At 41.8% G+C, this 115343-nt stretch carries 115 protein-coding genes, 1 tRNA gene, 1 riboswitch and 1 other annotated feature (1 of these 118 running past the window's edge); of the genes, 30 read left to right on the plus strand and 86 right to left on the minus strand.

Annotation, left to right across the window (positions count from 1 at the left end; all coding sequences use genetic code 11):
• Positions 1-415 precede the first annotated feature (415 nt).
• On the minus strand, positions 416-1321 hold the full coding sequence (locus AR334_RS16790) for a DMT family transporter (RefSeq protein ID WP_066313940.1): 906 nt from the start codon (positions 1319-1321) through the stop codon (positions 416-418).
• 113 nt (positions 1322-1434) lie between these two features.
• Between AR334_RS16790 and AR334_RS16795 the strand changes: the two genes are divergently transcribed.
• The 4 genes from AR334_RS16795 to AR334_RS16810 all read left to right on the plus strand — a co-directional run bounded on the left by AR334_RS16795 (position 1435) and on the right by AR334_RS16810 (position 4455).
• Positions 1435-2130 (plus strand): MgtC/SapB family protein, encoded by a 696-nt coding sequence (locus AR334_RS16795; protein ID WP_066313945.1) that lies wholly within the window; start codon positions 1435-1437, stop codon positions 2128-2130.
• 84 nt (positions 2131-2214) lie between these two features.
• A tRNA-Ala gene (locus AR334_RS16800) sits at positions 2215-2287 on the plus strand.
• A gap of 303 nt (positions 2288-2590) precedes the next feature.
• Positions 2591-2917 (plus strand): DUF485 domain-containing protein, encoded by a 327-nt coding sequence (locus AR334_RS16805; RefSeq protein WP_066313947.1) that lies wholly within the window; start codon positions 2591-2593, stop codon positions 2915-2917.
• Positions 2917-4455 carry a cation acetate symporter gene (locus tag AR334_RS16810; protein ID WP_066313949.1) on the plus strand — a complete coding sequence of 513 codons (1539 nt, stop codon included), beginning with the start codon at positions 2917-2919 and terminating at the stop codon, positions 4453-4455. Before AR334_RS16805 ends, AR334_RS16810 begins: the two co-directional genes overlap by 1 nt.
• 85 nt (positions 4456-4540) lie before the next feature.
• Here AR334_RS16810 and AR334_RS16815 read toward each other — a convergent pair whose 3' ends face one another.
• The 7 genes from AR334_RS16815 to AR334_RS16845 form a co-directional block, all read right to left on the minus strand.
• Positions 4541-5917 carry a DEAD/DEAH box helicase gene (locus AR334_RS16815; protein WP_066313951.1) on the minus strand — a complete coding sequence of 459 codons (1377 nt, stop codon included), beginning with the start codon at positions 5915-5917 and terminating at the stop codon, positions 4541-4543.
• A 248-nt stretch (positions 5918-6165) separates the two neighbouring features.
• Positions 6166-6531, minus strand: coding sequence for an SCP2 sterol-binding domain-containing protein (locus tag AR334_RS16820; RefSeq protein WP_066313956.1), 366 nt, complete (start codon positions 6529-6531; stop codon positions 6166-6168).
• Between the two features lie 163 nt (positions 6532-6694).
• Complete coding sequence (locus AR334_RS16825; RefSeq protein ID WP_066313957.1) at positions 6695-7147, minus strand: OsmC family protein; 453 nt, start codon at positions 7145-7147, stop codon at positions 6695-6697.
• Positions 7148-7174: 27 nt separating this feature from the next.
• A complete protein-coding gene (locus tag AR334_RS16830; RefSeq protein WP_066313958.1) occupies positions 7175-8344 on the minus strand; it encodes a cobalamin-independent methionine synthase II family protein in 1170 nt (389 codons plus the stop codon).
• An 18-nt stretch (positions 8345-8362) separates the two neighbouring features.
• Positions 8363-9076, minus strand: coding sequence for a sulfurtransferase TusA family protein (locus tag AR334_RS16835; RefSeq protein ID WP_066313964.1), 714 nt, complete (start codon positions 9074-9076; stop codon positions 8363-8365).
• Between the two features lie 15 nt (positions 9077-9091).
• Entirely contained in the window at positions 9092-9454 is a 363-nt protein-coding gene (locus AR334_RS16840) for a DsrE family protein (RefSeq protein WP_066313966.1), read from the minus strand.
• Positions 9455-9497: 43 nt separating this feature from the next.
• Positions 9498-9731: a sulfurtransferase TusA family protein gene (locus AR334_RS16845; RefSeq protein WP_066313967.1), complete on the minus strand. Its 234-nt coding sequence runs from the start codon at positions 9729-9731 to the stop codon at positions 9498-9500.
• 151 nt (positions 9732-9882) lie between these two features.
• Here AR334_RS16845 and AR334_RS16850 point away from each other — a divergent pair, with 151 nt between their 5' ends.
• Positions 9883-10767 (plus strand): selenium metabolism-associated LysR family transcriptional regulator, encoded by an 885-nt coding sequence (locus AR334_RS16850; protein WP_066313968.1) that lies wholly within the window; start codon positions 9883-9885, stop codon positions 10765-10767.
• 52 nt (positions 10768-10819) lie between these two features.
• Here AR334_RS16850 and mnhG read toward each other — a convergent pair whose 3' ends face one another.
• Genes mnhG through AR334_RS16885 form a run of 7 tightly spaced genes read right to left on the minus strand, consistent with a single transcriptional unit; the run spans position 10820 to position 16594 of the window.
• Positions 10820-11191 carry a monovalent cation/H(+) antiporter subunit G gene (mnhG, locus tag AR334_RS16855; protein WP_066313969.1) on the minus strand — a complete coding sequence of 124 codons (372 nt, stop codon included), beginning with the start codon at positions 11189-11191 and terminating at the stop codon, positions 10820-10822.
• A complete protein-coding gene (locus tag AR334_RS16860; RefSeq protein WP_066313971.1) occupies positions 11169-11453 on the minus strand; it encodes a Na(+)/H(+) antiporter subunit F1 in 285 nt (94 codons plus the stop codon). Before AR334_RS16860 ends, mnhG begins: the two co-directional genes overlap by 23 nt.
• Positions 11450-11929: a Na+/H+ antiporter subunit E gene (locus tag AR334_RS16865; RefSeq protein ID WP_066313974.1), complete on the minus strand. Its 480-nt coding sequence runs from the start codon at positions 11927-11929 to the stop codon at positions 11450-11452. Before AR334_RS16865 ends, AR334_RS16860 begins: the two co-directional genes overlap by 4 nt.
• Positions 11930-11955: 26 nt before the next feature.
• On the minus strand, positions 11956-13443 hold the full coding sequence (locus tag AR334_RS16870) for a Na+/H+ antiporter subunit D (protein ID WP_066313976.1): 1488 nt from the start codon (positions 13441-13443) through the stop codon (positions 11956-11958).
• Positions 13436-13774 carry a Na(+)/H(+) antiporter subunit C gene (locus AR334_RS16875; protein WP_066313980.1) on the minus strand — a complete coding sequence of 113 codons (339 nt, stop codon included), beginning with the start codon at positions 13772-13774 and terminating at the stop codon, positions 13436-13438. The genes AR334_RS16870 and AR334_RS16875 overlap by 8 nt, the downstream gene beginning before the upstream one ends.
• Entirely contained in the window at positions 13774-14199 is a 426-nt protein-coding gene (locus AR334_RS16880; protein ID WP_066313981.1) for a Na(+)/H(+) antiporter subunit B, read from the minus strand. The genes AR334_RS16875 and AR334_RS16880 overlap by 1 nt, the downstream gene beginning before the upstream one ends.
• Positions 14183-16594, minus strand: coding sequence for a Na+/H+ antiporter subunit A (locus AR334_RS16885; RefSeq protein ID WP_066313982.1), 2412 nt, complete (start codon positions 16592-16594; stop codon positions 14183-14185). The genes AR334_RS16880 and AR334_RS16885 overlap by 17 nt, the downstream gene beginning before the upstream one ends.
• A 145-nt stretch (positions 16595-16739) precedes the next feature.
• Between AR334_RS16885 and AR334_RS16890 the strand changes: the two genes are divergently transcribed.
• The gene (locus AR334_RS16890) at positions 16740-17432 is read left to right on the plus strand and encodes a universal stress protein (RefSeq protein WP_066313983.1); all 693 of its coding nucleotides are present in this window, start codon (positions 16740-16742) and stop codon (positions 17430-17432) included.
• A 51-nt stretch (positions 17433-17483) separates the two neighbouring features.
• Here the strand turns inward: AR334_RS16890 and AR334_RS16895 are convergent, their stop codons facing one another.
• Positions 17484-18050, minus strand: coding sequence for a tyrosine-type recombinase/integrase (locus AR334_RS16895; RefSeq protein WP_066313985.1), 567 nt, complete (start codon positions 18048-18050; stop codon positions 17484-17486).
• 167 nt (positions 18051-18217) lie between these two features.
• On the opposite strand from AR334_RS16895, the gene AR334_RS16900 reads away from it, so the two are divergent.
• Positions 18218-18445, plus strand: a complete 228-nt coding sequence (locus tag AR334_RS16900; RefSeq protein WP_172799242.1) for a spore coat protein — start codon at positions 18218-18220, stop codon at positions 18443-18445.
• Positions 18446-18475: 30 nt separating this feature from the next.
• On the opposite strand, the gene AR334_RS16905 is transcribed toward AR334_RS16900, so the two are convergent.
• The 10 genes from AR334_RS16905 to AR334_RS16950 form a co-directional block, all read right to left on the minus strand.
• Entirely contained in the window at positions 18476-19957 is a 1482-nt protein-coding gene (locus AR334_RS16905) for a class I adenylate-forming enzyme family protein (RefSeq protein WP_066313988.1), read from the minus strand.
• 248 nt (positions 19958-20205) lie between these two features.
• Positions 20206-21108 (minus strand): alpha/beta fold hydrolase, encoded by a 903-nt coding sequence (locus AR334_RS16910; protein ID WP_172799243.1) that lies wholly within the window; start codon positions 21106-21108, stop codon positions 20206-20208.
• A gap of 35 nt (positions 21109-21143) precedes the next feature.
• Positions 21144-21323 carry a hypothetical protein gene (locus tag AR334_RS16915; protein ID WP_066313993.1) on the minus strand — a complete coding sequence of 60 codons (180 nt, stop codon included), beginning with the start codon at positions 21321-21323 and terminating at the stop codon, positions 21144-21146.
• A 14-nt stretch (positions 21324-21337) separates the two neighbouring features.
• Positions 21338-22336 (minus strand): branched-chain amino acid ABC transporter permease, encoded by a 999-nt coding sequence (locus tag AR334_RS16920; protein WP_066313996.1) that lies wholly within the window; start codon positions 22334-22336, stop codon positions 21338-21340.
• 4 nt (positions 22337-22340) lie between these two features.
• The gene (locus AR334_RS16925; protein WP_066314001.1) at positions 22341-23201 is read right to left on the minus strand and encodes a branched-chain amino acid ABC transporter permease; all 861 of its coding nucleotides are present in this window, start codon (positions 23199-23201) and stop codon (positions 22341-22343) included.
• 18 nt (positions 23202-23219) lie between these two features.
• Entirely contained in the window at positions 23220-23927 is a 708-nt protein-coding gene (locus AR334_RS16930; protein ID WP_066314002.1) for an ABC transporter ATP-binding protein, read from the minus strand.
• Complete coding sequence (locus AR334_RS16935; RefSeq protein WP_066314003.1) at positions 23924-24679, minus strand: ABC transporter ATP-binding protein; 756 nt, start codon at positions 24677-24679, stop codon at positions 23924-23926. Before AR334_RS16935 ends, AR334_RS16930 begins: the two co-directional genes overlap by 4 nt.
• A gap of 75 nt (positions 24680-24754) precedes the next feature.
• Positions 24755-25948 carry a substrate-binding domain-containing protein gene (locus tag AR334_RS16940; RefSeq protein ID WP_066315338.1) on the minus strand — a complete coding sequence of 398 codons (1194 nt, stop codon included), beginning with the start codon at positions 25946-25948 and terminating at the stop codon, positions 24755-24757.
• Between the two features lie 158 nt (positions 25949-26106).
• The gene (locus AR334_RS16945) at positions 26107-29346 is read right to left on the minus strand and encodes a BTAD domain-containing putative transcriptional regulator (protein ID WP_066314010.1); all 3240 of its coding nucleotides are present in this window, start codon (positions 29344-29346) and stop codon (positions 26107-26109) included.
• A 98-nt stretch (positions 29347-29444) separates the two neighbouring features.
• Positions 29445-30197, minus strand: coding sequence for a glucose 1-dehydrogenase (locus AR334_RS16950; protein WP_066314012.1), 753 nt, complete (start codon positions 30195-30197; stop codon positions 29445-29447).
• 121 nt (positions 30198-30318) lie between these two features.
• Between AR334_RS16950 and AR334_RS29970 the strand changes: the two genes are divergently transcribed.
• Entirely contained in the window at positions 30319-30462 is a 144-nt protein-coding gene (locus tag AR334_RS29970; protein ID WP_172799244.1) for a hypothetical protein, read from the plus strand.
• Between the two features lie 37 nt (positions 30463-30499).
• Here AR334_RS29970 and thrB read toward each other — a convergent pair whose 3' ends face one another.
• Genes thrB through AR334_RS16965 form a run of 3 tightly spaced genes read right to left on the minus strand, consistent with a single transcriptional unit; the run spans position 30500 to position 33766 of the window.
• On the minus strand, positions 30500-31417 hold the full coding sequence (thrB, locus tag AR334_RS16955) for a homoserine kinase (protein WP_066314014.1): 918 nt from the start codon (positions 31415-31417) through the stop codon (positions 30500-30502).
• A complete protein-coding gene (gene thrC / locus AR334_RS16960; RefSeq protein WP_066314016.1) occupies positions 31404-32474 on the minus strand; it encodes a threonine synthase in 1071 nt (356 codons plus the stop codon). The genes thrB and thrC overlap by 14 nt, the downstream gene beginning before the upstream one ends.
• On the minus strand, positions 32471-33766 hold the full coding sequence (locus AR334_RS16965; RefSeq protein ID WP_172799245.1) for a homoserine dehydrogenase: 1296 nt from the start codon (positions 33764-33766) through the stop codon (positions 32471-32473). Before AR334_RS16965 ends, thrC begins: the two co-directional genes overlap by 4 nt.
• A gap of 292 nt (positions 33767-34058) precedes the next feature.
• Positions 34059-34270, plus strand: a binding site (T-box leader).
• Between the two features lie 74 nt (positions 34271-34344).
• Between AR334_RS16965 and AR334_RS16975 the strand changes: the two genes are divergently transcribed.
• On the plus strand, positions 34345-35502 hold the full coding sequence (locus tag AR334_RS16975; protein WP_066314019.1) for an alanine--glyoxylate aminotransferase family protein: 1158 nt from the start codon (positions 34345-34347) through the stop codon (positions 35500-35502).
• The gene (gene serA, locus AR334_RS16980) at positions 35495-37138 is read left to right on the plus strand and encodes a phosphoglycerate dehydrogenase (protein WP_066314020.1); all 1644 of its coding nucleotides are present in this window, start codon (positions 35495-35497) and stop codon (positions 37136-37138) included. The genes AR334_RS16975 and serA overlap by 8 nt, the downstream gene beginning before the upstream one ends.
• A 231-nt stretch (positions 37139-37369) precedes the next feature.
• Here serA and AR334_RS16985 read toward each other — a convergent pair whose 3' ends face one another.
• The 3 genes from AR334_RS16985 to AR334_RS16995 all read right to left on the minus strand — a co-directional run bounded on the left by AR334_RS16985 (position 37370) and on the right by AR334_RS16995 (position 40911).
• Positions 37370-38500 carry an HAD hydrolase-like protein gene (locus AR334_RS16985; RefSeq protein ID WP_066314024.1) on the minus strand — a complete coding sequence of 377 codons (1131 nt, stop codon included), beginning with the start codon at positions 38498-38500 and terminating at the stop codon, positions 37370-37372.
• A gap of 135 nt (positions 38501-38635) precedes the next feature.
• Positions 38636-40057 (minus strand): NAD-dependent succinate-semialdehyde dehydrogenase, encoded by a 1422-nt coding sequence (locus AR334_RS16990; RefSeq protein WP_156431320.1) that lies wholly within the window; start codon positions 40055-40057, stop codon positions 38636-38638.
• 251 nt (positions 40058-40308) lie between these two features.
• Positions 40309-40911: a cell wall hydrolase gene (locus AR334_RS16995; RefSeq protein ID WP_066314030.1), complete on the minus strand. Its 603-nt coding sequence runs from the start codon at positions 40909-40911 to the stop codon at positions 40309-40311.
• A 355-nt stretch (positions 40912-41266) separates the two neighbouring features.
• Between AR334_RS16995 and AR334_RS17000 the strand changes: the two genes are divergently transcribed.
• From AR334_RS17000 to AR334_RS17010, 3 genes are all read left to right on the plus strand, one after another.
• Complete coding sequence (locus AR334_RS17000) at positions 41267-41713, plus strand: Dps family protein (RefSeq protein WP_066314033.1); 447 nt, start codon at positions 41267-41269, stop codon at positions 41711-41713.
• Positions 41713-41952, plus strand: a complete 240-nt coding sequence (locus AR334_RS17005) for a glutaredoxin family protein (protein ID WP_066314034.1) — start codon at positions 41713-41715, stop codon at positions 41950-41952. The genes AR334_RS17000 and AR334_RS17005 overlap by 1 nt, the downstream gene beginning before the upstream one ends.
• A 223-nt stretch (positions 41953-42175) precedes the next feature.
• Positions 42176-43063: a DUF2935 domain-containing protein gene (locus tag AR334_RS17010; protein WP_066314037.1), complete on the plus strand. Its 888-nt coding sequence runs from the start codon at positions 42176-42178 to the stop codon at positions 43061-43063.
• Between the two features lie 30 nt (positions 43064-43093).
• Here AR334_RS17010 and AR334_RS17015 read toward each other — a convergent pair whose 3' ends face one another.
• The 12 genes from AR334_RS17015 to AR334_RS17070 form a co-directional block, all read right to left on the minus strand.
• Positions 43094-43498 carry a disulfide oxidoreductase gene (locus tag AR334_RS17015; RefSeq protein WP_066314041.1) on the minus strand — a complete coding sequence of 135 codons (405 nt, stop codon included), beginning with the start codon at positions 43496-43498 and terminating at the stop codon, positions 43094-43096.
• Between the two features lies 1 nt (position 43499).
• The gene (locus AR334_RS17020) at positions 43500-44213 is read right to left on the minus strand and encodes a DsbA family protein (RefSeq protein WP_066314043.1); all 714 of its coding nucleotides are present in this window, start codon (positions 44211-44213) and stop codon (positions 43500-43502) included.
• Between the two features lie 92 nt (positions 44214-44305).
• Entirely contained in the window at positions 44306-45562 is a 1257-nt protein-coding gene (locus AR334_RS17025; protein ID WP_066314047.1) for a sugar efflux transporter, read from the minus strand.
• A 75-nt stretch (positions 45563-45637) separates the two neighbouring features.
• A complete protein-coding gene (locus AR334_RS17030; protein ID WP_066314053.1) occupies positions 45638-45904 on the minus strand; it encodes a phosphocarrier protein HPr in 267 nt (88 codons plus the stop codon).
• Positions 45905-45916: 12 nt separating this feature from the next.
• Positions 45917-47356, minus strand: coding sequence for a glycoside hydrolase family 1 protein (locus AR334_RS17035; protein ID WP_066314056.1), 1440 nt, complete (start codon positions 47354-47356; stop codon positions 45917-45919).
• 91 nt (positions 47357-47447) lie between these two features.
• A complete protein-coding gene (gene chbG, locus AR334_RS17040) occupies positions 47448-48152 on the minus strand; it encodes a chitin disaccharide deacetylase (protein ID WP_066314059.1) in 705 nt (234 codons plus the stop codon).
• 52 nt (positions 48153-48204) lie between these two features.
• The gene (locus AR334_RS17045; RefSeq protein ID WP_066314060.1) at positions 48205-49527 is read right to left on the minus strand and encodes a 6-phospho-beta-glucosidase; all 1323 of its coding nucleotides are present in this window, start codon (positions 49525-49527) and stop codon (positions 48205-48207) included.
• A gap of 20 nt (positions 49528-49547) precedes the next feature.
• Entirely contained in the window at positions 49548-49865 is a 318-nt protein-coding gene (locus AR334_RS17050; RefSeq protein WP_066314061.1) for a PTS lactose/cellobiose transporter subunit IIA, read from the minus strand.
• An 82-nt stretch (positions 49866-49947) separates the two neighbouring features.
• Positions 49948-51267, minus strand: a complete 1320-nt coding sequence (celB, locus tag AR334_RS17055) for a PTS cellobiose transporter subunit IIC (protein ID WP_066314064.1) — start codon at positions 51265-51267, stop codon at positions 49948-49950.
• Positions 51268-51280: 13 nt separating this feature from the next.
• Entirely contained in the window at positions 51281-51586 is a 306-nt protein-coding gene (locus AR334_RS17060) for a PTS sugar transporter subunit IIB (RefSeq protein ID WP_066314066.1), read from the minus strand.
• Between the two features lie 242 nt (positions 51587-51828).
• The gene (locus AR334_RS17065; protein WP_066314069.1) at positions 51829-52146 is read right to left on the minus strand and encodes a PTS sugar transporter subunit IIB; all 318 of its coding nucleotides are present in this window, start codon (positions 52144-52146) and stop codon (positions 51829-51831) included.
• Positions 52147-52167: 21 nt separating this feature from the next.
• Positions 52168-54102 carry a BglG family transcription antiterminator gene (locus tag AR334_RS17070; RefSeq protein ID WP_066314075.1) on the minus strand — a complete coding sequence of 645 codons (1935 nt, stop codon included), beginning with the start codon at positions 54100-54102 and terminating at the stop codon, positions 52168-52170.
• Positions 54103-54272: 170 nt separating this feature from the next.
• Here AR334_RS17070 and AR334_RS17075 point away from each other — a divergent pair, with 170 nt between their 5' ends.
• Positions 54273-55331: a lactonase family protein gene (locus tag AR334_RS17075; protein WP_066314077.1), complete on the plus strand. Its 1059-nt coding sequence runs from the start codon at positions 54273-54275 to the stop codon at positions 55329-55331.
• Between the two features lie 85 nt (positions 55332-55416).
• Here AR334_RS17075 and AR334_RS17080 read toward each other — a convergent pair whose 3' ends face one another.
• The 21 genes from AR334_RS17080 to AR334_RS17180 all read right to left on the minus strand — a co-directional run bounded on the left by AR334_RS17080 (position 55417) and on the right by AR334_RS17180 (position 78281).
• Positions 55417-56490 carry a carboxylate--amine ligase gene (locus tag AR334_RS17080; RefSeq protein WP_066314078.1) on the minus strand — a complete coding sequence of 358 codons (1074 nt, stop codon included), beginning with the start codon at positions 56488-56490 and terminating at the stop codon, positions 55417-55419.
• A gap of 38 nt (positions 56491-56528) precedes the next feature.
• On the minus strand, positions 56529-57143 hold the full coding sequence (locus AR334_RS17085; protein WP_066314079.1) for a sugar transferase: 615 nt from the start codon (positions 57141-57143) through the stop codon (positions 56529-56531).
• Between the two features lie 79 nt (positions 57144-57222).
• On the minus strand, positions 57223-58059 hold the full coding sequence (locus AR334_RS17090) for a tyrosine-protein phosphatase (RefSeq protein ID WP_156431302.1): 837 nt from the start codon (positions 58057-58059) through the stop codon (positions 57223-57225).
• A gap of 19 nt (positions 58060-58078) precedes the next feature.
• Positions 58079-59170 (minus strand): GNAT family N-acetyltransferase, encoded by a 1092-nt coding sequence (locus AR334_RS17095; protein WP_066314085.1) that lies wholly within the window; start codon positions 59168-59170, stop codon positions 58079-58081.
• A 28-nt stretch (positions 59171-59198) separates the two neighbouring features.
• Positions 59199-60395 (minus strand): ATP-grasp domain-containing protein, encoded by a 1197-nt coding sequence (locus AR334_RS17100; protein WP_066314092.1) that lies wholly within the window; start codon positions 60393-60395, stop codon positions 59199-59201.
• Between the two features lie 48 nt (positions 60396-60443).
• Positions 60444-61808: a glycosyl hydrolase family 28-related protein gene (locus AR334_RS17105; RefSeq protein ID WP_172799246.1), complete on the minus strand. Its 1365-nt coding sequence runs from the start codon at positions 61806-61808 to the stop codon at positions 60444-60446.
• Positions 61809-61840: 32 nt separating this feature from the next.
• Positions 61841-62494, minus strand: coding sequence for an HAD hydrolase-like protein (locus AR334_RS17110; RefSeq protein WP_066314098.1), 654 nt, complete (start codon positions 62492-62494; stop codon positions 61841-61843).
• Between the two features lie 16 nt (positions 62495-62510).
• Entirely contained in the window at positions 62511-64127 is a 1617-nt protein-coding gene (locus tag AR334_RS17115) for an aldolase catalytic domain-containing protein (RefSeq protein ID WP_066314099.1), read from the minus strand.
• Positions 64120-64872 carry a 3-deoxy-manno-octulosonate cytidylyltransferase gene (locus tag AR334_RS17120; RefSeq protein WP_066314101.1) on the minus strand — a complete coding sequence of 251 codons (753 nt, stop codon included), beginning with the start codon at positions 64870-64872 and terminating at the stop codon, positions 64120-64122. Before AR334_RS17120 ends, AR334_RS17115 begins: the two co-directional genes overlap by 8 nt.
• Before the next feature lie 31 nt (positions 64873-64903).
• Positions 64904-65716, minus strand: a complete 813-nt coding sequence (locus tag AR334_RS17125; protein ID WP_066314103.1) for a 6-hydroxymethylpterin diphosphokinase MptE-like protein — start codon at positions 65714-65716, stop codon at positions 64904-64906.
• A 78-nt stretch (positions 65717-65794) separates the two neighbouring features.
• Complete coding sequence (locus tag AR334_RS17130) at positions 65795-66613, minus strand: glycosyltransferase family 2 protein (RefSeq protein ID WP_066314105.1); 819 nt, start codon at positions 66611-66613, stop codon at positions 65795-65797.
• A gap of 12 nt (positions 66614-66625) precedes the next feature.
• A complete protein-coding gene (locus tag AR334_RS17135; RefSeq protein ID WP_082692994.1) occupies positions 66626-67810 on the minus strand; it encodes a glycosyltransferase family 4 protein in 1185 nt (394 codons plus the stop codon).
• 83 nt (positions 67811-67893) lie between these two features.
• Positions 67894-69393, minus strand: coding sequence for a lipopolysaccharide biosynthesis protein (locus AR334_RS17140; RefSeq protein ID WP_066314108.1), 1500 nt, complete (start codon positions 69391-69393; stop codon positions 67894-67896).
• A 32-nt stretch (positions 69394-69425) separates the two neighbouring features.
• Entirely contained in the window at positions 69426-70595 is a 1170-nt protein-coding gene (gene rffA, locus AR334_RS17145; RefSeq protein WP_066314110.1) for a dTDP-4-amino-4,6-dideoxygalactose transaminase, read from the minus strand.
• Between the two features lie 11 nt (positions 70596-70606).
• Positions 70607-71587 (minus strand): glycosyltransferase, encoded by a 981-nt coding sequence (locus AR334_RS17150; protein ID WP_066314114.1) that lies wholly within the window; start codon positions 71585-71587, stop codon positions 70607-70609.
• Between the two features lie 29 nt (positions 71588-71616).
• Positions 71617-72288, minus strand: coding sequence for an O-antigen ligase (locus AR334_RS30165; protein ID WP_216638029.1), 672 nt, complete (start codon positions 72286-72288; stop codon positions 71617-71619).
• Between the two features lie 668 nt (positions 72289-72956).
• Positions 72957-73721, minus strand: a complete 765-nt coding sequence (locus AR334_RS17160) for a tyrosine-protein phosphatase (RefSeq protein ID WP_066314121.1) — start codon at positions 73719-73721, stop codon at positions 72957-72959.
• 23 nt (positions 73722-73744) lie between these two features.
• Positions 73745-74431 carry a CpsD/CapB family tyrosine-protein kinase gene (locus tag AR334_RS17165; protein WP_253701312.1) on the minus strand — a complete coding sequence of 229 codons (687 nt, stop codon included), beginning with the start codon at positions 74429-74431 and terminating at the stop codon, positions 73745-73747.
• Entirely contained in the window at positions 74421-75152 is a 732-nt protein-coding gene (locus AR334_RS17170) for a YveK family protein (protein WP_066314122.1), read from the minus strand. Before AR334_RS17170 ends, AR334_RS17165 begins: the two co-directional genes overlap by 11 nt.
• A 100-nt stretch (positions 75153-75252) precedes the next feature.
• On the minus strand, positions 75253-76374 hold the full coding sequence (locus AR334_RS17175) for an aminotransferase class I/II-fold pyridoxal phosphate-dependent enzyme (protein ID WP_066315351.1): 1122 nt from the start codon (positions 76372-76374) through the stop codon (positions 75253-75255).
• Positions 76375-76457: 83 nt separating this feature from the next.
• Positions 76458-78281, minus strand: coding sequence for a nucleoside-diphosphate sugar epimerase/dehydratase (locus tag AR334_RS17180; RefSeq protein ID WP_066314124.1), 1824 nt, complete (start codon positions 78279-78281; stop codon positions 76458-76460).
• Between the two features lie 646 nt (positions 78282-78927).
• Between AR334_RS17180 and AR334_RS17185 the strand changes: the two genes are divergently transcribed.
• The 8 genes from AR334_RS17185 (at position 78928) to AR334_RS17220 (ending at position 89447) form a co-directional block, all read left to right on the plus strand.
• Positions 78928-79284 (plus strand): XRE family transcriptional regulator, encoded by a 357-nt coding sequence (locus AR334_RS17185; protein WP_066314128.1) that lies wholly within the window; start codon positions 78928-78930, stop codon positions 79282-79284.
• Positions 79285-79369: 85 nt separating this feature from the next.
• Positions 79370-79482, plus strand: a riboswitch (SAM riboswitch).
• A 131-nt stretch (positions 79483-79613) separates the two neighbouring features.
• Positions 79614-80726: a methionine biosynthesis PLP-dependent protein gene (locus AR334_RS17190; RefSeq protein ID WP_066314131.1), complete on the plus strand. Its 1113-nt coding sequence runs from the start codon at positions 79614-79616 to the stop codon at positions 80724-80726.
• Complete coding sequence (gene metC, locus AR334_RS17195) at positions 80726-81913, plus strand: cystathionine beta-lyase (protein ID WP_066314134.1); 1188 nt, start codon at positions 80726-80728, stop codon at positions 81911-81913. Before AR334_RS17190 ends, metC begins: the two co-directional genes overlap by 1 nt.
• Positions 81914-81915: 2 nt before the next feature.
• The gene (locus AR334_RS17200; RefSeq protein ID WP_066314136.1) at positions 81916-83775 is read left to right on the plus strand and encodes a bifunctional homocysteine S-methyltransferase/methylenetetrahydrofolate reductase; all 1860 of its coding nucleotides are present in this window, start codon (positions 81916-81918) and stop codon (positions 83773-83775) included.
• The gene (gene metH / locus AR334_RS17205; RefSeq protein WP_066314137.1) at positions 83753-87202 is read left to right on the plus strand and encodes a methionine synthase; all 3450 of its coding nucleotides are present in this window, start codon (positions 83753-83755) and stop codon (positions 87200-87202) included. Before AR334_RS17200 ends, metH begins: the two co-directional genes overlap by 23 nt.
• A gap of 280 nt (positions 87203-87482) precedes the next feature.
• On the plus strand, positions 87483-87899 hold the full coding sequence (locus tag AR334_RS17210; RefSeq protein WP_066314138.1) for a MarR family winged helix-turn-helix transcriptional regulator: 417 nt from the start codon (positions 87483-87485) through the stop codon (positions 87897-87899).
• Positions 87900-87914: 15 nt separating this feature from the next.
• The gene (locus AR334_RS17215; protein WP_066314143.1) at positions 87915-89132 is read left to right on the plus strand and encodes an MFS transporter; all 1218 of its coding nucleotides are present in this window, start codon (positions 87915-87917) and stop codon (positions 89130-89132) included.
• Positions 89133-89201: 69 nt separating this feature from the next.
• Positions 89202-89447 carry a hypothetical protein gene (locus AR334_RS17220; protein ID WP_082693019.1) on the plus strand — a complete coding sequence of 82 codons (246 nt, stop codon included), beginning with the start codon at positions 89202-89204 and terminating at the stop codon, positions 89445-89447.
• Here the strand turns inward: AR334_RS17220 and AR334_RS17225 are convergent.
• Genes AR334_RS17225 through pxpB form a run of 3 tightly spaced genes read right to left on the minus strand, consistent with a single transcriptional unit; the run spans position 89390 to position 91832 of the window.
• Entirely contained in the window at positions 89390-90340 is a 951-nt protein-coding gene (locus AR334_RS17225) for a biotin-dependent carboxyltransferase family protein (RefSeq protein ID WP_066314148.1), read from the minus strand. The genes AR334_RS17220 and AR334_RS17225 overlap by 58 nt on opposite strands.
• Positions 90340-91104, minus strand: coding sequence for a 5-oxoprolinase subunit PxpA (locus AR334_RS17230; protein WP_066314149.1), 765 nt, complete (start codon positions 91102-91104; stop codon positions 90340-90342). Before AR334_RS17230 ends, AR334_RS17225 begins: the two co-directional genes overlap by 1 nt.
• A complete protein-coding gene (pxpB, locus tag AR334_RS17235; RefSeq protein ID WP_082692995.1) occupies positions 91101-91832 on the minus strand; it encodes a 5-oxoprolinase subunit PxpB in 732 nt (243 codons plus the stop codon). The genes AR334_RS17230 and pxpB overlap by 4 nt, the downstream gene beginning before the upstream one ends.
• 167 nt (positions 91833-91999) lie before the next feature.
• Here pxpB and AR334_RS17240 point away from each other — a divergent pair, with 167 nt between their 5' ends.
• Both AR334_RS17240 and AR334_RS17245 read left to right on the plus strand, forming a co-directional pair.
• Positions 92000-92563: an FAD-dependent oxidoreductase gene (locus AR334_RS17240; RefSeq protein ID WP_066314151.1), complete on the plus strand. Its 564-nt coding sequence runs from the start codon at positions 92000-92002 to the stop codon at positions 92561-92563.
• 158 nt (positions 92564-92721) lie between these two features.
• Positions 92722-94239 (plus strand): MDR family MFS transporter, encoded by a 1518-nt coding sequence (locus AR334_RS17245; RefSeq protein WP_066314156.1) that lies wholly within the window; start codon positions 92722-92724, stop codon positions 94237-94239.
• Positions 94240-94312: 73 nt separating this feature from the next.
• Here the strand turns inward: AR334_RS17245 and AR334_RS17250 are convergent, their stop codons facing one another.
• The 7 genes from AR334_RS17250 to AR334_RS29540 form a co-directional block, all read right to left on the minus strand.
• On the minus strand, positions 94313-94708 hold the full coding sequence (locus AR334_RS17250; RefSeq protein WP_066314157.1) for a cytosolic protein: 396 nt from the start codon (positions 94706-94708) through the stop codon (positions 94313-94315).
• A gap of 54 nt (positions 94709-94762) precedes the next feature.
• Positions 94763-94939 (minus strand): hypothetical protein, encoded by a 177-nt coding sequence (locus AR334_RS29975; RefSeq protein WP_172799247.1) that lies wholly within the window; start codon positions 94937-94939, stop codon positions 94763-94765.
• Between the two features lie 98 nt (positions 94940-95037).
• The gene (locus AR334_RS30670) at positions 95038-95172 is read right to left on the minus strand and encodes a hypothetical protein (protein ID WP_285858443.1); all 135 of its coding nucleotides are present in this window, start codon (positions 95170-95172) and stop codon (positions 95038-95040) included.
• Between the two features lie 11 nt (positions 95173-95183).
• Positions 95184-96404, minus strand: a complete 1221-nt coding sequence (locus AR334_RS17255) for a helix-turn-helix domain-containing protein (protein WP_066314158.1) — start codon at positions 96402-96404, stop codon at positions 95184-95186.
• Between the two features lie 262 nt (positions 96405-96666).
• Positions 96667-97605, minus strand: coding sequence for a magnesium transporter CorA family protein (locus AR334_RS17260; protein WP_066314159.1), 939 nt, complete (start codon positions 97603-97605; stop codon positions 96667-96669).
• Between the two features lie 288 nt (positions 97606-97893).
• Positions 97894-98790: a cation diffusion facilitator family transporter gene (locus AR334_RS17265; RefSeq protein WP_156431304.1), complete on the minus strand. Its 897-nt coding sequence runs from the start codon at positions 98788-98790 to the stop codon at positions 97894-97896.
• 31 nt (positions 98791-98821) lie between these two features.
• Entirely contained in the window at positions 98822-98959 is a 138-nt protein-coding gene (locus tag AR334_RS29540; protein ID WP_156431305.1) for a hypothetical protein, read from the minus strand.
• 99 nt (positions 98960-99058) lie between these two features.
• Between AR334_RS29540 and AR334_RS17270 the strand changes: the two genes are divergently transcribed.
• Complete coding sequence (locus AR334_RS17270) at positions 99059-99271, plus strand: YozQ family protein (RefSeq protein WP_066314166.1); 213 nt, start codon at positions 99059-99061, stop codon at positions 99269-99271.
• A gap of 54 nt (positions 99272-99325) precedes the next feature.
• On the opposite strand, the gene AR334_RS17275 is transcribed toward AR334_RS17270, so the two are convergent.
• Positions 99326-100081 (minus strand): TraR/DksA C4-type zinc finger protein, encoded by a 756-nt coding sequence (locus AR334_RS17275; RefSeq protein WP_066314167.1) that lies wholly within the window; start codon positions 100079-100081, stop codon positions 99326-99328.
• A gap of 203 nt (positions 100082-100284) precedes the next feature.
• Between AR334_RS17275 and AR334_RS29545 the strand changes: the two genes are divergently transcribed.
• Together AR334_RS29545 and AR334_RS17280 are read left to right on the plus strand one after the other, a co-directional pair.
• The gene (locus AR334_RS29545) at positions 100285-100446 is read left to right on the plus strand and encodes a hypothetical protein (RefSeq protein WP_156431306.1); all 162 of its coding nucleotides are present in this window, start codon (positions 100285-100287) and stop codon (positions 100444-100446) included.
• A 72-nt stretch (positions 100447-100518) separates the two neighbouring features.
• Positions 100519-101865 carry an amino acid permease gene (locus AR334_RS17280; RefSeq protein WP_066314169.1) on the plus strand — a complete coding sequence of 449 codons (1347 nt, stop codon included), beginning with the start codon at positions 100519-100521 and terminating at the stop codon, positions 101863-101865.
• A gap of 27 nt (positions 101866-101892) precedes the next feature.
• Here the strand turns inward: AR334_RS17280 and AR334_RS17285 are convergent, their stop codons facing one another.
• The 4 genes from AR334_RS17285 to AR334_RS29025 all read right to left on the minus strand — a co-directional run bounded on the left by AR334_RS17285 (position 101893) and on the right by AR334_RS29025 (position 105665).
• On the minus strand, positions 101893-102519 hold the full coding sequence (locus tag AR334_RS17285) for a LysE family transporter (RefSeq protein ID WP_066314171.1): 627 nt from the start codon (positions 102517-102519) through the stop codon (positions 101893-101895).
• Between the two features lie 161 nt (positions 102520-102680).
• The gene (locus AR334_RS17290; protein WP_066314173.1) at positions 102681-103700 is read right to left on the minus strand and encodes a glycosyltransferase family 2 protein; all 1020 of its coding nucleotides are present in this window, start codon (positions 103698-103700) and stop codon (positions 102681-102683) included.
• Positions 103701-103719: 19 nt separating this feature from the next.
• Positions 103720-105396, minus strand: coding sequence for a DUF6044 family protein (locus AR334_RS17295; RefSeq protein ID WP_253701313.1), 1677 nt, complete (start codon positions 105394-105396; stop codon positions 103720-103722).
• A 95-nt stretch (positions 105397-105491) separates the two neighbouring features.
• Positions 105492-105665, minus strand: coding sequence for an aspartyl-phosphate phosphatase Spo0E family protein (locus tag AR334_RS29025; protein WP_082692996.1), 174 nt, complete (start codon positions 105663-105665; stop codon positions 105492-105494).
• Between the two features lie 209 nt (positions 105666-105874).
• Between AR334_RS29025 and AR334_RS17300 the strand changes: the two genes are divergently transcribed.
• On the plus strand, positions 105875-106861 hold the full coding sequence (locus tag AR334_RS17300; RefSeq protein ID WP_066314175.1) for a TrkA family potassium uptake protein: 987 nt from the start codon (positions 105875-105877) through the stop codon (positions 106859-106861).
• A gap of 211 nt (positions 106862-107072) precedes the next feature.
• On the opposite strand, the gene AR334_RS17305 is transcribed toward AR334_RS17300, so the two are convergent.
• The 6 genes from AR334_RS17305 to yugI all read right to left on the minus strand — a co-directional run bounded on the left by AR334_RS17305 (position 107073) and on the right by yugI (position 113554).
• Positions 107073-107480 carry a YugN-like family protein gene (locus AR334_RS17305; protein ID WP_066314177.1) on the minus strand — a complete coding sequence of 136 codons (408 nt, stop codon included), beginning with the start codon at positions 107478-107480 and terminating at the stop codon, positions 107073-107075.
• A gap of 96 nt (positions 107481-107576) precedes the next feature.
• Positions 107577-108926, minus strand: coding sequence for a glucose-6-phosphate isomerase (locus tag AR334_RS17310; RefSeq protein ID WP_066314180.1), 1350 nt, complete (start codon positions 108924-108926; stop codon positions 107577-107579).
• Positions 108927-109239: 313 nt separating this feature from the next.
• Entirely contained in the window at positions 109240-110403 is a 1164-nt protein-coding gene (locus tag AR334_RS17320) for an iron-containing alcohol dehydrogenase (RefSeq protein ID WP_066314182.1), read from the minus strand.
• Positions 110404-110452: 49 nt separating this feature from the next.
• Positions 110453-111724: a Glu/Leu/Phe/Val dehydrogenase gene (locus AR334_RS17325; RefSeq protein WP_066314183.1), complete on the minus strand. Its 1272-nt coding sequence runs from the start codon at positions 111722-111724 to the stop codon at positions 110453-110455.
• Between the two features lie 65 nt (positions 111725-111789).
• Positions 111790-112989: an ornithine--oxo-acid transaminase gene (locus AR334_RS17330; protein ID WP_066314184.1), complete on the minus strand. Its 1200-nt coding sequence runs from the start codon at positions 112987-112989 to the stop codon at positions 111790-111792.
• Between the two features lie 163 nt (positions 112990-113152).
• Positions 113153-113554, minus strand: a complete 402-nt coding sequence (yugI, locus tag AR334_RS17335; protein ID WP_066314186.1) for a S1 domain-containing post-transcriptional regulator GSP13 — start codon at positions 113552-113554, stop codon at positions 113153-113155.
• A gap of 221 nt (positions 113555-113775) precedes the next feature.
• Here yugI and AR334_RS17340 point away from each other — a divergent pair, with 221 nt between their 5' ends.
• Both AR334_RS17340 and AR334_RS17345 read left to right on the plus strand, forming a co-directional pair.
• Positions 113776-113997, plus strand: coding sequence for a helix-turn-helix domain-containing protein (locus AR334_RS17340; RefSeq protein WP_066314187.1), 222 nt, complete (start codon positions 113776-113778; stop codon positions 113995-113997).
• A 239-nt stretch (positions 113998-114236) separates the two neighbouring features.
• Positions 114237-115343, plus strand: the 5' portion of a protein-coding gene (locus AR334_RS17345) for a MalY/PatB family protein (RefSeq protein ID WP_066314188.1). It continues 57 nt past the right edge of the window; the window shows 1107 of its 1164 coding nt (coding positions 1-1107); its start codon is at positions 114237-114239; its stop codon lies off the right edge, out of view.

The following is a 115343-nucleotide window of genomic DNA, read 5'->3' on the forward strand; positions in this document are numbered from 1 at the left end:
CCAGCGTTCGTCCTGAGCCAGGATCAAACTCTCCAATAAAGTTGAGTTGATTAGCTCATAAATGTTACGTTGGCTTCATTTCAAAAGAAATGAATGTTTATTGTTGACGTTTTTGTTTGTTTAGTTTTCAAAGAACGATCATCCAAGTGCTTGCGCACTTCATTCGACCAAGCCGCTCGAAAGCGACCTCTTTAATTTATCACATCTCACTTCGTGATGTCAACAACTTTTTTCGAAATTTCTAATTCGTCGTTTGACACTCTCGAAGAGGACAAGAATTAATATATCATGATTAAAATATGTTTGCAATATAATTTTCGGAAAAAGTTTTTTTAATGGGTTTTTATTATCTTTATAAAAGGCTAAAGCTCGAATGTTATCCATTGAAAAATAAAAATGCGACTTATCATTTCATTTAAGATTGGCTATTCATTTCATGTTTTAATTTTAATCTTCGTTCATCAAACACGAATAATAAAATGCCGCCGATGACGACAACGCCACCCAGTATTTGTGTCCAAACAACATATTCACTTAACAAGAAGTAAGCAAGGATTGTCGCTCCAACAGGCTCAAATAAAATCGCCATTGAGATCGTTGAAGTACTCACCCATTTTAACGACCAATTAAATAAGGTATGCCCCAACAGGTTCGGAATTAGAGCCAGCAAGATAAAATAAACCCAATCACTTGCCGGATATGGATATAAGGGCTGGTTAGCTGCAAAGATATAAATGAATAAAGTAATCGAACTCATAAAATAGACAAGAAATGTATATGTAATTAGTGATACCCTTTTTCGAACATTTTGACCAAATAATAAATAAGCGGTTATTTGAGCGCAGGCTATTAGGGCAAGTATATCTCCAAAAAGAGCCGTTCCGCTAATCCGAAAATCTCCCCAGCTGATGATGATACTTCCTCCAACTGCTATGATTCCGCTGATGATGGCCTTGCCAGATATTTTTTCCTTAAAGAAAAAATACGTTCCTACAAATGCAAAAATCGGCTGAAGCGTGACTAACACGGTGGAGCTTGCTACCGAAGTGTAGTTTAACGACTCAAACCATAGAATAAAATGAAAGGCCAGAAATACTCCGGCAATGATGGAATACAACCAGTCTTTTTTCGTAATCTTACGAAGTTCTCCAACATGCTTTATTAAAAAAACGGGTAACATCAAAAGTACGGAAAACAACAGGCGATAAAAAGCTATGACGCCTGAGGGCGCAGAACTGTATTTCACAAAAATGGCCGATGTGGAAACTGAAATGACGCCAATTGCCAAAACGGCGTAGGGGTTTATTTTTGGCTCTTCCATATTGGACTCCTTTATAGGTAAAATAAAATTACATACTTATAGCAATCGTAAAGTATTCTTAGTTGTTTTTTCAAAAAACAAGCCCTCTTACAATATTAAATGGACGTGAGATTATGAGCAGTATCGATATTGATATATTAATTAAGCTTGGCATTTCCGCTGTGTTTGGGCTCATTATTGGACTTGAACGGGAACTAAAAAGAAAACCTGTGGGACTAAAAACCAGTCTTGTCATTTCTGTAGTCAGTTGTCTTCTGACCATTGTATCGATTGAATCAGCTTATATGTTCCCCGATTCGGCAGAAGTTAGAATAACGATGGACCCATTGCGATTGGCGGCCCAAATCGTCTCAGGTATCGGTTTTCTAGGTGCTGGTGTTATTTTAAGACGAGGCAACGACAGTATTTCCGGCCTCACAACGGCTGCAATGATTTGGGGGGCCGCCGGGATTGGGATTGCTGTCGGTGCCGGTTTTTATATAGAAGCGTTTGCCGGAGTCGCATTGCTGATTATTAGTGTCGAATTAGTTCCTGCCGTTATGAAAATTTTTGGCCCTAAACAATTACGAGAAAAAGAGATTATGCTTCAGTTATTTATTAGAGACCAGGTCCAAATTGATAATGCCATTACGTATTTAATGGAAAAAGAATATATTATCCGCAGACTCAAGATTAAAGATTTGGACAATGGCGATCATCTTGTGCAAATATTGGTTGCGGTTGACTACCGTGAAAAGACAACAGATGTATATGCCTCCGTTTCGGAATTAGAAGGTGTGAATAAGGTGGAAATAGAAAGCATCAGTTAATGGAGAATTTTTTAGCCTTTACTTAAATTTCCTCTTGCAATAAAAATATAATCCGGATATAATTCTTGTTGTACCGATTCAAGCGGGGGATTAGCTCAGCTGGGAGAGCGCTTGCATGGCATGCAAGAGGTCAGGGGTTCGAGCCCCCTATTCTCCATCATTTTTTCGAAAACCTTTGCGTTAAGCAAAGGTTTTTTTATTTTTATTTACTTTCTGTCTCTAGCAATCCCCCTCCAAATACCTATAAAAAAAATTCTATTCTATTATAAATTCCTCTTGCATGTTTTAGTCTCCTAAAATTATAATAAAAATCATAAAAATTTCCAAAGTTATGAAATATCTGTCAACTCGCGAAGGAGGCAAACAATAACAATAACCACTCTGTCCTAACCATCTCATCCGGTCGTCGTCGTTCTTTTTTTAAAACAAACGGGTTTATTTCGAAAGGGGGAGCTTCACATTGGAGGCTAAAAAATTTAATAATCAAACTGAAAGCGATTACAGCGCCATTGCCCAGTCAGCTTCGTTTAAAACATTACTTTCTGAGAAAAAGAAATTTATTGTGCCATTAACCATTTTCTTCTTTTGTTTCTACTTTACCTTGCCAATCCTTACCTCTTATTCAACGATTCTGAACACCAAATTTATTGGCAATATTACTTGGGCCTGGGTCTTTGCCTTTATGCAATTTGTCATGACCTGGGGATTATGCATGCTATATTCAAAAAAAGCGGCTAAATTTGATGAGTTGACTAATCAGGTTGTCCAAGAAAGGGGGACTCGCTAATGAATACCCCTGCGTTTCTCATGTTTTTAGGAATTGTATTGGTGACATTGGTCATTACCTACTATGCCTCGAAAAAAACGAAAAATGCCAGTGAGTTCTATACGGCTGGAGGCGGCTTGACCGGTTGGCAAAATGGATTGGCCATTGCAGGTGACTATATGTCTGCGGCATCATTTCTCGGTATTGCCGGGGCTGTCGCATTACAGGGCTTTGATGGATTCTTCTATAGCATCGGGTTTCTGGTTGCCTATCTTGTCGTGCTTTACTTGGTGGCGGAGCCGTTAAGAAACCTTGGTAAATATACATTTGCCGATATGATTGCTTCCCGTTTTGACGCCAAGAAAATCCGCGGTTTTGCGGCCATGAATACGATGACCATCTCGATTTTTTACATGATTGCCCAGCTAGTCGGGGCGGGTGCACTTATTAAATTATTATTGGGGTTGGAATATACTACTTCTGTCTTAATCGTCGGCGTACTAATGACGGTATACGTTATCTTTGGCGGAATGCATGCGACAAGCTGGGTGCAAATTATCAAAGCGGTTTTGTTAATGGGCGGAACCTTTATCATTTCCGTTATTGTTTTTGCGAAATTCAATTTCAGCATCACTGATATGTTTGCGCAAATGAAAACAGCGACTCCATTAAAAGATTCGTTTTTAAATCCTGGGGTTAAATATAAGGACGGGCTAGACACCCTTTCATTAAATATGGGGCTTGTCCTTGGGACAGCAGGACTTCCTCACATTCTTGTCCGGTTCTTTACCGTTAAAGATGCTAAAACTGCCCGTGCTTCTGTTGTTTATGCTACATGGATCATCGGACTATTTTATGTTATGACGATTTTCCTTGGATTCGGCGCTGCCGCTTTTGTTGGTAATGATAAGATCATTGCTGCAAATCCTGCCGGGAATATGGCAGCACCACTTTTGGCTGAGGCCCTTGGTGGCAACATGCTGTTTGCTTTCGTTTCTGCCGTTGCCTTTGCGACAATCCTTGCTGTAGTTGCTGGACTCGTGTTAACTGCGGCTTCGGCGTTTGCACATGATTTTTATAATGAAATTATGAAAAAAGGCAAAGCAACCGAAAAACAGCAGGTGAAGATGGCCCGTTATGCGGCAATCGGTGTTTCCATTATTTCGATTATCTTAGCGCTAGGTGCACAAACGCTAAACGTGGCATTCCTTGTTTCGCTTGCATTTGCTGTAGCTGCAAGTGCAAACTTGCCGGTTATTATTTACACCATCTACTGGAAACGTTTTAATACAAGCGGCGCGGTTTGGGCTATGGTAGTCGGCCTGGTTTCGGCAATCGGGTTAGTGTTAATCAGCCCGAACGTTTTTAGCCCTGAAGCAGGAAAAGCGATTTTTGTAGGGAACCCAATCTTCCCATATACAACACCGGGAATCGTCTCCATACCGCTTGGATTCTTGGCAGGCTATCTCGGAACCATCCTCTCGAGCCAAAAAGCCGATGTGAAGAAATACGAGGAAGTCCTGGTTAAATCCAATACCGGTATCGGATTAGGAAGGTAAAGGGAAATAAAGGAAAAAGGTGCCTGACACCCATAGGGGATTAGGCACCTTTATTAATGTGTCTATAGTATAATACGGAATCAATCTAGCGCTGTTTTTTTCTTCCCGCACTATTTTTTGTGCTGTTCCTCTTTCCAGCGGTTTTGGCGCTTGGTTTTCCTTTGGCAAAGCTTGTTTTCGCGCTTCGGCTCTTTGTTTGTTGTGTCCCGCTCTTTTTATCTCCGCTCTTTCCCTGCTTCTTGCTGTCTCCACTTTCTTTTCTATGACCGGCCGGCTTTTTCCGGGCAGTTCGTTTTTGTTTTTCATCATTTGTTGGCATGTCCCTTTTTTGACCTTTTTCTTTATCGACATTGCCCAGGTTTTGTTTTTGAATTCGAATATTTAGCTCTTTTTCAATTAAATCAAGAGTTGGCCTGTCTGCGGAGGAATATAGGGTAATCGCCAATCCTTTCAATCCTGCTCTTCCTGTCCTGCCAATCCGGTGAATATAGCTTTCGGAATCCTGAGGGATGTCGTAATTAAACACATGTGTGACGCCTTCTACATCCAGTCCCCTAGCGGCTACATCCGTGGCTATCAACAATTGAACCTCGGCATCGCGGAACCGCTTCATCACTTGCTCCCGTTTCGCCTGCGACAAATCGCCGTGCAATTCATCGCAGGAAAATCCCCGAGCCCGTAAAATCTCATAGAGCTTACTAACTCTCCGTTTCGTCCGGCAAAAAATAACCGCTAAAAACGGTCGATGGGTTTCAATTAACTGAATCAGTGTGGCTTGCTTTGCCCGGTCGATGGTATGAATGGCAATCTGCTTTACATTGTCTGCAGGACCTTGAACTTTTTCAATTTGAATATATTCAGGGCTCCGCATATATTTATTAGCCAGTTTTCTGACTTCGTCAGGAATCGTTGCCGAGAAAAGCATGGTTTGCCGTTGTTTCGGCGTTTCTTTAATGATATCCTCTACCTCATTGAGAAACCCGATGTGAAGCATTTGGTCCGCTTCATCCAACACAAGAAACGACAGATTGGCCAGATGGATTGTTCCCCTCCGGATATGATCTAAAAGCCTTCCCGGCGTCCCTACAACAATCTGAGGTTTGTTTTTCAATTTCCTTAATTGCTTGTCTACATCCTGTCCGCCATAAGCTGCCAGAACATGAACCTCTTCTAAACCTTCAATCAACTTTTGTATTTCATCTGTTATTTGCAGTGCCAGTTCCCTTGTCGGCGTGACAATAAGAGCCTGAATCTGGTCCCCATCCCGTTTTAATTTTTCCAGTATTGGCAGGACGAAGGCAAATGTTTTCCCTGTCCCTGTCTGCGCCTGGCCAATGAGGTCCCGGCCATTCATGATAATTGGAATTGCCTGTTGTTGTACTGGGGTTGGGTTCGCCACACCCTGGCCTTGCAATTTTTCAGCTAACTCTGTGGAAATGCCTAGTTGTATGAATTTTAACAAAAGACCGCCTACTTTCTGTATGTACCTTCCACTAATAATGATTGTTTTCAACGTTTTTAGCAATTATTCAGGTGAAATATTGAAATAAATGAAAACTCGCCGATTGGCGAGTCCGTTAGGACGAAGACAGAGGCGTAGTTGAATTTATGCGTGCGAAGCTGAGATAAAGAAATTTGGGTAAAAATTTTATACTTTCCTATTAGCCAAAATAAAAGACCGTCGAGAAATCACTCAACAGCCTTTCATGCTTATAATGGTTCTTTTAAGTTATATTTCTTTAGAATGCTTTCAATTTTAAACCCGGTACCCACGTCGCCCTTTACCTTTACTTTCCCCAATAGCAAAGCCATTGAACCGCTCATTTTACATAAAACAAATTTTTTGAAAGTATCATAGTTTAGAGTTAAAGCAACAGTTGGAATAACTTCGACTCCTTCCTTGATGGTCAGTTTACCGTCTTGGAAAAAATGTTGATAGGTTGAAGGCACTTGATCAGTAACTTCATATTGAACGACAGCATTAAAACCTTGAATCGGACCCGGATTCTCATTGAATATTTGTTCAATTCTTGCCATTAATTCTGCTAACGAATATTCTTGGAGTGTTTTAACCATATAAAGCCCCCCAATGCTAAAGTAAGTTACACCCCAATAATACCAATACGTACCATTATTATACAGTGAATACTTTTTGAACTTTTTGGAAAAAGGTGCCTGACACTCATCGCTGGGCGGCACCCTTTTAAAGTTGTTTATATAGGTTATTAGTTGCAGAATATTAGACGGTTACTTCTGCTTTGGTCCATAGGTTTTCGATAGGGATTCCTGCGTCTTTCATGGTGCGGAATACAGGGCAGCGCAGGTCGACGGATTTTCGCAATTCTTCGATTCTTTCTTGAGACTCTGATGTTTCAATTACGGCCTTCACCTTAACCTGCTGGAAATACGGCTTAACTGATAAGTCACCCATTAAACCGGCGACGTCTAAATGGCCTTCGACATCAAAGGAGATTCCCTGGAGATCAAACTTCATCTCTTGCGCGATTAATTGCGCCATTACATTTTCACAGGCAATTAAAGATGATAATAGCGTTGATAGCGGATCGATTGCAGAGTCCTTGCCGCCAAATGATTCTGGTTCATCAATCGCAATCGTGTGCTTGCCAGCAACCGCATCTATACGCATACCCGTACCTTTTCCCTCAACCTTAAACTTCGTTAATTGTCCCATATTAGATTCTCCACTCCATTCTGACTATTAAACAAGCACGATCTCTCGTAATTTCTTAGCTGCAGCCACCATTGCCTTTAATTTTTCAACCGCAATTTCATCACTGTTCATTGGCCTTTGAGCAAATGTTCCAAAGCCGCAATCAGGATTTAGGAAGATTTTTGCATCCGGCAGATATTTTCTTACTTCCTGAACACGTGCCACAATCGCTTCAACCTCTTCTATTTCTTCAGTCCGCGGATTGACAACACCGAGTCCGATTTCTTTCCCGCCAAATTCGCGGATGGCATCCAATTCTCCCGCCCTTGGTGTGGCGTATTCGAGAATGAGTTGGTCAACGTTGACATTAGCAAGATATGGGATTAACGGGTAATATGGCCCTCTTAGCAGCACCTGCTCCTGTGTGCTCCAATTGCCACGGCAAACATGGACACCGATTTTTGTACCTCGGCCGAGCATTCCTTCTGTCACTTGATTCATCAAGTCAAGCGCAAAAGCAATTTCCTGTTCAGCATCGGCCTTGGCCGTCAATGCCCCGCACATAAAGGTACGATTTGCGTTTTTCTGGGTAAACACAAGCTCGGTTAAAACCGGTTCATCGAATTGGACAAACTCAACGCCAGCAGCAACCAATTCCTCCAATTCTTCCCGCAGCACTTTAACAATATCGACAGCCAAATCTTCCTTTGTCGGGTATGCATCCTTCGACAAGCCTTCTACCCACATCGATCTTGTTAACAGGTAGGGACCGGGCATGGAAACTTTAACTGCTTTATCCGTATGTTTTTTTAAAAATAAAAAATCATCTAGGGCGAGCGGCTTTTTACGGCTGATTTTTCCGCAAGCTGCCGGGTTGGACATCGAGAACGCCGGTACATCCAATGTCCCAAGGATTTCTTCAAAGCTCGACTTATCCTCAATGTATTCGAGCAGCTCTGATACAGTTAGCATCCGGACATTATGCAAATGCTCGGCAACAAATGAAATATAGTTATCGCGCCGTTGCTCGCCGTCCGAGACGATATCAATTCCGGCTTCCTCCTGCCACTTTAAGATTTGTAAGACCGCTGTATCAGCAATCGCCTGAAATTCTTCTTCGCTAATTCTACCGGCACGTTTATCACGCATCGCCCGCTTTACCTCAGGTGACCGCGGCCAGCTGCCAATAACGGTGACAGGAAACTTAGGTAATGTCATAACTGGACTAACCCCCTGTTAAAATACAATCGCTAGCTTAATATCAATAGTTACGGCTTGGTTGAGAGTTTGAAAGATTGGCGACCTGGCAAGCGTATTGCTCCATAATTCTTCCAGAATCTCCTCAGATTCCGGTGATGATACATAAAAAGTGCCGGTAACCTGATTTACTTTCGGGCTGCCTTCATCTTCAAGCTCCATATGGTATAACACATTTTCCAAGCCGCCTTTTAAGCTAAGCTCCAAATTATCAATTTCAACATTTCTCCTTGACGCCTGTGCTTTAAATCCAACCGTCAGACACGAAGCAAGTGAAGCCAACAAATAGTCAACGGCACTTGGCGCATTCACCTTTGGACTAAAGTCTGCTGACTGTCCAGCAATAAATGTGTGGTTCCGTGAATGTACCGTCGCGGAAAGGTCGTTCCCGCCGCGAACACGAACGCTCCATTGATAGCCTTTTGCTGCCTGAAGGTCTTGTTCAAGCTCCGCCTGATTCGATCCTTTTTTAATAAAATATCTTGTCGTATTATCGCCAGGCTGAGAGCCAAGAAATTCATGTTTAACCATCCGGCACCATGCCGGAAGATCCTCAGCAACTGTTTTTTCCCTGCTTCGTACCTCCAACACCTGACCGCCAGCGAGCGGGTCCATTGCTTTTTTAATAATCAATAATAAACCCGACCCGCAATCTAAATCGCCGCCATCACAAACTGCATGTGGATTGTGCATGCTGTTCACCTTTGCTTAATACGTAATCGAAGCAGCGCCCTGGCTAAGGAACTCTACTACTTTAGCACCGCCTACAATCGTCGCACCTTCTATTAAATTTTCTTCGTCAAGGCCGCGCTTTTTGAAGCATGGGCTGCAGACCCAAAGTGTTCCTCCGGCTTCTACAAATTGCTCCATTAACTGTTTTAATGGTGCAAAGCCTTCTTCATGTATATCATCGGTATAGCCTTTTGAAGAAAGGTAAGCGCCTTCAACGTTTAGGAAAACTACTGTTTCCTGCCCGGATGCCACTGCAGCATTTGCCACCACGAATCCTACAGTTGCTTTATCAGGGTCATTTTTTGCATTTGTTAAACTCACTAAAAATTTTCCAGCCATTTTTGTTCCTCCATTTGGATTAAATTTATGTAAAAGACTGTAATCAGCCCTTTTCAATAAAGTAATAACTTGTCTTGCCAAAATCCTCACGGTTCAAAAGAGTATGCTTTTGCATGCGGCACCACGCTGGCAGGTCCTCGCGGGCACCTGGGTCGTAGGAAATCACCTTGATGATTTGTCCCGGTTCCATTTTTTTCATTGTTAAAAACAAGTTCATAATTAATTCGCCACACCCAGTCGGGCCGGCGTCGTAAAGTAAATCGAAGTGCTTTTCCATAAATAACTCCTTTACAACATACAAATGTTAAAAACTTGTCAAAATAGTCTTGTCATTTTCATTATAAGAAAGTGGTATGCTAAGATAAATTCAATTTATCTATTTAATGAATTAAAACTCATCTATTTTTTGAATACAAGGAGATTAATATATGGATTTACACCAGCTATATGTATTTACCAAAGTTGTCGAGCATAAGAGCTTTTCCAAAGCGGCGGAAGATATATTCTTAAGTCAGTCTACGGTTAGCTCCCATATTCATGCTTTAGAAAAAAATCTGAATGTCCAGCTGTTTGACCGTGTCGGGCGCGAAAACATTTTAACCCCTCATGGAGAACGTCTCTACCAGTGGGCGCAGAAACTATTATTGTTGAAGGACCAGGCCTTGCTTGACCTTAAGGGCGGGCAGCAAGAGCTTCGAGGGATGCTTCGGATTGCGGCAAGCTCAGTACCAGGCCAGTTTATGATACCGAAAATGGTGAAGCTTTTTCGGGATCAGTATCCTAATGCTCTGTTCCGTATCAATCAATCCTCCTCGAAAAATACGGTAGATAAAGTGTTAAATGGCTCCGTAGATTTTGGGGTTTTAGGGGATAAATATGAAAGCGATAAGCTAAAATATATACCTTTATTAAAAGAAAAGCTTGTCCTGATCACATCGAATCAGGTTAATATAGCCGGCCCTGTAGATATCCATGATATATTGCAATACCCATTTATTATGAGAAACAGCGATTCAGGAACAAACGCAATATTGGAAAGGCTTCTTAAAAAAAATAAAATCTCAAAGGACCAATTGAACATTATTGCCTACACAGACTCTAGTCAGAGCTTAATTCAATTTGTTATGCAGGATATAGGAATATCGATTATTTCCGAAATTGCGGCTAAAGAGTACGCCTTGCAAAACCAGCTAAAAATGTACGAAATCAACGGATTCGACGAGGAAAGATACTTTTATCTTGTCTACAATCTTCAGAAAACACAATCGATTTTGGGGAAATTGTTTATCGAACAGGCACTAGATTTAGTATAAAAATGGCCTGAGCTTACGCACTGTCAGCAGCTGTAAACTCAGGCACTCTGTTTCAATCAGTTCGAGATTCATATAAATCTTTTTCCCTGACTTCCTTTAAGTCGTCGCGAACACTTTGCTTTGCCAGTTCCACATTGGAACGGTGTGCCGCACGGATAATAACATGAGCAGAAACGGGGGCAGTAAGGAACACAAAGAATATCCCGAGGAATAAGCGAATGCTAAAATACCCTTCCATAATGAAAAACAGAAATGTTCCCCCAAGTATAAAAAGAACACCCATCGTAGAACCTTTTGAAAGCGCATGAGCGCGGGTGTAGATATCAGGAAGCCGAATCAAACCAATCGCACTCAAAAAACTAAAGATCGTTCCAACAAAAATTAACAGGACAGCAATCAATTCAATCTGATTGTTTCCGCTCAATGACTACACCCCTTTCTATATAACGTGCGAAGGCAATCGTCCCAATAAAAGAAAGGATTCCAATCAATAAAATCACTTCAAAAAAACCCGTACTTCTTAGCAAAACGGAAAAAATCGCGACTCCCGACAATAAATTGATCCCCAAAGCATCCAGTGCCTGCACTCTATCAGGCGCAGTCGGGCCCTTAATCAACCGATAGATGGTAGCAAAAATAGCAAAGCTAAGAAATACCAATGAGTAAATTAATATCGTTTGAATCATGCCCGTGTCACCTTCTTTATCGCTTTTTCAAATTTAGCTGTCGATTGAAGAACGGCATCACTGGATTTTGGAATATCCATTGCATGGATATAAAACCTCCGATTGTCTGGAGAGACTTCCACGACAACGGAACCGGGGGTCAATGTCAATAATAAAGCCAGCAGGGTAACTTCCAAATCTCCCTCGAGTTCCGTTTCCAAAGTGAAAATTCCCGGTGTGATGTTAATCTTCGGAGCAAGCACTTGTTGAATAACCAAAATACTTGAAGTAAACAATTCATATATAAATACGAAAAAGAGTTGGACGATCGCAAGAAGCGTTATTAAATAGAATTTAGTTGGAAAATACCTCCTCAGGATAAAAAGCACCAGTAAACCAAAAAGGTAACCGCTAAAGAATGTCAGCACATTCCAATCATCCTGAAGGAACATCCAGATTACACCAATCGATAAATTGATCAAAACTTGCATGGGCATTGGCCCCCCCCCTTTCTATCATGGATTTAATGCACCGGACGGGTGCCAAAAACCGCTTCAATATAGATGCCTGGATTGATTAGGCCTTCTACCGCTAAATCCACGTAATGATGAATTCCTTCTGCTCCTAGTCCAAGCGTGATCGTTAACATGGTGAGTATTCCCAATGGGAGCAATAACCCCTTAGTTGTCCTCTTTTCATTTTCCTCCGAAGTGTCTGTCCCCCAAAACCCATTCATAAAAATCTTCATGATCGAATACAGAACCATAAGGCTTGTCAGCAGTCCAATAATTCCTAGCCAAATAAACCCTGCTTCAAATGTCCCCTCGGTAATGAATATTTTTCCTAAAAACCCGCTAAACGGGGGAATGCCTGAAAGGGAAAGGGCCGCAATAAAAAACATCCACCCCAATCCGGGATATAACCGGATCAAACCACTGAATTCCTTCAGTCTACTGGTCCCAGTCAGGTGGATAACTGTTCCGCCCAAAAGGAAAATCAAAGCCTTTACGACCATGTCATGAATCAAATAATAGAGAGATCCCGTCAGCCCTTCCGCTGTTAATGAAGCAGCTCCAGCTAAAATGAATCCCACACCAACAATGACGTTATAGGTTATGATTTTTTTAATATCCCAATAGGCAACCGCTCCGACCGCACCTAAAATCATTGTAAATCCCGCTAAAATACCGATTAATAAGTGGGTAACCTCCGGTTCATGATAAAAAACAAGCGTGAATACCCTGATAATGGCATAGATTCCCACTTTCGTCAGCAATGCGGCAAAGATGGCAGCAATCGCCGTTGGCGGTGCACTGTACGAGCCAGGCAGCCAAAAGAATAAAAACAATCCTGCTTTCAAACTAAAAACGATTAAAAATAGAATGGCGACAACCGTCATTAGCCCATCTTGCCCTGCCTCGGCGACCCTGATTGATAGATGCGCAAAATTCAACGTCCCTGTCATCGCATACAGGAAGGCAATGGCAACTAGAAACAGAAACGAGGAAATGATATTAACCAGGATATATTTGATTGATTCCCTTAGTTGATTTCCTGTACCACCAAGAGAGATTAACACATAAGACGAAACTAACATCACCTCGAAACAGACAAACAAATTAAAAATATCGCCTGTCATAAACGAGCCAATCACACCAGTAATCAAAAACATAAACAGCGGATAAAAATAGAAATTTTCTCGTTCCTGACCAATCGAGCGGAATGCATATAGCAAACAGCAAAGCGCAACAACACAGGTCGTCAGGATGAGCAAAGCAGCAAACATATCGGCCACCATACTCACGCCAAAAGGCGCCTCCCATCCGCCCAGCTGCAATGTTTGCACACCCTCTTGATCAATTTGGAATATTAATAGAAGCGTGACGATGCCAACTGCGATGATTGAACAAACACTTAAATACCTATGGAAGATTATTCTTTTTCTAAAAATCACCATCACCATCCCGGCAATAACCGGTATAATGATTGGCAATATCACCAAATTATTCATTTTCTGTACCTCGCATCTGCTCCGTATCATCCGTTCCCAATACTTTGTAAGCTCGATAACTCAACACTAATAAAAGAGCGGTGGTCGCAAAGTTTATCACGATGGCCGTCAATAAAAGGGCTTGCGGCAAGGAATCCGCATAGGTTAAATCCTTGATTCCCAAGAGTGGCGGACCACCCTTTTTAAGCCCTCCCATTGTAATGATCAATAAATTCACCCCGTGTCCAAGTATCGATGTTCCGAGGATGATTCGCAGTAGAGTCTTTGTCAAAATTAAATAGATTCCAATTGCAAATAAAATTCCTACAAGGATAGACATTAATGTTTCCATTATCGATCATCCCCTATCGTCATGATGATGGTGATAGAGGTGCCTATTACCGCCAATGCAACCCCGATGTCAAATAAAACCGCTGTGGCCAGTTCCGTTTTACCAAAGATGGGAAGTTTGAAGTAGCCAAATGCCTGGAATAAAAACGGGTGGTCCAGGAGCATGGCCCCAACTCCCGTCAGCACGGAAATCAATACACCGACTGCGGCCACCACTTTAAAATCAAGCGGAATATGATTTCGAACTGTTTCTATATCAAATGCCAAAAACAACAGGATTAAGGCAGAAGCAAAAGCCAGGCCGCCGATAAACCCGCCGCCGGGCTGGTGATGACCTGAAATAAACAGGTTGATGGCAAACGTTAAGATGATAACAACTGCCACCTTTGTCACGCTCCGTATAATCACATCATTCGGCTTTTTCATTTCGATTCCCCCCTGCTAACCGAAGCTTGATCAAGGTATAAACCCCAAGTCCGGCTATACTTAATACGAGAATCTCAAGCATCGTATCGATTCCGCGAAAATCAACAAGGATGGAGTTGACGATATTTTTTGCACCGGCCAATTCGTATGAATTTTCATAATAACCGGATATCGATTGAAACAGGCGGTTTCCATTTGCCGACAAGGCAACGATGGTGACCACGACGCCAACTCCTATGGAAACAATCGCATTCACTGCCTTGAATCGAATCCGGGCAAACTCCTTGCGCAATTGCGGCAAATGGTAGAAACATAATAAAAACAACACCGTTGTGACTGTCTCAACCACCAATTGTGTCAATGCCAAATCGGGCGCCCGAAAGAGTACAAAGAAAAAGGAGACGAGAAACCCTAAGCCCCCAACAGCCACAATTGCTGTTAGCCTCGTTTTGGCAAAAAGAACAGCTGCTGCCGTTACTATCATCACAATCATTAAAACCGCTTCAAACCAGTTTACCGGCGCATCGTCTGATGTGTGTATCGAGAACCCATCAGATAACCAAACCGCTCCGCCAACAATAATAATAATAAAGGCAAAAATATAGACTAAATAATCGCGAATAAACCCGGTCATGTAACGGTCGGTCACTCGACGGGAGACAGCCTCCATATTTTCCAGCCCAATGTTGTATAGATGATTTAACATCAGATTCTCTGGGTATAAAAGATAAATTCGATACCATTTTTTCAACAAATGATACATGATCGTTCCAAGAACGATGACCCCGATGGTCATAAATAACTCGATATTCCAGCCATGCCATGCACTTATTTTCACGTTGGTTTCCCCGGCAGCAGCCAGTGTCGGCACGATAGCCGCAAGTGCAGGACTTAACAGATACTTGGAAAGGATATTGGGAAAAAAGAAAATAATAACGACAAACAAGCCGAGCACAATTGGTGAAATTAACATCCCAAGTGGTGCCTCATGAACTTCCTTCGCTAATTTTTCGGGCTTATTTTTTCCTCTAAATGTTTTAAACACAAGAATCATGCTGTACACAAACGTAAATACACTGGCGATCCATGCGATGATTGGAAACAGATTTCCAATGGCGTTCACGCCGAATTCCTTCATTTCAGCTGCATTTATAACGGCAGTAAAAAACATTTCCTTACTTAAGAATCCGTTAAATGGGGGCAGCCCGGCCATCGAAAAACTTCCGATTACCGCCAAAGTAAACGAGATTGGCATTAAATGCATTAAGCCCCCCAGCCTGCGGATATCCCGTGTCCCGGTTTCATGGTCGATAATTCCGACAACCATGAATAGACAGCCTTTAAAGGTCGAATGGTTTACCAGGTGAAAAATAGCAGCAAAAATAGCGGCCATATAGACGGAGGATTCCTCACCGCCAGTATAGAGGGAGGCAGATCCTAACCCTAACAGACTCATGATTAATCCCAATTGGCTGATCGTGGAATAGGCCAATAATGCCTTTAAATCGGTTTGTCTTACAGCATTTACAGACCCATATAGTAAAGTGATCATCCCCATACTGGAAACAATCCAAAACCACTCTGCTTGACCGCCAAAGACCGGGGTCAGGCGGGCGACCAGATAGATTCCCGCTTTTACCATCGTTGCTGAATGCAAGTAAGCACTAATTGGCGTAGGGGCTTCCATAGCATCAGGCAGCCAAATACTAAACGGAAATTGGGCTGACTTTGTAAATGCCCCGATTAATATCAAAATCATGGATGGAACAAACAACGGATGAGATGGAATGTTGGCTGCTTGGCTGACCATCTCGCGAATACTGTACGTTTCGGTCATCATGGAAAGCATGATTAAGCCCGCAAGCATGGCAAGCCCACCAAATATCGTAATCAACATAGATTTTTGGGCACCATAACGTGATTTCTCACGTTCATACCAATACGCAATTAATAAGAAGGAAGAAACACTCGTGGTCTCCCAAAACACATAGAGCACAAAGATATTGTCGGAAAATACAAGTCCCAGCATCGCTCCCATAAACAAGAGCAAATATACATAAAAGTTGTTAAGGGCCTCGCGTTTTGACATATAAAAGATGGAATATAAAATAACAAGGGCGCCGATACCGGCAATCAACAATCCAAATATTAAGCTTAACCCGTCGACATAAGTTGTGAAGTTGATATTATAGGACGGGATCCACGGAACTGTCGAGAAAGCAGTATTCCCATAAGAAATTGCTGTGGTAAAGGAAAGCAGAAATGCAAAAATCACCAGCGGGATGACAAGGACAAACCAGCCTGTATGAATGCGTGGCGTAAATTTCCTATAAATGTACGGGACTGCGGCCGCAAAGATAAATGGCAGTAAAATCATTAGATGTAACCAAGACATCAATTCCCCTCCTTAGAAAATGTTATATAAAAACGGCACACCGTGAAATAGATTGACTGAAACTGTTCCATACGCTATAGTCATACATAATCTATAGTAATTGGCCGTAAAGAGTCCTACACAGCCAATCCGAGGTGAACAAATAATGAAAAGAATCAAGGGACGAACAGACGAAAGCATCCTCGTCTGTGTATATTATGGTCCTAATGGCGAACGGCTTATCCAACGGGGATGTAAAATTGCCAATATGCTTGATTGTCCGCTTTACATTCTTACCGTCGACCCGAAACCATTTGATGAATTGGATGCCGAAAAAACAGGCTACATTGAGAAATGGAAACAGTTGGCCGAACAGCATAGTGCAGACGCGTTTATATTGAAGGACAACGAAAAGCGGCCAATTTCAAAGGTGATCGCGGAAGCGGCTAGAGATAAAAACGTTACCCAGATTGTTCTGGGCCAAACTGCGCAAAGCCGGTGGGAACAAATTGCTAAGGGATCAATCATTAACTCTCTGCTGCGGGAAATTCCCTTTGTTGACCTCCATATTATTTCCGTCTCTCGTCAATTAAAAAACTCGGACAGTCATTACGATAAGGGTGTGCGTGCCTACCTTGTAAAGGAAGAGAACCACTACAGGCTCATCTTCAAACATACAAGGGAGGTTGAATTTGAAGGAATTTTCTTCAAGGAATTTGGAACCGACTTTGATAATGGCATTTTTAAATTTATGAAGGATAAAGAGACATTACAAGTCCAAGTTCATGATGGTATTGTGAAAGAATTGACAAACGTTGCAATGGATACTGACACAACGAAGGATGATGAATATTTATAAAAAACCTCCCCCTTTGCGGAGGTTTTTTCTTTTGCTAATAAGAAAGGTTGCTCATAAATTCACATCCACTTTTATTAGACGCTTCTCGTCCTGCTTATTTATTCCAATATACCTTAAAGTTTCGGACGGAGAATGATGATGGTAAATTTGCATAATAATCGAAATCGCGATCCCTTTCCGATAGGCGTGATACCCGAATGTTTTTCTAAGTGTATGCATGCCAATTTTCCCCGGGATCCCTGCTTCTTTTGCCACTTTATTTATGATTCGATAGGCTTGCTGCCGTGTGATCGGCTGGTTGTTTTTTTTGGACTTAAACAAGAAATCGCTGTCCTCAAATTCATGGGTTTTCAAATAATTCGTCAATTCCTGCTGAACATTATTATTTATATAGTAGGCGTGAGTTTCACCGCTATTGCAATCCTTTAAATAGATAAACTCTTTGATCCCTTTTTCATCTCTTATATCCTTCACTTTAATGGAAAGAAGTTCATTTACTTTAATCCCAGTATTAATTCCAAAAACAAAAAGCAATAAATCTCTTTGTGATTGTGTTCTTAAGATGCTTTTAATAGCATTGATACTTTCAATATCTCTAATCGGATCCACATACTCCATGGAGGGCCTCCTAATGTTACATAAGTCAATGGTACCATATATTAAGTTACATAACAAAGAAAAAGGCTGAATATTTCTTCAGCCTTCCGATCAAATTATGGTTTTAAAATAACTTTGATGCAGTCGTCTGTTCTAGTATCAAACACTTCATATCCGTGCTTGGCTTGGTGGCAAAGGCAGCAGTTCGAAACTATACTGTTGGGATTACGGAAACAGCGACACCTGAATTGAAGGCCGCATTACGTGCTCAATTAAATGATACGATTGCCACCCATGAAAACATTACTAATTATATGGTGGCAAAGGGATTCTATCATCCCCATAACTTGTCAGAACAGCTGCAGCTGGATTTATCTGTCGGTGAAACGGCAATTAATTTGGCGCAAAAATTATAAAGGAGAACACGCCGGCGGGCGGTTCTCCTTTTATCTTTGGTTCTGCATTTCTTTTAACGCCTTTTTGTCAATTTTTCCGACATGGGTTTTTGGGAGTTCTTCCAGCCGAATAAACAACTTCGGAATTTTATAGCGGCCCAGCTTTGCCTCGCAATAGGCCTTCAATTCTTCATCCTGTATGGATGTATTTTTTAAAACAAGGAAGGCTGAGACAATCTCACCCCATTTCTCATCTGGAAGACCTACCACGGCGACTTCATTGACCGCCGGATGGGCGGCTAGCCAATGCTCAATTTCCAAGGGATAGATATTTTCTCCGCCGCTAATAATCATATCTTTTTTCCGTCCGACAATATAATGGAAACCCTGTTCATCGCTTTTGGCCAAATCCCCGGTTGAAATCCAACCGTTTTGTATCGTTTCATTTGTTGCCTTTTCATTGTTCCAATAATGGGAAAATCCGTGCTTTCCGCTAATAAGTAGCTCTCCGACTTCGTTTGGCCCTGCCGGATGGCCGTCCGATTTTACCAGCCTGATGGCATTAAATAACATCGGCTTTCCGACTGATCCCCGTTTCAATTGTGCCTCCTCTGGCGTAATGTAAAAATTATTCGGCCCTGCCTCCGTGAGGCCATATCCTTCTTTAAATGCCAAGCCTTTTCGCCGATAAGCTTCGTAGATTTGGATTGGGCAGGGCGCTCCGCCTGATAGGAAAACTTTCATGGACGGAAACTGGCAATTCTTGAAATCTTCTGTTTGAACCAACATATGATGCATGGTTGGCACCAACAGAATGACCGTACACTGATAGCGGTTGATGGATTGCGCTGCTTTTTCGCCAGTAAACCCTTCTCCAATAACCACTGTCCCACCCATCATCAGAATCGGGATGCAAAGCGCGTTCAAACCCCCGGTATGAAACATCGGCATATAGTTGACCGTTACCTCTTGGTCAGTTAAGCCCCAGCTTAAAATCGTATTGATCCCGTTCCAAAGGATGGTTTGATGACTTAACACCACCCCTTTTGGTTTACCGGTTGTTCCGCCAGTATAAATCATCGCCAATGGGTCGGTTTCATGGATTTCGACTGCGGGGCCAGGAGTGCACTCCGGATAATCCCATATATCAATAAAGATGGGGTCTGGTTTCTCAAGGGGGAGCTGCTGATAGATTTCGTTGAATTGCTGATGGACTCCAATATATTTTGGGGTGCAGTCTTGTAAAATCCCCCCAATCTCATGCAAGGAAAGCCGCCAATTTAGCGGAACAAATATCGCTCCGATTTTTCCGCAGGCAAACAGCAAATCAAAATAACTGATATGATTCGGGGCGAGCAGGGCGATCCGGTCACCCTTTTTTACACCCCGTTCATATAGCCAGTTCGCTACTGTCTTCGCCCGTCCGTTCAATTGTGTATATGTCCAGACCGTATTGGTCTCTTCTTCGATCACGGCAGCCTTATTAGGCGATAGTCTCGCCCTATTTTCCAGCCAATCCAGTTCCCATCTCACCAAAAATTCGCTCCTTCACTACTAGATGGGACTATTTTAGCGAGATTTGGTTACAAGGGAGTTACAGGGAACCGGCTTTCGGATTATATCTACAAATTTGGGGAGGATATCTACAATTTTTAGAACATATCTACAAATTTACGGAGGATATCTACAATTCCACGAATATATCTACAAAGTTCACAAAATGGACAAAACCTCTAAATAGAAAATAGAAAGACGGCCCCGGAAAGGCCGCCTCTAAACTACTAAACCTGAACTTCTTTTTCCAAAAACTGTTCCATTGCCCCCAGCAATTGCGGCAGGTCATCGACCAACGCCGAATGGCCGCAATTTTTCAACTCAACAACAGTAGCTCTATCCCCAAGATCCTCAACCAATTCCATTGTCATTGCCCGTGGAACAACCATATCGCGCTCCCCATACAGGACCAGCACCGGAACATTAATATCATCTACTCTACCATTCCCAGCAACGAGTCCGTTATGGTGATGGCTGATATTAAAAGTATTATTGCAATGATGCACCTCGGCCAAATTCCTTTGGGTCCGCATATCCTGAACATACTCATCATAAAGCTCGGACGCAGGCTGATTATGCGTGTAAATCACTGCGTTCCAAATTAGCTTGAGCAGTTCCACATTATTCGTATCATAGGCGGTCTGTACTGGAAGTGTAACCATAAGATCGCGTTTAATTTCATCATGGGTGGTAAAACGGCGCGGCTCATCGGTATCATTCAACTTGCCGACAAACGGATACCCTCGAGTCGATTCCGACGCCAATAATATCAGCTTATTGCAATAGCCCGGGTAATCGACGGCAAATTGCATCGCGACCGCTCCGCCGGTTGACCAGCCGACTGCAGCAAAATCATTTAGTCCAATCGCATCCACGAACAGTTTCACATCATCGGAAAAGTCTTTAATTGACATAACCTGCTTATTGTAGGTGGACAAACCGAAGCCCCGTAAATCAACGGCATAAAGTTTATACTTCACATCCATGTTTTCGAGCACTAGATCCCAGTGCTTTGATGAGGTCATATTCCCATGGATTAATAATACTTTAATTTCTCCGCCATCCCTTTCACGGTAATAAAGCGTTTCCCCATTTGACAGCTCGACACTTTTTACTGCCATATTTACCATCTTCCTCATCCCTTTCCCTAATTATTGTTACTATTCTATGAATCTTCCGCAATTTCCTTCATAAAGATCATCGCTTCTTCAATTGATCCAAATAATGTCTCCCGATCCTCCTGGACATGGGTCACCTTGATCCGCCATTGCCGCTCTCCTGTTTCGCTTTCGACCCCTGCCATTTGAAAGCGGACAACGAAGGAGGTAATTGCTTTCATATCCACCCGAATTCCTCCCTCTAACCTGCCAATTTTTCCGCCTTTTTTGCCGGCTCTGGCTTTTTCCGCTTAAAGGAAACGTTCCCTAATGTTCCAACAATTCCTTTCGGAAAAAACATCACGACCAGGATATAAATAATTCCAAAAAATATAATCCACCGTTCAAAAATGGCATGCTCTTTTGCGAGTTCGGTCAACCAGTCGTGGGCAAATTCGATTAACCCTGCGCCAATCATCGCCCCGTACAGTGTGCCGACCCCGCCGATGATCGTCATCAATAACGCATCAAGGGTGATATCCATCGAAAAAACACTCGTGTTGACAAACCGTAATGACATTGCATAAAGTATGCCAGCCATCCCGGCCAGAACTCCAGAAACGACACTGGCAGCAATTTTATAATGCAGCACCTGGAATCCCAATGATTCTGTCCGCTGCTCATTTTCGCGAATTGCCTGCAGCACCCGACCCAACGGGGAATTGGTAAACCGTTTCAGCAGCATGAACGCCGCGGCCATTACCGCCAAGCAGAGCAGATAGTAATGGGTTCGGTCAATAAATTGCTCTGGAATCCTGAAGGTAAAGCCGTCATTTCCATACGTCAAGCTACGCCATTTTTCCGCCAGCACCAAAAACAAGCCGGACAGGGACAACGTCAGCATCGCATAGAAATGACTTTTTAACCTGAGCGTCAGTAAACCGACTATAAAGCTGATTGCCGCGGTTAAAACAAGCGTCGCCACTAGTGCCAGCAAAAAATGGACCATTGTCGGCTCAAATCGTTTCATAAAGATTCCAATCGAATAGGCGCCAATTCCAAAGAACATCGCATGCCCAAATGAGACAATTCCTGTAAAGCCGAGCAGAAGGTCGTAACTCATAGCAAATACTGAAAAAATAAAGATTTGCGTCAGCAAAATCATCAAGTTTCTAGATTCATAGACAAATGGCAGTACCAGCAGGAAAGCAGTAACTAGCCAAAACATTGAAGTGCCTTTATTCGTTTGTATCCACTTCATTTCCTCACCCCTTTGCCCCGAATAGACCCTGCGGCCGTACCAATAACACAACAGCCATTAACAGCATATTGACCGCAAGTGACAGATCCGGTACATAATAGGCCATAAACGACCCGGACAGTCCCACTAAGATCGCGGCCAGGATGGATCCTTTGAAATTCCCCATTCCGCCGATCACCACAACGATAAATGCAAGAATCGCGAATTCCATCCCCATCCCGGCATGAATCACACCGGAATATGGGCCCAGGAGAACACCGCCAAGCGCTGCCATTCCCGAACCGATCATAAACACAAACATAAACACCTTTTGAATGTTAATGCCCAATGCCTGCACCATTTCCTTGTTCATAACACCAGCGCGGACAACGAGGCCAATTTTCGTTTTTTTCAATAAATACTGGACCCCGCCAAATATTAGCAAGCCGACAAATATAATAAACACACGGTATTTGATAATGATGACATCGCCCACTTCCCAGGCTCCCACTAAATAATCAGGGGGGTTAGCGGTCAGTTGATTCGGCCCCCAAACCACCTTTAGCATTTCCGATAATACGAGCATCAGACCGAGGGTAATCAAAATTTGCTGAACATGATTCCCATACACCGGTTTAATGATCCATTTTTCCGTTATAATTCCGAGCAGGAATCCAGTCAGAATCGCACCAGCGATACCGATTAGGAAGCTTCCTGTTTGGCTGTAAACCCACAGCCCGCTGTAGGCTCCCCAAGCAAATAACCCGCCGTGAGCAAAGTTAAGCACATCCATTAAGCCAAAAATCAGCGTCAAACCTGCCGCCAGCAGAAAAATCAGCATTCCTGTTGCCAGCCCATTTAACGTTAAATTGAAAAATAAATCCACCTGCTCCGTCCTCCTTTCCTACGCGATGCCCAAATATTTGCGCTTCTTTTCTTCATCCTGTTTTAATTCCTGCATCGAGCCGTGACTGACGGTGCGACCGTCATCGATAATGTAAAACCGATCGCCAATTGTGCTGGCCATCATAAAGTTTTGCTCGACCAACACGATCGTTGTCTGCTCCTTCATCTGCATGATTGACTCCATCACCTTCTCGACGACAATCGGGGCTAACCCCTTGCTTGGCTCATCAATCAACAGCAGTTCATTTTCGTTGATATAGGCTCTGGCAATGGCCAGCATTTGCTTTTGCCCCCCGCTTAAAAGGCCGCCGGGTTTTTTCCAAAACTTTTTCAAGTCGGGAAATAACTCCAGTATCCAATCCATCCGTTTGGCTGTCTCTTCATTATCCTTTTGGATCGCTACCTTCATATTTTCCTCAACGGTTAATCCGGCAAAAATCCCTTGATCCTCCGGGACATAGCCGATTCCTCTTTTGGCAATGGTGTACGTTGGAAGAGTGTGAATCGCTTCGCCTTTAAACATGACGCTGCCTTTCGTTGCGGGCGAAAACCCCATAATCGTTCGTAACGTGGTTGTTTTTCCCGCCCCGTTTCTGCCAAGGAGGACCGTAACTTCCCCTTGCTTAACTTCTAGTGAAATACCTTGAAGAATATGATATTGGCCGATATGGGTTTCTACAGCATTTAGCATTAACAAGTCGCTCATTCGTAAAGACCTCCTAAATAAGCGGACTGAACCGTTTCATTTTTCATGATTTCTTCAGGAGTACCGTCAGCAAGCAGCCGTCCATTAAACAGAACCATAACGGAATCCGACAAATCCAAGATCATATCCATCTTGTGTTCAATCAGGATAATCGTCCGGTTCCCTTGCTCTTTAATCCGCTTGATAACTTCCAAAATCGCCGGGACCTCCTCAAGGGACATTCCTGCCGTAGGCTCATCCAACAATAGAAGCTCCGTCTCCAAAGCCAGCAGCATCGCAATTTCAAGCTTGCGCTTTTCGCCATGTGCCAAATTGCTTGCCAAGGAATCCTTTTTATCATCCAGCAGCACAAGCTTCAGCCATTCCAATGCTTTTTCTTCAAATTCGCGGTATTTTTTATAATGAAACAGCATTTGATAACGAACGCCTGCCTGCGATTGCACTGCCAATCTTACATTCTCCAAAACAGTTAAATTAGGAAACACGTTGGTAATTTGAAACGAACGGCCAATCCCTTCCCGTGTCCGTTTTGTCGGGGAAAGGCGGGTAATATCTTTTCCGCGGTAGTAGATGCTGCCTTTTGTCGGGGATAGCTGGCCGCTTAACAAATTAAAAAATGTTGTTTTACCTGCACCGTTTGGCCCGATGATCGACTTGAACTTCTTTTCCGGAACAGTGATCGTCACCGAGTCGACCGCAGTATGTCCGCCAAAAGTTATGGTTAAATCCTTTGTTTCAATCAATGCCGTCATTTATGGCACCGCCCTCTCAATTAAAAATAATGAAAGGGGGACCAGCATTTACCTGGTCAAGCCCCTAATTTTTTCTTACTTATTTCGAATTGGCGGAGCTGTTTCCTCCGGAGTCAACTCACGCATCAGCACTGGAACCGGATATGGAACACCGTCCTTTTTCTCAAGCTTAATGGCATATAGTGCTTGTAATGCTTGGTGGTCCTCAGGTCGGAATGTCATTTTTCCTTTCGGGCTTTCAAAGCTCAAGCCTTCCATTGCTTTAATCAGCGTATCCGCATCCGTATCGCCCTTCGTTTTCTTGACAGCTTCAACGATGGCGATTGCCGCACTCATTCCGCCCGGTGTAAACAGGTCTGGCACTTCATTATTAAAGCGTTTCTTGTGTTCAGTTACCAACCAATCATTGATTTTATTTTTCGGCAGGTCATGATAATAAACGGTGAAGCCTTCCATACCAACCAACGGCTCCATTGTCGCCAATGCCGCGATATCCGGTGCACCAGTTGAAATCTTGATGCCTTTATCCTGAACCTTCATATCAGCAATTTGTTTCCATGGTGAGTTCGCCCCGGCCCAGACAACAAATAGGTAGTCAGGTTTGGCATCAATTATTTTTTGGATGTTGGAAGTGAAATCGGTAGCTGCTGGGTCGGCGTATTCTTCCTTGACGATATCGGCGCCCAGCTTCTTAGCCGCTTCTTTAAATGCGGCAACACCATCTCGTCCAAATGAATAGTCAGGTGCTAGGGTCGCGATTTTTACACCTTTTTTCGCAATCGCGGCAGCACCAGCCACAGCATCCTGGGAAGAGTTCCGTGCGGTACGGAAAATATACTTATTAAACTCGGAACCTGTAATGGTGTCGGCCGCAGCCGGTTCTACCACCATGATTTTTTGATATTCCTCGGCCAGCGGCAGGACTGCCAGCGTGTCCGCAGAGCTTGACGACCCAACTAAGAAATCTACTTTATCTTCTTCTAATAGTTTTGTTGCTTTTTGAACAGCGACTTCAGGCTTTGTTTCCGTATCTTCTACAAAAAATTCAATTTTTCTTCCGTCGACTTCCATCTTGCCGTCAGTGGCATATTCCAAGCCCAGCTCAAAGCCCCTCAGTGTTTGCTTGCCGTAGGACTCAAGCGCGCCTGTCTTGGATGCAAGCACCCCAATCTTGATTGGTTCCTTTGTCTCCGCCTTCTTATCATCGCCGCCTTCCTTTGGATCTGATGACGACTTGTCGGAGCTGCATGCGCTGGCAAACAACATCATAAAAATAAGTAACCCTAAAAATGCCCATTTCTTCCGGTTTCCCTTCAATGTTCTTCCCCCTTAAAATTTAAAAAATTTGATTGTATTGCTTTGGACTTATCATAAAAAAAGAGAGTTACATAGAAGTTACAAAAAAAACAGCCCGGATGTCAGGCTGTTTAGAGCGGCTTTATATAGCTGTCTGATTCGATAATCATTTCGTACATATGCTTTGTCGGTTCGAGCGGCGTTACCCCCAGCTCCTCCTCAAGGACATCTGTACACTTTTTATACCATTTCAATGCCTGCGGGCGGTTATTTTTTCGATAATAACAATACATCAGCAGACGATAGGCTTCTTCCCAGGTACGGTCCCGCTCCAGTATCTTTTCACACCAGAAAATGGCCCGGTCGTAATTTTCATTGCGGACAGAAATTTGGGCCATTTTCTCCGCTCCCCGCAAAAAGTAAACAAGCATACTTTCCCGTTTGCTGATGCACCAATCATCATAACGCCGCTCTGGCAAATAATCCCCCTGATAAAAGGAAAGTCCCTTTTCCAAATAGTTTTGGGCTTTATTCTGGTCTGATTCATCAAGACCATTTTGAACCCATATTTGAAATTGCTCTGTATCTACTTCGATCACCGCAAGCGGGTTAAGACCATAGAAACTCCCATCCCTGATAATAAAAAATGGGGCAGCCCTTGCTTTTCGTCCCGGTTCCAGCACATGATGAAGACTATTTAAGGCAACCTTAAAATCGCGGTCCCCACTTTTTTTTTCCTGATTGGGCCAGAGTATGGAGAGAATTTCCTCTTTGGCAATTAATTCACCTGTCGTGATGAGCAATTGAAATAATTCCTTGGCTTTTTCCCGCAGCCATTCCTTCTCGCCAACTTCCTTATCACCCAGCCAAATTTTAAATTGGCCCAGGGTTTGGACCCGGACCGAATAGCCAGGATGTGATTCGAGTGCAGTTATCCCCATATCCTGCAGGATTTTTGCTCCATATGCCTTTTGGTTGCCTTCCTTTAGGCATTGAAGCAAGAGCGGCACAAATACTTGCAAATCCCTTGGGCCAAAAACAGAACGCTTATGAAAAAAGAACTCATAGTCATACATCTGAATTAGACTTAAAAAGGAATCTGCATACCTTAGCATTTCAGGTTGCTTTTTTTCAAGATAAAAGCAATGTGACAGCCAAAACGCGCTCAGCATTTGCCCATAGGAATCCTCGCACTCACGGAATAGCATTCCAGCCTGTTCAAGGTAATTCAACGCTTTTGACAGTCGGTCATTATAAACACTGGCAATCCCCATGCCAAGGATAATCATGGCAGAAAGCCAAACATCATGGACTTTTTCAGTTTCCAGCAAGGCGAGTCTTCCGGCAGTGATGGCCCGCTCATATTCACCTCGTAATCCATATAAAACGCACAAGCCCATCAACGGTTCGGCTTTCCCGCGCGAGACATTTAAATTGCCCATCAGCTCAAGGGCTGTTTGATAGCAATTTTCCGCCAAGGCAGCATCGTATTTATTGAGGATTTGTACGGCATGACCCATGCGAATCCAACCGCACGCCTCGACAAACGGTGCCTTTAAACTGATGCCCAGTTGAATTCCCGCCTGTGCAAGTTCCTTCGCTTTGTTTCCTTCGCCTGTAAAGGCCTCAATGATGGATAACAATAAGTCTATTTCACGATGGGCCTGAGGCAAATTGGAAAGTTTTGTCCTTTCAAGTTCTGCCTTTTTCTTGTAAAGGAATTTCTTTGCCGTTTCAAACCGTCCCGTTCGCAAATAGAGTCTTGCTTCAAGACTGCCATCGAGGTCGGCATGATTTGTTTCCTTCGCCTTTTCCAGCCACTTCTCCGCTTTTTGCGCCTTTCCAGAGTTTAACAGGTTTTCCGACAACAATTCATACAGCTTCCCGCTTTCTTCGGCTGGCGTTCTGCTTTTCTCGCGGTGGCTGATTGCCTCATATAGTAGACGCTCCGCATGCTGCGGCTGAATCGTATCCAAGTAAATTTTCGCCTTTCCCTCCAGCGCCTTGCTCATTCCAAGAAAATCCTGTTCTTTCGCCGCCCCATCATAGGCAAGTTGATAAAAACGTTCAGCCTCGGAATATTGGGAACGATAGCGGCAGACCTCCGCTTTCAGCAGCCATAATTGATAATACGTCCCCAGCTCTTCATCGGCCATTTTTGCCAAATGGTCGGACAAGCTCTCAAGCTTGCCGTTTTCAAGCATCCGGAAACCATTCTCCTGCAGAATTGCAGCCATCGCTTTGGTGTGATGAATTCTTTGATAATGATAAAGCGCCTTCTCCAACATCTTTCTTTTTTCATAGAATCGGGCACATCTTTCATGAAGCATGGCATAATTTCCCGGATTATTCGTTTGAAACTGCTTTTCCAAAAATTCTTTAAAAAGGGCATGGTAGCGATAATGATTCTGGCCCACCTTTTGAATAAATAAATTTCGCTCCTTCAACTGCTCAAGCAGGCTTGAAGCTGCTTGAAAGCCGATCACCTCCACACACAGCTCCTCGTCGATCTCTTCAAAAATCGAGGTTTGTTCAAGAAACTGCTGAATCATCGGCGGCTGTTTTGCAAAAACCTCCATCACCAAGTACTGGAAAAACTCGGTTAGGGAGTGGGTAGAGTGGGCAAAAAAATCGGAAATATCCGATTTCAACGGAATTTGTTGGGCAATCATGCAGAGGGCAATAATCCAGCCTTCTGTCAATTGGTAAATGGTTTGTAGCTGAGGCTGCTCCAACTCGATACCATAAAGGTCTAAAAGCAGCAATTCCATTTCCTCAATCGTCAAAATGAGGTCGTCTCTGGTGATTTCCAACAAGCGACCTGTTACCTTCATTTTTGTCAGTTGCTTCCAGATGGGACGACTCCGGCTCGAGATGACGATATGTAAATTGTCGGGAATATGCTCGAGCAGTTTTTCCATCCAGCTGTTAATCGTGTAGGATTGTTCAATCTGATGAAAGTCATCGAGAACCAGGGTAATTTCTAAGTCGATATCAAGAAGTTCGTTAATGAACAGTGAACATAAATAATTTAGTTCCTCTTCACGTATATAGCGGTCCATTGTTTCAATATAAGCTGATAATTCCAACCCAAAATGGGGAACAATTTTTCTGATGGCATGGATGATATGTGCGAGAAACGGAAGAATATCATCATCCATCGAGGAAATCGAATACCAGCAACCCAAGATTTTTTCATCGTTCATAAATAAGGCCATCGCTGTGCTTTTTCCATAGCCTGCACCGGCGTGAATAACTGTTAACGGGTAGTTGGGGATTGTCTTCATTTTTAGGGTAAGCTTCGCCCGCCTAATAAAATCGTCCTTTACTGTTGGTATGCGCAGCTTTGTCCCAATAATCGGAAGCTTCATAAAGCACCCCCTTCTTAACCAATTTTCCTAATATTCACTATTTTATCACAATATCACCAAAAATTGGACGAAAAAAAGAGGCCAGTTTCCAGCCCCCATTAGTCTTCTTCATAAATCATTTTTCTTGTCATTCCGCCGTCAACTACCAAATTAATGCCAGTGACAAAATCATTTTCTTTAGCTGTCAGGTAGAGACAGGCACGGGCAATATCACCAGGATTGCCCACCCGCTTCGAGAAATGCTGCTCGTGGTCGATTTCCCGCAGCTCGGACTCATCACCGGTATGAATCCAACCGGGCGAGATCGCATTGACGGTAATCCGGTCTTGACCAAGGGTTGCCGCTAATGCATGTGTCAGCGCGACAATCCCGCCTTTGGTGGCCGCATAAGCTTCAGTATTCGGCTCCGACATTAACGCTCGCGTTGAAGCGATGTTTACAATCGAACCGCCGTCTGGATTGTTTCGCATTAGCTTGGCTCCCTCCTTGGAACAAAGGAATACGCTGCGCAGGTTCGTATTGATGACATTGTCCCACGTCTCAAGGGTTAGTTCGTAAAATGGAGTAAATTTGCTGATCCCGGCATTGTTGATTATAATATCCATTTTTCCGTATGTATTTGCTGTTACCTCCATTAAACGAATAACATCTTCTTCAAGGCGCACATCTGTTTTTGCAAAAATAGCTTCGCCACCATGTTCACGAATTTCATTGACCGTCCGTTCTCCTGCTTCCACATCAAAATCGGCTACAACCACTTTTCCTCCTTTTTCGGCATAGGCCATGGCAACACCGCGGCCAATGCCCTTTCCAGCACCGGTAACAATAACAACTTTTCCTGAAAAATTCATCTGTCTGCTCCCTCTCTTTGAAATATACATTCCGACCTAATTTTACATGAATGGGGAATGTTATAAAACGATATACACCTGAAGAAACTAACCTATCGAAAATTTTTAAAGGAGGATTTCTATGAGCGAAAAATGTTTTTATTGTACTGATGAACTCGATGAAAGACAACGGCATTTTGTGTCCTTTGTTTCCTCAAACCAGGAGAGAGATGAGATTCTTTGCCCTGATTGCTACCAAGACTGGCTGCAAGGGTTAAAAGGGTGAAAAAATGGGGCTGCCCCAATGAGCCGCCCCTTTCCTTTTACTTCACACACTTTTCAACTTCCTGTACGCTGCTTCCCACATAATCAATGTTCAATGTTTTAGCTGTCATATCAGGAAATGCAGACTGCAGCATCGCTGACAAACATTCGCCTTGTCCCTTTTCCGTAAAGCATAGAATAGTGGGGCCTGCACCGCTCAATGCCACCCCAAACGCCCCATTTTCCTTGGCAAATTGTTGGATTTTCTGATAAAAAGAGATCAACGGCTTACGATAAGGCTGATGAAATAAATCCTGTTCCATCATTTTTCCGGCAAGCGCCCACTGTTTGCTTAACAATGCTGCCACTAAAAGATTTGCGGTTGCCGATGCCTGGACCGCATCATTTCTTGAAAAAGAAGCCGGCAACACTCCCCGTGAATCTTTTGTTAACAGGATTTCCTTTGGAATTACCGCAACTGTTTCAATCGCAAGATCCGAGAACGATAACATTTCGACCTCTTTGTGGTTGTAACAACCTACCACAAGACCTCCGTAAAGCGAAGCACCGACATTATCAGGATGGCCTTCAATCCCGGTTGCGAAAAGGAGCTTTTCTTGTTTGGTCAGCCTCAAATCGGCGAACGTATCAGCAAGTTCGATCCCGGCGACGATCGCAGAGGCACTTGACCCTAGTCCTCGGGCTAATGGAATTTCACTTTTCATTTTCACTCGACAAGGCGGCATCACCTTGTCAAATTGCTCAGCTGTTTTCACGGCTATTTGCGCGATAAAATGCTGCTCATTCGTTGGAAGTCCTTTCAGTTCCTCATCATCCGAGACGAACTCCCAGCGATCGCTGCTCTCTGCCTCAAGGGTTATATATAAATCAAGGGCAAGTCCCATTGAGTCAAACCCGGGCCCAAGATTGGCAGTGCTTGCCGGGACCCTGATATTCACTCTGTTAGGTAACGGCATTGCCGACAACCCCTTGGATATGCTTTTTCACCGCTTGTTCATCGTTAGGCAGCTGTGTCGGCTTTACCAAGCTGCTTCCTATCGCCGTATCTGGATCCTTTAAACCGTTTCCGGTAAGGACGGAGACAATTTTTGTACCTTTGGTGATTTTTCCTTGCTGCAACGCTTTATAGACACCAGCGATTGAGGCACAGGATGCCGGTTCGGCAAACACACCCTCGGTAGAAGCGAGCTTTTTATAGGCAGCAACGATTTCTTCATCGGTAACCTCATCAAATTGGCCATTTGATTCGGCAACGGCATTCACAGCCAAATCCCAGCTAGCTGGGTTGCCAATGCGAATCGCCGTCGCAATCGTTTCCGGATTTTCAAATACGCGGTTATGGACAAGGGCGGCGGCACCCGCCGCTTCAAAGCCAAACATACGCGGCAGACCGGTTTCCTTCTGGTCGTTGTACTCTTTAAATCCTTTCCAGTAAGCACTGATGTTTCCAGCATTTCCGACTGGAATCGCCAGAATTTCCGGTGCAGAGCCTAGCTGGTCGCACACCTCAAAGGCAGCTGTTTTTTGCCCTTCAAGCCTGTAAGGGTTCACTGAATTAACAAGAGTAATCGGTTCGACCTCACTAATGTCTCGTACCATTTTCAGTGCTTGGTCAAAATTCCCCTCAATTGAAATAATCTCGGCACCGTACATCATTGCCTGCGCCAGCTTACCCATGGCAATTTTTCCTTCTGGTATCACGACGATACATTTTAATCCAGCCCGGGCCGCATAGGCAGCAGCAGCAGCCGATGTATTTCCCGTGGAAGCGCAAATGACGGTTTGGCTTCCTTCCTCTACCGCCTTGGCAACCGCCATCACCATTCCGCGGTCCTTAAAGGAGCCTGTCGGATTTGCTCCTTCGACTTTGACATAAAGCTCTACGCCCCATTCTTCCGAGAGCCGTTCCAACTTAATCAGCGGAGTATTTCCTTCATTCAGGGTCAATTGGGGTGTTTCATTCGTAACTGGTAAATATTCTTTATACGCTTCTAATAATCCTGGCCATCTCATAATGATTTCCTCACCACTCTATATGCACTTTTAATTTCTTTTAATGTGGGCAGCTCATTTAACTCCTGCAAAATTTGGTCATAGTCCGTCAATGATGCCCGATGTGTCACCAACACAATTTCAGAAACCTCATTCTTCTTAACCGGAAGCTGAAGAATTTTTTCAAAACTAACACCATGTCTGGCAAATATCGAGGTAATCTCGGCAAATACGCCAACCTCGTCCTTTACATGGAGCCGCAGAAAGTACTTCGAGAATTTTTCATTGTTACCCTTTAAAAGTTTAGGGTATTGCGGGGTGACCGCACTTTTGCCGTTAACGCCAATGCGCAAATTTTTGATCACACCGACGAGGTCGGAAACTACCGATGTCGCAGTTGGAAGGCTTCCGGCCCCCGGGCCGTAAAACATCGTTTCGCCAACAGCTTCACCATAAACGTAAACAGCATTGTATTCATTCTGCACGGAAGCAAGCGGATGGTTGTTTGAGAGAAAAGTCGGAGCGACACTGACCTCCACTTTTTCTCCCTCGCGATGGGCATAACCTATCAGTTTCATTGTATATCCGAGCTGCTTTCCGTAGTTGATGTCCTCCTCAGTCACCTTGGAAATCCCGCTGACCTGAACATCTTCCAAATCGATATGCATCGAAAATCCCAACACCGCAAGAATCGTCATCTTCCGGGCAGCATCCAGTCCCTCAACATCCGCAGTCGGGTCAGCCTCGGCAAAGCCAAGTTCCTGCGCTTCTTTGAGAACCTCATCATAAGAACGCCCTTCAATGCTCATTTTTGTTAAAATGTAGTTCGTCGTCCCGTTTACAATCCCCATCATTTGCGTAATCCGGTCGGAAGCAAGCCCGTCAACCAACCCTCTTAAAATGGGAATCCCTCCGGCAACACTTGCTTCATAAAATAAATCGCAGCCATACTCGGAAGCAACCGTTAACAGTTCCGAACCATGCAAGGCCATCAAATCCTTGTTGGCCGTTACAACATGCTTCCCCTGACGAAGAGCAGTAATCAAATAGTCTTTTGTGTCATCGACACCGCCCATGACCTCAATGACCACGTCAATTTCCTCATCAAGCAAAATATCATCAGGATTTGATGTCAACATTTCCTGTTCTACTTCTATCATTCTTGTTTTATATAAATCTTGAACTAGTATTTTTTTGACAGCAACTGGACAGCCGACTTGGTGCATTAATTTGTCCTGATGGTTTTTAATAATTTGGACAACACCCGATCCAACCGTACCTAACCCTAGTAAACCTATTGAAATAGCCTTCACATAATCCCCCTCCATCCCAAGCATTTGTCCTCGTAGCGAAAACAAATGTATTTCTGTTGTAGACATTATAAAGTTGTTTGATTTTTTTTACAATAGTTATATTTTTCAATTTTATACTGTAATCGCTTACTCCTGCATCATATCAGTGTTCTTAATTTTCAGCAAAATTTTTCTCTGGAAATACGCAAAATTTTTTACGTTTTATCCCTTTACAAGCTTGAAGATGAGGTTGTAGAATAAAGCCTATATTCATTGTATTTTGAAATTTGCACCAATTTGCGGTATTCTAAAAATAACAGTAATGATGAAGACGGCATTAAGAAATGGCTTCAGAGAGCCGGTGGCTGCTGCGAACCGGTGCCAAATCTTATCACGCCCAGCCCTTCTGAACTGGCTGCCGAATCCAGTAGGCATGCCCGGCTAAAACCGTTACCTGTCCCAGAGGCCGCCTTTTGTTTTCAGGCGGCAAACGAGGGTGGCACCACGTTTATCCACGTCCCTCATAACACGACCACTATGTCTGTTATGGGGGGCGTTTTTATTTTTTTAGGGAAAATCAATTTGAAAGGATGAGTTTGATGTTACTTGACCAGCAATATTTGTTTGCACCCGGACCGACACCTGTACCAGACCGTGTGAAAAATGCCATGAATCAACCGATGATTGCCCACCGAGGCCAAGAATTCCCCAAGTTGCTTGAAGATGTTTCTACCCGTCTGATGCCTGTTTTTGGAACTGAAAATCCCGTGACCGTCCTTGCCTCAAGCGGTACAGCCGCATTGGAAACGGCGGCTGTCAATGTGATTGAGGAGGGTGACGAAGTCGTTGTCATTGTCGCCGGTGCCTTTGGCGACCGTTTTGCCTCCATTTGCGAAACGTTCGGGGCCAATGTCCACCGCCTTGAGGTTGAGTGGGGCAAAGCCTGCCAGCCGGAGCAGCTGGAGGAATTTTTAAAAGGGTTGCAAAAGGATGTAAAAGCTGTCATTGCCACCTATTGCGAAACCTCAACCGCGGTCCTTCAGCCAATTAAAGAGCTAGGTGAAGTTGTGAAACGCGTAACGAATGCCTTGTTTATCGTCGATGGCGTCAGCTGCATCGGTGCTGTTCCAGTTAATATGAAAGATTGGAAGGTTGATATCCTTGTTTCAGGTTCACAGAAAGCATTGATGTTACCGCCGGGATTGGCGTTTGTTGCCGTCAATGACCACGCCAAGCAGGTGATCAAGAACTGCAAGACAAAACGATTTTACCTAGATTTGAATCGCTACATGGCCTCCTATGACAATGAAAGATCTACGCCGTTCACTCCCGCTGTATCATTGATTTACGGGGCGCAGGAAGTTTGCAACATGTTTGATGAAGAAGGCTTCGAGAATGTGATAGCGCGTCACCGGGTAATGCGTGACATGACCCGGGAAGGGTTAAAGGCGATTGAGGTGCCGCTGCTGACTTCCGATAATGATGCATCACCAACCGTTACTGCAGTCCGCACCATTGACGAGCCGGCCAAGCAAATGAAAAAGCTTTTAAAGGATAAGTTTGCGATTACGGTTGGCGGCGGCCAGAAAAAGTTAAAGGGTGAAATTTTCCGGATTGGCCACATGGGCTATTGCACCCCGTTTGATGTGTTAAAAGTGTTAAGCAGCATTGAGATGATCGTGAAGTTTTCAGAAGGAAAAGATGTATTGGGTATTGCCGTAAAACGAGCACAGGAGGTTTGGAGCGAAAATGTATAAAGTATTAGTAACAGATGGAATCAGCCAAACAGGATTGAGAAGCTTAATTGATCATCCGAATTTTGTGGTCGACCGTCAGCCTACCTTGCCAGTTGAGGAATTAAAATCGATCATCGGCGGATATGATGCCTTGATTGTACGCAGCCAAACGAAGGTGACCGCCGAATTGCTCGAGGCTGCCGGACGCCTCCGCGTCATTGCCAGAGCCGGTGTGGGCGTTGACAATATTGATGTCAATGCGGCCACCCGAAAAGGGATAATCGTCATTAACGCGCCAGGTGCCAATACGATTGCCGCCACGGAACATACGCTGGCAATGATGCTCTCATTGGCTCGAAAAATTCCTCAGGCCCATCAGAAAACAGCTGGTGGCGAATGGGACCGTAATTCCTTTAAAGGGGTTGAGCTCTATAAGAAAACGCTCGGTGTTGTCGGGATGGGCAAAATCGGGACAGAAGTGGCTAAGCGGGCAAAAAGCTTTGGTATGAACATTTTGGGGTTTGACCCTTATTTGACTAAAGACCGGGCGAAAAAGCTCGGGATTACAAAAGCAAGCCTTGATTTAATTGCGGCGGAGGCTGATTTTATTACGATTCATACCCCGCTGACCAATGATACACGCGGCATTATTAATGATGAATTTTTATCAAAAACGAAAAAGGGTGTCCGATTCGTTAACTGTGCCCGCGGCGGTATTATCGATGAAAAGGCGCTGGTACGGGCGATTGTCGCGGGCCATGTCGCCGGTGCAGCCCTCGATGTATTTGAAACAGAGCCGGTGGCCGACCCGGAATTGCTGGGGAACCCTAACATTATCGTAACCCCGCATTTGGGCGCATCAACAGTGGAGGCGCAGGAAAAGGTCGCCGAAGAGGTCAGCGCTGAAATTATCGAGATTTTTGAAAAACAGTCGATTCAACATGCAGTCAATATGCCGCAAATGTCCGGCGAAACCCAAGCCAAGCTTCAGCCGTATTTATTGCTCGGCGACCAGATGGGCCAACTGGTAGTGCAGCTATTGAAGAAGCAGGCCCCTAGTAAAATTGAAATCAATTATTTTGGCGATTTAATCGATGAGGATACCGAGCTGCTTACCCGCACACTGTTAAGAGGCGTGCTGTCCTATCATTTAAGCGATTCTGTTAATCTCATCAACGTGCTTCACTTGTTGAAGGAGCAGGGCGTTTCCTATAATGTCGTGAAAAACGCCACAAACAAGGGCTTTGCCAACTATATGGAGCTGGCCGTGTCCCAAGGTACTGAGACTGCACGTATCGGGGCAACGGTTCTGAACGGCTACGGCGCCCGGATTGTGAAAATCAACCAATACCGGATTGACGTAAGGCCGGAAAAATATTTGCTGTACATCAAGCATACTGACGTGCCGGGCATGATTGGCAAGGTGGGGTCGTTGCTAGGGGATTACCAGATTAATATCGGGACGATGCAGGTAGGCCGGACCGAAGTCGGCGGCGAGGCAATCATGGTGCTGACGCTTGATAAAGTATTGGTTCCTGAGGTGATTCGTCAGTTGACATTGATCGACGGTCTGGAGGAAGCTTCATTTTTGGAGGTTTCTAATGTGGATACGTTTGAACCGGGCCGGTTGGAGCCGGAGATAGTGGAAAGCGTATAAGGGTTGTTAAGAGTGCCGCACACTAGATGGGTGTGCGGCATCCTTTTTATTGGTGATCAAGGAGAATTATTCATTACTCAAGAATGGTTTTCTCCCTTTTACCAACAAATGGAATATCAAAGACGTTTTTACCTCTTTCTTAGTCAGTTTTGTCTTTAAGAAGCCTCAATTAAAGACATTTTGATTACCTTTCCGGGGTATTTTGTCTTTGATTATCCAAAAAAAGGTAACCTAAAAGCATTTCAGCTCCTTTAATTCCAATACAGAATCAAGAATATAGTCAGCATGATGCTCCTCAAACTCGCCTCTTGCATCTTTCCCGGACAAGCCGGTTAAAACTGCGGCGAACTGCGCGCCCATTTGCCGTGCTGCCAGAAGATCAGCCAAGGAATCTCCCACAATCAGCAGTGTTTCCCCCTTTTCAAGCGGAAGTTCAAAATTCAAGCATTCCTGAACAGCTAGCTCTTTTCGGTAGAGTCCCATTATGTAGGTAAACGGATGCGGCTTCGACAGCGACTTCGATTCGGAAACCTGCTTCTCTGCCTGCAAAACATCATCGGCCGTCACGATTCGGCTCTCATCAAAATACTTTAACCAATCTAAATGCCGAAACGGCTGGATTGTTTCTAATTCCGGCCTGCCTGTTCCGATGCCAATCTCAATTCCGGAGGAAGCTAAAAATTCAAATAGCCCGGCTATTTCCTCCTTTGGGGCAAGTGTAGTTTCATTCGCAAGAAACCCCTTCTTCCCCGTTTGCACCGAAGGTCTCCCCGTTGAGGCAACCACATTTTCATCGCCGACATACCACTCCTGGGAAACATGTTCACAAACCGACCAAAGCTCCCCTTTTTCAAAAATATCAGTCTCGATCCCAAGCTTTTCCTGTGCCAACACATTCAAATAGCTTAGGAGCTCTTGCTTCATCGCATCAGTCCGCTCAAAATCCGTAACAAACAAACTAAAATCGAGCTTCACAGGATAATTACTTAACACTCGGCCAATTTCCAATAATGTCTCACGACCGATTGGTGCCTGACACCATTTTCCAACATTTTCAAATCCCATTTCTTTCAGTTGCGAAAGGAGGTGGATCAATTGGTGGGCAAAAGTTAAATAAATCATGTCCCAGTTGGCGTTCAGGCCCCGTGATTTCATTAGTTTTAGGTGTTGATCGTTGTCAAATACTAGAGCACGTATTTCATCAATTTCATTGTCGCTATAGTCAGTCTTGAATTTTTCCGGGGACAATGCCAAGTAATTGCTGCTACTCAACATCTCCCAAACAGTTAACGCCGACGCATCAAAATACCTTTCTTCGCTTAGCAATACACCGTCAACATCAAATAAAATCGTTTTAATCATGTCCCCACCCTCTTAAAGTACTCGCTTTTTTCCACTATCGTACCATACCCCCTCCTTCTATTTAAAGCGTGCGATACTTTCGGATATAAAATAAAAGCCGTGCACTGGGAAACCCAATACACGGCTTTGGCAAAATTAATAATCCAAACCGATTGAAATATATTTCACTTCCAAAAACTCTTCAATTCCATAGTGCCCGCCTTCACGGCCAATCCCGCTCTCCTTATAGCCGCCGAATGGAGCCTGAGCAACGGATGGCAGAGCATCATTGAGGCCGACGATACCATACTGGAGCTGCTCGGTAATTCGGAACGAACGGCTTAAATTATCGGTATATACATAGGCCGCCAATCCGTAGTTGGAATTGTTGGCACGCTCAATCACTTCTTCCTCGGTTTTAAACGTTGAAATTGGCGCTAGCGGGCCAAAGATTTCATCCTTCATGCATTCCATTCCATCGTGAACATTGATTAAAATTGTTGGGGCATAGAAATAGCCGTTTTCTTCAGCAGGTTTAAGTCCGCTGTAAATGACCTTTCCACCTTTAGAGACCGCATCCTCCACCAATTCTTCGACTTTTGAACGGGCAGCCTGGTCAATTAATGGACCGATATCAATACCCTCATCAAGGCCGTTTCCGACCTTAAGTTTCTCCAATTCTGCCTGGAATAGCATTGTAAACTCTTCCGCGACACTTTCCTGCACATAAACTCGGTTTGTACAAATACAGGTTTGTCCGGCGTTGCGGAATTTCGACTGGACTAAGCCGGCGGCAGCTTTTGCCAAATTGGCATCGTCCATGACAATAAACGGAGCATTGCCGCCAAGTTCAAGCGAAACTTTCTTGACTGTTTCGGCCGCCCCGCGCATCAATGTTTTCCCTACCTCGGTTGAACCGGTAAAAGTAATCTTGGTTACCCGCGGGTCCTTTAACCAAACATCACCGATTTCCGTAGAACGGCCGGTCACAACATTTAGAACCCCTTTTGGAATCCCCGCCTCATGTGCAAGCTCAGCTAGTTTCAGTGCTGTAAGCGGCGTTTGACTGGCCGGCTTCACTACAGCCGTACATCCTGCGGCCAGGGCCGGACCCACCTTCCTCGTAATCATCGCTGCCGGGAAGTTCCAGGGCGTAATCGCCGCAATAACACCAACGGGCTCTTTACGCACCAAAATCCGCTTATTTGGATGCGAAGCCGGAATCGTTTCACCGTAAACGCGTTTCCCCTCCTCCGCGAACCAGGAGATAAAGCTATTGGCATAAACCACCTCGCCAAGGGCCTCTTTTAATGGTTTACCCTGCTCCATCGTCATGATTCTGGCAATCTCATGCTTGTTCTCATCGATAAGATGGTGCCATTTCATCAGGAGGTGATAGCGCTCCTCGGCCGTCTTTTTCGACCAGAGTTTAAACGCTTTATGAGCAGCATCCACCGCCCGCTCGGCTTCCAGCGCTCCTCCCGTGGGCACCGCCCCTAACACCTCATCTGTTGCCGGGTTGATAACTTCAGTAAAAACTTCATACTCATTGCCAACCCATTTTCCGTCAAGATACATTGGATAAATTTGATGCTTTTGTTTCACAGTGTCCATTCCTCCCCCACCCGTTTGGCCCTGATACGGCTTTCCTTTACATACCATCGTAATCAATGTTGGCCAATATTTATCACAAATATTATAACATGTAATCCGAAATGGATAAATTTGGTTGCCTGTTTCTACAAAATCTCTAGTATTATTTGGATGAAAATAAGGCATAACAAAAAGCAGTGGGGTTCAAATCCACTGCTTTTTGAAAAAATGGCATATTATCTAGCAAATGTATGGTTACCGATTGTAATTGTTACCGGACGTGATTTAATCCAGCTGCTTTTTGCTGTTCTTGGGTTATAGAAATATAAAGACCCATTACCTTGACCACTGAAAGCGAGTGCTTCGTTTACAGCTTTCTTAGATTCTGCATCGGCAGGCTGATTGATTGCTCCATTTTGGACCGGTGTAAATGCATAGTGACCGGACTCAATTTGATAGATTACATCACGGACAGTATTCGGAAATTCAGGACTTTTTACACGGTTTAAGATAACAGTTGCCACGGCAACCTTACCGGCATAAGGCTCACCCACCGCTTCGGCGCGGACAAGTCTTGCCATTAAGTCTTTATCTGCTTCTGATGTAGTAGCGTTTGGGATTACTAGATTAGTCCCTGCGTATAACATCGAACCTTTTGCATTGTTTGCGGCCATTAAGCTATTTACAGGCACACCATACTTTGTGGCGATTTTCCAATACGTTTCCCCATATTGTACCTTATGAGTCGCAGTCGCCGCTTCTGTTTTTTCAGTTAACGTAAATGCTGACATTGATAAAATTAATCCGGCTGCAATTACTAGTTTTTTAAGTTTGTTCATTTTAAAACCTCCTAGTTTTTGTTGCTCGCTTTCTCTACAACTAAGGCTATCAGTTGTAACATAGTTATTCATCGCCCAATAAGTGGAAATACCTCCAAAACGACCATACTTCCCAATCCAAAGGCATTAATCTATCATATGGAAAATCCTACCCTCACCAGCTAATCGACAAAAATTTGGAAGCAATGGCGAGTTTAGGCTTTTTTTTTACAAAATATATCATCTTTGTAATATAAATTGAGGCAAAAAAACCAGGCATTTTCACGGGATTGTCAACTATTTCCGCGAAAGTGTGCAGAATCTCCTGTAAAACTTGGGTAAAATATAGTAAGGAAAAGAAGAAGGAGGAAATAGCATGCAAAATCAATTAGCAGAGACACTAAACAAACAAATTGCCAATTGGTCTGTCCTGTACATGAAGTTACATAATTATCACTGGTATGTGACCGGGGGACAATTCTTCACCTTACATGCCAAATTTGAAGAATTCTATAATGAAGCGGGATTACATGTTGATGAATTAGCCGAGCGGCTGTTGGCAATTGGCGGCAAACCAGTGGCTACCATGAAAGAAAGCCTTGAAATTTCTTCTATTAAAGAGGCAGCCGGAACAGAATCTGCTGAGGAAATGGTACAGTCCGTCATTAACGATTTCTCCATCATCATCGGAGAATTAAAAGAAGGCATGAGCCTTGCAGAGGAAAATAATGATGAAACAACCGGAGATATGCTGCTGGCAATCCATTCAGGTCTAGAAAAGCATGTATGGATGCTGAAAGCATTCCTTGGGAAATCTGTTTAATGCCGCAACATGAAGTAATAGTATATACCAGTAATGGCTGCACTTATTGTGAACAAGTTAAAACGTTCTTGAAGGAACAGGGAATTGATTTCGAGGAGCGGAATGCATCAATACATGATGAGTATCTCGATGAATTAAAGAAAAAGAAAATCTATGCAACGCCTGCTACTTTCATTAACGGAAAACTGGTATTAGGATTTCAGGAAAAAAAATTTAAAAAGCTGCTTGGTTTCGAGTAATGTGGGCTCCTACATGGGAGCCCTTTTACTATTAACCTTTTTCTTATTCCAATGCGATGGCGCACTCTCCACTATATCAAATCCGAAGCTTTCATCCTTGACCTCCCAAAAATGTTCTACTCCTATTATTTGCTTAATTTTCCAACAAGACATCGGGACTTTTAACATAATCAAGAATTCAGCAAATATAATGGAATATCCGTGTTAATAGGAGGGTGATTAGATGGTCTATCAGGGATTGGGAGAACAAGAAGTCAATAACATGCTTATTGCCCCGGAAAGCTTTGCAGCGCCGCCTGAATCATTATCGGAACAAATCTTTATTGAGCGGTCATTAACAGAAAATAAATTTTGGCTGCGGATTATGAAGGAGCATTCCTACTTTTTGGGCGAAGGCTTTAATCGAAGAGACAAACATTTAATCCAGCAAACCGACCGCTTCTACCACTATTTTGCCGAACAAGAAAAACGGGCACATCAAACGCCCAATAATGTGACCGCCGTCCGCAAGTTAAATGAAGACACGATTCAGCTTGTGCTAGGATTAAGAAATTTTAAACGAAACCTGCTTATTTTAATTATTAATTGTAAGGTAATGGGCTTTAACTTTCCGCTTCTAGTCGACCATATTGCCAGAGAAGCGGAATACTTTATGAGAACGTTAAAAAAATTGAACGATGGGATCCTCGACCCAGTTCAGGATGCCATTATTAAAGAAAATGTATTCTGGCTGAGAATTATGATGGAGCATTCACGCTTCATCGCTTCCCTACTTGACCAGTCGGAACGAAATCTAGTAATTACGGCAAGGAAATTTGGGGACGATTTTGAAGTGCTCCTCAATCAAGCGAGAGATGTTGAATCAATGCTTCTAAAGAAGAATCCAACCTATCCGATTATCGGTAAAATGAACAAGGACAGTGAAAATGCCACACAAGAGCTGCGCGCCTTTAAACAGGCCGGGCTGGACTTTATCAAAACCTGCCAAATTAGAAACGTGATTGATCCATTGTTAGCTGACCATGTCGTGAGGGAGGCAGATCACTTCCTGCAAATTATTAAAGTATTAGAAGGCCGATTAAAAGTAAAGCAACAAGAACAGCATAGCTAAAAAATAAGAGACTATCGCCAGGATAGTCTCTTACATTTTTCTCCGTGCAAGAATAACCATGCAAACGGTAATGATTATAAACGCGATGAATGCCAGCAGCGGGATTGTAATAAATCCAAGCCAGTTGATATAATCCTTTGAGCACGGGACTCCGTAGCTGCACATTTCGAATTCCTGCAAGGCTGGCACCTTCTGCAATAATGTATGATAACCCGATATCAGTACACCGATCACCGATAATGGCAAGACATATTTAACAATGTCCTTGTCATTACGATAGACGGCAACGCCAAGAATTACTGCCAGCGGGTACATAAAAATCCGTTGATACCAGCAAAGCGTGCAAGGGATGAAGTGCATGACCTCGCTAAAATACAGGCTTCCAAGCGTGGCAATGATTGCGGCAATCCAGGAAATCAGCAGGGATTTATTCATATTACTTCCCCTTTGCGGCTTCTTCAACCATCGCCTTTAAGTCATCCATTGATTGTCCGGTAAACATCTTTCCATTAACAAAAAGTGTCGGTGTTCCCGTAACACCTAATTTCGCGACATAATCCATATCCTTTTGCCAAGCTTCATGCGATTTTTTGTCACGGAAATTTTTCACTACTTTGTCAGCTTCTTCGCCGCTGGCAACTTCTTTTAATACATCCGTTAAAAATGATTCCGTAAATAAATCAATCTTTTCATACTTTGTGTCCTCAGGCTGCCTTTTATAAAGAAGCTCGTGGAATGCCCAAAACGTCTCGTTCCCCAATTCTTGAAAAACAGACTCGGCAAATTTGGCGGAGCGCTCTGAATCCACATTAATAAACGAATCATTCATAAAATAAAACTTGGCTTTTCCGGTGTCCACGAACTCATCCAGAATTAAAGGAACGAACGATTCAGCAAAACTTTTGCAAGCTGGGCATTTGTAATCCCCGAATTCTACAATCGAAACCGGTGCGGCTTTATCACCAATGAACGGCTGATTGCTGTAATCAATTTCCGCTGTTTTAGTTTCTGCTTCTTCTTTTTGTTTATCCGAATAACTATTTAAAAAGATTAGTCCCAATACCCCTACTGCTATTAAACCGATCACCCAAAAAACAAATTTTGAAGATGAACCCTGCTCTTTCTTCCCATTAAGTTTATTATTAGCCATCATCGTACCCCTTCAAATAATGATTTGACCAGCTAATATAAATATTACGTATCTCAATCAAGAATGCAAACATAAGGTACTGTTAATAGCCTTTATAAATTAGAAACTCTATCATTTCCGCTGTCAAAACTAGTTGTATTTTGTTTCCTAAATAGGAACAGAAATGCTAGACCCATACCAGCAAAGATAGTATAGATAAAAATGAGGTGTCCATAGCTAATCAGTTCCGAAATGAAGCCGAACAGCAAATAACCAACAGTTGAGCCGATTTGTGTGGTATTCATATAAAGGGTTGTGGCTGTACCAGGTGCCTCCGGAATGAAATCCTGAAAATAAGATATAGCAATCCCTGCCGTAATCGAAACCTGTGCAGCACTCAAAAACTGGAGCGGATAGATTTGCCACGGCTCGCTGACAAAGCCAAACAACAAAAAGTAAAGAAATGCAGTGAAAAAGCCTATTTTAATTAATATGGCATTATCAATTTTTGTTGCCCAGATCCCGACCAAGACCATCAATGGCACTTCAAAAACTGGCGCTACACTAAAAATAATCCCGACATCCATTTCGGTACCATGCAATACCTTGGTGACGAACTGTGGCACATTTAACATGTGAATGGAAGTTGCGGTAGAAAGTAAAAATGCCGCAGCCAAATAACCAAAAATATACGGCCTTTTCACATATTTGCTTACCGATGGCACTTCCGCCCGAACTGAAACTTGTTGACTGGATACATCCTTTAAGAGACAGATAATGGCTATAAGTGCGAGGAGATAACCAGCTACCACAAATAAAAATAACCCTTTAAAACCGCCGGCCTGAAGCAGCCATGCGCCGAGAGCAGGCCCCACCGTCCAGGACAAAGCAAAAAACATCCGAAATACATTCATCACAAATGGAGTATCTTCTTTTGCAATGCTAGACTGTGTTAGCACATCCCTAGCGTAAGCCCATAACTGTGGCACTGCGGCAGCTGTTACACCGAGCACAAAAAACCCCGTAATCATCAACGCAAAGTAATTTCGTAAAAAAGCATATAAGCCATAACCCACAATTCCCGAAAGCGCGGTTAAAACCAACAGCTTTTTTCGGCTTATGTTCGTATCTGACAATTTGGCGATATAAGTACTGAGGGCAACCCCGCCTATAGCAGTGATTGTCATAAACACCCCAAATCCAATATTGCTCATTCCCACCTCATCAATACCAAACAAAGAGGAAAATGGCAGGAAAAATGAGGTTGATAGCCCGAAAATAAAGTTAATTAAAAATAGGGCCGGAAACGATGGAATCTTCCACACAAAAACCGCTTTTTCTTTGACATTGGATAAAACTTTATTTTCCATGTCCCATCATCCCATCATAAAAATTCCCCTTACACGGGCAATTTCCATGTAAGGGGTTTCCTTTACAATCATAAATCAGTTGGCCAAGCCTTCTTTTTTCAATACTTCCTCAAGCTGCTGAATGGCCGCGTCCGCATCTTCACCTTCTGCGTTAATCTTGATTTCGGCTCCATTAGGAATTCCAAGGGACATGACTCCCATAATTGATTTTAGATTTACTTGCTTTTCCTTATAAGCGATCGTAACCTCTGATTTAAATTTTGACGCCGTACTGACCAAAACAGTTGCCGGACGTGCGTGGATCCCTGCTGAATCGATTACTGTAAATGTTTTTTCTGCCATTATATTGCCCTCCTATAAGTCTTTTCCGTTTGTTTCGATGACTTCTTTATACCAAAAATAGCTCTTCTTTTTAATCCGGCGTAGGTCATGGTCGCCTTCTTCATGCTGATTGACATACACGAAGCCGTAACGCTTTTGGAAGCCATTCAGCCAACTTAACAGGTCTGTAAAGGACCATGTGCAATAACCGAGCATTTCCACTCCATCGGTAATCGCCTCCTGAACCGCTTTTAAGTGAGACCGAAGGTAATCAATCCGATAATCATCATTGACAACATCGCCGTCTTCCAGCTTGTCGTACTCTCCAAGGCCGTTTTCGCTGATTAAAATTGGTAGCTTATAACGGTTTGTGATGCGGCGCAGACCAATACGAAGTCCCGTTGGGTCAATATTCCAATCCCAATTTGTCCGTTCCAGATTATCATTTTTGACGGTCTTATACAACCCTGGAACCCCAGTATCCTGGGATGTTCCTTTTTTACCGGTCGTATTAAAGGTTCCTTCCGTCACCCCACCTACTAAAGGATTTTTTTCATAGGTGGTAGTTTGATAATAGTTCACGCCCATGAAATCAGGTGTGCCTTCCTTCAATAACTCGAGGTCGCCACTTTCAAGCTTTGGTGCCAGCCCTTTGCTTTCCAAGTAATTCCATGCAGACTTTGGATATTCGCCCCAGGCATATACATCCATCCACCAGTGGCTGTTTGCTTCCTCAGCATTTTCTGCTGACAAAATATCCTCAGGCTTGGAGCTTGCGGGATAGGCAGGAGAATAAGCAAAACTCGGGCCAATTTTCCCATCAGGGACATATTTGCGGAATTCCTTGATGGCACTGGCGTTAGCCAGATTAGCATGATGATTGACCTGGTAGAATAGCTTTTCATCCTTGACTCCTGGCGGGTGCATCGCCGTTTTATAGCCAAGCCCAGTAAATACATTTTGCTCATTTAGACTGACCCAATACTTGACGCGGTCGCCGTAGTTTTTATAAAGGGTGACAGCAAAGTTTGTAAAGTCCTCAACGATTTGCCGTGATTCCCAACCGCCATATTCATCCTGAAGCGCCTGCGGCAAATCCCAGTGATAGATTGTCAAAATCGGCTCAATTTTATACTTTATTAATTCATTGATCAAATTATTATAAAATTCTAACCCTTTCTCGTTAACTTCCCCTTTTCCAGTCGGAAAAATACGGCTCCACGCCACTGAAAAACGATAAGCCTTCAGTCCCATTTCCGCCATTAACCGCACGTCTTCCTGATAGCGGTGGTAGTGGTCAACGGCGACATCGCCTGTGGTCCCTTTAAAGGTTTTGCCAGGAATCCTGACGAACTGGTCCCAGTTCGATGGCCCCTTTCCGTCTGTATCCCAGGCTCCTTCTACCTGATAGGCTGCTGATGCCGACCCCCATAAAAAACCAGCAGGAAATGGCTTTAGATTTTCATGTATCATAGCATTTCTCTCCTTAACTATGTAGTCAATTAAATATACTAAGTTGGTTCCGGTGTAATCATACACCGGAACTATGATTTGTCTTTAACGATTAGGCAAGTTGAATATTGTCCGGAAGCTTGACAGTCGTTAGGATCTCAAGCTCTTTTACTCGGTGTACATTATAAGATGAACCAGTAAGTACTGATGAATCAAGATATCCAGGGTGAGCCATTACCTCTACCACTGTCCCATCTGGAAAACGGTCGGCCAATTTTTCAAAGTAATCAAATGTAAGTGTTTCCCCGTAAAAATCAGTTGTCAAAACATCCGAAAATGCAGGAACTCCTTCAATTTTAACATCACCAGAGCAGCGTACTGGCAAATTGTATTTTTTCGAAAGTCGTTGAACCACTGGAAGCAGAAGCGGGATACCGTGTGCATGATGGTGTGAATCCATGTGAGTAAGAGGGACCCCGGAAGCAAGGAATTTTTCAATTTGTGCTGTCCATTCCTGCTCAACTTGTTCAACATTAAGATTCGGATCATTAAAGATAATGCTATTCTTTTTGAAATAGCCATCCTCATCAACAAGATCAGGTACGTTAGTAAGCGGCTTTCCACATGTCAAAACAAGATGTATACCCACTTGGAGTTCAGGGTTTTCTTTTGCCAGTTGAAATGCATGCTCCGCACCCGGCATATTGGTCATAAGCGTAGCTGAATTTAAGATCCCATACTTATGTGCATCAATGACACCGAAATTAATCGCTCTTGAATAACCAAAATCGTCGCTGTTTACAATTAATTTAATCATGTTCTTTCCCCCTATTTTAAAATAGGACCTGAAAGCTCAGGTCCTAAATTTTTTACTTGTTGAAGAATTGTGGCAAGTAATCTTTATGGGCTTCAAGCATTTCATCAACGATTTGCTTAGCAAGCTTGTCGCTTGCAACAAGCGGGTTAATCGTCAAAGCAAGAACGGCCTTGTCATAGTTGCCTTCAACTGCTGCCTCAGCTGAGATGCGTTCAAACGATTTGATTTGTTGAACAAGACCGCGGGCAGCAACCGGAATGTCACCCATTGTAATTGGCTTAGGACCATCTTTAGTAATGATACAGCTTACTTCAACAGCGGAATCATTTGGTATGCTGGCAATTGCACCATTGTTCATCGTGTTGACAGGCTGAATGTCGCGCTTATCGTTATACATAGAAGAAATTAAACGAACTGCAGCATCGGAGTAGTAAGCACCACCGCGCTTCTCCAATTGAGGCGGCTTAATGTTCAGGTTAGGATCTTTGTATAATTCGAACAAATCATCTTCGAGACGCTTAACCACTTCAGCACGAGTTCCTTCTTTTTCAGCGGCTTCAATCGTTTTCTTAACCATTTCTGGCATTTTGTAATAATAGTTGTGATAAGGGCAAGTTAAGGCACCCAATGCTCTGATAAATTCAGGCTCCCAGCCCTGACCCTCAATATTTTTAACAAAGCTGGTGTTTTCAGGGTTAGTCAACATGTCAATTACTTTGTCTTTCACACTGATACCATCAACATAAATATCAAGACCGTAAACCATATGGTTCAAACCGGCAAAATCGATTCGTACTCTGGAATGATCAACATCTAAAAGCTTGGCAATCCCCATTTCCATACCGATTGGTACGTTACAAAGACCTACAACCTTACGGAAGTTGCTATGACGAAGCACTGCTTCTGTCACCATTCCAGCTGGATTTGCAAAGTTTACAAGCCATGCATCCGGACAAAGCTCTTCCATGTCTTTAACGATATCAAGGATAACTGGAATCGTACGAAGACCTTTAAATAGTCCGCCAGGTCCGTTTGTTTCCTGCCCCAATACGCCGTACTTCAGCGGAATCCGCTCATCTTTTGCACGAGCTTCCAAAAGTCCAACACGTAATTGAGTGGTAACGAAATCAGCATCTTTTAAGGCTGCACGGCGGTCCATAGTTAAATGAACTTCAACCGGAAGACCAGCTTTTTCAAACATCCTCTTTGCCAGATTTCCTACGATTTCAAGCTTTTCGCGGCCTTCTTCCACATCGACAAGCCATAGTTCACGTAATGGCAGTTCATCGTATCGTTTGATAAATCCTTCCACCAATTCTGGAGTATAACTGGATCCTCCGCCGATTGTGGCGATTTTAAGTGTTTGTTTAGTCAATTAAAAAACCTCCTGACGTTCTAGTTATTCATTTCTTGACGAATTTCCACTAATTCCCTTGCTAGATCTTTCAATGTCATGGCTGTCATTAAATGGTCTTGGGCATGAACCAGAATGATGGGAATGTCGAAGCTTTCCCCGCCTGCCTCGGCTTGAATTAATTGTGTTTGAAAATGATGAGCTTCGTTCAATTCTTTTTCAGACTCGTTTAATTTTTCATTTGCTTCGTCAAAGTTTTTATCCTTTGCAGCATAGATGGCCTCCATAGCCAGGCTTCTGGCGTTGCCACTGTGTAAAATTAATTGGAAACTTAAACCATATAATTCTTCTTTTGTCATTATGCTCACACCTTTATAGAAGTTTCAAAGAATAAGAGCCTGCCGATTGGCAAGCCCTAATTCAATTTTCAAGTCAATTTCATTATGCTGCGTTATTTTTTGCGTCGTTTTCTTGCTTAACCAATGTTTTGTCATATGCCTTCATGAATGGGAAGTAAATGGCAAATGCGATTGCAAAGTTTACAAGCTGCATAACAATCGATGATATCTTACCTGTTGCCAAGAAACCGCCTAAGAAGATAGGAGTTGTCCATGGCGGAACTGCTCCATTCGGCTTTGCCACACCGAAGAATTCCATACCCAACCATGTGGAAATGACAATCGCCATTGGTGTTAAAATAAACGGAATCATCATAACTGGGTTCATAACAATTGGCATACCGAATGTGATCGGTTCGTTGATGTTAAAGATACCAGGTCCAATTGATAAACGGCCTAATTGCTTCAATTGCTGGCTCTTTGCGAATAATACCATTGCGAAAACAAGAGCTAAAGTTGCTCCGGAACCACCCACGTGAACAAAGATCTCGTAGAATTGTCCGGTAAAGATGTGAGGAACTTCTTTCCCAGCTTGCATTGCAGCAGCATTTTCAGCGGCAGCTTGAAGCCAGATTGGGCTCATTACGCCACCGACAATACTTGCACCGTGAAGACCGGTTGTCCATAACACTTCAACTAAGAATACAACGACTAACATACCAACCAGAGTTCCACTTAATTTGCTAATTGGTTGTTGCAGCAAGTCTCTAACAATATTGTGAACACTTTGGAAGTCGGTTTGTTCGATTCCAATACGCAATAACCAGAAAATGATGATGACAACAAAACCAGGAATTAAGGCTACGAATGATTTCGATACACTTGGCGGTACGCCATCAGGCATTTTGATAATGATGTCCTTTTGAACGACAAAACGATAAATTTCTGTTGATAATAGAGCAACAATAATGGCAACGAACAATCCGCCTGAACCTGTTAAAGCGGTTGGGATAACACCACCAACGTCTACTGTACTGTTATCGGCAAGAGTAAACACAGTTTTGAAAGGTGTTACCATCAAGAATGTTACAAGTGACACAGCACCTGCGGTAAGCCCGTCCACTTTATAACTTTCCGCCAGCCGGTAGGCGATACCAAAGGCTGCAACAAGGGCCATTGTGTTAAATGTTGCATCGTATGGATAATTCAAAATGTTTTGTAAGAACTCGTTTGTGATCATGTATTGACGTTCTGGGTCGCCGAACCACGGAAGCCATCTGATAACCAAGAAAAGTGAACCAATAATTAATAATGGCATTGTAAGGATAAGACCGTCACGCAATGCTTGAAGGTGGCGCTGACCTGCAACTTTGGCTGCAACCGGCATAACCTTGTTTTCTAGGAAATTATTAACTTTGCTCATTTAATCCACTCCTTTATTTTTTCACTAAATTTTGGGCAAATTTCACTACTTCTGGACCATTGCACATTCCATAATGAACTGGATTGATTGCATCCACTGGAATCCCTTTTTCTGCTCCAAGTGTTTTCATTTTAGGAAGTAAGTAACGAACCTGTGGTCCAAGTAGAAGAACATCGGCGTTGTCGATGTGGTTATTTACTTCACTGGCACCTACTGCCCAAATTTTCGCTTCGATTCCTTGATCTTTTGCATACGCTTCCATTTTTGTTACTAAAAGACTTGTGGACATTCCTGCTGCACAACATAATAAGATATTCATTGTTGGTAATTCCCCCTAAAAGTATTTATTCAAGAGAGAGAGTCATCGCTAAAATAATTTGAATAATGGCTGATTCATCTTGCTCTCTAAGTTGTTTCCCTCTTGATGTCTTAATCATAAAATAAAAACGCTTTCATTTACACACAACCTTTTTCCGTTACGCAACGGAAATGGTTAGAAAGAATTATTTGAAAAATGCAAAAGCCTCTAATCTAATGCAAAAGAAGGATAAGCGCAGCAGCTCATCCTTCATTTTTTGAGTTATATAATTGTCTGGCGAATTTAAATACTTCTGTACCGTTGACTGTTCCATAGTGAACGGAATTTATAACCGCAACCGGAATTCCTTTTTCCTCACCCGCGCGTTTGAAATCAGGAAGCAAGTAGCGAACCTGCGGACCCAACAATAGGACATCCGCCTCATCAATATGTTTGGATACAGCATCAATTGCGACAGCCCAAACCTTGCAATCAATCCCTTGCTCCAAAGCGATTTTTTTCATTTTGGATACCAAAAGGCTTGAAGACATACCTACTGAACAACATAATAATATATTCATATTTCCCTCCAGATAGAGCGGTTAAGCTTTTCGAAAAATCGCCTCAAATTCTTTAAATGTTTTGCATTTAATCAGCTGCTGCACCACTTGACTATCATCGATTATTTGCACTAACAAATCGTACATGCTTTGTAAATCCGTAGAGCTATTTTTTTCAACATTTAGGAGACAGACAAATTGAACTCGTTTCCCGCACCAATCAATTGGCTTTTGCAATGTACAGATTGTCCAAAACGTAGAATCTGTCTTGGGCGTTAATGGATGTGGAATCGCTACAAAATTCCCATAGCTTGTTGGCGATAACGTTTCCCGTTCAAAAACACTGTCAAGATACTGGTCGTCTACAAGTCCTAGTGTTTGCAGTTTGTCCCCGAGAAACTTCAGGACCTCCTCCTTGGTGGCAAAATTCATTTGCAGGAATACCAATTCTTCCTTTAGGTACTTCAGTCTTTGGTTAAGGCTTTCGGTAATGACCATTTCGATCTTATCCAAATCCGAACCACCAAGAATGGTATTGACTTGAATGACCGGGATAGGCATATCCCGGGGAATGGGTATAGTACTAATCAAGAAATCCAGAGAATCCAGAGGAATTTTGCCAATTTTATAGAAATCGGTCGTACCGACAATCTCAATTCTCGAACCGAACTTCGACTGGATTTTCGATGCAAGGAGCCTTGCGCTTCCTACACCTGATGCACAAACGATCATGCATTTTTTCGGCGTGTTGTCGATTTTCTGATTTTCCATGGCGGCCCCCAAATGCAGTGCCAAATAGCCCATTTCATTTTCATTAATTTCAATATTAAGTCTTCGCTTCAGAACAATTCCCGCAATGACGGCAGCCTGAAATGCCGCTGGGTATTTTGCTTTAATATCGTCAAGCAGTGGGTTCGGCAAGTTAATCCCATATTGGAAGCGATGAATCGCCGGCCGTAAATGCAGGCTTAGTGCAACAAACAATTCATGGTCGTCCTTAATATTTAAATGAAGATCATCGGCAACGGTATCAATAATTTCCTTTACTATTTCATATATTTGCTGATCGATGATTCCTTGAATTTTCGTTTCATCCAAATGAAGTTCAGTCACCATTTTTGTACCTAGCAAATGTATGGTTATATAGGCAATCTCCTCTTCAGGAAAAGCTACCCCTAATTCATGTTGGAGCTCGTTAACAATTTCCTGAGCAACTAGATATTGTTGTTGCTTTTTCAACTCTGCCAATTCCTGCGTAACCATGGAAACATACTTTTCATTTTTGATTCGATTATAGGCGATAACGATATGTATGACGAGATTATTTAACCCAATATCTGATAAGGCGATATTATGTTGAATTATTCTATCCAAGATGATCTTCCTAATTGTATCTAAATCATCTTTTAGAAATAACGGAACATGGTTGTTGTCAATATCCATTTCATTTTCGATATTGTTAAAAATATGATCAGCTATGCATAAACGCAGATTAAATTCTTCACCCTTTACCTTTAAGCCAAAATTCGGCTTGCTCTTCAATGAAATCCCGTAGCGGCGAAAAACGTCTTTGACATCCTTAAGGTCGTTTTGAAGAGTGGACTTACTGATAAATAGTTCATCGGCGATATCATCAAGCTTTATATATTCTTCCGACAGCAGCAACCGCTTGATGACATAACGTACCCGTTCCTCCGGCAATGTTGGTACCTCACCATTTTGCTCCCATTTGTTATCTGCCGCTTCTTGCAGTAATTGGCGGAATAAATGGTCATCTTGCACAATCAACTGATAACCTGACCCGCGAATTGATTTAATTTCCGCACCAAAGTCAGCAATTATGGACTCAAGCTCCCTGACATCATTTCGAATTGTCCTTGAAGTGACATCAAGCACTTTGGCCAAGTATTCACTTGTAACTGTAGTATCCGCTTTCATTAGCTCACGTATAATAACCGTCATTCGAGTGTTTAACATATTAAAACCCCCGCTTCTGATGTCAAATCCCGTCGTTTTTTGCATTTAAACATATCATACCATTATTTATAAAGGTGAAACACCGCAAAGTCGTTTCAATATGGTGAAAAATGATTTTTGGGTTATGATATGAATGTATGATTATTTTTATTTAACGAGGTGCCTAAGAAATGACAAACAATGAGAGTTATATAGGGTATATCGGAACGTATACCAAAGGGGAAAGTAAGGGAATTTACACATTTATGTTAAATACCTTGGAAAGAACAATAGAGGATGTGAAGCTTGCTGCAGAACTAAGTAATCCTACATATTTAAATATCACCAAGGACAATCGCTATTTATATGCTGTTGCGAAAGAAGGCGACAATGGTGGAATTGCAGCATTTTCTGTTGGGGATAACGGGGAATTAACAGCTATTAATCGCGAAGTGAGCGAAGGTGCTCCTCCATGTCATGTGAGTGTGGATAGTGATAGCAAGTTTGTGTTTGGAGCCAACTATCATAAGGGCTCGGTTGAATCACATTTGGTTAACCCAGAAGACGGTTCAATTTCTCCTGCTGTATCGGTGATTAAGCATGAAGGCCGCGGTCCGGACCCGCGCCAGGAAAAAGCCCATACCCATTATGCTGGACTGACTCCGGATGAAAAGTACTTGGCGGTTGTGGAATTGGGAACCGATGCATTAATTACATATAACGTCGGCGATGACGGGACCTTAACGAAGGTTAAACTGCTGCCTTTGAAAGCTGGAAGCGGACCGCGCCATCTTACGTTCCATCCTAATGGAAAATGGGCTTATGTGATGACAGAATTCAGCTCGGAAGTCGTCGCATTAAACTACGATTCCGAAACTGGCCATTTTTCCGAGAAGCAATATATTTCTACTTTGCCGGGGGATTTTACGGGAAATAACCAGGGAAGCGCGATTCATATTTCCTCGGACGGCCGGTTTGTGTATGCGGGCAATCGCGGGCATAACAGTATTGCGGTGTTTAGTGTAAATGGGGAAACTGGTGAATTGGCGTTTATTGAGCTCACATCTACTGAAGGCGATTGGCCACGGGATTTTGCATTGGATCCTTCTGAGAAATTTATTGTGGCTTCGAATCAAGAGTCGGGGACTTTGGCGCTGTTTGCGCGGGATGAGGATTCTGGGCGGTTGACATTGCTGCAGGCTGGGGTTAAGGCGCCTGAGGCGGTTTGTGTGAAGTTTTTGCGTTTTTAAATTCAAGCCAGGATAGGCTCTTGGACAAATCCTAACTTGAACAAATAACATGTCTATCCATAAGCCGGGATAAGCTTATAATGGCTTATCCCGGCTTTTTTACTGTCAAATTAATTTCTTCCTCGGTTGTTAAAACCGGCTCACGGTCCATATCTCTAATCCAGAGTAACCCATCTGGCAGCGGATTAATTTTTTTCTCAAGAGATGGGAATTTTTGAGATAAAATGATATCTTTATAGATTTCAGGCATATTAAGGCCAGCTTCCGTAAAAAAGTAACAAGTAGTAAAAAAACGCATATTTATTTCAGTAGGATTTGGAAAGTCGTTTCTATCATAGGTCATGTCTACCCCATATACACCATGAGGTTTGGAATCGATAGCCAGTATCGAGTCTAAAGCCACTTTATTTATTATATCATCACTAAAGGTTTCCCCAACACCTGTGATACCCGTTACTCCAGATAAAGTCCGATTGGCAAATCCCCAAGACTTTCTTCTTCTGGTCTGGGCTACCACTAATTCACCTTCATACCAAATCGATAACCAAGTAGCCGTTTTATCAGCCTGGAGCAATTCTGATGCAGTAAATTGACCCCAGCCATTATATAAATTAATCCAATTCCTTGCAAATTCATAATCATTAGTTGGCAAGGCGCCTCTGCCGCCTGCCCCTACTATTGAACGGATCCATATTTTCCCCTCGCTGTCCGCCAATTTCTTAAATGCTATCCCCAAGTCTTTGTCATCATTAATAAACATAGTTTGAGGAACCTTAATACCCTGGGATTCCCACTTTGTGTATGATTTAAATTTATCTGTACATGTTTCAATAACATCATGGTCAGGCATAAATAACTTAGTCCCTGTTGCCAAGATGGCTTCCCGAATCCTTGAAGCCTCCAAGATTTCTCTATCATTCATAAAAACTGCCAATTTCGGTTTATCATTTTTTATTATTTTCAATAATGATACTTTATAATTTTCCCCAAATGCAAATTCATAGGGAATATGTCGTTTTACATCAGCTTTGGAAGAGTAGAGATTATAAGGGTTTCTTGATACACCAATTACTTCGTTTTTATATGCAGAAGCTTGCCAAGATTTAATAACATTTTCCGCAGGAGCAACACCGACATCTGTTATTAAGATTTTCTCCATGGTTAAGCACCCCATCATTAAGGTATCTTTCAGCTCGATTAATTTATATTTTTTACTTGATTATTTGATTTACCCCTATAATTCTCCATGCTGAAATGATCTTTAGCGCTCACTCCCTCTTTCTTGATGACCTTTTTAACGGTTAATAGTAATATTTTTAGATCAAGCCACAGGGACTGATGATCAACATACCAAACATCTAATTGAAATTTCTCCTCCCAACTAATAGCATTACGTCCATTCACCTGAGCCCATCCGGTTATTCCTGGTTTGACATCGTGCCTTCTTGCTTGTTCTTTTGTATATAAAGGAAGATATTCCATTAATAAGGGCCGAGGGCCAACTAAACTTAATTCCCCCTTAATGACATTAATTAGTTGCGGCAACTCATCAAGACTGTATTTTCTAAGCAAGATTCCTAATTTGGTTAACCGATATTTTCCCGGGAGCATCTTCCCGTTTTCATCCCATTTTTCGATCATCGTCCTAAATTTAAAAATATAAAATGGTTTCCCATGGAGTCCCGGTCGAAGTTGCTTGAATAAAATTGGCGAACCCATTCTTATTTGAATCATTGTGGCAGCCAGCAGTATAATCGGTGAAAAAACAACTAATATTGCCACAGCTCCCACTAAGTCTATGATACGTTTCAATGCCATTTCCCCCTTAATAATTGACAGATACCGTGAATAATTGGCTATCATTTAACAGGAGGTACTCACCCCTTTTCTTTCACGCCTGTTCCGTTTGAATTGTTTGATGAGGGACAAAAAAGTACTGAAGTTTTCTTTTAATAAATTTTGGCTCCTTCATGTTAATATCTGAACCGTCTAGAATATGGGCAGCATTTTCCATAAAATATGAGCGATCAGAAGCGGTATAATTTTCTTCTATCCAATTATAGGCTGATACCAATTCAAATTTGCGGCGGGAAAAGTGGTGGGCATCAGAAGCAATCAAATGGACAAGATTATGATTGAATATATACCTGGAAAAATTCTGCAATCTCTTGCCATCTTTGCCTAATAAACTGCTGGCCGTTACCTGCATTAGAATTCCTTGTCGGACCATATTAAAAATTTTCTCCGGATATCTTCTCAAAATTTTATTCCGCTCCGGATGGGCTAAAATAAGAGAATATCCCTTCCGCTTCAATTCTAATAAAACCTCTTCGGTATTGGTCGGCAAATAGCTGCAAGGGGGCTCTATTAACAAATATTTCCCTGTATTATTAAGCGTTAAAAAATGCTCTAAATTATATTCAATATCATGTTCTATCTGGTCATGGAGGTGAAATTCTATTCCCGGATAAACAGTTAAGGGAACTCCTTGGTTCTGAAGTAAAATATTTACTTCCTCTACTAATATCAATATCTTCCTATAATCGTTTTCATAGAAAGCATGTTTATGTCGATGCTTATGGTGGGGTGTTGCAATAACATGGTGAATTCCAGAAGCTACAGCCTGTTTGGCCAACAAGATTGTTTCATCCGGCGTTTGCGGTCCATCATCCACCCCGTATAGGATATGGTTATGAATATCGACAATCATTTCTGTCTTCCTTTCCAATGTAGGATTAATCCCTTCACTAAAACGAACGCTCGGATAAGTTTAAAGGCTTGCTCGAGAGGTCAATAAGCTGTTCCCTTTTGCCTCTATATATTGGAAAATATTGTTCATTTACCTTATAACGGCTTTTTACATCCTCGATAATTTTATTATAAATTTCCTGATTATAGACCCTTTTACCTATAAAATACTCAAAATTATTGTTATTGGTAAACGAAGATTTAAACTTGAATAATCCGTCATTTTCTTGGTAACCGCCGCCAAGATGGAGCAAGGTTGATCCCTTTGACTGGCAAAATTCAATCATAAAATCAAATAACAGGTTATTAGGCTTTAGGTGTAAATACGAGGTCTTGGAAGCCCCAAGATGGTAATGTGAAAAGTGCAGACCCTTCATTACCAAGACTCCTGCAACAATTTCGCTTTTATATTTTGCAAACAATAAATAGCTGTCACTTATGCTGGTACTCTCCATTTGTTGAAAAAAATAATCCTCGGTAAAGTAATAGAATCCGTCTGCTTGATTCCGGTTCATCGTCTCCTGATATAGCCCTATGAATTGTCGGATATTTTCCGCCGTATTTTCTGCTAAAAAACAAAAGAGGCCCCCTTTTCTGGCCCTCGTTAAATTTCTTTTATTCATGACGGAGTAATGTTCCCGAATTTCTTCAATTGATAAGGTTAGATCAACTGCTGTTGTTTTTCTTATATAAGCCACATCCATGATACTTTTGCAAACTTCATAATTTCGAATGATCGGATGGAATCTAATGGTTTCCGTTATGATATTGTTTTCATTACAATAATCTGAAAAACAATCATAAAATGATCTGATTGATTGCCCGCTTCCCTCCAGCAGAGGCCCCCCATAGCCATAGGGAGTTACAATATCATAAATTTCTTCGCCTGCCCAATCAACTTTCCTTTTTATAAATGGATAGAATACCTTTGATAATCCATCTTTATAATAAGCAGCATGTAGCTGCCCAATTTCCATTTTTGCGAATATATTTCCATATTCACGAGTATAGTAGACATCCGGGTCTTTGAAGGTTTTCAATAAAAATTCCCAGTCGTGGGTTGACTCGATTACTTGAAAATAGTAACTCATTGTTCCACCTCAAATTACAAATAAAAATCTAGCTTACCTGGACACTAATATATTCGGTAATATGATTCATTTTCTCTTTAAGTTCTTCCAAACCCTTGAACTTCAAAAACACAAATCCGAGCGCCTTCGTTCCGTCAGTAAACGCCTCTATCTTGTCGCCTTTTTCCTTATAAATTTCTTTATGAATAATATGATTTTCAATTCCATTCTTGAATAGTATAGCCTCCAACTTTCCCGGTTTGGCGGAATGGACTGTGTAGCTGGAATAAAACTCCTCCTTAGGCTCATAATTTACCTTGAGCTCTTTATTGCCTAATGCAGCCTCTACAGTTGCCCCTACAAAATCAATATCGGTTATGATTTTCAAAAAGTCGGGGATTAAATTCCCGCCATTCCTGGGTCCAATATCAATGAAGTAGACCTTCCCATCGCGGCCAATAATGGCTTCGATATTTAAGGCGCCAGTTTTAAGGTTTAATCGATCAATCAGTCTTTGCAGCTCCGAGCGGACTAAACTAGTTCTCGCCTTTTCCAGAAATAACGGGTAACTTTTACCTGCTGGAACATTGGGATTTACCTGTTTATTTCTGTGGCAATTTAAAAAACCGCAGAACTCAAGGCGGCCATCAATGATAAAAACATCCCCGCCAATTTGATAATCATGGTTCATCTCGATAAATTCCTCGACAATGACCGTTTTTTCTCTTGAATTCGAAAGAGCTTTTTCAAAGGCTCCCTCAAAGTCCGTTATTGAATCAACACGAGTGACTCCCCTGCTACCTGATGAATCTACAGGTTTTAGCATGATAGGAAAGTGGAAGTTACTTAAATCTTTCTTTGCTTCTTTAAATACTTTGTAGCTATCTGCCCTTGGACAGGGGAATCCATTTTCGCGCAGAAATTTCCTGAATTGCTCCTTATTTGTTAGTATAGATACTGATTCATATGGATGGGACGGCAAATTTAACTTATTTGCTGCAAAGGCAGCTATTGAAGCAGCAGTATCAGAGATGAAAGCAACAATTCCATCAACTTCTCTTTTTCTGCCAATCTCCAAAATTCCCTCTCTATCTGTTGTACTTATACAATAATACTCATCCGAATATTTTTGACAATGTGTATTTGATTGACGATCACATAGTATTGTATAGTAACCCATTTCCTTGGCATATCTAATAGCGGGAATTTGTTGAGCAGTACCACCTAGAAATAATATTTTTTTCATAATTACACTGCTCCCTTAACCTAAATACCTAATTGAATGACTAACTCTCTAAAAATCTTTTTCCTTTACAAATATGGCTCCCGCATTAATATATACGTTTTTTCCAACACTAACAGACCTGCTGGATTCCATTGGTGCATAAATGGAATGCTTTTTAATGTTTTTAAAGGTATTCCCCTTTATGTTTAAACCATTTACATATTTATTTTGGTCATTATCTGTCACAATTCCATATTCAAAATTAGTAAATGTATTGTCAATGAAGTCTGTATTTGAAATATCTGTAAGTCTTGCATTCATATAGGCAGCTTTATGGGTTTTTGCTTTATTATTAAAAGTATTTCCTTTGAAGATTGTATCTTGTGAACCAAGCAAAATCCTAATTGCATCCCCCCCATTAAGAGTTACAGTATTATCTGCAATGGTGGTTCGTTTGGAATTCATTCCCCATGTTCCCTCAATGACAAATCCATCATGAGAATTAATTTTGTTTCTATAAAAATTCAAATCCTCATTCTGGACCCAAATGTAAATATTAGCCACATTAAGGATATTATCATGGATTTTTGCGCCCTTAGTCACCATCACAAGAAATTCGGCATCAGGACTATTTACTGTATTATGATAAAATTCTATTTCATTAAAATAGTTCCCTTCTCCCCATCCACCACGAAGTTGAATTGAATAATAATCAGGTTCCTGATTTGTCTCAAATGTATTTTTATAAATTTTGGCATCTGAGAAGTTCATTTCTTCCCAGGGCTCAAAATGCAGTACCGGCTTGCCCGTTTTAGATTTACTTATATTGTTATAGATTTTTATATGGTTTACCTGTTCAATAACAATGTTCGCCCGATGACAATCTTCAATGAGGTTGTTTGATATTGTGATGTACTTACTTGTTTTCCTTGAACCTGAAACCGATACTCCATCTCCGACTGCATTTATTAACCGATTATTGTCAATAACTATGTTTTTGCTATCGTAGATGAAAATGTCATGCATATGTTCATTTCCAGTTTTATTCATCTTATAATTTCCATCAAAGGTGATATTCTGAATTTTTACATTTTCAGCATTTTCAACAGTAACAATTCGTGACCATTCAGATGCGTGATCGATTAATTTTATCTTAACCGTATCACGACTTTCTCCTACTAAATTGACATTCGATTTCAGATAAATAGGTTGTAAAATATATGTTCCCGATGGAATGTAAACATCTCCGCCGCCATTTTTTGCAACGGCATTAATCGCCTTTTGAAATGAAATCGTGTCATCTGCTGCTCCATCACCCATTGCACCATAGTCCTTTACATTGAAACTTACTGTCCTGTTTAAATGATTAGCACAGGAAAACAAAAAAAATAGTAGTGGAAGTAAGCCTAGAATAATAAAAGTTATTCTTCTCATTTTAAGCTCCGTAAGGAAAGTCATCACCATGATTAAACTTCAAAAAATGTAATAATATCTCTAACAGATTCAGCAATAAATACGTTTTTACTTTTACAAGCTTCTTCTTTAGTTTGAAATCCATATCCATACGTTACAGCTATGAAGTCCATTCCCAGTTGTTCAGCCCCTATGGCATCATAAATACTGTCGCCGATCATGACTGCTTTTGCAGGATTACCTTGGTCTAATTCCTTCAAGCACATTGATATGATATCGGACTTAGAATGTGTATCTTTTTCATCAATTCCTTTTATTGAATCGAAATATTGTTCCAGGCCAAAGTGATTCAAAATTTCCTTCGCGAAGGCATCCATTTTCAGAGTAGCTACCGCAGTTTGATAATTTGCCTTTTTTAAATAAACAAGCAATTCTTCTATTTGACCATAATGCTTTGCCTCATATAATCCTTTTTCTTTATATCTTTTCCTATATATTTCTACTGCAGTTCTGGCCTCATTTTCAGAAAGGCCGCATTCTCGAATAAAAGAATCCAAGAGCGGCGGACCAATAAAGCTTTTTTGCTTATCAGGCGATAACTCTGGAGCACCCATTTTTTTCGCTGTAAAACTCGCACCCAACATGATACCTTGAGAAGTATCGAGTAACGTGCCATCCAAATCGAAAATAACCATAGAATATTTCATAGTTCCTCCACTTAACCTATTGCAAAATAGTGTCAATAGAAGTGTCACTATAAACTGTCTTTGTAATAAATTGAATATCAATTTTCTTTCCAAGCAATGACAAGTAATTAGTGATCTCTTCATTAATGTTTATCAGATTTTCTAGACCTGCATTATTGTTCATATCAACAGAAAAATAGTTACTGTTCTTATTTATGCTAAAGCCGTCAAAACCCGCCAAATACAGTCTTTTTACAAATAATCGATGAAAAAGATTTATTAACATTAATCCTGCATTATCTGAAATAACTGGATTATTTATTAGTAAATCTGAATAATTTACGATTAATGAATGAATCTCCTTAGATTTAATAATATTAGATGTTGTAATTAGAGCAGTGTTTGCAGCTTTATCGGTTAATTCCTCTGCTATACTTTCAAATCGCTTTAGGTTGCTGATAAAAACTGCATCAACTTTATATGAATCAGGGATAAAATTGACACTACATACAAACGGGTCAAATCGTTGAATAAAATCATTTATCATTTCCTTTTCCAGCTCAATCGACTTTCCAGGCCCAATAATAAGGATTTCCCTTCCAGATATCATTTCTTTTATTAAATGTAGATCGTCAGCATCATATACAAAGTTACTTTGATAGTTGATATATAAATCTTCTATGAAGCTTTTATCATAGAGGTCTCTTTTTTTATTTGGTAATTGTTTCAAGATGGCATTGATTGCTTTTACTGAAATCGTCTGTTTATTTAATAGGTGGGAAGCATAGTTAGGATGGCAGCCATTTACTGCTGCAAGATAATAGGGTATTGAATACCCCCATTTTGTCTCAGTGAAAATATGGCTTAAATGTTCATCAACGATTTCTAACAAAGGGATAGTATCATACCTTTCTTCTATATTTTCGTTAATGTAATTTGTAACCAGCTCTGTACAAAGATTTCCTGCACCTCTTCCCATACCCATTACAGAAGAATCGATGATAATATTTCTTTTTGTATGAAGCATCAATAGCTCCTGTGCATTGGAAAAAGATAATTGAAGGTTATTATGTGAATGAAACCCAATGGATATGGACTGAACCAAATTGTTATCCAATAAATGAAACATTCTGAGTAGGTCGTTTTTATACATGATTCCGAGGGTATCTACCAGGTAAAAAGCATACGGTTTCAACTTATTAACTTTCTCCACTAATTCCAATAAGCTTGAATCAGAATAACTTGTGGTTCCAACCGGTTGAATAAATACCTTATATCCCTTTTCGATTAATTCCTGTCCATAGGTCATGGCTTCTTCCACTTCATGTTCATGAAAAGTTAATCGAATACCATCAATAGAACGGCCAGTATAATCAGAAATTTTATCAATCGGAATATACGGCTGCGCGATCATTCCTACATAAGTTGTACTTTCTCTTTTAGGCTCAATATATTCTTTAATTCTTTCTACGCCTTCAAATAAGGATTTGTTAGGGTTGGTACCACCTTCTTCAATAAAGCCGCACTCAATAATATCAATTTTGGACTCTGTTAATTTTGAAATGATTCTTTTTATTGTTCTCTCTCCAAAATTCCACCCGTTAATATAACCGCCATCACGAAGGGTACAATCAAGAATCATAATCTCACTCATAGACATAATCTCCCTGTTTTAATTGATTTGTTAAAATCAAGTTAACCGCTTCTAAATCCTTGGGAGTATCCACTGATAAAGTCTGAACTTCTGCTTCAATAAATTTAATTTTTTGCCCATTTTCCAAAAATCTAAACTCATCAATATCTTCAGCAGCTTCCAATGGCCCCCTTTTGGCTTTGTAACAGAATTCCAGGGCGCTTTTTGTAAAACATTGGACACCAACAAACTTTTTATAAACAAAATTATATGTCCCTTTCGGATACGGAATGGGGCTTCTTGCCATGTACAATCCATAACCATTGATATCCGTTGCAATCTTTATTTTGGAAAAATCCACTGCTTCCAAGGGGTTCTTAAGCTCTGTCATAAGATTGGCAACAAACAATGAATTGGGATCTATCACTTTCGGGATAATCTTCCTAATCTCCTTAGCCTCAATTAAGGGTTCATCACCATTCACATTAATATAAAAATCCGCATTTACTTTTGTAGAAACCTCAAAAAGCCGATCTAAATGGGTTTTGTGGCTGGGTGAGGTCATAATCGTTTTCATTCCATATTCATCACAGACATTTTGAATTCGCGGGTCATCTGTTGCAACAAAGACATCATCTAATTCAGCTACCATTTTAAGTTGCTTATGAACCCACCAAATCATTGGCTTGCCGCAAATATCCGCTAAAGGTTTACCCGGGAATCTTGAAGAATGATATCTTGCTGGAATAACACCAATAATCTTCATAATATTGTTGACCCCTTCGCCTATAATATTTTTACTCAACTGCTGCTAATTTTTCACAATTATCTTTATTACTTACGATATCTTCTAACCTAACACGCTTAAATACTTCTAATTTTCCTCCTCTAGTTGCATTTTTTATGGAAAAACCATTTTCCTTAGCAAATTTTTCGGCAGCTTGAAAACCTAACAAAGATAGTTCTAAATTGGGTAAATTCAGCCCTATGTTGTTATCATTGGAAAAGTAATCCTTAACACCATCTGTTTTTGTTATTTTCCCCCCATGATCAACTGTCAATGAATAATTAAAATCCACTCCAAGTAGATATATTTCCTTAAACCCCATATAGACAGCTAATTGAATCGCTCCGTATGTAACTGAGTATCCTTCATATAACTGCCTGCTAGCATCTGTGCTAAATTTTGGCAAATTAGGATAAAAGTTTGTTGACCGTAAAAAGAAATAGATGGCATCGTTAAAAATTGATTTATATATATCTTGAACTTGTATTGTTAAAAACTTATAATCTGCCACAACATTTTTAGCATGTTGGCTTATTTCCTTAAGTAAGGTAACATCCTGGCCAATATAATACGTCGGCCGCCATTCTGTTAGTTCAAAGATATTGAAAATTCTATGAGAAGCAAAGGTAGTTTCGTCTTTGATAAGATTTAAATCTTCAGGTGTCAAACTTGGACCGTTGCCAATAATAAAACATCTTTCTCCGCTGTGTTTATTTTTTAATGTTTTTATTTTTTTAGATGAATTAGAAAGATAGTATTGAATTTTCCACTTAATATAAACAAGACGGCTGCGGACTTTTTTCAAAAGTTGTTTGGCATTCATCAATTGTTTTACACCTTCTTTTTAGCCAGGATATCCGACACGCTTTGCTCCATTTCAATGATTGCATTTGAAAAATTATTATCTTGTGTGATAGCTTTTTTGACTTGCTTGCAAAATATGATATTTTCTTAGAGTATTTTTTGGGATTAACATGACAAGTAATGGTTTAAAAGCTAGAAATCTTTTTATATAGGGAATCTTTAGGCGTTTACATGCATTAAGTCTCACCTTCGTCTCTGTCAATCTAAATCTCCTGCTTTTCCGTGTATAGGAATCTTGATCTTCACGAAAGTAAATTAATGGCTCCTCCATATTTTCGAGAATAAAGCCCTTTTCATAAAACTTTAGCCATAAATCATAATCTTCCAATCGTTGTTTTGTAAATTGGTTATCGGAGTACCCTCCTACCTCAAGTAATCTATCGTGTTTCATTATGACCGTAGGGTGTATAAAAGGCGTACCCGTTATCATAACTTCTTTACCCGGTTTCTTATTTAATTGCCTTTCGCCCCATACACCATTATCATCAAATAAATATGCCCCTCCGCCAGCTGCATCACATGCATGGACACTCATATAGTTCACTTGTTTCTCAATTCTGTTTTCGAGCATAATATCGTCGCCATCATGGCGCATAATATAGTCGCCTGTACAGTGCTGCAAACAATAGTTCAGTGTCTGAGCCAACCCTTTATTCTGCTTATTTTTAAGTAATTTTATTCTTCCATTATTCTGTGCATACCGCTCAGCTATTTCATATGTTCGATCAACAGAACCGTCATCACACATAATTAATTCCCAATTTACGTATGTTTGTTTTTCGATTGACTCAATTGACTCTGCTAACACCTGCTCACAATTATAAATCCCCATAATGATAGATACTTTCTTATTCAAAATGCCACCCCGTTAACTCAGTTTCTTTAGATTGTCGGGAGTTTGAATATCAGCGTAAATATTTACATTATTTATTAATTTATGTTTAAGATAAATTTCCTCAAGCTCACTTATAACAATGTCTAAAGCATACTCTTTAATCAGTGTCCTGCTGTTTTTACCATACCTTTGCCTCAATTCATTTGAGTGGTAAAGTTTCTCAATAGCATCGGCACACTCCCATGGATCATAATTAATAACAAAACCATTTTCTCCATCTGTTACTAAGTCACGGTTTCCCCTGCAATTCGTTACAATTATTGGCAATCCTGTCGCCATAGCTTCCATGACGCTTACGGGAAGACCCTCACGCCTAGATGTTGAGACTGCAATATCGGATATGGCCATCAAACTATGAACATCATCGCGAGATCCTAAAAAATGAACAGTTTCCTCCAATTCGTATCGGCTTACTAATTCTTTATAATGATTTAAAAGATTCCCTCCTCCTACAAGTAAAAGTTTAATATTTTCAATTTTCCCCCTTAACATATTGACCGTAGTTATTAACAAATCTTGATGCTTGTTATGATTGAGTTCTCCCACATAGATTAGAATAAAAGCTTTGTCATCATATCCATACTGTTTCCGCAAGTGAGCATTTTCCTCTGGTGATCGTGGAAAGAATTTATTCAAATCAAGACCGACTCCATTTACTTTATAAACAGAATCACATTTTTTTATATTTAGCTTTTTAGCGGCTCGATAATCCTCATCATTAATCGTAATGATTCCATCAGTCCATCTTGCAGCAATTTTTTCTATCGGATAATAGATTGCCCAATTTTTCTTTGGGGCACCTTTAAAAAAGTGAAAGCCGTGCGCAGTGTAAAGTACTGTAATATTCTTGATACTGCGACAGGCTAGTCTGGTTAAGAATGCAGCAACAGGAGTATGAACATGAACAAAATCATATTCACCATCTAAAATTACTTTTTTAATATTTTTGTACGCTGTGATATTCTCTTTTTTCAATGGATTTCGTTGAAACTTTATTTGATGTACATAACAACCAAGTTCAAATAATTTCGGGCTTACTGCTTCCACTGTATTAAAAGCAACTTCAACCTCATTTCCCTTTTCAATCAGAAATTTTATATGAGGAATTAAAAAGGCATTAACAGTATTAGAAATTGTGGTCACAATTAAAATTTTCATATACCTTCTCCTTCCTTTTTGATTCGTTGATAAAAAAAGAGAATAGAAAAAAAACCTGTTTACACAGGTTTCGAAAGTAAATCTCACATATTATGATTGATTACTCTTTCATTCTTTCTAGTTAAGAACCTTTTAAATAATGGGTAGATGATATCCATGACTACTTTTAATTCTTCAACCTTTGTAAACTTACTAATCCCTATGTAATAGGCGGGACCAAGCATCAATTGAATGAATAATTTTAAATAATGATTTACCGGTAAAAAGACACCGCTTAAATAAACAACTACTCCCATTGTAAAAGTAATGATATAGATATGCGTGATATCTTTTATATGTTCAATTGTAGAGTAAGAAATCTCCCTGCCTCCAAAATGGCTATTTAATATAAAATCAATATATGTTTGCAAGATAATCACTCCAATTAATCCAATAACACCTATCTTTAAAAAAACAGCACCTATGATTAACAGAGTCAGGGTTACCTTTCTTGCGATATTCAACTGTAAATAAAGATTTGACTTCCCTTTCACTTGAAGAATATTTAAATCAATCGCGTGCAAAGGGTATAACATTCCTGCAATACATAATAATTGAAAGTAAATCACCATCGGCATCCACTTTTCTCCAAATAAAACATAAACAAGCGAATCTCCAATAGCCGCTAAACCCACCATTAACGGAAAGTTAATAAACGCTGAAACTCTTATAATTTTCTTAAAACTATACTTAAGCCTTTCATCTTCATCTTGGATCGTGCTAAGTATAGGGTAAGTCACCCGCTGTAGTGCTGATGTTATTGACAGTGAGGCTGCTTCGGTTATTTTAACCGAATTTGTATAGTATCCAAGTTGAGTAACTGAATAAATCTTCCCAATGACAATAAAGTATATATTAGAATAGATAACTGAGATTAATCCAGATAGCATAAGGTTTGAGCTAAATCCAAATAACCTCTTTAATGAGTTAAACTCAAAAATTAACGAAGGTCTCCAATTATTAAATCCCCATAAAAATATCAATTGAAAAAGCTGCAACGATAGGGTCTTTATTACTAGACTCCAAACTCCTAAACCCCATAAGGCTAAACCGATAGCGATTACACCGGATAAAACACCTGAAATTAGGTTTATGATGGTTTGAGATTTAAAATCAATTTTCTTTGCAAGCAGTGTTCTTTGTATGATACTCAGCGCGTTCATAATAAGGCTTAATGAGAGGACTCTCAGAATCAGAATTATCTGCGGTTCATTAAAAAATGCACTAACCATAGGAGCTAGGGCATATAGAACGCCATATAACAGAAGAGATAACAACAAATTAAAATAAAAAATAGTGGAATAATCTGCTTGAGTGGCTTCTTGTTCCCTAATCAAGGCTTGAGAGAAGCCACTTTCAATAATGATATTAGAGATAAGCACAAATACCAAGATCATTCCAATAATGCCAAAATGTTCCGGGAGCAATATTCGAGCCAGAATAATTTGCAAGATAAATTGAATTCCCTGGTTCGCAAATTGATCACCTATGCTCCAAAATACACTCTTTATGGCTTTTTGTTTTAATGAATCACCCTTAGGCATTATAATACCCTCATTTATTTCATTTGAATTTGTCAACTTTGGATATTTAATATTTCACTTGTATTAGTCTTTTTCAAATAGTAGTCTTTAACTAAGTTTGTAATAAACAAGATATCTGCTTCATCTAATTTATAAAATAATGGCAATCTAAGCAGACGTTCACTCTCTACTGTGGTATAGCGATCCTTGCCAGAAAACTCCCCGTACTTTAATCCGGCATCCGCTGAATGCAATGGTACATAATGAAACATAGTTAAAACGTTATGCTGCTTCATATATTCAATTAAATTCGAACGGTCCTCTATATTTAAGCACTTTATGAAAAACATATGGCCATTATGTTCACAACCTGCTGGGGTGTGAGGTAATTCGATATACCCCATGTTTGCTAAATCTTTCAAATGATCGTAGTAAAGATGCCAGCTTTTTAGGCGGTCTTTATTTATGATATGTGCCTCTTCCAGTTGGGCAAAAAGGTAGGCAGCATTCAATTCACTGGGGAGGTACGAACTTCCAATATCTACCCATGTATATTTATCAACCTGCCCTCGAAAAAACTCGCCTCGATTTGTTCCTTTTTCTCGAATAATTTCTGCCCGCTTTATAAAATTTTCATTTTGAATGAGAAGAGCCCCGCCTTCACCCATCGAATAGTTCTTCGTTTCATGAAAACTAAAGCATCCAAGGTCACCAATTGTTCCTAACGCTTTGCCTTTGTAAGTTGACATCATCCCTTGGGCCGCATCTTCAATTACATAAAGATTGTAACGATTAGCGATTTCCATAATTGAATCCATTTCACAAGCAACACCTGCATAATGTACCAAAACAATCGCTTTTGTCTTATCAGTAATCGCTGCTTCAATCAAGTTTTCATCGATATTCATTGTATCCGGACGAATATCAACGAAAATAATTTTGGCGCCGCGAAGAACAAATGCGTTTACCGAGGAAACAAATGTATATGATGGGGCAATGACCTCGTCCCCCGGTTTAATATCAATCAGAATAGCCGCCATTTCCAATGCATGTGTGCAGGAAGTGGTCAGAAATGCTTTGGGTGTATTTAAATTTGTTTCAAACCATTCATGGCATCTCTTTGTATATGCACCATCCCCGCTTAATCTTTGATTGCTGTTAATTACCTCGAGTACATGATTAAGTTCTTTTTGAGTAACTGGCGGCTTATTGAATGGAATCATTCTGTTCCCCCTCAATTTGTAAGATTGTATTTGGCTTTGACAATTCTTCCATACAAATGCGAAAGTTTTGCTGAGAAATTAGGCATACAAAACAGTAACACATACTTAACCTTTCTCTTCAATCCCAGGTCATTAAAGACTTTTTTGAATTTCGGGCTTTTTAGTTCCTTCAAATTTCGATCGTAAATTAATATCAAGAACTCTCGAAATAAAATCTCTTTTTCTACTTGTTGTTTATATTTTAAATTCGAATATAAATTAAATGATTTTAAAATTTGGATATCTCCCTTATTAATAGCAATCTTTTTTGTATTCATATTTTTCATGGACAATAAACTTGTTGTCCATGAACCATTGGCCATTCTGTATGCAGACATAAATTCATCAATATAATAGGCATAGCCATGACTTGAAAGTATTAACGTTAATGGATAGTCATACACTGAAGAAGTAAAAAACCAATCGGGCGGGGTATCCATAAGATGTTTTGGATAAATCATTGAAGATGAGTGCATAAAACCTCCACCACCAAATACAAGGTCGCCAGCTGAATATTTATTATTTTTTTTACTTGGCCTGACAACTGTACCTAGGGGCTCCTTCTCATTATCAACCACTTTTGCAGCATGAAAGCAAAGTGTACACTCTGGATTTTCTTCTAAATAGTCTACTTGCTTTTGAAGTTTATAAGGATCGGTCCAATAATCATCCCCATCACAAATGGCAATATATTTCCCCTTTGATTTTTCGTGCAGGTTTCTAACATTGCCAATAAAACCCAAATTTTGCTTGTTAGCTATTAGTTTAATTTTGTCTGGATATTTATCTCTATATGACTCAACAACTTTTTTTGTATTATCTGTACTACAATCCTCACCAATAAGAATCTCGTAGGCAAAATTTGTTTTTTGAGCAAGGAAGCTTTCTATCGCATCTCCAATCATATCTTCTTGATTAAAAGTAATACAGTTCACACTTACCAATACATTCATTTAATCCTCCTCCGATTCAATATTTCTATTTACCTATGATTTATCCGTTGTGAGTTGACGGAATAAATTAACGCCCCTAAAATTAACCAAAGGATCCGGGCACTGTTTAAAGAGATTGCCATTGACCCCACCAACATAATGATCATTATATCCCTCAGGATTAGGTTAGTTTCTGAACGGTGAAAGCGAAATAGCGAGACTTTCCCCAGCAAAAAAAATACATAACCAAAAAAGCAAGTGGCTAGTGGTATACCCCACTCAGCAAATAGCTGTAAAAAAGTGTTATGGGCCAGGTTGCCATAATGAAACATCTCCCCGGTAAGTGAAGTATAAGTTCCAATTCCAACTCCCAAGAACGGTGACAGCTGAATGACTTGTATAGCAGCATTCCAAGCATCGCCTCTTCCAGAACCACTTTCAGAAATGGAACCAGTTATATCTGTTAATAGTTCTTGAATTCTAAAAAATGAAGGTATACTTGAAGATAAATGATACATGGCCTTTTCAAATATTCCGAAAGGTAATGGTGCCATTAAAATCAAAAACACAATAAAAAACAGGTGAACGACCACTTCACCTGTTTTTTTCTTTTTCAGAAACAAATATTCTATTAGTCTTAAAGCCAAATAACAAATCAGAGTAATAATTCCTGTTTTTGATCCCGTAGTTAGAACTGCTAGAAAGGTTATGATTACAGCCAAATACTTGTATCTCGCCTCTACCATTTTTGATCTGGTAAAATACACAAGACCCGTAATCTGCAGGACCGAATAGTAATTCGGGTCAATCATCAGCCCCCTAAACCGGGTACCTCCAAAGAATAGAATATTTGAAAAAACATTAATGCTGAATATCGTAAAAATAATCCCCAAAATTCCCACTAAAATAGAAAATAATGAATACCATTTCAATGTTTTCTCTAAATAGTTTATTTTTGATAAATTGTAACCAATAAGAAAGTAGACAAAACTGGCAGAAAGCTTAATGTAATCACTAACAATGGCAATTGGATTTGTATTGGAATTAAATTGAATAGGAACATAAATAACAGCGGTTGCCAGAACAAACATCGATACAATAATAAAAAATTTTAAAGGCAGTGTTGGAATATCTAATTGATTCCTAATTATCAAGATGACAAAGACAATTAAGCAAAAAAAGTCTGCAAATGAAATGTTTATACCCAATATTACTTGAGATTGGTGTAGCAAAATTGCCATTAAAAAGAGTATTACTGTGAATAGCACGTGCCTTTTCTTTTGAACTCCCCCTGCTTCAAGTAAATACCTCACACGCCCCCTACACCATCTTTCTTAATATGTTATTTTCAATCTTTTCATAACTTCATTGTTCGAGCCGTAATTTAATCTTAAAAAATACGCAAGAACCTCTTTCTAAAAGGCACTGGCTGCTCAATGTGCAAGTTTTGCCCTGCTAATAGTAATTCAGCATTTTCTTTGAGATAAAAAGTATATTGAATTCCAATTTTGTTAGTAACCCAATCATATGCTTCCGTTAGATTAATCCCTCTAAAGTGGATATTATGGGCATCTGTTGCGATAAAATGCGCCAAATGGTGCTCGATTATTTTTTCACAAAAGAATTGAATTTTCTTTCCAAAATGCCCTGCAATGCTTCCAGCAGTCAACTGGAATAATGCACCCTCTTGGGCCAAGTCAAATAAAAGCTGATGATCTTCAAGAAATTCTCTGTTTCTTTCAGGATGGGCAAATATTGGGGTTAACCCTTTTAATAACAGTTCATAAACCACTTCTTGTGTATAATCAGGAACTTCTCTGGAAGGAAGTTCTAATAATAAATATTTCCCCTTATTATCAAGTGTTAGTATTTCATTCCTTTCTAAGGACTGAAATATTTCTCGATGGAGCCTCAGCTCTTGACCCGGATGAATCTGAAGAGGAATATTGTTCTCTTCTAAAATGGTATTATATTCTCCAACAAGTTTTATGATTTTATCCTTAGGATTAATAAATATGCCATTCAGGTGATGGGGTGTTGCAAATGAATGCGTAATTCCATTGCTTACAGCCTGATTAGCCATCATCAGAAAATCAGAATCATTAGGAGCGCCGTCATCAATATTGGGTAAAATATGACAATGTATATCAATCACACTGATATCCCCTTAAATAACTATTAATAATAGTAGGAATACTTGCTCTTTTTTACCGCTACTCGATTCACAACAATACCAAGAATTCGAGATTTAACTTTTTCAAGCATTTCCTTTGCTTTTAACGCTCGGTCTCTATTGGTTTTTTCGCTGGACACCACCATTACAACGCCATCACACTTAGCTGCAATGATTTGCGGGTCTGTAACTGCCATAACAGGCGGGGCATCAAACACAACAAAATCAAACAAGCTTTTTAATTCTTCCATTAATGATTCCATTGCTTTTGAATCCAGCATTTCTGAGGGATTCGGAGGTTTGGGGCCGCTGGTTAAAATATGAAGGTTTGGAATAAACGTCTTCAAAATGGCTTCATCTCTACAAATTTTCTTAGTTAAAACACTCGTTAGTCCTTCAATATTACTGACCCTAAATGTATAATGGACAGTTGGTTTCCTTAAATCCGCATCCACTAGTAAAACCCGTTTTTCTTGTTGTGCCAGCGTAATCGCAAGATTGGCCGCAGTTGTAGATTTTCCATCACCAGGTTCAGGAGAGGTAATCAAAATGGTTTTAATATCTTGATCAACTGCGGAAAATTGAATATTTGTCCTTATCATCCTAAATTGTTCAGTAATTGTTTGACCTGGATTATTGTAGGGGGCTAAAGTCACAGCATCTTTCCCTTTATTTTTTAGATTACGTTTCAAGAGTTTCAACTCCCACGTTACTTATTTCCGCTCCCTTTTTTCCTTTTTGCTTTGGCATAATCTGTACCTCCCCCAATACAGGAAGCCCTAAATAAGCTTCAACATCTTGACTATCCTTTAGAGTTTTGTCAAATAACTCCAGCAATACTGCCAGGCCTATCCCAGCTAATATGCCTACTACAATGGCAATAGTATGATTAAATAATGGCTTCGGGTTCACAGGAACTGGATTCTTCTTTAATTCTGCTTTTGCAAGTATACTCACATTGTCTACATTCATGATTTTTTTAATTTCGGTTTGAAACACTTCTGATACGGTATTGGCTATGTTTACTGCCCTTTCTGGATCGGAGTCCTTAACCAGTATAGAAAAAACCTGTGAACTGCCTCCGTTGTTGACAGAAATATTTCCATTAAGCTGCTCAATATTTTGATTGATTGCTAATTTATCTATTACTTTTTCTAGAATAACCGGGCTCTTGATAATATCGGTGTAAGTGCTAATTAGCTCGACATTATTTCTTAATTGAGAAAAATCTATCTGATTGTCAGATGTTTTTTGATTGACAAGAATTTGTGTAGAAACCTGATACACTGGTGTAATTAAATAATATGTAAACATAATACTAGTCAACACCGTGATCAATATTGTGAGAACAATCCATCTCCAACGTTTCCTAAGAATTTGAAAAAAATTGAAAACACTTATTGTTTGCCCCATAAAAACCTCCATGCTTGCGATAAATCAAATTGATTATTTTTACAATCCGCCGTTCCTTTGCCCCCGTAATTTAGTCTGTCATTTAATAATTTCAATTCAATTAACGCTTTTTTAGCCCGTTGCTGATGGTAACTTTTATACAGTCAATAATCCTCTTCTGCTCTTCTAGAGTCATATTAGAACCTGACGGTAAACATATTCCTGTTTTAAAAAGTTTTTCAGATATATTCTCATTCTTGCTATGCGAATAATTCTTATTCTTCGCAAAAAGCGGCTGCATGTGAAGGGGTTTCCAAACATGTCTGGCTTCAATATTCTCCGATTCTAATGATTCAAGTAATTCATTGATTGACACACCCAATGTTTCATCTAAAGTTAAAGCAGTTAGCCACCGGGTAGAAAATGAATTTTCTAACTCAGGCATTAATGAGACAGCAAGAAACGGGCTTAATTCTTGTTGATAGATTTCAAAGATAGCTCTTCTTGCAGCAACCCTTTCCTCTAATACCTCCAATTGGCCTCTGCCTAATCCAGCTAAAATATTACTCATTCTATAGTTATAACCTAGTTCACTATGCTGGTAAAAAGGAGCCGGGTCTTTTGCTTGAGTTGCTAGGAAACGTGCTTTACTAAGAGCGTCTGTGTCATTGGAAACCAGCATCCCTCCACCTGAGGTTGTAATAATCTTATTGCCATTAAACGAATAGATTCCAAAATCACCAAACGTTCCACTCGCTTTTCCTTTAAACGTTGCACCTAGGGATTCTGCCGAATCTTCAATAATGGGAATCTGATATTCTTTACAAATGGATACTAGTTCATCCATTTTGGCGGACTGTCCGTAAAGATTAACGATTATCACTGCTTTTGGAAGTTTAGAAATACTTGCTGCCTCTTTAAGAGCTTCCTTAAGTGCTGATGGTGACATACTCCAAGTATCAGGTTCTGAATCGATGAAAACAGGATCTGCCCCTAGATACAATATGGGATTTGCACTTGCAACGAAAGTTAAACTTGAGCAAAAAACCGTATCCCCTTTTTGGACACCCAATAAAGAAAGTGCCAAATGAATGGCCGCAGTTCCCGAACTCACAGCAACTGCACCTTTGGCACCAACCAAACTAGCAACTTCCTTTTCGAATTCATCTACATTTGGTCCTAATGGAGCAACCCAGTTAGATGCAAATGCTTCTGATATATACTTCAGTTCTCCACCGCTCATATGAGGAGGAGACAGAAAAATTCGCTTTTTTACCGTTGTCTGCTGCAAATTGACACCTCCTATTCATAAACCAAATCAGTTCATTATATAGAAACAGAAACCTTTGACCATTCCACTTTTTGATTGGCAAGGCTAATCAGTTTTTCTCTTATTTCTTCTTTCTCCATGTTTAAGAAGGTTGAAAGGAATTCTTCGATTTCCTGAATATATAGTTTTGATGTCTTGCCAATATAAATCTTGGGATAAATTTGTTCCTCATGTACTTCATCTTCTTTTAGTAATTCTTCAAATAGCTTTTCTCCAGGCCTAATCCCTGAAAATTCAATTCCAATCTCCTCAACTGAGTTCCCTGATAATTTGATCAAATTTGTTGCCAAATCCACTATTTTAACCGGCTCCCCCATATCCAAAACAAATATCTCCCCACCCTGGGCAAGTGCGCCAGCCTGAATAACAAGTCTAGAGGCCTCTGGTATGGTCATAAAATAACGAACCATGTCTGGATGGGTAACGGTAACAGGGCCACCCCTTTCAATTTGTCTTTTGAACAAGGGAATGACGCTGCCTCGGCTCCCTAAAACGTTGCCAAACCGAACTGCAACAAATTTTGTACTGCCTTCCTGGTCCATCCACTGAATAATCATTTCGGCTAATCTTTTAGTTGCTCCCATAACACTAGTAGGGTTAACAGCCTTATCAGTAGAAATCATCACAAATGTTTTTACCTCATTTTCAAGTGCAGCATTAGCGACGTTTAGTGTGCCAATAAGATTATTTTTAACGGCTTCCTCCGGGTTCCGTTCCATTAAAGGAACGTGTTTATGTGCTGCCGCATGATATACCACATCGGGGCTATATGTTTTCATAATAATATTCATCTTTTCGGAATCCTGAATATCAGCAATCTCGGTAAAAATTTCGATTGAAGTTTCTCTAAAACTTTCCCGAAGCTCCAACTCAATTGAATAAATACTGTTTTCACCATGTCCTAACAAAATTAAAGTTTTGGGATTAAAACGGATAATCTGCCGGCATATTTCAGAACCAATTGACCCTCCAGCACCGGTAACAAGGACTTTTTTTTTGGAAATACTATTTGAAATAGATTCGATATCCAGTTCAATAGGTTCTCTTCCCAATAAATCTTCAACCTGAACATCTCGAAATTGATTCACTGAAACCTTTCCCGTAACCAAATCCTCCAGCTTCGGCAAAATTTGGGTTTTAGCTGTTGTTTTTGCACATTCCTTAAAAATGATATTTAATTGCCTCTTACTAAGTGATGGTATGGCAATTATGATATTTTCGATTTCCAGATTTTTTACCGTTTGTTGAATCATCTTAACGCCGCCGACTACAGAGATACCGAGGATATCCAGTTTTTGTTTTTGAATATCGTCATCGATAAATCCAACTGGACAAAGTTCCGAGTATTGCTCCTTTAATAACTGTCTTGCAATCATGATCCCAGCCGACCCGGCACCAATAATTAGTGTTCTTTTTTTACTTTGTTTGTTTTGTGAATGAAAGTCACGGAACAATCTAAAGCAAAACCTTGATCCCCCAATTAGCAAAATGTGGAGGGACCATGTTACTGCCAGCAGCCGAAAGTAAATTTCGTGAAATACCAACTTCTGCATAAAAGCGGCCAATATTATAGTAGCTGTGACTACCTTGAAAATAATCACCAATTCTCCTATACTTGCATATTTCCAGGCTTTTTTATAAAGTTTGAAGAAAAATGATAAAATATGATGACTTAGTAGGATGATTATGGAAGTTACTGTTATCGGAACCGTGATGACATCAAATGTAGCGTTAACCAAAAATCTACTCAAGAAAACTACAGATAAAACTATTAATGAATCTGCGAGAAAAAGCAGAGACAACCGTTTTCGGTAGGTCATGATCTCTCCCCTTTATTGGGTTTGTTTAAAAGTAATGTAATTAAAGACTATTATGATTTGGCTTATATAAGCCAAATCATAATAGTCTTTAATAAATCTGGGCATCTAACCCCCCCTCACATCACACTCTCGACGACAGGCGTCTAAGGTTACATGTAACCCACAGTATGACCGAGTGTCTCCATTGATAACGGAGAGGAGACATCACCAAACAATAAATTTTTATATCAAACCTATTCTACTTAGAGAGTCGAATAATCAAATTCGTTATTAAGAACATAATAAACCCTTCATCCTAAAATTACAAATTATAATAAAATACAAATTCATCCACACACACCCAATTATCGTCAATTCAAACCCGAATACCCACGATATGTAGCTCCTTAATTATGATTTAAGTCATATATGATTGTTTTATTTCAAATTTCATCATCTTTCGCACGAAAAGCCACGATAAAATGTTCTTTAAAAAGAACGTAAATTCACGTATAATATTTTTAAGATTGTCACCTCTATAAGGAGGATATTCGAAAAAATTCAACTAAATGCTTCAAAATACCCACCATTGCCATAAATTTATGACTTCCGCTACATACCTCAATGGCCTTACTCTTTCAAAACTTTGATATATGAGGAGAATATTATGATTGGAGACCGAATAAAAAAATTAAGAAAACAAAAGGGGATTTCATTAACAGAGCTTGCTGATCGCGCAGATATCTCAAAATCTTATCTCAGTAATATTGAACGGAATTTAAATCAAAATCCCTCCATTCACTTTTTAATGAAATTAGCAAAGCCCCTGGATGTCTCCATTGAATATTTGCTCACAGGAGCTGAAGTTGAGAAAACCATTGATGCGGAAAAAACCACACTTGATGAGGAATGGCAGACCATATTAGAAACTGCCATTAAAGACGGAATCAACAAAGAAGATTTCCGCGAATACATCAACTATATTAAATTTAAAATCTGGGAAAAGAATAAAGCGGATCAATAAAAGCGCTTACTTTAAAAATGTTTGGCAAATGCATTGACACTACTCCTTAGGTGTAGTAATTTTATTAATAATCTAAATATTAATTTTCTTATCAAGAGAGGTTGAGGGAAGGGCCCGATGACACCTCAGCAACCTTCAATGACTTGTTCATTGAAACGGTGCTAAGTCCTGCAAATGTTCGAGTTTGCGAGATAAGAAGAATGACCGAGTGAATAGTGCTTACAAAAGTCTTCTTCTTATAGAAGGCTTTTTTATTTTATTTGCAGACTTTAACACCAAAATACATTAAAGCCTAAAAGCGATTTATACCTACACAAGGAGTGTGCGTCATGTACAAAATTGATACGAAACTTGCCCAAATTGGAAATCGCAGTGAAACTGCAACAGGGACAGTGAATCCGCCGGTTTATTTTTCAACAGCCTATCGGCATGAAGGAATCGGGCAGTCCACCGGATTTGACTATTCAAGGACGGGGAACCCGACGCGCCAGCTCCTTGAAAAAACAATTGCTGAACTGGAGGCTGGCGACCAAGGCTTTGCTTGTTCATCCGGGATGGCAGCGATTTTTACGGTGCTTTCATTATTCCAGTCCGGGGATGAGTTGCTCGTAAGTGAAGATTTATACGGTGGGACGTATCGTCTACTAGAAAAAGGCTATAGAAAATACGGCTTAACAACCCAATATGTAAATACCTGTATTCCGGAGGAGATTGAACATAGGATCACCCCTCAAACAAAAGCTATTTTTCTGGAGACTCCGACTAATCCCCTCATGCAGGAATCGGATATTGCTGCAGTGGCCGAGATTGCCAAAAAACATGGGATTCTGCTGATTGTCGACAATACGTTCTACACACCTCTGTTGCAGCAGCCGATTAAGCAGGGTGCAGACATCGTTATCCATAGCGCCACCAAGTATCTGGGCGGCCATAATGATGTTCTCGCCGGACTGATTGTCGCCAAGGGCAAGGAACTTTGTGAAGATCTAGCCCTTTACCATAATGGCGCAGGAGCTGTGTTAAGCCCATTCGACTCTTGGCTGCTGATGCGCGGTATGAAGACTTTATCGCTCCGTTTGGAACGACATGAAAAAAATGCAAAGGCCATCGTCGACTATCTATCACAGCACGAGTCAGTAACTGACGTTTTATATCCAGGCCGCGGCGGGATGGTTTCGTTCCGCGTCAAAGACGAAACCTGGGTAAATCCGTTCCTGCAGAACTTAAAGCTGATTTCCTTTGCAGAAAGCCTTGGCGGCACCGAAAGCTTTATTACGTACCCGGCCACACAGACACATGCCGATATTCCTGAGGAAGTCCGGATTGAAAAAGGCGTGTGCAATCGACTTTTGCGTTTTTCCGTGGGAATTGAGGATGTAGAGGATTTAGTGGCAGACCTCCAACAGGCGTTTGCCAATATTCATGAAGGAGTGAGAGTATAATGGATTGCGAGAAATATAGTTTTGAAACGAGGCTGCTTCATAATCGCCATAAGATAGATGCCGCGACTGGGGCTGTCAGCGTGCCAATTCAGCATGCTTCCACCTTTCATCAATTTGATATCGACCAGTTTGGAAAATACGATTATGCCCGGAGCTTAAATCCGACGAGGGAAGCACTCGAAGATGTAATTGCCGAACTGGAAGGTGGCGTGAAAGGTTTTGCTTTTTCCTCAGGAATGGCAGCCATTTCAACTGCTTTCCTTCTGCTTTCTACCGGTGATCACATTGTCATCACGGAGGATGTTTATGGCGGAACCTTCCGGATGGTTACCCAAGTTCTGTCAAGGTTAGGAATCGAACATACTTTTGTCGATATGACTGACCTGGACCAGGTAAAACAGGCTATCCGCCAAAATACAAGAGCTTTTTATGTCGAGACTCCTTCCAATCCTTTATTGAAAGTCACGGATATTAGAGCGATCAGCCAAATGGCGAAAGAAATAGGGGCGCTTACGTTTGTCGATAACACGTTTCTGACGCCAACCCTGCAAAAGCCGTTGGAGCTTGGTGCGGATGTCGTGCTTCACAGTGCAACCAAGTTTTTATCGGGCCATAGTGATGTCGTCGCTGGGCTAGCCGTTGTGAAGGATGAGGACTTGGCGAACCGGCTTTACTTTTTGCAAAATTCCTTTGGCGCGATCCTTGGCGTTCAGGATGCCTGGCTCGTGTTAAGAGGCCTAAAGACGCTTCATGTCCGTTTGAAACAGTCACAAGAATCCACATTAAAGATTGCAAGATTTTTAGAATCACATCACCTTGTAGAAAAAGTCTATTACCCGGCTCTGGAACATCATCCTCAGCGTGAATTGCAAGCAGCCCAGGCAAGCGGTGCAGGAGCCGTACTTTCCTTTGAACTGGCAAACGAGGATGCGGTCCGTACCTTTGTATCAGAGGTGGAGATACCGGTCTTTGCCGTAAGTCTTGGCGCAGTCGAGTCGATTTTATCGTATCCGGCGAAAATGTCGCATGCGGCGATGCCACCAGCCGAACGGGAAAAGCGCGGCATAAAAAACAGCCTGCTTCGGTTATCCGTTGGACTGGAAGATCCCGATGATTTAATCAAGGATTTTTCCCAAGCTTTTGAAAAATTACAACAGAAGAACTTAGTACTGCAGCAAGGAGACTGACCATGGGCCTTTTAGAAAAATTGCATAACCAAATCTTAATTGCCGATGGCGCCATGGGAACGCTCCTTTATTCATATGGGACGGATTCCTGCTTTGAGGAATTGAATTTATCACATCCAGATCAAATTCAACATATCCACCAGGCCTATATTGCTGCCGGGGCGGATATTATCCAAACCAACACCTACGCCGCCAATTACTTGAAGCTTGGGCGTTATGGCTTGGAGGATTCAGTGAAGGACATTAATAGTGCCGCTGTCCGTAATGCAAAAAAGGCTGCCGGAAATGCCGCCTTTGTTCTCGGGACAATGGGCGGCAACCGCGGCATTAAACCGAACTCTATTCCTATAGAAGAAATTAAACGGAGCTTTCGCGAACAGCTTTATTGTCTGTTATTAGAAGATGTCGATGGGCTGTTGCTAGAGACATTTTATGACCTTGAAGAGCTTGAGACGATACTGTCGATTGCCCGAAAGGAAACAAAGCTGCCGATCATTGCCCAAGTTTCCCTTCAGGAACCAAGCAATTTGCAAGACCAAACTCCTGTTAACGAGGCGTTAAAAAGGCTGGAGACCCTTGGTGCCGATGTCGTCGGCCTTAATTGCCGGCTTGGCCCGCACCATATGCTGCTTGCCCTTGAACAAATTGAATTGCCAAAGCACGCATTTCTTTCTGCTTATCCGAATGCCAGCCTTCCTTCCTATACCGATGGAAAGTTTCATTATGATGGGGATGCGGAATACTTTCGCAGGTCAGCCCTCGAGTTTCGCAAACAGGGCATCCGTCTTTTAGGCGGCTGCTGTGGAACAACACCTGAGCATATTCGCGCATTTGCTGCTGCATTGAAAGAAAGTACCCCGGTTACTGAAAAAGTAGTAAAATTAAAAGCGGAAAAGATTATTGTTGAAGAGCAGAGTGTAACAAGGGACTACGCCCCTCTTCAGGATATTGTCAAGGAAAGACCGTCTGTTATTGTCGAATTAGATCCGCCAAGGAAGCTGGACACGACCAAGTTTTTCGAAGGCGCCCGAGCTTTGAAGGGAGCAGGAATCGATGCGATTACGTTAGCCGATAATTCGCTTGCGACAGTCAGGATTTCTAATGAATCATTAGGGTACCTGTTAAAATCAGAATTAGGAATGAGGCCATTAATTCATATTGCCTGCCGCGACCGTAATATTATCGGCCTGCAATCGCACTTAATGGGGCTGCATACGCTTGGCATGCATGATGTATTGGCCATTACCGGCGATCCGGCCCGTGTCGGTGACTTCCCTGGAGCCTCTTCCGTTTATGATGTTTCCTCATTTGAACTAATTCAAATGATCAAACAGCTAAATGAAGGGTTGTCTTTTTCCGGTAAAGACCTTGGGCAGAAAACGGCATTCAGCATTGCTGCCGCCTTTAACCCGAATGTCAGGTCACTTGAAAAAGCAGTTAAACGCCTCGAGAAAAAGATTGATTGCGGCGCTGATTACTTTATCTCGCAGCCTGTGTTTTCAGAGGAAAAATTGCTGGAAATTCATGATCAGACCAAACACCTGGATGCACCCATTTATATTGGACTGATGCCGCTGACCAGCAGCAAAAACGCCGAGTTCCTTCATAATGAGGTTCCTGGCATCAAAATTGCCGACTCTATTCGGGACCGGATGGCGTCATTGTCCGACCCTGTTCTTGCGGCACAGGAAGGAATCGCCATTACAAAATCGTTAGTCGATACAGCACTGGATTTATTTAACGGAATCTATTTCATTACACCATTTTTACGTTATGAGCTAACCGCTGAACTGGCACTTTATGCCAACCAGCGTGCTCGTGAACTAAGGGGGAACAGCTATGCCGAGACCACCATTTACTGAACAATTGAAAAAACGCATTCTTGTCATGGACGGGGCAATGGGAACCATGCTGCAGCGAGCCGAGCTTACCCCAGAAGATTTTGGCGGTGAGGAATACGACGGCTGCAACGAAAATTTAAATCTAACTGCCCCTTCGGTTATTGCCGGCATTCACCGTGAATATTTAGTGGCCGGGGCCGATATTCTCGAGACCAATACTTTTGGTGCTACCAGCATTGTCCTTGATGAATATGGGCTCGGATATAAGGCCTATGAAATTAATAAAATTGCAGCGCAGATTGCGGTGTCGGAAGTGGTGAAGGCCTCCACTGATGATTGGCCCCGCTATGTCGCCGGTTCGATGGGACCAACGACAAAAACATTGAGTGTAACCGTGGGCACTACCTTCGACGCACTTGCTGCATCCTATGAAGAACAAGCACTTGGTTTGATTGACGGCGGAGTTGACCTGCTCCTGCTTGAAACAAGCCAGGATATGCTAAATGTCAAAGCAGGCTTCGTCGGCATTCAAAATGCTTTTACCAAAACAGGCAAAACACTGCCGTTGTTTATCTCCGGTACGATTGAACCAATGGGAACCACTCTTGCTGGCCAAACGATTGATTCGTTTTTCATATCAGTTGAGCATATGAATCCTGTGGCAGTCGGCTTAAACTGCGCCACCGGACCGGAATTCATGCAGGATCATGTTCGTACCTTGGCCGGCCTAGCTTCTACCGCGGTTAGCTGCTATCCAAATGCCGGCTTGCCGGACGAGGAAGGGCACTATCATGAAACACCGGAAACCCTCGCGAAAAAACTGGCTGATTTTGCTGCCCATGGCTGGCTCAATATTGTCGGCGGCTGCTGCGGAACAACCCCTGAACATATTCGTGCTATTTCCGAAGTAATGAAAGAATTTAAGCCGAGGGAATTTTCGCCTAATCCTGTGCACATGGTATCTGGGATTGACCCGTTCATTTACGACGATCCAACTTTACGGCCAATCATGGTCGGCGAGCGAACCAATGTCATCGGATCCCGCAAATTTAAACGTCTGATTGCGGAAGGGAAATTTGAGGAAGCAGCCGAAGTCGCCCGGGCGCAGGTGAAGGGCGGTGCGCATGTCATCGACATTTGTCTTGCCGACCCGGACCGTGATGAGCTTATCGATATGGAAAACTTCATTAAAGAAGTCGTCAAAAAGGTCAAAGTGCCGCTTGTAATTGACTCCACCGATGATAAGGTCATTGAAAAAGCGCTAAAATATTCGCAAGGGAAATCTATTATCAACTCGATTAACCTTGAGGATGGCGAAGAACGTTTTGAAGCGGTTGTTCCCCTTATTCATCGATACGGCGCTGCTGTTGTGGTCGGAACGATTGATGAAAAAGGAATGGGCGTCACGGCGGAAAAGAAATTGGAAATTGCCAAGCGTTCCTATGACCTGTTAGTGAATAAATATGGTTTGAAACCGCAGGACCTGATTTTTGACCCATTGGTTTTTCCAGTTGGTACCGGGGATGAGCAATACATCGGGTCTGCTAAAGCGACTGTTGATGGAATCCGGTTGATTAAAGAACAGTTGCCGGGCGTGCAAACAATTCTTGGAATCAGTAATGTCTCCTTTGGACTGCCTCCGGTTGGCCGTGAAATTTTGAATTCCGTTTTCCTATATCATTGTACCCAGGCAGGACTCGACTACGCGATTGTCAATACGGAAAAATTGGAACGGTTCGCTTCAATTTCCAAGGAAGAAGTCGCACTTGCCGAAGCCCTTCTGTTTGATACAACCGATGAAACCTTAGCTACGTTTACCAATTTTTATCGCGATAAAAAGAAGGAAGCGAAAGTGACTGGGACGGATATGACCCTTGAGGAACGGCTTGCCTATTATGTGGTGGAAGGTACAAAGGAAGGTCTGCTGCCTGATTTGGAATTAGCATTGGCGCAATATCCTGCCCCACTCGATATTATCAATGGTCCGTTAATGGACGGGATGAAGGAAGTCGGCCGGTTATTTAATGACAACCAATTGATTGTTGCCGAGGTACTGCAAAGTGCCGAAGTTATGAAAGCCGCGGTTTCCTATTTGGAACCGTTTATGGAAAAAGGCGACGTGTCTGCTTCTAAGGGTAAAGTACTGCTTGCGACCGTTAAAGGAGATGTCCATGATATTGGCAAAAATCTTGTCGACATTATCCTTAGTAACAACGGCTATAATGTGATTGACCTTGGGATTAAAGTGACTCCGGCGGAGCTGATTAAAGCCATTCGGGAGGAAAAACCGGATATTGTCGGTCTGTCTGGACTCCTGGTTAAGTCCGCTCAGCAAATGGTGTTAACTGCACAAGATATGAAGGAAGCTGGGATCGATCTGCCGATTATGGTTGGCGGTGCCGCCCTGTCACGGAAATTTACTGACACAAAAATTTCCAAGGAATATGACGGCCTCGTTTTGTATGCAAAGGATGCGATGAATGGCTTAAGTCTTGCAAACCAGCTACAATCCCCAGAGGAACTTGAAAAGCTGATTGCCGAAAAACAGGAAAAGTTGGCCAAGGTGGATGTGCCGCTTGATTTGCCTAGCAGGTCCGTGTCCTCGGTGGCCGTCAAGCCAAAACCGGCAGTCTCGACCACGGTGCCCGTGTTTGTTCCGAAAGATACAAAACGGCACGTATTAAAATCGTATTCCTTATCCCATGTGGAACCCTATATCAATATGCAAATGTTGCTGGGCCACCATCTTGGTGTGAAGGGGAAAATCGCCAAGCAGATTGCCGAAAAGGACGAAAAGGCTTTGAAGGTCAAAGAGATGGTCGATCAGCTATTATTGGATGCAAACGCTAATGGCTGGATCAAACCGGCTGCAGTGTATCAGTTTTTCCCGGCGCAATCGGATGGGAATAAGATTTATATCTATAATCCGGATAATCACAGCCAGATTATTGAAACATTTGACTTCCCGCGTCAGGATTCGAGCCCGCATCTTTGTTTGGCAGACTTCTTAAAGCCTGTTGACAGTGGCGTGATGGATTATGTCGGTTTCTTTACCGTAACGGCCGGGCGGGGAATACGCGAAGTTGCCGATGGGTTGAAAAATGAGGGCCGCTTCTTGGAAAGCCACGCGCTTCAATCGCTGGCACTTGAAAGCGCCGAAGGTTTAGCCGAGTTGATTCACCGGCAAATGCGCGACCGCTGGGGCTTCCCGGATCCGCTTACGTTTACGATGCAAGACCGGTTTGCTGCTAAATATCAAGGCCAGCGCTTTTCGTTCGGTTATCCGGCCTGTCCAGATTTAGAAGATCAGAAGAAGCTGTTTAGATTAATTGAACCGGAGAATATCGGTGTTAATCTCACCGAAGGCTGCATGATGGAACCGGAGGCCTCCGTCTCTGCGATGGTCTTTGCCCATCCGGAAGCAAGGTATTTTAATGTGTTGAGATAAATTTTGGAAAGAAGCCGCAGATACATTCTGCGGCTATTTATATGGAGAATCGATTGTTTTTTCGGTAATTTTACTGGGTTATTCGCCGAGAATGGCTCGATATTCGCCAAACTTCTTGAACTATTCGCCGAATTGGTGGAGTTATTCGCCGAATACCACAGTTTATTCGCCAAACTATCAATAAAGGCATAATCTCATTGCCATGTGGGGCATTCCTTGACAATTTTCAAGTTTTTCATTATAGTTACCTAGGTAACTAATCTTAAAATTGGAGCGTCTTATGTATAGCCACGAACTCTTCCATACTCTTCACCAGCTTTCACGCCGTCTTACCAACAAACTCAATGAAGCTCTAAAACCAACAGGTTTGTACGGTTCGCAATGGGCCGTTATTTTTGTTTTAAAAGAAAAATCCTCTTTGACTCAAAAGGAATTGTCAGAATATCTGGCTGTTGAGGCCCCGCCAATGACAAGAACGATTCAACGGCTTGTTAAACAAGGATATGTGAAGCAGGTGCCCGGGCAGCATGATAAACGGGAAAAGCGTGTGGAATTGACTGACGAGGCTTTGGCGAGGTATCCAGAGTGGGAACGGATCGTAAAAGAAGTAAATAAAGCTTTATTAAACGGACTTTCAGAAGAAAAACAAAAAGAACTGCTTCAACTGCAAAAAGGCTGGCTGGAACAACTTTTCTAAAAAGGAGTGCATTTAATGACTAAACCGAAATTATGGACAAAGGATTTTATCAGTGTTTCTTCAAGTAACTTTTTCTTATTTTTAACATTCTATATCTTGCTCGTCACCCTTCCAAGCTATGCATTGGATGAACTTCATACAAGCGCAACCGAGGCAGGTTTAATGACAACCATCTTTCTGCTCTCCGCCATCATCTCTCGCCCTCTTGCCGGCCAATGGCTAGAACATGCTGGAAACAAAAAAGTTTTGTTAACAGCGCTGATTCTATTTGCCGTAGCAGCGCCACTATATTTAATTCCAAAAACAGTAATTGGGTTCTTAGCAATCCGACTGTTGCATGGTATAGGCTTTGGGATGGCTACCACCGCTGTAGGCGCCATTGTAGCCGATATCATTCCTACTGCCCGCCGTGGTGAAGGGATGGGATACTTTGTTTTATCAACAAATATGGCCATGGTGTTGGGACCATTTGTCGGTTTGATGACCATCCAACAATGGGGCGCAAAAGCAATGTTTATTCTAAGCATTGCCATAGCAATCGGGGCCCTGCTCACTGGTTTAAGCGTCAAGATTGCAAAACCGGAACAAGATAATCAAATCGAAGTGCTTTCAAGCTTTTCGATTCGCGGCTTATTTGAAGCATCCGCCGTTCCAATTGCGATTGTCGGCAGCTTTTTGGCCATCGTCTATTCGGCACTTCTATCATTTGTATCCATCTATGCTGTAGAAATTCACGTAGAGAATGTTGCGAGCTTGTTTTTTGTTGTTTATGCGGTCGTGCTGCTGATTTCAAGACCGTTTACAGGAAAATGGCTTGATCGATACGGCCCAAACGTCATTTCTTATCCTTGCATTGTTCTTTTCGCAATCGGCATGTTCGTGTTAAGTCAAAGTAGCGGGGCGGTAACATTCCTTATTGCTGCTGGACTGATTGGGTTAGGCTGGGGAACGCTGTTTCCGACGTTCCAAACGATTGCAATCCAAAATGCCGAGCCAAGAAAACGTGGTCTGGCAACAGCGACCTTTTTATCCATTTATGATATAGGCATTGCATTGGGATCACTTTTTGTAGGTATGGTGGCTGCAAAAATGGACTATAGTACGCTATATTTCCTTTGCACATTCTACGTATTAATCGGGGCAATTCTTTTTTACTTCCTGCATACGAAAAAGAAAGCCGCTGCTGAAAAATCGACAAACAGTCAGCATACAAAAGTTCAGGAAATCAGATAATTCCGTTTACAATACTCCTTCACATACTATATAATGTATTATTAACCAAATATTGGAGGAGTGATGAACGTGGCGAAATCAAAAGCCAAGAAGCTACGCGAAAAACTTGCCCGCGAAGGAAAACTGAATCCGGAAGTAAAGCGGAGCCCATTTGTTTTCAGCGACATGAGAACCCGGTTGACCAAAACCAAAAAGGATTATTTGTATCAATTTAAACAAAAGAACCATCAATCCCAAGACGGAAACGATGGTTCTTTTTATTTTGTCCTCGACAGCGACGACAAATGCTTGATTAAAATTTGTCTCTCTTTATAAAGCTGGTGTGCTTCCTCTATTGAAACCGTGGTGAACTGTGTAATGGTGTCAGGCACCGCTTGCGCCAATTTGGGGATATCGACTGAAATCACGGTCCCAATTCGGGTATAACCACCGGTGGTTTGCCGTTCGGCCATTAGGATGATCGGCTCTCCGCTGGCGGGGACTTGGATTCCGCCTAGTGGTACTGGGTCGGAGACGATATCTGGACCAGCCAAGTGTTCAAGTATGGGCCCTTTAAGCTGGTAACCCATTCGGTTGGATTGGGGTGAAATTGCATATTCCCCGTTATGAAACCTTTCAATACTCGCTTCAGTAAACATATGCTGATGCGGTCCTACAATAACTCGAAGCTGGAGCTCCTTTTTGTATTCCGGAATCAATTTCGGATGTAATGCTCTAAAAGGTTTCCTTAAAACTGGGGTTCCCCGCAAAATGTCCCCCTTTTGCAGTGCACGTCCTTCATACCCGCCAAAGCCCCCATTTAAAAATGTCGATTTGCTTCCCAAAATAATCGGAACGTCCAGTCCGCCGGCCACAGCGATAAAAGTCCTTGCTCCCACTTTGCAGGCACCAACCGAGAGAACCTGCCCCTTTTTTAGCAGAAAGCTTTTCCACTGCGGAACCTCTTCACCATCGACCTGAGGAGAAAAATCCCCTCCACAAATCGCGATGACCATATTAGCCTGTGCCTCCAACACTGGACCAACAAAAGAAATTTCCAGACCTGCTTCTCCCGGACCGTTACCAACGAGAATATTTGCCATTTGCAATGAATAAGGATCCATCGCTCCCGATGGACTAATCCCAAATTGCTGGTAACCATATCTCCCTAAATCTTGGACAGTTGTTTGCAATCCTGGCTTTATTACTTTAAAAATTTCTGTCGACATTAGGAACGCCAGCTTTCCCTAACTGAAATATCATTCATTTTAAGAGCAGCTCTTAAGTTCCGGACGAATTTCAAGGCATGCGGTTCGTCACCATGAACGCAGATTGTATCCGCTTGAATATCAATTTCTGCCCCGTTTACGGCTGGCACTTTACCTTCCGTAATCATGCGAATCACCCTGGTCACCGCAAGTTCTGAGTTATGAACCATTGCATTTGCATCCTTCCTTGAGGTTAATGAACCGTCCGGCTGATAAGTTCTGTCGGCAAACACTTCTTCGGCAACAAGGAGTCCTGTATTTTTCCCTTCCTTGACCAGTTCGCTGCCGCCAAGTCCATATAACACCAATGAAGAATCCACATCAGCTACGGCATGGGCAATTGCCCCAGCCAATTCTTTACTCTTTGCCGCCATATTATATAATGCCCCGTGTGGCTTTACATGAGAAAGCCTAGTTCCGCATGCTAAACAAACAGCCGCCAGCGCTCCGATTTGATAGACGACCAAATGATAAATTTCCCGTGCAGAAATCTGCATTTCTCTGCGTCCAAACCCGGCCAAATCCGGAAGCCCCGGATGGGCGCCAATTCGGACGCCATATTTTTGTGCCAACCTCACCGTTTCAAACATGACATTATGGTCACCGGCATGATAGCCGCAGGCAATATTGGCTGAAGATATATATGGTAAAATCTCCTGATCGTTGCCAACCTTAAACGCGCCAAAGCTTTCCCCCAAATCAGCATTTAAATCGATTACTTTCACTTCTGCTCTCCCCCCTTTAAGTATGTTTTTACCTTGTATTTATCTTCCGCTGCCAATTGCTTAATCCTGACAAACTCAGCTCCATCGATTGGGTAAAATTTAATGTAATTCCCCGCCGACAATAGAACCGGTGATGGTTTCGTGATATCGAATAGCTTTACTGGCGTAATCCCGAGAATTCTCCAGCCTGATGGAACCTTTGAAGGATAAATACCGGTCTGGTTCCCGCCAATTCCGACTGAGCCAGCTGCCACACTTGGTCTCGGATGTTCAAGCCGCTGGACCGTGAGCTTCGGTGATAGCCCCCCAAGATAAGGGAACCCCGGGACAAACCCCATCATATAAATTAGGTATTCCTGTCCGCAGTGAAGCGCGATTACCTCCTCTTCAGTCAAGTGATGATATTTGGCTAAATAAGAAAGGTCAGGACCTGTTTTACCGCCGTACAAAACGGGTATTTCATAAACCCTTGCCACTCCATCTGGTGAATGGCTTGAGGCTGCAAAAACTTTTTTGATTAAAGTTGATAATTTTTCATAAGAGATATCCTCAGGCCGATAGTAAATCGCAACCGTTGTGTAGGCCGGCACCCATTCGATAATCTCGGTTATTTTTTCAATAGAAAGGCGGACGATAAATTGTTGGATTTGCTTATGTGTGGTTTCATTAATTTCATTGCCGAAAGAAACCCGGATCGCCGTATCCCCAAGGGGTTCAAACTCAATCATAGCAATCTCCTATTTTCCTTTTGATTTTAAAGTATATGTTAACCGGATAGATTTCAAGTGAAATATATTTCGATTTGCAAATATTCTAAATTAAGCATTAAATTTTACATTCGTTTCGGTTTTGGCTATGCTAATTATTGTAAAAGAATAATTTGGGAGGTCTTCAAATGTTTGATGTATTGATTGTGGGCGCCGGACCTGCCGGGGCAAGTGCAGCGATTTTTACAGCAAAAGCTGGTAAAAGCACTTTAGTGATTGATAATGATAAAAGCGTAACCAAAAGAGCCTGGATTGAAAATCATTATGGTGTAAAAGAAGTAACCGGTCCGGACCTTGTGGAAACTGGTAAAGAGCAGGCTCGCAAATTTGGTGCTGAATTTACCGTTGCTACTGTAACAAACATTAGCAAAACGGATGACGGTTTCAAAGTTGAAACCGACGGAAATGAATATGAAGCAAAGCATGTGATCGTTGCGACCGGGATGTTGGCCGATCTTGCTGAAAAAGCAGGCTTAAATACTAAACCAGGTACTGAGCCAAGAGTGAGGACCATTCTTGATGTTGATGCATCCGGAAAAACAAATGTTGACGGCGTTTGGGCAGCAGGCACAATTGCCGGTGTGAGCATGCATACCATTATTACAGCCGGTGACGGAGCAAAGGTTGCCATCAACGTCATTAGCGAACTCAACGGCGAGCGTTACGTTGACCACGATGTATTAAAAGCGTAAGGCAATATAATTGTTAGAATCCCTTTTTGATGAAGGGGTTCTTTTTTTGTATTAACATCTGTTATTTTATGGTAGGAATCGATTAAAATATGAATTGGGAGGAGGAATCCGGCACAAACTGCCCACGTTTTACACCCCTATTTAGAAGGAGCTATTTGATGATTAAACAAGACAATACTATTAAATTGGTTGTTACCGGCTTATTACTTGCCATCTTAATGTCGGCTATGGACAATACCATTGTGGCAACGGCAATGGCAACCATTGTTTCTGACCTAGGAGGCTTTGACAAATTTGTTTGGGTCACTTCGGCCTATATGGTCGCCGTAATGGCCGGAATGCCGATATTCGGGAAGCTTTCTGATATGTATGGAAGGAAGCGCTTCTTTATTTTTGGCTTAGTTGTTTTCCTGATAGGCTCTGCCTTATGCGGCATCGCACAGTCCATCGTTCAGTTAAGCATTTACCGGGCGATTCAAGGGATTGGCGGCGGGGCGCTGATGCCAATTGCTTTTACGATAGTCTTTGATATTTTCCCCCCGGAGAAACGCGGAAAAATGACTGGACTGCTTGGTGCTGTTTTTGGTATTTCAAGCGTCTTAGGACCACTATTAGGGGCATATATTACCGACTATATTAGCTGGCATTGGATCTTTTATGTGAATATACCGCTTGGACTAATTTCTATATTTTTAATCAGCTATTATTATAAGGAGTCGTTACAGCACTCCAAACAAAAAATTGATTGGCTTGGAGCGATCACTCTTGTAATTTCTGTTATCAGTTTAATGTTCGCTTTGGAGCTTGGCGGCAAAGAGTATACTTGGGACTCTGTACCGATTATTAGTTTATTTGTGAGCTTTTTTGTGTTTTTTGTGGTGTTTTTTATTGCCGAATTTAATGCAGAGGAACCAATTCTACCGCTATGGCTGTTTAAACGGCGCTTGTTTGCAGCTTCGCAACTACTTGCATTCTTATATGGAGGCACGTTCATCATATTAACCGTGTTTATTCCCATTTTTGTTCAAGCTGTTTACGGCGGAAGTGCCAAGAATGCTGGGTTGATCTTAACACCAATGATGCTTGGATCCGTAGTTGGCAGTTCGATTGGCGGGATATTCCTAACTAAGACGTCATACCGAAATTTAATGTTTGTTTCGATTGTTTCCTATATGGTGGGCATGTACTTTTTAGGAACAATGAATGAGGACACCTCCCGCGTGCTGTTAACGGTGTATATGATTCTAGTTGGGTTCGGAGTCGGCTTCTCGTTTTCACTACTGCCGACCGCCTCCCTTCACAATCTAGAGCCGCAATATCGTGGGACAGCTAATTCCACTAATTCGTTTTTGCGTTCGTTTGGAATGACGTTGGGGATAACCATTTACGGTACCATTCAAAATAATGTTTTTACAGATCAGCTAAAAGAGGCATTCAAAGGAATGGCTGGTGCTAGAGGCAGTGGCTTTAAAATGGGGGACCCGCGAGAAATATTCACAGAAAGCGAGCGGGTTAAGATTCCAGATTTTATTTTAGATAAAATCATCCATGCGTTGTCTGAGTCGATTACATTTACATTTATGCTAACATTGATTCCCATCGCGCTTGCGGCACTCACAATTTTCTTTATGGGAAATGCACGGGTTGAGGTTACAAAAGAGTCATCGAAAGGATAAACTTTCTTCTCCCAGTACGTGGGGTAGCACAAATTCAATCGAAAGGACGCCCTAAAAGGCGTCCTTTTTAGCATTAAACCTGCAAATCCTTGCCCTCTTCAGCGATATGGAACAGTAGGTGGGCTAGATGATGAATCGGGCCGTACTCCTCTTCCTCACCCTCGTCATCCTGATTATAGTCAAGATCATTTAAGTAGAGAGCCATAAATTCATAAAAATCCTTTAATTGAAAGGAATAGTATGCATTTGGTTCCTCGCTGTCTTCCTCATATTGCGCCACCATATAAGACAGATCGCCATCGATGTCCTCTGCATCGAAGAATACGAAAAAGCCGATATTGGTATCTAGTTCGAAGAGATGACGGGTGCCGCCTTCTGATGCTTTTTCAAACTCCTCCTGGTTCAATTTTTGAATCTGCATCGTATCAACATTGTCCTCTTGATGAAAACTTACCACAAATGATTGCATGAATTTCCTCCTTTAGCCTCAGCCATAACACACCATAGTATAACCAAATTCCGCTTAATCTTTACTCTCCTTCGCATCTTCCTGGTAATGCTCATTTAAATATGGATTTTCGGTGGTTGCAAAACTTACAGATAATAAACTCATTTCCGGTTCCAGTCCATAATAGCCCTTCGCCAGTTCCTCCAAGTCTTCTCCACTTTGAAATTGCGGATCTTTTTCCTTTTCTGTCATATGCATCACCTGCTTTTTCCAAATAATATGTAACAGGAGAAATAAATTTATCCATAAAAATATAAAACCCCCTGATTTCTCAGGAGGATGGTTATTTATCATACTGGAGGCCAAATTGGATGATTAATAACAGTTGTTTCTTTTGCTACAGTGACATCCTGTGTGGTATTGGCAGGAGCTGCAAAAAGTAGCAAACCCAACGCAAAGACCGCAATCAGAGCTTTTTTCATCATATTTTCCCCCTTTAGGTAATTTTATTTAAATAATTTACTGCTTCCAGATACATTCCTTGTTCAGTATAAAAATCTGAAAGCATTTTGTAAAAACCGGTTAAGTCTTTGTAATGTTCGTTTGTTTCTTCCAAAAATGGAATCACCTTTGAGGATAGATATTTAAATGCCTTCTCAGGCGTTACTAAATGAATTAAATAAAATTCTGCCAATAAACGATACTTTTTACTACCAAGTTCCTTGGCTAAGGAACTAACTACCTGAAAGCACTCTTTGGCCTTTTCAATTTCTTTAAGTGAATACTGAATTTCACCAATCGAATATAAAGTAACTAAATAATGAGGATTATTAATTGGTTGAAGTTCCAAGCTTTTTTGGAAATAAATTAAAGCCTCTCTCGGTTTATTCTTTTCTTTTTGCAGATAACCCATATTGTGATAAATTTGTGGAAGCAATTTTTCCTGCTTAAGCAATTCGGCATTGCGAATCAGATGTCTGAAACATTCCTCAGCTTCTTCATAAATGTTTGATAAAGTGTAATTAATTCCCAACAGCATTAAAGTATGAAGAATCCGAAAAAAATTATGCTCATTCATAAATAGCTGCAGTGCCATTTTGCCAAAGTGAATGGCATGGCCTGATTGTTCAAGTGAACCTTTTACTAAAGAGCGATGGTAAAAAAACTCTGCACTTGACGAATAATTACCAGGATTAACGTTCAAAGTATCAAGAAGTTCATCCGCTGCCTTATACTGCCCCTTCATAATTAAAAATACCGCATTAATGTAATTATATAAATACTCTTCATGTTGGGAAAAATTTATTCGTTGTTTAAATAATAAGTCCTTTTGCTTTTCCGCTTCGGCCAAATAGCCTTTAAATAATAGATAGCGATATTTATAGAGTTCATATGTATAAATATGTTTTGAAAATGGAATAATATGCTCAATTTCTTGAAGATTACGATAGGTTTCGTCAATTTTATCCATTAAATAATAGTTAATCTTCTCGCCAAGATCGCCAAGTAAGACCTGAATTAACTCCTCTTTCTCTTCCATTTCCTCCAGATTAACGTTTAAACGATCCAGCAAAAGTGAAATTGTTTCTGCGTTCGCTTCTTTTGAATTGTTTTCAATCTTGCTTAGATGCGGAACCGAGCAGATTCCTTTTGCAAGCTCGGCTTGGGTAATGCCTCTTTGCGTCCGATAATATTTGATCATTGCTCCAAATTCCATGTTATCACCCGGCTCGCTTCTTTTTCTCTTATTTTACAATAAAAGGTGCCTGACATACAGGATTTTGTCTGATTATTTCAAAATTTATCGAAAAACGGAATATGCACTTTGGAAAATTCAAAAAATTCCTCAGTAGTCAACCTCTTTATGTTGGGAAAATTTTTGTTTTTCAATCAAATTGTCGAAGAAAAGGGAAAAATTTATTAGGTAAAAAGTAGGAAAAAGCCGCCCTCTCGTCAGAATGGGCGGCTATTCTAATAATCTAGAAATATCTCTTTTTCCAAAAGATAAAGGCTGTTAAAGAAGACAAGACACTACAAATTACCAGCGCAATTAAAAACGCATGTGGACTGTGCTGGAATGGCAATTCCACATTCATTCCGTACAGGCTGAACACCATCGTCGGGAACGATAGAATAATAGTGATGGAGGTTAAAAATTTCATCACAATGTTCAGGTTATTGGAAATAATCGAGGCAAAGGCGTTCATCATCCCGGTTAAAATGGTATGATACGTTTCCGCCATCTCGATTGCCTGAGTGATTTCAATAATGACGTCTTCAAGAATGTCCTTATCTTCCTCGTACATTCTTACATAGTTAAACCGCAGAATTTTATCCATGACGACCTTATTTGATTTTAACGAGGTCGTAAAATAAACCAAGCTTTTTTCCAATGCCAAGAAGGCGTAAAGCTCCTTATTCTTCAAGGACTTATGGACAACGCGCTCGATTTCATTTGTTTTCTTATTAATTTGCTTTAAATAACGTAGATAATAAGATGAAATCAAAAATAATAGTTGCAGGGCAAAGCGCGTCTTTTTAAACGTAAAAAATTCCTTTACCCGGTTTTTTCGAAATTCCTCAATAATCGGCGAATCCTTTAAGGAAACGGTAATAATATAATCATCGGTTAAGATAATTCCGATTGGAATCGTTTCATAGACATCAAGACCTGTTTCATCACGGACTATATACGGAAAGTCAACGATGATATAAACACGACCATCATCACGCTCAATCCTTGGACGCTCTTCATCGTCCAGTGCGTCTTTGATAATATCAATATCGACCTGAGCATCATGGGACACTCTGGCGATTTCTTCAGCTGTCGGTGCAAACATATTAACCCAGCAGCCCTTTGAAATAGCTTCAACTTTTTCAAGATTTCTAGTTTCGGTGCTTTTAAAAATCTCCAACATGCTAAAACCTCCCCACCTGTTTAATTGAGGAAGCCAACCACCTTTAACAGAGTTGATATTCTTGTGCAGAACCAATTGATCAAATCCAAAATTAGATTGACTCCCCCGGGACTACTAGGGTCCGGGTCTATGGAATAACTCAACAATATCAACTCCTTTTCTCACGCATGTGAAATTAAAATAAAGTCGGCCGCTGTTTTAAGCAATACCTGTCAATCCGGCGGCCGTTCATATCCACTACTATGATAAACCCAAATACTCGAAAGTACAAACCGGATTTTTTGGAAATCACGTGTCTTCCGGAAAATATGGGTTTAAGTGCGTAAGCACCTCTTCAATGTTATCAAATTGGTCCATCAAACGTCTTTTAATTGACTTGGCAAGGTCATGGCCTTCCTTGATGGTTTTAAAATGATCAATTGAAATGCGTAAATCCACCAAAATATAATGCCCGTGCTCTCTTGCGCGGATGCGGTCAATCCGCTTCACTTCAGGGAAGTCATTGATAATAGCAATATATTCTTGAAGCGTCTCATTGTTAATATTTCGTTCGAGCAAAATATCGAAAGCTTCTGTCAGCATATCTTTGGCTATTTTAAAAATAAGATAGGCTACAAAAATACTGGCAACCTTATCGCCATAAAGCAGGGGCATGATATCAAATTTTTCGCCCAAAATGGACAGCAGGACGCCTATAGCGGCGGCGAGAGAGGCGACAATATCCGCTTTATGGTCAAAGGCAATGGCTTCAATCGCCTTGCTGTTATGCTGCTTCGCCACCCCTAAAGAACTTCGATACAAAATAACCTTTGACACAAAGGAGAATAACGCCACCCACACTGCCAATAAACTCGGTAGCTCCACTTTATGAAAGAATCCAGCAATTCCTTCATAGACAACATACAAGGAAACGAGGAAGAGTAAGATGCCGACGACACCTGATACAATGACCTCTGCCTTACCATGACCATATGGATGCTCCTTATCAGCAGGTTTATTGGATATTTTTATTACCAATAGAACAATGACCGAGGCGACCACATCGGCGGCGGAGTGGATACCATCAGCAAATACGGCATCACTATTTCCAAGCCAGCCAATAATGATCTTGCCTGCCGTCAGGATTATATTACTAATTAAGCTAATCCAGGCGATCTTTTTCGCCAGCGATTCCCTTACAACCATGCTTACCATCCTTTGTTATGAAAACTTCACCTTATTCTTCATGCCCCTCCTCCTCTTTTTTATTCATCTCCATTTCTTCTATTACAGAAATCTTGTTAATTTGATCATGCAAAAAATGAAAGGCTTGATCCAATTCTTCTCTTGATGGATAGTCATTTCGTTTCTTCAAAATGTAGTGCCCCTTTCAAAGTAATTATTTTATAAGAGTAATCTAAAAAAAAGAACAAAAAATACTCCTGAAGTGATTTCATAAAAAGGAGTGTTAATAATGGAAAAAAATGAACCAAAAAAAAGAAAAGAGGTTGCCGGAAGCATCTACCATACAAGCGACTATCAAAGTAATGACCCGCTTTCCCAAGGACTCGCCACTACTCATGAACAGGTGAGTGACGCCTATATGGAAGGCGAGATCGATGCAGTCATTGATGATGTAGACGGCAAAGACATCCCTATTCCCCGCAAAGGTTTTGAGGAAGAGTAAGGTCAGAGAAAACAGCTCTCTTTTATGAGAAAGCTGTTTTCTTTTTGCCTGCTTTTATTTATCATCCTCCACATAAGGGTCATGTTCATATGCCGGCAAATCCCCAAAACTGGTCATGATTCCATCTTCATCCAAGGCATTTTCATATTGCTCATGCTGCGGATTCGGATATACGGTTATATTTTTCCCGTACATATCATTGCCGACAAAGTTTTCAAAATCCTCCACATAACCTTCATTTTCCTCCGCCTCGTTGGACACATCATTATAATGATCCTTGGTGAAGGCAAAGTCGGATGGGGTTTCTGACGTCCCCCATTGAGACACAATCTGCCAGGCGTCCTCAGCATCAAAGGCGACGTTTTCATCCTTTTCATCCATATCAAATTTGCCAAATGGCGGCATTAATACGCCCTCTTCCTGAGGACGACTATTGGAAGTGCGCTGATCGGGGCTATGTTCAATGCAGCAGGTTGTATTCGGCAGGGCCTCTAAGCGCTCGAGTGGAATTTCCTTGCCGCACACCTCGCATTTACCATACGTTCCATTTTCCATAGCATTTAATGCTTTATTAATATTGTTAAGCTGCAATTTATAATGCTCAAGTAAGGCATTGTCCTTTTCCCGTTCAAAGAGCTCTGTTCCCTCATCGGCCGGGTGGTTATCATAACTGGACAATTCACCGACTGATTCATGATAATGAGCCCGGTCAAAGCCAAGATTGTCGTTCTGGTCCAGATGCTCCTCTAATTCAGCTTTTTCCTGCAATAATTGTAAGCGCAAATTGGATAACTGCTCGGTTGATAACATAGTTCTGCTCCTTCGTAAAAATCTATTTCTAACCATGTTTTTTCACATTAACTAGTTCCTCTATAGTTTCATTTGTTTCATGGCCGTTTATGTATTAAAAGAATAATTCCATTAAAAACCTAACTCCCGCTTGGTGGGAATCTGAATAAGAACCTTTATTACGAGTATCTTAAAAATAAAGTGAATCAAAAGGGGAGTTTAGCGTGGTAAATTGGAACTTTGATAAATTCAGGAAGGCACAAGAGAAACATCAGGGGGAATATTTGGGAACAGATAGAAAACAGCCGCCCGGTTTAAACGATAGGGAATACAATAACCAAAGCAACACGGATAAATCTCCAGGGGCAACCGGACGTAATTTATAAACAAATTTTTTTACTGAAAAGGTTGGGGTTCCTCTCAACCTTTTTAAATGTCCTAGTAGGAGGATTATTTTCATGGGTAAATCAACGTCCGGTGACATGAAATGGTGGCAGCTTTCCCTATTCGGTGTGGGCTGCACGATTGGAACCGGTTTTTTTCTTGGTTCGAGTCTAGCTATAAAAATGACAGGACCTTCCATTTTAATTGGTTATTTAATTGCAGCAATTGGGACCTACTTTGTTTTCGATGCCCTTTCAAAAATGACCGCGAAGGAGCCGCTCGAAGGGGGCTTCCGTTCTTACGCTAAGAAGGCATATGGACGTTGGGCCGGCTTTACCAGTGGCTGGGTTTACTGGTGCTCGGAAGTGCTGATTATGGGCAGCCAGATGACGGCCCTGTCGATTTTTTCCCGATTTTGGTTTCCCAATGTCCCGCTTTGGGTGTTTGCGGCGGGCTACGCACTCCTCGGGCTCGTGGTTATTTTAATCGGTGTCGGGATTTTGAACAAGCTTGAAAACATTCTAGCTGTATTAAAGGTATCCGCCATCTTAATGTTTATTATTATTGCTTTACTGGCGTTATTTGGGGTAATCGATGGCGAACGTCCGATTCAGTACCCGGACTCTAAAGGGGATTTCCTTCCCGGCGGTGTCTTAGGCTTGTGGTCAGCGGTGATTTTTGCTTTCTATGCCTTTGGCGGAATTGAGATTCTTGGGTTAATGGCGACAAAATTGAAAAATCCAAAGGAGGCACCGAAAGCAGGCCGGGTCATGCTGTTTTCGTTGATGTTTATCTATGCCCTATCAATTGGGCTGGCTGTGACAATGGTGCCATGGAATAGATTTAATGCCAAAGAGAGTCCGTTTGTGATTGCCCTGGATGCATACAATCTTTCGTTTGTCCCCCATATTTTTAACGGGGCCTTAATCATAGCCGGGTTTTCAACGATGGTGGCTTCGCTTTATGGAGTAACGAGTGTCCTCGTGACGCTGGCCGAGGAGGGAGATGCACCGGAAAGCTTTGCGAAAAATGGCAAGCTGAAGGTTCCCCTGCCAACCTTGATTCTGACGATGCTTGGGATAGCCTCTTCAGTAGTATCTGCTCTAGTGATGCCAAACAGAATTTACGAATATATTACAACAGCGGCCGGGTTGATGCTGTTATACAATTGGATGTTTATTTTGGCCTCCCCAAGGAAGATCCTTAAAATCAGGGCGCGGGATCGTATGAAATATTACCTGGGCATGGTTTTAATCCTCATTGCAGTGAGCGGCACATTATTTCATGATTCAAGCCGGCCCGGATTCTTTATCAGTTTGGCATTTCTTGGGATCATTGGTTGTATTACATTAATCATGAATGCAAAATGGAAAAAGCACGAGAAACGGAAAAGAGTACTGAAGCCATGGCCGACGGCGTAGCTGGCGTGATACAACCGCCAGCTTTTTTTAACCAAATAATGTCTGGAACGCCTGAACCCCAAAGTAAATGCCGAAGCCAATCATTGAAATCCCTGAAAATAGCGAAATCACCACCAACAGCCGCGAAGTCAAAAACTTGCGGAAGCTGCTCGCAACCCCGGCCATTGTGATATCCCATAGTAGCAACCCAATAAAAATGGCACTACTGTACAGCACTAACTGGCTTGTGTCATAAGTGGCTGCAGTCTTCGCCAGCACAGATCCGTAGATTCCCAGCCAAAACAAAATCGTTAATGGATTGGAAATCGACATCAAAAATCCGGTTAGAAAGGATTTGGCTAATGGCTCCCCTCCCCGATGCTCCGCCAAATGAATCTTTCCCGCGTTTATGATTGCTTCTATGCCGGTATAAGTGAGCACAAAAAAGCCAAATAGCCAGAGAAATGTCTGCATGAACTCCGTTTCCAGAAAGTTAACTACTCCTATGTAAACAATCAGCATATATACACCATCGGCAAGCACGGCGCCAACCCCTACCAGCCAAGCATGCATAAACCCGTTGCGAATCCCCCTGTCAATCTGGGCCGCATTAATGGGACCAATCGGTGCGGCAAGAGATAGTCCCAACAATATATAGCTTAAAAATACATTCATTCTAATCTGCCCCCCAACAGATATGACGTTCCAAGCCGCATGTAAAAAATTAAGCCTGTCTACCCATATGTATTCAGTAACAGGGGGTTGTACGACTAAAAATTAATTAAACCGCTCTTTTACCAAAAAAATAAGAGCCCCCAATCCGGGAAGCCCTTTTACTACTGATTCGTCTCAGATACTTTTCGATAATCTAATTCTTGGTCAAGAAAATGGCGTCTTGGCAACGGCAAATTTAACGTATCGATATCAACGATAAATTTAGGACGCTGCTTCGTTTCTTTATATATTTTTCCGACATACTCGCCAATTAAGCCGATTGCAATCAACTGTAAGCCGCCAATAAGCCAGATGGAGGTAATTAGCGAGGTCCAACCGGTCTGAGTATTCCCGGTGAATTTAAGCGCCAAGAAATACCCTCCGAACACCATACTCATCAGAAAGGAAACAAATCCTACAGCTGACACCATGCGAATCGGCGATACCGAAAAAGAGGTTATTCCGTCAAAAGCAAACGCAAGCATCTTTTTCAACGGATATTTTGTCTCACCCGCCTGCCGTTCAAGCCGGTCATAGTACACGATGTCTGTGTGAAAACCGATGAGGGGCACGATCCCCCGCAAAAATAAGTTTACCTCTTTAAATTGCTCCAGTTCATGCAATGCCCGCTTGCTCATTAGCCTGAAATCAGCATGGTTATAAACAAGGTCGACTCCGAGCCTTTTCATGATTTTATAAAAGCATTGGGCAGTACTTCGCTTAAAGACTGAATCACGATCACGGCCTTTGCGGACGCCGTACACAATGTCACAGCCTGCATGGTATTTCAAGATAAACTTACGGATGACTGTAATATCATCCTGCAGATCGGCATCAATGGAAACGGCGCAATCCGAGCGTTCTTTGGCAGCGCTTAGTCCGGCCAGCAGCGCATTCTGATGACCGACATTGCGCGAGAGTTTTAGCCCGCGGACATAGTCATTTCGGAGCCCTTCTTTATAAATCAATTCCCATGTCCGATCCTTACTCCCATCATCGACAAACAGAAGCTTGCTTTGCCCGGAAACAAGCGATTCGGCAATCAATTCCTTCAACAAAAGCGTAAGCGTGGCCATTGTTTCCGGCAAAACCTCTTCCTCGTTATAACATGGGACAACAATAGTCAGGACTGGTTCTGTCATCTGTCAAATACCCCCGATGTCAATATGTCTTATATAAGTACACTTTCCATGCTGACGTTTTTGATTGGAACACCCGCTCAAGTGTCAGTTGATTTTCTGCAGCATTATCAATGGGAAGAGCGGAAAAAATATAACGACCGCCCATTTCTTTAAACACATCGGTATTCAATTCCAAATTTTTAAGCCGCCGTTTCGAGTCCTTCTTGATCATGTATCTTTTTCCCAGCTGTGCCGTAAACAGGTAGCAGCGGCCGCCCCATTGGTCAAAATATTTTCGAATCGTCTTATTTTTGGCCAATTCCTTTTCAATTATTTTCCGAAATTGATGTTTATAGCTTAATGGATAAAAATTGTTATAGGTATCGAGTGTGTAAAAGCCGTTATACTGGGCGATAGCCGGGTGGAGCCCGATACTGGCAACTCGAAACTCTTCTGGCGGAAGGGCAATATGATTTTTTATTTCTGTAAACAGTTCCTCGGCATAAAATTCTTTCACAGATGGTTTATTTCGATAGATAATTTCATCATTATATAATCCCAAAAACAAGATTTGCATAACAGCCAGCCACTTCGCTGTTTTCGCCCAACTGCCCCCTTGAAGCACGATGATCTTTAATGCCAAGGCAAAGCTCGCGTAAATCACCATCGGTCGCAAAAAATGATAGCGGGCGAAATTGAACGTATCCAGAAAATGAAACTTTTTTGTCAACGGCAGCCAGCCCTCATAAAACCAGAACGCATACCAAAGCGATAAAAGGAAATTTAAGCTAAAAAGAAATACATAGAGTTTCTCTTGCTTCCACAGCTTTTTTGAATAAACAAAATAAATGGCGATAAATGTGGCAGGCAGAATAAATAATGTATGCAAGGTCATCACATGGGTATGGCCAAGAACATAATTTTTAAAAGTCAGCCGGACTGCACGCCAAAACGGCAGATGGGCATGAAAGTATTCATCTCGGCTATTCGGCTCTCCTTTGAAGAGGAACGAGTAAACCAAGCGGTACTCCACCAGCATAAAGACAAATGTCATATAAGCAATTGCAGCTAGAAAGGGCAGATTCCAGCCTTTTTTGCGAATCACATCCGTCAGCCAAAAGATCCCCATTGCACTCAAGAAAAAGAAAAAACCCAACACGATACTGGCATAAAACGGGATTAGTGTGAGAACTACATAATCCCTTACCGAGCATTCACCACTTCGGATATTCAAGAATGCCCAAAGCGCAAGCGGCATCCCCAATGTGCTCAGCATGCCGGACGGCCAAAATGGGGTTAAGGCAAAGGCAAGGGATGCCGTAACGTTTAGCGTGAGCCATTTTTCACCAGGTAGCAGATGTTTTTTCAGGAGCAAATACATCCCCAAAAAAGCAACCACCCTTGTCAATGCCTGGCTTACCCCATAGGCAACCATGGTTGGCAGAAGGGAGTGGAGCCAGACAATCACGCTATACTCGGTTCCAAATGCATTCCGTGGCAGCACACCATTAATGATTTGCGGGATGACCCCTTGGACACCTCCGAATATTTCCCCGCTCCGCGCCAGGACCTTATACCAGGCCAGGTTTGAATCAAGATTATCATGGACACGGATATGGGCATTTTCCTGAAGAATAAATAATGGAGAAAGATAGACCGCCAGTACAAGCAAGGCAAAAAGGATCAATCTTCGCTCTTTGGTTGTTTCCTTGATCACTTCGCTGCACCTCATAAGAAAATCGTTCATTTTCCCTTTAACGTTCGCAAAACATCTGGAAATTATTCCTTTACCTGGATACAAAAAAGCCTTCCCTAACGACGGGAAGGCTTATCGGCAAAATGATTATATGAATTTAATAGTGTATCAAGTTTTTGGCTGCATTGCACCACAGCCGGGTTGGTGTACCCGTGCTGAAAAGCCAGTTGAATCATTTCCATTCTAGTTTTTTCAATGCTGGTTAACAGGGAGTTCATACTAGTTTCCATGTCTCAACCTCTTTTCATATTAGGACTATATCCATGTTATTAAACATAATTTACAAGTTTTGGGCAGATTATACAAGCTAGTTTTTTGAAAAGTTTCGAAGGTTTTGTGACAACGGCGCCTATATTGAAAAATAAGCCTCGGTATATTATTAGATGGTTTTTTTTCGTAAATAATAATGGAATGGATGCTGGAAATGAGGTGATTGCCCATGACAAATCGAATATTTATTAACTTCCTGCGGATGCCACTTCTTACTCGAATACTGCTGATTGCCATTCTTGTTTTTCTGATATTCGGAATCTCGATTCATTTTCTCGAGCCTGACACCTTTCCAACGATTTTTGATGGGATTTGGTGGGCCATCATTACGGCATCAACCGTAGGTTATGGGGATTTTGTTCCTCATTCCGTCTTAGGAAGACTTACCGCATTAATCCTGATTTTAATTGGAGTCGGTGTTGTTTCCTCCTATTTTGGGACGCTTGCTGCTGCTGCCGTCACAAAGCAAGATGCCTTTGTTGAAGGGAAAATCCCGTTTAAAGGCAAGGGGCATATCATTATTATTGGCTGGAATGAACGTTCCCGGGAGTTAATAAATAAACTTACAAAAATGTCTTATCCGCAAATGATTGTCCTGATTGATGAAACGCTGGAGGAAAATCCGGTGGTATCAAGGTTTGTCCATTTTATCAAAGGGAAGGCCCATGTGGACGATACGATTGTTAAAAGTGATATTAACAATGCAGAAAAGGTGCTAATCACCGCAGACCGCGGCAATAACGAGCTGCAGGCAGATATGAACAGTATTCTTACCTTGCTGACGATTAAAGGCTTATGTGCCAATGTAAAATGTATCGTTGAAATATTAACAGCGGAGCAGGTAATTAACGCAAAACGAGCTGGGGCGGATGAGGTGATTCAATCCAATAAGCTAACGAGTGTGTTTATGGTCAACAGCCTGCACACGGGTGGTGACGGGCTGCTTTCGGAGCTTGTGAACGAGCTGGAGGAAAGCCGGGTTACTGCCGTTTCCCTTTCAGAGAAGGAGATTGGAAGGTCCTTTAGAGAATTGTGTCAAGCAAAGCTAACGGAAGGCTTTGTGATAGTCGGAATCAAAAGAGGGGAGGAAACCATTTTGAATCCTCCCCATTCGTCAAAGCTCGAAGAAGCCGATCAGCTATTATTGATAAAGTGAAACTTCAATCAGTGGGGGGTTTTTTCCACCCCCACTGATTGTTAGTTGAGGCCAGCAGGATGCTGGTCACGCAGACGTTGCCATAGGCGTATTTAGTCTGCGTTCATTATTTCGGACATTTACGGGCAGTTATCTCCCACCTATACGTCTTCGATTTGTCTTAGTATTAAGGTGGGGGTCTTACTGCCCGTTAATGTGGGATAAAATAAGGTTAATCCGATAGGAGCACCGACTCCAATTCTGCAACAAGCGCCTGGCCGATTTCCTGATAGCGGTCAGGGAGATTCGCATCTTTGTCTTCAGGCTCCTGAAACTGGCTAAAACTGCCTGAGAACACGCCTGCAGTTCCCTGTTGGTCAATTCCTGCCTCAAACTGGTGAGACAGCAAAAACGGCCTTCCAAGCTCCACCGTGCAGTCTCTCATATCAAGCTGGCCATCGACCGCCGTAAACGGCAATCTTAAATATTGATAGCCATCATGCTCATTGATTTTGTAATCAAAGAATCCACGATCATAATCCCAATTCCCGCCAATCGAATACCCGATTGGTTTTAATTTTTGTTCCAGTTTATACAAATCAAACTGCTTGCCTTCAACCTTTGATTGCAATTGGATCATTCTGATACCCCCTTTAAATCAATCATTTTAGTTTTCCCCATTTTGAAAAATAAAAAAAGTGCCGGCCTAAAATGGCCAAGCACTTTTTCATAAATGTTATTTCAACCGCTTTTCTAGTTCCGCTTTTTTCTCTTCAAAGCCTGGTTTGCCAAGGAGGGCAAACATATTGACCTTGTATGCCTCGACGCCTGGCTGGTCAAATGGGTTGACTCCGAGGAGATAGCCGCTCATTGCGCAGGCTTTTTCAAAGAAATAGACAAGATAGCCGAACGTATACTCATCCACAGCTGGAATCGTTACGATCAAATTCGGCACGCCCCCATCTGTGTGGGCAAGCATGGTTCCTTCAAATGCTTTATTATTGACGAAATCAACCGTCTGGCCTGCAAGATAATTAAGGCCGTCGAGGTCGTTGTCCACTGCCTCAACTGTCAGTTCATGGCGCGGCTTTTCAACCTTAATAATGGTTTCGAATAAATCGCGGCGACCTTCTTGAATGTATTGGCCTAATGAGTGAAGGTCGGTAGAAAAATTCGCCGATGAAGGGAAAATTCCCTTTTGGTCCTTTCCTTCACTTTCACCAAACAGCTGCTTCCACCACTCAGAAAAATATTGCAGCCCCGGCTCGTAGTTAATCAGCATCTCAATGGTTTTTCCTTTATTGTAAAGGGCATTTCTGACCGCGGCATATTGATAGGCGAGATTTTCCTCAAGCTCGGAATGTCCGAAATCTTCCTGAGCTTTTGCGGCACCTTCCATCATTTTTTCAATATCAGCACCGCTAACAGCTATTGGCAATAAACCGACAGCTGTTAAAACGGAATAACGGCCGCCGACATCGTCAGGAATCACAAATGTTTCGTAGCCTTCTTCGGTTGCCAGTGTCTTTAACGCACCTCTGGCCTTATCTGTGGTGGCATAGATACGTTTGCGCGCCTCCTCGGCACCGTATTTTTCTTCCAAAAGCTTTCGGAAAATCCGGAAAGCAATCGCTGGTTCTGTTGTAGTTCCTGATTTTGAAATGACATTGATGGAAAAATCCTTCCCATCGAGGAGATCCATAACATCTCTCATATAAGTAGAGCTAATATTATTTCCGGCAAACACAATTTGCGGAGTGGAGCGCTTTTCTTTTGGCAGGGCGTTGTAAAAGCTATGTTGCAACATTTCAATTGCAGCGCGTGCTCCCAAATAGGAACCGCCGATGCCGATCACGATAAGGATATCCGAATCAGACTTGATCTTTTCCGCGGCCTTTTGAATCCTGGAAAATTCCTCCTTATCATATTCGGTTGGCAATTCAATCCAGCCTAAAAAGTCACTGCCCGCCCCCGTTTTTTCATGCAGGGAATGGTGCGCCACTTTCACCGCATCGCGTAAGTATGTAAGTTCATGTTCTCCAAAGAAGGAGAGTGCTTTTGAATAGTCAAAATGAACGTGTGTCATGCATGATCCTCCATTTTATTATTTTCATTAACAACTTTATACAAAGCGAGACAGATAATCAAGGCGAAGCCCCTTGTGTAAGCGCGCCCAATTTCGATGATTTTTTTACAAACTGTCGTATGGGCGTGTTTTTTACTGTCGTAGGACCGGGTTTTATTGTCGCAAGAGAGGGTTTTACTGTCGTATAATCCAGTTTTTCTGTCGTATAACCCTAATCTACTGTCGTAAAGTCCAGTTTCTCTGTCGCATAACCGAGTTTTCCTGTCGAACCCTATAAAAAAGGCCCAGACCAACCAGCCTGAGCCTCTCTACTTTATAATGCAGCCCGATAAATGGCCAGGCAATCTTCTTTGTTGAGCTTAGTAAAATTGCCAAACTCTCCGTAGACCATGGCACGGTCGGCCATTAATTCAAGCCTACTATCATCGATGTCGTAATCTGCCAGTCTGGATGGAGCATCGATGCTGTTCCAGAACTCACGCAGCTTGCGGATGCCTTCAAGACCTGCCTCCTCAGCGGTCTTGCCCTCTGGATTGACACCAAAAACTCTTACGGCAAGCTGTTTAAAGCGCTCCGGCTTGACATGGAGATTATGCTCCATCCAATGCGGGAACAGGATGGCCAGTCCGCCGCCGTGCGGAATGTCATAAACAGCCGACACCGCATGCTCAAGGTTGTGGGTAGCCCAATCTCCCCGATAACCCATGTTTAACATACCGTTTAACGCCATCGTGCCACAGTACAGGATCGTTGACCGATGGTCATAGTTTTCCAAGTCCTCCAGCAGTTTCGGGGCCGTTTCCATGACAGTAATCAATAGCGACTCACACATACGGTCCTGGAATTCGGTTTTTTCTTCGAGATGGAAGTAATGTTCAAAAACATGCGACATCATGTCAACAATACCATAGATGGTTTGATTTCTCGGGACAGTAAATGTATTAACTGGGTCAAGAATTGAAAATTTCGGGAAGGTCAGTGGACTGCCCCAGCCATACTTTTCATTCGTTTCCCAGTTGGTGATAACAGAGCCGGAGTTCATTTCCGAACCGGTGGCCGCGAGCGTTAATACAGTGCCAAAAGGAAGGGCCTCTTTAGCAGAAGCTTTTTTGATTACAAGATCCCATGGATCGCCGTCATATTTTGCTCCGGCCGCAATCAGTTTCGTGCAATCGATCACACTGCCGCCGCCGACAGCGAGGATAAATTCTACCCCTTCTTGCTTACAAATTTCCACACCTTTGCGGGCCGTTGAAACGCGCGGATTCGGTTCCACTCCGGATAGTTCAAAAACCTGAGCATCGATTTCGTTTAAAAGGGACATCACCTTTTCATACAGACCGGACCGCTTGATACTGCCGCCACCATAGACGAGGAGCACCTTATTTCCGTAGCGCGGAATCTCTGTTTTCAGATGAACCAACTGGTCTTTTCCAAAAATTAATTTGGTTGGATTTTGAAAAATAAAATTTTGCATATTCGACACCATCCTTAAATTTTCATTTTGGTTCCATGCGTTAAAAAGTTTAAACCCAGCTGCGGAACAGGGAGGCTTCTGACATTTTTCTCACACCGACCATGTAAGCCGCAAGCCGCATATTGACCTTCCGTGTTCTGGCGGTTTCATACACGACGTTAAAGGCATCAACCAATTTCTGCTGTAACCTGCTAGCTACCTCATCTTTGTCCCAATAATAGCCCTGATTATTTTGGACCCATTCAAAATAGGAGACCGTGACGCCGCCCGCACCTGCAAGCACATCGGGCACAAGCAAAATCCCCCGCTCCGAAAGAATTCTTGTCGCTTCCAAGGTGGTCGGTCCGTTGGCCGCTTCAACCACAATTTCCGCTTTAATATTATGGGCATTTTCAGCTGTAATTTGATTGGAGACAGCAGCAGGAACCAAAATATCACAGTCTTGCTCAAGCAGTTCCTCATTGCTGATTACTCCATCAAAAAGCGTTGTGACCGTGCCAAAACTGTCACGGCGCTTTAATAAATAGCCGACATTTAATCCACCCGGCTCATAAAGCGCCCCGTAAACATCCGATATTCCGACAATAATAGCTCCGGACTCTTGGAGAAACTTGGCAATATAACTCCCGGCATTGCCAAAACCTTGGATAATGACCCGGGCACCCTTTAATCTGGTTCCATAATTCTTGGCGGCCTGCTCTATACAAATCGCAACGCCTTTTGCACCGGCGATTTCCCTACCTTCGGAACCGCCGAGTACAAGCGGCTTGCCGGTAATGGCCCCAGAGGAACCATGCTGCCGCAGGCGGCTGAATTCATCCACCATCCATGCCATAATTTGTGGATTGGTATACATATCCGGTGCCAGGATATCCTTGGCCGGACCAAGAATCTGGCTAAGGGCCCGTACATATCCCCGGCTTAGCCTCTCCAATTCTCCCATCGACATTGTCCGCGGGTTACAGATGACGCCGCCTTTGCCTCCCCCAAACGGCAAGCCTGCAATCCCGCATTTCAGACTCATCCAGATGGCCTGCGCCTTTACTTCCTCTTCATTTATCTTTGGATGAAATCGGACTCCTCCCATAGTGGGTCCAAGTGAATCATTATGCTGGGCTCTAAACCCGGTAAACAGCTTCGTTGAGCCATCATCCATTCGAACAGGAATTCTCACTTGTATTGTGCGAAGCGGTTCCGCTAATAATTGGTACATCCCCTGATGATAGCCTAGCTTTTTAATTGCCTCATGTACCACAACCTGCGTTGATGTAAGAAGGTTAAGCATCTCTTTTTCTTGTCCATCCCCATCAATATTCCCCATCTTATCGGCACCCCTGGTATTTCTAGATTCGTTTACATTTATTCAGGATGGCACATCGGCACTAGTTATCCAAGTACCTTTTCAATCCGTTCAATTGCCCAGTCAAGCTCATCCTTAGTAATCACTAGCGGCGGCGCAAATCGGATCACCGTGTCATGGGTTTCTTTACATAACAAACCAAGTTCTTTTAATTGTTCACAGTATTTGCGCGCTGCCTCAGTCAGTTCGACTCCGATAAATAAGCCGCGGCCGCGAACATCCTTGATGATTGGATTATTGATTTCCTTTAATTGGCTGATAAAATATTCACCAAGCTCCAAAGATCGTTGAGCAAGCTTTTCCTCAACTAAAACATCCAAAGCTGCAAGGGATACCGCACAAGCCATTGGATTTCCACCGAACGTGGAACCGTGTGAACCCGGATTAAAGACTCCTAAAATATCTTTATTTGCGACGACACAGGAGATTGGGAACACCCCTCCGCCAAGGGCCTTGCCGAGAACATACATATCCGGCTGTATACCTTCCCATTCACAGGCAAACATCTTTCCGGTCCGCGCCAGCCCAGCCTGTATTTCGTCGGCAATGAACAACACATTGTTTTCCTTACATAGTTCATATGCTGCCTTGATATAGCCCTCAGGAGGAATGATGATGCCGGCCTCCCCTTGTATTGGTTCGATTAAAAACGCAGCTGTGTTTGGGGTAATGGCTGCCCTCAATGCCTCCAAATCTCCATATGGCACAAGCTTTATGCCCGGAAGCATCGGGCCAAATCCCCGTTTATATTCTTCCTCTGAAGATAGCGAAACAGCGGTCATTGTCCGGCCATGGAAGTTGCCGATACAACCGATAATTTCCGCCTGGTTCTCAGTGATTCCTTTTACGTCATAGCCCCAGCGCCGTGCCGCTTTAAACGCTGTCTCTACCGCTTCAGCACCGGTGTTCATTGGGAGGGCCATTTCTTTATTTGTCATCTTGCAGATTTTTTCGTACCAAGGGCCAAGCTGGTCATTATGAAACGCCCGGGATGTCAAAGTAACTCTGTCCGCCTGATCTTTTAAGGCCTGAATAATTTTCGGATGACGATGACCTTGGTTTACTGCCGAATAGGCGCTGAGCATATCCATATATTTATTGCCTTCCGGATCCTTTACCCAAACCCCTTCCGCACTTGAAATCACGATTGGCAGCGGATGATAATTGTGGGCACCATATTTTTCCGTTTGTTCAATAATTCCCTGGGTATTAACATTTGTCGTCACAGCAGCTTCCCTCCATTTTTACTTTTTATGTATACACATATTTATTGTAGCCTAGCGCAATAAAAGAATGAACAGTTATTAGAAACTTTTTGTTATTCAAGACGCAAAAAAAGCCTGGTTCCTTATTATATGTGCAGGATCCAGGCTGTGGGCAAAATGTCTATTATTTTTTTATTAAATCTTCTCGCTGTGACTGGTCAATCCATTCTTGAAGTTTATCCTTTAAGGTGTTAAAACCTTGCTGGCCCTCAATTTCCGGAACGATAGCAGCAGCCTGGCGCTTTCTTGGGCGCTTCGCCTTCACCACTTGTTGTGCTGGCGGCTCTTCCGTTGCCTTAATGGACAGGCCGATTTTTCCGGCAGCTTCATCAACTGATAAAACCTTCACCTGTACCTCGTCGCCCACCTTAAGATGGTCATTAATATCCTTTACATATCCGTGCGTAATTTCCGAAATATGAACAAGACCTTGTGTATTTCCGTTCAATGCGACGAACGCTCCATATGGTTGAATTCCCGTAACCTTACCCGTTAATATACTTCCAGTTTCGATTTTTTCTGTCATGAAAACACTCCTAAGTAAATAAATTTATACCCTTTTATACGCATTATAAAATTATACCACAACGTGTGATTGGAATCAAAAATAGAAGCAGCCTAAGATGATAAAAATAACTACATGTCGAAAAACCTTAACATAATGTTCAATTTTGAGAACGTAAAAATAATAACTTTCCATGATAAAATAATAGTGAGAAACTATCTTTTCTGGGAGAGGTGGACAGGATGAAATCGATTGGTCAAACAATTAAAGATGCGCGTGAACACCAGAATCTGACCAAGGAAGAACTGGCCCAAAAGGTTCGGGTTGGAACACATACGATTGAAAAGTATGAATCTGGGGAACAAATTCCCAGCACTCAAACAATTCTAAAATTGTCTACTGTTTTAGATATACCTGCTGCCGAGCTATTAGCTAAACAACCTGCAGTACCGTCACAAGATTAATCATGACAAAAGCGGATAAATGATCCGCTTTTTTTATTTTTCCAAAGTATAGAAGGGGAAAAATCTGGATAACCTGATGACATAAGCTTTCTAGTATTCCCCCCTTTTTGAGCGGACCGCCGTGATGGCAGTTCCGCTTTTTTTATTGAAAAATATAGCTCCTATTATTTTCCGATTTGCTCAAAATATTTTATCATAATAAATAAGCACGATTAATATTAACAGGTGGTGGAGCATTAATGTCTATGTTTGATGAAAGGATTAACCGTATCAATACCGCTTCCGTCAAATGGGAGTTGACTAAGCAAATCTTTGGCGAAGCTGATTTGTGGCCGATGTGGGTGGCAGATATGGACTTCAAGCCGCCACATGCCGTCATTGATGCGCTAAGACAGCGGGTTGAACACGCTGTTTTTGGCTATACCTTCGTGCCCGACACGGCGACAAAGGCGATTGCAGACTGGCTTGATAAGCGGCACCAATGGACCATCCAGCCGTCATGGCTCACCTATTGCGGCGGGGTTGTTCAGGCCATCAGCACAGCGATTCAGTCATTTACGAAAGAAGGAGACAGGGTATTGCTGCAATCCCCTGTTTACACACCTTTTTTCAATATGATCGAGAAAAATAACCGGGTTGTTGTCAATTCACCGCTTGTACTCGAAGGAAACAGATACAAGATTGATTTTGAAAGTTTTGAGAACGCGTTAAAAGAAGGCTGCAGACTGTTCTTGCTATGCAGTCCGCACAATCCGGCCGGACGGGTATGGACCAAAGAGGAGCTTCAAAAAATCGGGGAATTATGCTTGCAATATGATTGCATGATCCTTTCCGATGAGATTCATTCCGATCTTATTTATAAACAATACAAGCATATTCCGATTGCATCGTTAAACGAGGAATTATCGGAGAAAACCATTACTTTTATTGCACCAAGCAAAACCTTTAATCTTGCCGGCCTGCAGGCATCTGCTGTGGTGATTAAAAACGATGCATTAAGGAAGCAGTTTAATGCCACCTTAAATCGTCAAGGATTTTTTTCATTAAGTGCGTTGGGCATCACCGGGATGGAAGCCGCCTATCGTGACGGAGAGGCATGGCTGGACGAGCTGATTGATTATTTACAGGAAAACAAAGACTATTGTTTGGCTTTCATCCAGGAGCATCTGCCGGAAATCACCCCTATCGAATCGGAAGGGACCTATTTGCTTTGGCTTAATTGCCGCAAGCTCGGATTGACAGACCAGCAAGTGCAGGATGCGCTGATCCAAAAAGGCAAGCTCGCACTAGAGCCGGGACCTAAGTACGGGCCAGGGGGAGAAGGATTTGTTCGGGTGAACATCGCC

This window comes from Bacillus sp. FJAT-29814 (assembly GCF_001510715.1).
GTDB lineage: Bacteria > Bacillota > Bacilli > Bacillales > Cytobacillaceae > Neobacillus.

Excerpts from the sequence above, each read along its gene's own strand:
- AR334_RS16790 (WP_066313940.1), bottom strand. The coding sequence starts at position 1,321 with ATGGAAGAGCCAAAAATAAACCCCTACGCCGTTTTGGCAATTGGCGTC.
- AR334_RS16795 (WP_066313945.1), top strand. The coding sequence starts at position 1,435 with ATGAGCAGTATCGATATTGATATATTAATTAAGCTTGGCATTTCCGCT.
- AR334_RS16810 (WP_066313949.1), top strand. The coding sequence starts at position 2,917 with ATGAATACCCCTGCGTTTCTCATGTTTTTAGGAATTGTATTGGTGACA.
- AR334_RS16820 (WP_066313956.1), bottom strand. The coding sequence starts at position 6,531 with ATGGTTAAAACACTCCAAGAATATTCGTTAGCAGAATTAATGGCAAGA.
- AR334_RS16825 (WP_066313957.1), bottom strand. The coding sequence starts at position 7,147 with ATGGGACAATTAACGAAGTTTAAGGTTGAGGGAAAAGGTACGGGTATG.
- AR334_RS16830 (WP_066313958.1), bottom strand. The coding sequence starts at position 8,344 with ATGACATTACCTAAGTTTCCTGTCACCGTTATTGGCAGCTGGCCGCGG.
- AR334_RS16835 (WP_066313964.1), bottom strand. The coding sequence starts at position 9,076 with ATGCACAATCCACATGCAGTTTGTGATGGCGGCGATTTAGATTGCGGG.
- AR334_RS16840 (WP_066313966.1), bottom strand. The coding sequence starts at position 9,454 with ATGGCTGGAAAATTTTTAGTGAGTTTAACAAATGCAAAAAATGACCCT.
- AR334_RS16845 (WP_066313967.1), bottom strand. The coding sequence starts at position 9,731 with ATGGAAAAGCACTTCGATTTACTTTACGACGCCGGCCCGACTGGGTGT.
- AR334_RS16850 (WP_066313968.1), top strand. The coding sequence starts at position 9,883 with ATGGATTTACACCAGCTATATGTATTTACCAAAGTTGTCGAGCATAAG.
- AR334_RS16860 (WP_066313971.1), bottom strand. The coding sequence starts at position 11,453 with ATGATTCAAACGATATTAATTTACTCATTGGTATTTCTTAGCTTTGCT.
- AR334_RS16865 (WP_066313974.1), bottom strand. The coding sequence starts at position 11,929 with ATGCCCATGCAAGTTTTGATCAATTTATCGATTGGTGTAATCTGGATG.
- AR334_RS16870 (WP_066313976.1), bottom strand. The coding sequence starts at position 13,443 with ATGAATAATTTGGTGATATTGCCAATCATTATACCGGTTATTGCCGGG.
- AR334_RS16875 (WP_066313980.1), bottom strand. The coding sequence starts at position 13,774 with ATGGAAACATTAATGTCTATCCTTGTAGGAATTTTATTTGCAATTGGA.
- AR334_RS16880 (WP_066313981.1), bottom strand. The coding sequence starts at position 14,199 with ATGAAAAAGCCGAATGATGTGATTATACGGAGCGTGACAAAGGTGGCA.
- AR334_RS16885 (WP_066313982.1), bottom strand. The coding sequence starts at position 16,594 with ATGTCTTGGTTACATCTAATGATTTTACTGCCATTTATCTTTGCGGCC.
- AR334_RS16890 (WP_066313983.1), top strand. The coding sequence starts at position 16,740 with ATGAAAAGAATCAAGGGACGAACAGACGAAAGCATCCTCGTCTGTGTA.
- AR334_RS16895 (WP_066313985.1), bottom strand. The coding sequence starts at position 18,050 with ATGGAGTATGTGGATCCGATTAGAGATATTGAAAGTATCAATGCTATT.
- AR334_RS16910 (WP_172799243.1), bottom strand. The coding sequence starts at position 21,108 with ATGGTAAATATGGCAGTAAAAAGTGTCGAGCTGTCAAATGGGGAAACG.
- AR334_RS16920 (WP_066313996.1), bottom strand. The coding sequence starts at position 22,336 with ATGAAGTGGATACAAACGAATAAAGGCACTTCAATGTTTTGGCTAGTT.
- AR334_RS16930 (WP_066314002.1), bottom strand. The coding sequence starts at position 23,927 with ATGAGCGACTTGTTAATGCTAAATGCTGTAGAAACCCATATCGGCCAA.
- AR334_RS16935 (WP_066314003.1), bottom strand. The coding sequence starts at position 24,679 with ATGACGGCATTGATTGAAACAAAGGATTTAACCATAACTTTTGGCGGA.
- AR334_RS16940 (WP_066315338.1), bottom strand. The coding sequence starts at position 25,948 with ATGATGTTGTTTGCCAGCGCATGCAGCTCCGACAAGTCGTCATCAGAT.
- AR334_RS16945 (WP_066314010.1), bottom strand. The coding sequence starts at position 29,346 with ATGAAGCTTCCGATTATTGGGACAAAGCTGCGCATACCAACAGTAAAG.
- AR334_RS16950 (WP_066314012.1), bottom strand. The coding sequence starts at position 30,197 with ATGAATTTTTCAGGAAAAGTTGTTATTGTTACCGGTGCTGGAAAGGGC.
- AR334_RS29970 (WP_172799244.1), top strand. The coding sequence starts at position 30,319 with ATGAGCGAAAAATGTTTTTATTGTACTGATGAACTCGATGAAAGACAA.
- thrB (WP_066314014.1), bottom strand. The coding sequence starts at position 31,417 with ATGCCGTTACCTAACAGAGTGAATATCAGGGTCCCGGCAAGCACTGCC.
- thrC (WP_066314016.1), bottom strand. The coding sequence starts at position 32,474 with ATGAGATGGCCAGGATTATTAGAAGCGTATAAAGAATATTTACCAGTT.
- AR334_RS16975 (WP_066314019.1), top strand. The coding sequence starts at position 34,345 with ATGTTACTTGACCAGCAATATTTGTTTGCACCCGGACCGACACCTGTA.
- serA (WP_066314020.1), top strand. The coding sequence starts at position 35,495 with ATGTATAAAGTATTAGTAACAGATGGAATCAGCCAAACAGGATTGAGA.
- AR334_RS16985 (WP_066314024.1), bottom strand. The coding sequence starts at position 38,500 with ATGATTAAAACGATTTTATTTGATGTTGACGGTGTATTGCTAAGCGAA.
- AR334_RS16990 (WP_156431320.1), bottom strand. The coding sequence starts at position 40,057 with ATGTATCTTGACGGAAAATGGGTTGGCAATGAGTATGAAGTTTTTACT.
- AR334_RS16995 (WP_066314030.1), bottom strand. The coding sequence starts at position 40,911 with ATGAACAAACTTAAAAAACTAGTAATTGCAGCCGGATTAATTTTATCA.
- AR334_RS17000 (WP_066314033.1), top strand. The coding sequence starts at position 41,267 with ATGCAAAATCAATTAGCAGAGACACTAAACAAACAAATTGCCAATTGG.
- AR334_RS17005 (WP_066314034.1), top strand. The coding sequence starts at position 41,713 with ATGCCGCAACATGAAGTAATAGTATATACCAGTAATGGCTGCACTTAT.
- AR334_RS17010 (WP_066314037.1), top strand. The coding sequence starts at position 42,176 with ATGGTCTATCAGGGATTGGGAGAACAAGAAGTCAATAACATGCTTATT.
- AR334_RS17015 (WP_066314041.1), bottom strand. The coding sequence starts at position 43,498 with ATGAATAAATCCCTGCTGATTTCCTGGATTGCCGCAATCATTGCCACG.
- AR334_RS17020 (WP_066314043.1), bottom strand. The coding sequence starts at position 44,213 with ATGGCTAATAATAAACTTAATGGGAAGAAAGAGCAGGGTTCATCTTCA.
- AR334_RS17025 (WP_066314047.1), bottom strand. The coding sequence starts at position 45,562 with ATGGAAAATAAAGTTTTATCCAATGTCAAAGAAAAAGCGGTTTTTGTG.
- AR334_RS17030 (WP_066314053.1), bottom strand. The coding sequence starts at position 45,904 with ATGGCAGAAAAAACATTTACAGTAATCGATTCAGCAGGGATCCACGCA.
- AR334_RS17035 (WP_066314056.1), bottom strand. The coding sequence starts at position 47,356 with ATGATACATGAAAATCTAAAGCCATTTCCTGCTGGTTTTTTATGGGGG.
- chbG (WP_066314059.1), bottom strand. The coding sequence starts at position 48,152 with ATGATTAAATTAATTGTAAACAGCGACGATTTTGGTTATTCAAGAGCG.
- AR334_RS17050 (WP_066314061.1), bottom strand. The coding sequence starts at position 49,865 with ATGACAAAAGAAGAATTATATGGTTTAAGTTTCCAATTAATTTTACAC.
- celB (WP_066314064.1), bottom strand. The coding sequence starts at position 51,267 with ATGAGCAAAGTTAATAATTTCCTAGAAAACAAGGTTATGCCGGTTGCA.
- AR334_RS17060 (WP_066314066.1), bottom strand. The coding sequence starts at position 51,586 with ATGAATATCTTATTATGTTGTGCAGCAGGAATGTCCACAAGTCTTTTA.
- AR334_RS17065 (WP_066314069.1), bottom strand. The coding sequence starts at position 52,146 with ATGAATATATTATTATGTTGTTCAGTAGGTATGTCTTCAAGCCTTTTG.
- AR334_RS17070 (WP_066314075.1), bottom strand. The coding sequence starts at position 54,102 with ATGTTAAACACTCGAATGACGGTTATTATACGTGAGCTAATGAAAGCG.
- AR334_RS17075 (WP_066314077.1), top strand. The coding sequence starts at position 54,273 with ATGACAAACAATGAGAGTTATATAGGGTATATCGGAACGTATACCAAA.
- AR334_RS17080 (WP_066314078.1), bottom strand. The coding sequence starts at position 56,490 with ATGGAGAAAATCTTAATAACAGATGTCGGTGTTGCTCCTGCGGAAAAT.
- AR334_RS17095 (WP_066314085.1), bottom strand. The coding sequence starts at position 59,170 with ATGAGTTACTATTTTCAAGTAATCGAGTCAACCCACGACTGGGAATTT.
- AR334_RS17100 (WP_066314092.1), bottom strand. The coding sequence starts at position 60,395 with ATGAAAAAAATATTATTTCTAGGTGGTACTGCTCAACAAATTCCCGCT.
- AR334_RS17105 (WP_172799246.1), bottom strand. The coding sequence starts at position 61,808 with ATGAGAAGAATAACTTTTATTATTCTAGGCTTACTTCCACTACTATTT.
- AR334_RS17110 (WP_066314098.1), bottom strand. The coding sequence starts at position 62,494 with ATGAAATATTCTATGGTTATTTTCGATTTGGATGGCACGTTACTCGAT.
- AR334_RS17115 (WP_066314099.1), bottom strand. The coding sequence starts at position 64,127 with ATGAGTGAGATTATGATTCTTGATTGTACCCTTCGTGATGGCGGTTAT.
- AR334_RS17120 (WP_066314101.1), bottom strand. The coding sequence starts at position 64,872 with ATGAAGATTATTGGTGTTATTCCAGCAAGATATCATTCTTCAAGATTC.
- AR334_RS17125 (WP_066314103.1), bottom strand. The coding sequence starts at position 65,716 with ATGAATGCCAAACAACTTTTGAAAAAAGTCCGCAGCCGTCTTGTTTAT.
- AR334_RS17135 (WP_082692994.1), bottom strand. The coding sequence starts at position 67,810 with ATGAAAATTTTAATTGTGACCACAATTTCTAATACTGTTAATGCCTTT.
- AR334_RS17140 (WP_066314108.1), bottom strand. The coding sequence starts at position 69,393 with ATGCCTAAGGGTGATTCATTAAAACAAAAAGCCATAAAGAGTGTATTT.
- rffA (WP_066314110.1), bottom strand. The coding sequence starts at position 70,595 with ATGATTCCATTCAATAAGCCGCCAGTTACTCAAAAAGAACTTAATCAT.
- AR334_RS17150 (WP_066314114.1), bottom strand. The coding sequence starts at position 71,587 with ATGAATGTATTGGTAAGTGTGAACTGTATTACTTTTAATCAAGAAGAT.
- AR334_RS17170 (WP_066314122.1), bottom strand. The coding sequence starts at position 75,152 with ATGGGGCAAACAATAAGTGTTTTCAATTTTTTTCAAATTCTTAGGAAA.
- AR334_RS17175 (WP_066315351.1), bottom strand. The coding sequence starts at position 76,374 with ATGAGCGGTGGAGAACTGAAGTATATATCAGAAGCATTTGCATCTAAC.
- AR334_RS17180 (WP_066314124.1), bottom strand. The coding sequence starts at position 78,281 with ATGACCTACCGAAAACGGTTGTCTCTGCTTTTTCTCGCAGATTCATTA.
- AR334_RS17185 (WP_066314128.1), top strand. The coding sequence starts at position 78,928 with ATGATTGGAGACCGAATAAAAAAATTAAGAAAACAAAAGGGGATTTCA.
- AR334_RS17190 (WP_066314131.1), top strand. The coding sequence starts at position 79,614 with ATGTACAAAATTGATACGAAACTTGCCCAAATTGGAAATCGCAGTGAA.
- metC (WP_066314134.1), top strand. The coding sequence starts at position 80,726 with ATGGATTGCGAGAAATATAGTTTTGAAACGAGGCTGCTTCATAATCGC.
- AR334_RS17200 (WP_066314136.1), top strand. The coding sequence starts at position 81,916 with ATGGGCCTTTTAGAAAAATTGCATAACCAAATCTTAATTGCCGATGGC.
- metH (WP_066314137.1), top strand. The coding sequence starts at position 83,753 with ATGCCGAGACCACCATTTACTGAACAATTGAAAAAACGCATTCTTGTC.
- AR334_RS17210 (WP_066314138.1), top strand. The coding sequence starts at position 87,483 with ATGTATAGCCACGAACTCTTCCATACTCTTCACCAGCTTTCACGCCGT.
- AR334_RS17215 (WP_066314143.1), top strand. The coding sequence starts at position 87,915 with ATGACTAAACCGAAATTATGGACAAAGGATTTTATCAGTGTTTCTTCA.
- AR334_RS17225 (WP_066314148.1), bottom strand. The coding sequence starts at position 90,340 with ATGTCGACAGAAATTTTTAAAGTAATAAAGCCAGGATTGCAAACAACT.
- pxpB (WP_082692995.1), bottom strand. The coding sequence starts at position 91,832 with ATGATTGAGTTTGAACCCCTTGGGGATACGGCGATCCGGGTTTCTTTC.
- AR334_RS17240 (WP_066314151.1), top strand. The coding sequence starts at position 92,000 with ATGTTTGATGTATTGATTGTGGGCGCCGGACCTGCCGGGGCAAGTGCA.
- AR334_RS17245 (WP_066314156.1), top strand. The coding sequence starts at position 92,722 with ATGATTAAACAAGACAATACTATTAAATTGGTTGTTACCGGCTTATTA.
- AR334_RS17250 (WP_066314157.1), bottom strand. The coding sequence starts at position 94,708 with ATGCAATCATTTGTGGTAAGTTTTCATCAAGAGGACAATGTTGATACG.
- AR334_RS29975 (WP_172799247.1), bottom strand. The coding sequence starts at position 94,939 with ATGACAGAAAAGGAAAAAGATCCGCAATTTCAAAGTGGAGAAGACTTG.
- AR334_RS30670 (WP_285858443.1), bottom strand. The coding sequence starts at position 95,172 with ATGATGAAAAAAGCTCTGATTGCGGTCTTTGCGTTGGGTTTGCTACTT.
- AR334_RS17255 (WP_066314158.1), bottom strand. The coding sequence starts at position 96,404 with ATGGAATTTGGAGCAATGATCAAATATTATCGGACGCAAAGAGGCATT.
- AR334_RS17260 (WP_066314159.1), bottom strand. The coding sequence starts at position 97,605 with ATGTTGGAGATTTTTAAAAGCACCGAAACTAGAAATCTTGAAAAAGTT.
- AR334_RS17265 (WP_156431304.1), bottom strand. The coding sequence starts at position 98,790 with ATGGTTGTAAGGGAATCGCTGGCGAAAAAGATCGCCTGGATTAGCTTA.
- AR334_RS17270 (WP_066314166.1), top strand. The coding sequence starts at position 99,059 with ATGGAAAAAAATGAACCAAAAAAAAGAAAAGAGGTTGCCGGAAGCATC.
- AR334_RS17275 (WP_066314167.1), bottom strand. The coding sequence starts at position 100,081 with ATGTTATCAACCGAGCAGTTATCCAATTTGCGCTTACAATTATTGCAG.
- AR334_RS17280 (WP_066314169.1), top strand. The coding sequence starts at position 100,519 with ATGGGTAAATCAACGTCCGGTGACATGAAATGGTGGCAGCTTTCCCTA.
- AR334_RS17285 (WP_066314171.1), bottom strand. The coding sequence starts at position 102,519 with ATGAATGTATTTTTAAGCTATATATTGTTGGGACTATCTCTTGCCGCA.
- AR334_RS17290 (WP_066314173.1), bottom strand. The coding sequence starts at position 103,700 with ATGACAGAACCAGTCCTGACTATTGTTGTCCCATGTTATAACGAGGAA.
- AR334_RS29025 (WP_082692996.1), bottom strand. The coding sequence starts at position 105,665 with ATGGAAACTAGTATGAACTCCCTGTTAACCAGCATTGAAAAAACTAGA.
- AR334_RS17300 (WP_066314175.1), top strand. The coding sequence starts at position 105,875 with ATGACAAATCGAATATTTATTAACTTCCTGCGGATGCCACTTCTTACT.
- AR334_RS17305 (WP_066314177.1), bottom strand. The coding sequence starts at position 107,480 with ATGATCCAATTGCAATCAAAGGTTGAAGGCAAGCAGTTTGATTTGTAT.
- AR334_RS17310 (WP_066314180.1), bottom strand. The coding sequence starts at position 108,926 with ATGACACACGTTCATTTTGACTATTCAAAAGCACTCTCCTTCTTTGGA.
- AR334_RS17320 (WP_066314182.1), bottom strand. The coding sequence starts at position 110,403 with ATGCAAAATTTTATTTTTCAAAATCCAACCAAATTAATTTTTGGAAAA.
- AR334_RS17325 (WP_066314183.1), bottom strand. The coding sequence starts at position 111,724 with ATGGGGAATATTGATGGGGATGGACAAGAAAAAGAGATGCTTAACCTT.
- yugI (WP_066314186.1), bottom strand. The coding sequence starts at position 113,554 with ATGACAGAAAAAATCGAAACTGGAAGTATATTAACGGGTAAGGTTACG.
- AR334_RS17340 (WP_066314187.1), top strand. The coding sequence starts at position 113,776 with ATGAAATCGATTGGTCAAACAATTAAAGATGCGCGTGAACACCAGAAT.